The organism is Cognatishimia sp. (assembly GCF_049116455.1).
GTDB lineage: Bacteria > Pseudomonadota > Alphaproteobacteria > Rhodobacterales > Rhodobacteraceae > Cognatishimia.
Map to the genome: position 1 here is coordinate 572,785 of NZ_JAGDYW010000005.1, position 114,518 is coordinate 687,302.

Consider the following 114,518-nt stretch of genomic DNA (forward strand, 5'->3'; position numbering starts at 1 on the left):
AGGGTCTGAAAAACACCTGGGATAAGGCTGCCCAGAATAAGGCCCGCAGCGATTGCTAAAGCGACCCAAACGGACAAAAGCCGCTCAAAAGTTCCTAATCCGCTGTCGGCCGCAGAAACTTCAGCTTGATGTTGTGTGGTCATGTGCGCCTTCCGCAGGTTTCTGACTGACAGGTAATGTCTTCGATCAATGGGCGACACAGATCAGGCCGACCGCCACAACAGTCTTGCAGCAGAAAGCCCAAAAGCCCCTGCAAACCATCCATATTGGCAAAATAGCGGATCATGCGGCCTTCACGTTCGTTACGCAAAAGTCCCGCGTTCAATAGAACCGAAAGGTTCGTAGACATGGTGTTCTGCCGCGCGTTCAAAGTGTCAGAGATTTCGCCTGCCAACATGCCTTCTTCTCCAGCCTGCACCAGCAAGCGGAACGCATCCAGACGTGAGGGCTGACTGAGGGCCGCAAAGGCCGAGATCGCTGCAATTTTATCCATATATCTGGAATTATTGATATGAATTGACGCCGTCAACGAAAATTCGACAAGAAACGCGTGAAACTTTTGTGACAAACCCTTTCAGCGCGGACGACATCCCACCCCCGCCAGGACGCCACCAATTTCTAAAGATACTCAATCGGTTTCGCGTTAACCGCCAAAGACATCCAAAGGGCGATCTTCAAGCATGGTTTCCATACTAAAAAGCCCGGTCACCACATCCAGATCAAATCCCGTCGTAATTTTACGATAGACCGCATCATAGCCCGCCATGCCGCGTGTGATGACTTTCAGCATGTAATCCCACTCGCCTCCGATCCGGTGCATTTCAGCTACCTCAGGGATACGCGCTGCATGTTTTCGAAAGTCTTCCGCCCAACCGACAGAGTGGTTGCGGGTCCGGATCATGACGAAGACCGTCAAATCCAGACCCAGCTGCGCCGCGTTTAAACGCGCACGCGAGCCCTGCATGAAACCCAATTCATCCAAACGTTTCAATCGACGCCAAAGCGCATTCTGAGAAAGCCCCACACGATCAGCAATATCGCGCTGAGACAAATCAGCATCGCGCTGGATTACATCCAGAATTCGGCAATCAATGTCGTCTGTTTTTATCATTTTTTCTATCATATGACACACAGTAGAGAACATCAATGTGATAATTGATTAATTTTATCTAAAAAATTCGGTTCATAATCGGGTAAATGTAAAGGACATCCAATGCTGCGCCCAACCACCGCCCTGACCCAGTTTGAAACTCAACTGAGCGACCTCAACGATCCAATTGCAGCCTTCAGAGAGGGGCTGATCGGGGCTGATGTGATGCTGGAAACGGAAAACGGGCCGAAAAAGCTGATCTATGCTGATTACGTGGCTTCGGGACGCGCCCTGCGGCAGGTCGAAGAGTTCGTACTGCAAGAAGTCCTGCCCTATTACGCCAACTCACACACCGAACAGAGCCTTTGCGGTGCGCGCATGACACGGATGCGAGAAGAGGCGCGCGCGATTGTTGCGCGGCATTGCGATGCCAATGTGGAGGAACACGCGGTAATCTTTGGTGGCTCGGGCGCGACCACAGGGATCAATCAAGCCATACATCTGTTTGGCGTGCATGAATCTCTACGAAAAAATGAACAGGTTTATGTCTTTGTGGGACCTTACGAACACCACTCCAACTTGTTGCCATGGCGCGAAAGCGGCGCGACCCTGATTGAAGTGCGTGAATCCTCAGACGGCGGCATTGATCTGGGTGATCTGGGCACAAAGTTGGAGGAGTTTGCTCCACAAGGGCACGTCATTGGCGCGTTTTCTGCGGCGTCAAATGTGACCGGTGTTTGCACCGATCCACAGGGCGTAACCCAATTGATTAAAGCCCACGGCGGGCGGATACTTTGGGATTATGCGGGCGGCGCACCCTATTTGGAAATATCCATGACAGCCGGCAATGCTGCTATCGATGCATTGGTTTTTAGTCCGCATAAGTTTATTGGCGGCCCGGCAGCCTCAGGTGTTCTGATCATGCGCAAGGATGCTGTGAGAGTAGACAGCCCCAGCCGTCCCGGTGGCGGCACAGTGGTTTTTGTGAATGAACGTACTCATGACTATGTCGCCTCCCTATCACAGCGTGAAGAAGGCGGCACACCCAATGTAATCGGTGATATCCGCGCAGCACTTGCCATTTTGGTGAAAGAGGCAATTGGTCAAGATCGGATTGACAAGATCAACCAAAGATTGTGCGCGGCTGGAGTATCCTATTTCCAAAATCAACCGGGCGCCACGTTGCTTGCAAAAGACCGCACCAATCGCTTGCCGATCTTTTCCTTTGTCCCGTTGGACCGCAACGGGACAGCGCGCAACTACAAAGAATTTACAACTGACCTTTCCAGCAAAGAAGGCATCCAAGCCCGTGGTGGATGCAGTTGTGCGGGTCCATACGTGCATCAGCTTTTGAACATCAGCGATGCTACCTCCGCTAAATTACGCACCGACCTTTTGAATGGAGACGACCGCGACAAGCCTGGCTTCGTGCGTTTCAACCTAAGTTATCTGATGGAAGCGGCAACAATTACTGCAGTTTTTGATGGAATTTCCCGCGCTTTGTCTGATTGAGGCGATAAGGCCTGTTGATAACCCTGTGAACATTCTTGGGAATACCTGCCTCATACACATGAACTACGCATTTTATCGAACAACAAAGGCAAAGCTATTTGCCTTGTATCGGCTGTAGATAAACATTCCAATATTTGTCCACAGGCTGTCAGGCTTGATTTCGACTTCTTGAGCAAATCACCTCACTCAAAAAGTGATCTGCTCAAACTGAATTGGATGTTTCAGAGAATGGCACACACAATATTCACTTCCATAACAGCCTATAAAAATTTGTATTTTAACAAAATAAAGTAAAAACAGTTCTCTAAAACAGCATATATGTAGGCAAATTCATCCCGCTTTTAGCGCGAGCCAACTTAATTCCACTTACAGCTGCAAATTAGAGAAATCCAGAAAATGTAATATATCATCAAGCAATACGCGGAATTTTGGAAAAAGGTAGAACAGTATGTTGGCAATTTGCAACTCCCAACCACGAAAAACTACGCTCTTAAGCGCTTTCTCGTCGTTGAAAACTGCCTGACCCATGGGCAACCAGACGCCCATCCTCATCTGTGATGCGCCCTTCAGCAAAAAAAACACGCTTTCCGCCGCCCAGTGTTTCAGCCTCGGCGAAAAGCATCTTACCGCGTGCTGGCGCGATGAATTGCACATTCAGTGAAAGCGTGACCGCATAGGCACGTTGCTCAGCGTTCCCTGTGTAAACCCCAGAAAAACCCATCGCCGTGTCCAAAATGACCCCATAATTTCCGCCATGAGGAATCCCAATTCTATTCATGAGAAACGGCTCAATCGACTGTTCTATCCGCGCATACCCAACATCCCAATGTGTCAGGCGATACCCCAAGTGGCTCTGAAACGCAGAATTCTGCTCTGACAATTCAGCAGTGACCCGTTTTCGATCTATCACTTACAATCCCCCATAGGTTGATTTTTCACACTCCTCGCACAAAGGTCGTTCACGTCTGCACAACGCTTTGCCTTGGCGCAACACAATGACGACCCTACTTTCATTCGGGAAAGGAGAACACAATGTCTCTTAGGCCAACCCTAGAAACCCGCCTTGCGCAGCCAGCCATCGAAGGCGCTGGCGTTCACTTGCATCGCGCATTTGGCTTTCAAGATCCAAGCGAGCTGGATCCCTTTTTGCTGTTTGACGATTTTCGCAACGATCGACCAGAGGATTTTAAGCAAGGCTTTCCTTGGCACCCTCATCGCGGGATTGAAACCATTACATATGTCTTGGAAGGATCCGTGGAGCACAGCGACAGCCTTGGCAACACAGGCAACCTGCAATCAGGCGACATTCAGTGGATGACCGCCGGGTCAGGGATTTTGCATCAAGAAATGCCTCAAGGAAATACCAACGGACAAATGCACGGCTTTCAGCTGTGGGCAAATTTACCCTCTTCGCTGAAAATGACAGAACCGCGGTATCAAGACGTCAAGGGCGCAGACATTCCCGAAATCATCGACGATGATGGCACCAGAGTGAAGGTGATCATTGGCAACTTTTGGGGGAAATCCGGCCCGGTCGATGGCATTGCTGCGGATCCACAATATCTAGACATCTATGTCCCCCCCGGCGTGAAAAAGACGTTCCCCGTCGACACTTATAGACGGGCGTTTGCATATGTCTTTGATGGGGCTGGCGCCTTTGCAGATGCGAGCGCGCCTACCGGCATACTTCTGGAAAAAGAAGTTGCTGGACAGGAGGTTAACATCCGAGACCTTAGCGGCAATCGCACGCTCATTCGGTTCGGAACTGGCGATGAGGTCACCGTGCAAGCTGGCCCAGAAGGGCTGCGATTTTTGTTGGTCTCTGGTGCTCCAATCCAAGAGCCGGTGGCTTGGCATGGCCCGATTGTCATGAACACGCAAGAAGAGCTGCGTAAGGCTTTTGCAGAACTCAGGAATGGTACTTTTATCCAACCGGCCCACTGATCACAGCGGCAAATCCGTTCAAGCCAAAACGGCTTTGCGCACCATATCGCTGTAGATATCCAATACCTCTTCGAGAGACAGCCTTCCTGTCTCTCGGAACCAGGTGTTCACACCTGTCAGTGTCGCGATCAACGCCATTGACGCAATTTTGGGATCAGGGACATCAAACACACCCTGTTTGTGGCCCTCTTCCAAAATTTTGCGCAGCTCATCTTCATAGGCGCGGCGGTGATCTTCGATCACAGCGAAGTTTTCCGGGCTTAGATTACGAAGCTCCATATAGGCGATAAAAACCGCATCACGACGGATGTGGTGATATTCAATGTGAAAGCGCGCAAATTGCTGAAGCCGCTCAAGAGGTTGTTCTGCGGGCTCTTGAGCTTTCCACGCAATTACTAGGTTTTCCATGTGATCGCGCATCAGACCAAACAAAAGGCTCTGTTTGTCTGGCGTGTAATTATACAGCGCCCCAACTTGCAGACCTACTTCACCTGCAATTTTACGCATAGAAACAGCGGCATACCCATGTTGCGCAAACATACGCAGAGCCGCATCCAATATGCGAGGGCCGGTGATTTCTGAATGAGAGCCAGACGTACGCGCCATAAATGATCCAACAAAACCTGCAACTGAAGCATTTATTGAACAACTGTTCCTTAAAAAGGCAAGAAGAAACGTCGTTTTTCGACCTTCATACCCATTCCACAAATGTTTCAACTTCGATTGCAGGCTGATGGCGAAACCGCTACATGCCTTGCCAGCAGTCGAAATCAAAGGAGATTGTGATGACGACCCCTCTGCGTTTGGGAATTGCCGGACTGGGCACCGTCGGTATTGGCGTTGTCAAAATCGTCCGCCAGAAAGCCAACCTTTTGGCCGCGCGCACCGGGCGCCCCGTGGTGATTACCGCAGTCTCCGCACGCTCTCGCGATAAAGATCGCGGCGTGTCTTTGGCCGATTATGCCTGGGAAGATGATCCCGTCGCATTGGCGCAACGCGATGACGTTGACGTCTTTGTCGAGCTCATGGGCGGTCACGAAGGCTCTGCCAAAGATGCCACCGAAGCTGCAATCGCGGCAGGCAAAGATGTGATTACGGCCAACAAAGCGCTCTTGGCAATTCACGGCCAAGACCTAGCAGAAAAAGCAGAAGCGAATGGCTGTGTGATCCGCTTTGAAGCGGCTGTGGCAGGTGGCATTCCTGTCATAAAATCCCTCACAGAGGGCCTTGCGGGCAACCAGATCACCCGTGTTATGGGCGTGATGAACGGCACCTGTAACTACATCTTGACCCGGATGCAGGACGCAGGCCTGCCATATGATGAAGTTTTTGCCGAGGCAGATGCGCTTGGCTACCTTGAAGCAGATCCAACGCTTGATGTTGGCGGCATTGATGCCGGCCATAAACTGGCGCTGCTGTCATCCATCGCTTTTGGCACAAAGGTTGCCTTTGATGGCGTCGAGTTGGAAGGCATCCAGCGCATTTCAATCGAAGACATCAATCAAGCGCAGGAACTGGGTTATCGGATCAAACTACTGGGTGTTGCCCAGCTGACAGGACGTGGCCTTGAGCAACGCATGTCGCCGTGTTTGGTTCCCGCCGATAGCCCGTTGGGTCAACTGACCGGCGGCACAAACATGGTGGTGCTGGAAGGTGACGCAGTTGAGCAGGTTGTTCTACGCGGTCCCGGTGCCGGCGAAGGCCCAACAGCGAGCGCTGTCATGGGGGATGTCTGTGACGTTGCCCGTGGTTTGCGTATTTCGACATTCGGCCTTCCTGCTGGCGACTTGGTGGAAGCTCAACCTGCGACATCCAACTCTCCTGCGCCATATTACGTGCGCCTGCAGCTCTTGGACCGCCCAGGTGCCATGGCAAAAGTAGCGTCAGCTCTTGGAGGCGCAGGCGTCAGCATTGACCGTATGCGTCAGGGTCATCATGACGGGTCTGAAGCCCCGGTTTTGATCGTAACCCACAAGACCCAACGCGCGGCATTGCTTGAAGCATTGGCTGACATCAAAGGCACTGGCGTACTCGCCGGTGACCCCGTTGCATTGCGCATCGAAACCGTTTGATTTTCAAACCAGCGAGCTGATCTGCTTGTTCCAAGCCGTTTGGCTCGCTAAACCTATTTCATAAAAGCATTGTAAGGAGGCGCCCCATGAGCACTCAGCCTGAATTCCATGACCGTTTGCTATCGCTTGGATTGGCCCGTGTGGCTGAGCAAGCCGCGCTGGCATCCGCCAACCTCGTTGGACGAGGTGACGAAAAAGCCGCTGACCAAGCTGCCGTCAATGCGATGCGCGAACAGTTGAACTTATTGGATATTGCAGGTGTCGTAGTCATCGGTGAGGGCGAACGCGACGAAGCGCCGATGCTGTTCATTGGCGAAGAAGTTGGCACAGGCAACGGTCCGGGGGTTGATATCGCCTTGGATCCGCTGGAAGGCACTACGTTGACAGCCAAAGACATGCCAAATGCCTTGACCGTGATCGCGATGGGCCCGCGTGGCTCCATGCTGCACGCACCTGATGTCTATATGGACAAACTGGCCATCGGCCCTGGCTACCCGACCGACATTGTGACCCTCGACATGCCACCAGCAACCCGCGTGTCTGCTTTGGCCACTGCAAAAGGCTGCATGCCAAAGGACATAACCGTCTGTATTCTTGAGCGCCCGCGCCATGAAGACATGATCGAAGAAGTGCGTAGTACGGGTGCATCTATCCGCTTGATCACAGACGGTGATGTCGCGGGTGTGATGCACTGCGCCGATAGCGCGACCACAGGAATAGATATGTATATGGGCTCTGGGGGTGCACCCGAAGGCGTTTTGGCCGCAGCCGCGTTGAAATGCATGGGCGGGCAAATTTCCGGTCGCTTGCTGTTCCGCAACGAAGACGAAAAGGCGCGCGCGCGCAAAGCGGGCATAGAAGATTTGGACCGCATCTATTCACGCGATGACATGGTCACTGCGGATGTTATTTTCGCAGCCACCGGCGTCACAGGCGGCTCTTTGTTGCCACGTATCAAACGCGAACCCGGCTGGCTTGAAACCACAACACTCTTGATGCGTTCAAAATCTGGGTCCGTCCGTCGCATGACGTACCGGACACCCGTGGATTCAGTCAAACCAGCGGAATGAGTGATTTTCTAAATGTTTCCAGCTCTTTGACGGGCCGCCGCTGGGTAGGCCCTTCAATTGAAATTGACCGAAGTGCGGAAGCATTAGAGCAAAACACGACCCTGCCCCGCGCCCTGTGTCAGATTTTGGCACGGCGGGGCATTCCTGCGCATGAAGCCGAAAACTTTCTAGCCCCGGCGCTGCGTGATCTATTGCCAGACCCGCGCAGCCTCAAAGATATGGAATACGCCGCAGCGCGATTTCTACAGGCTGTGAAGCGGCAAGAAAAGATCGCTATTTTTGCCGACTATGACGTGGATGGTGGCAGCTCGGCAGCCCTGTTGCTGGTTTGGCTGCGCGCCATGAACCGGCAGGCCACGCTCTATGTACCTGACCGGATCGATGAAGGTTACGGGCCAAATGAAGCGGCCATGGCAGAACTCGCGGGCTCTCATGATCTGATCATTTGTGTGGACTGCGGCACGCTTTCGCATGGCCCGATTGCTGCGGCCGTCGGCGCAGAGGTGATTGTCCTTGATCACCACTTGGGCGGTGAAACCCTGCCTGATTGCCACGCTGTCGTGAACCCAAACCGCCAAGATGAAGACGGCGCCCTCGCCCATCTATGCGCGGCAGCGGTGGTTTTCTTAATGCTTGTTGAAGCCAACCGCCAAATGCGTGCTGAGGACGCACAGGGTCCCGATTTGATGGCAATGCTTGATCTGGTGGCCCTTGCGACCGTGGCTGATGTCGCGCCCTTGGTCGGGGTAAATCGCGCCTTGGTGCGCCAAGGGCTCAAGGTGATGGCGCGCCGCGAACGCGCCGGGCTTGTCGCCCTAGCGGATGTGTCCCGCATGGATACTGCACCCTCCAGCTATCACCTTGGATTTTTGCTTGGCCCGCGCGTCAATGCTGGCGGGAGGATTGGGCAAGCGGACCTTGGTGCGCGCCTATTGGCTACCGCTGATCCGCACGAAGCGTCGGCATTAGCTGAACGATTGGATCAATTGAACACCGAACGACGCGACATAGAATCTGGTGTGCGCGCTGCAGCGATGGAACAGGCTGAAGACCGTGGATTGGATGCGCCGCTCGTCTGGGCTGCTGCGGATGGCTGGCACCCAGGTGTTGTGGGCATCGTAGCCAGTCGCTTGAAGGAATCCACCAACCGGCCAGCAGTTGTGATTGGCTTTGATGGGGACGAAGGCAAAGGTTCTGGTCGCTCTGTGGCGGGCATTGATCTTGGGGCCTCGATCCAAAAACTTGCCGCAGAAGGCCTTTTGGTAAAAGGCGGTGGCCACAAAATGGCTGCTGGCCTCACTGTGATGCGTGACCAGCTTGAATCAGCCATGGCACGGCTTGCAGAGCTGCTTGATAAGCAAGGCGCAGGTACTATTGGTCCAGCTGATCTGAAACTGGATGGTATGTTAATGCCTGGCGCCGCATCGCTTGATTTGGTCAACCAACTGGAAACCGCAGGCCCGTTTGGTGCAGGCGCTCCTGCCCCAAGATTTGCGTTTCCAGATGTGGAAATTCGCTTTGCCAAACGCATTGGCGACAGCCACCTCAAAGTCACTTTTAGCGACGGCCTGTCTGCGCGCTTAGAAGCGATTTGTTTTGGCGCATATGATACCCCGATCGGTACGGCTTTGGAGAATCACGGCGGCAAGCGGTTCCATTTGGCCGGTCGATTGGACATCAATACTTGGGGTGGGCGACAGTCCGTTCAACTGCGGTTGGAAGACGCCTCAGTCGCTTAGAAACAGGTTACTCCCAGCAGCTGAAGGCCTCTGACGCAGAGGTTCAAAAAAAGTTCGAGTTGCCGTGAATTTCCACTTGCGCCGCTGAGGCGCTTTGCATAAATACCGCCTCACGCTTCGATTTGGCCCGTTCGTCTATCGGTTAGGACGCCAGGTTTTCAACCTGGAAAGAGGGGTTCGATTCCCCTACGGGCTGCCATCGAAGTTGGAATATCCTTTCTTATGAAGGACTTCCAAAATAAAGTGTTAAGTGGCCCGTTCGTCTATCGGTTAGGACGCCAGGTTTTCAACCTGGAAAGAGGGGTTCGATTCCCCTACGGGCTGCCACTGCTTTCTCCCCCAGGATCGTCAAAAATAACAAATTGGCTACGCCCATTGTCTTTACTTAAGTAAAGCGCTCGGTCTGCCTCCTGCATCACTTGATCCATCGATCTTGGTACGGATTCTTCAACTTGAGATACCCCAATGCTTGCTGAGATTTTGCAGTGATTTCCTTCATATGGAATTGGTTTGTTGAGTTGCTCGATCAAATTTTCAGAAATCTCTGCAATCCGGGTTTTGCTGACATCCCCGTGCAAAATGATGACAAACTCATCCCCTCCAATCCGCGCCACGTGATCCTGCTCACGCACCGCGGCAGTCAGTATTTGTGCGACCCGCTGCAAAACCCGATCCCCAGCAGCATGGCCATAAGTGTCATTGACCACTTTGAAATAGTCGAGATCCAACTGCATCAAACTAAAAGGCGCGCAATCCAAAAGCTTTCGGGACATGATTTTTTCAACCGCGCGTCGATTTTTTAATCCAGTAAGGGAATCCGTCGACGCTAAAGTTTGGGCTTCATTACGAGCTCGCTCCAAACGTTCGTTCAGACTGCGCGACGCCTCCATTGCTGCAGATTTTGCTTCGACCAAGAACAGCAACTCAATCGTGAGATCTGTCGCCGAAAAATCGGTATTCGTCAGGTCATAGCGCCGTACCGCATCCAATACGCTGATCCCAAAACTCAGATTAATCAATGTGCCGGAACCAGTTGGGTCATGGATAACAACGCCTTGCAAAACTGTATCTGGATCCCGCTTTATGCGCAGATGGATGCGTTCACCATGTGCTGTGATCAAATGTTCAATGGTTTTCAAACCAATCGGCCGCAACAGTTTAAAGACCTCAAAAAAGGGCCTATTTTCAAACTTCTCTCCGCGCTGCAGCTTTTGCAACGTCGGGCCGACATGTGAAATGCGCCCCTCTGCATCAAGCTGCACATGCATCGGGCAAAGCACATCTAAAGCGTCTGACATTTCGATTTTCGGCACCTGAATGTTCATGCGGACTTCGCCCCAAGTGCAAATCTTTTGCCGACACTATAGCTCTCTTGGACCAGCTGGATTCTGATTAATCCAATGCCGCTTTCATCTTCTTGATGTTCAAGCAAAACCAACGCACCATAATCATCTGCCATGGTGCGCAGAACCCCCATGACAATATAACTGAAGCCCAAATAGGGATGATGGCAGCGCAGGACATAATCACGCTCACTGAATTCAAGAAGCTCAAGATGTGGCATATCCAAATCCTGCAAGGCCAAATGCGCGCGCGCTTGCAGATCGTCTAGTGAGTGCAAAAATTCAAGGAACGATCCACCGCTAAACCTAAGCAGCCGTCGCAAAGCTTCAGCATTCGGATGGCTTACCAGGTAGGTCCCGACATCTTCTAGAACGACCTGTTCTGGCAATTGCAGCACTCTTGCAATTCCGGCAACCACATCCTCGGTGATCTGGTCATCATAGTGCCACATGACCTCAAAATTCGGGCTTTCTAGTCCTACGTTTTGTGCAACAGAATTCCATCTGTCTTGACCGCGTATGTCCACGACAAAACATTGAAACGCTTTATTGATCAGCCCGTGCATTGTGACCTCACTTCTAGGTGGAAGTCACTGTCTCATGAGGGTCTTAAGATAATTCCAATATCTTCAATTTTCACTATCTATTTCTTGCTCGCCAATCCATAGCGATTGACGTTGTGCTGGCCCAATGCGGTAACCCCCAGACAGAATTTGGCGATAGGCATTATCACTCAGCGCGTTTTCAGCTATTGAGACCTGCAATGTGGTTATATTTTGCAGAGCCCCCTCGACGATATCCATGCTAAATATGGTCGCCCCGTCCTGAATTTGAGGCGAGATAAAGATCACATTTTCAACGCCTTGAAATCCAAACGGCCCAACAATCATCACGCAAGGGCGTTCGATATCTCGCGCGCAGGCCTCAGTCCAGCGTTCCAACCGATACCGCCCCAAGTCGCTAAAGAACCCGTCTGGCACAGAGTATCCCTCAGGCCAGACCTGGAGATGCTCCTGCACTGTCCCAGCCAACTCTTTAACCGTCAGAGAATCGTCATTTTTGTTAAATTCCCACCGACTTAACTCTTTGGCGCGATCCAATCGCGCATGCAAATCCGCGTGCCTGTTTTCATCCAATTCTTGAAGTCTCTGGATCGCTTCCTTTCCGGCAATTCCCCATTCATGAGTCAGAGCCCAGGCCGGGATGTTTTCGACGTTGGATATCCCCGAAGTATAGCGAGCAAGCTGCGCCTCAACCGAGATCTTCTGCGCATTCATCAATGGCGTCATCCAAAGGGCTGCGAGGAACAAAACCATAACCGCCATCGCGATATTGGCCTGCCTGATCATCACGCGCCAGGCTCGTTTTTGTAAAACGGCTAGCCCGTACAAAACCGCATAGGCGAATACCATCAAAGCCGCCAAACTCGCCGCAATCCGCTCCGGCGTCCATCCATACTCAGAAACACGCAGCCAAATCGCCCAGATCGCCAACCCTGCGAGAACTGGCAGCAGCAACGCCATGCCACGTGTGACTAAGCGCATGAATTTGGATTGGACCCCATCTTCATCAACACGATCCAAGGCGGAGCTGACCAAGAATATCGCAGAAATTGCCACGCTCATTAAGGTGGCGGCGGCTGAAAAACTCCCAAACAGACCAGACAGGCCACGCAGCGGCAGCGCTGCAATAAAGATCGCCACGACCACCAGCACCATCGGCAACAACAGTCGAAACAAACGCAATGGCAGATAGGGTGAAACATAGGCCTTTAGATCCTGAGCCACCGACAGCGCAATTCCAAGCGCTGTGCCAGAAAGCACATAGGGCACTGGATCAAAATCCAAGAGGTCTTCGATAACGCTTATACCCACGATACCTAGCAGCTCATTGGACAGCATCAGCAGCCCCCAGAAGATCCCGACAAAGATCCATGCCGCGATATAACGCACGACGATATTCCAAGAGGTATCAAAGAGCAAAGTGTAGTCGCGTATGCGCCGCAATAGCGCAGCGACGATAAACGGGGCTCCGATGAACAAAATCACACCCCAGGCAAGGATTACGTAGCTGTGGTCGATCATTTGATCGAGATTGGAAAACCGTTCACTGGCCCAGAATAAAAGGGAAGCATCTGCAGCAGCAGCCAATGCCGCTGCGATCAGCGCGCGCTGCCATCTCAAGCTTCCCAGCAAGGCAAACGACAGAACAAAAAAACCGACCGTTGCACTTGCGCTCCATAACAAAAGTCGATCGTTTTCGATTGCATCGGGCAGGTACTCAAACAGTACCCACATCGAAAGACCTGCCAACGCTCCCAGGATACTCATCCAGAGGTGCTGTTGGTTTAGATTTTTGTCCTGCTCAAGTTCGGTCATGCTGCCCTCATTCGATTGCACCATATCCTAGCGACGATTACTTTTACTTTGCAAGGATTTAGGCTGTTTCCAACCACTTTGGAAGATAACCGATATCTGGCAAGATCACATCGGCATAAGGTGCCAAGTCGGCTTCAGTCGCCATGCCGGTAAGCACGCCTATTGTCACCATGCCTGCACGTCTGCCAGCGATCAGATCATGTGTGCTGTCACCTACCATGGCGACCCGCGTCGGTGATAGATCTTGTTGTTGCGCAAAGGCCAGCAGCGGATCTGGGTCAGGTTTTGAACCAATTCCACTGTCGTGGCCTGCGATGAAATCAAACATGTGAAGAACCTTGGCCACCTCTAAATGCGCGCGCGCGCCACGTTCTGTGTCATTTGTCACAACGCCGAGTTTTAGCCCAAGCTGTCGAAACCCACGCAACAACGGGTCCAAGGCAACAACCGGTGCCAAAGGCGCATTCACTGCGCTTTCCGCCAGATACTGTTCAATTTGGGCCACATCTGGGTCTGGTAAAGCCGAAGCCAAGAGCTCAGCTGCCTGTCGATTGGTGCCAGCAATCACTGGGCTCGTTGGCTGAAAACACTGATTTTCAAGGTCAAACCCAATGGCAGTTGCGATGCGATCTGCCAGTGCTGCGCTGCCATTTGCATAGTGGCGAATGATCCCCAATGACCAAGCATTCCACGTTTTTTCAAAATCAAACAGGGTGCCATCTTTATCAAACAACAGGGCTTGGATATTCATAAAAGGCCTCGCAATTCATTATCGTATGACTGCCGAACTATGTCCAATGGACCTGACCGCCGCCCGGAAGGGTTTGGCGGGCCATCATGGGGGCCGAGTAATCAAGCTTGTGCAGGTCACAGAATTCAACGACCCATTGATCATCCATGGTGATAAAATCCAGTACAGAACCCAAGAAAGCGGGGTCGTTTGCACCCGATTTCAAATCTTCAATGGATGCGCCTGTGGCTCCTAGAAAGACCGGCATCAATTCATCATGGCCCGCCAGCCAGCTAAGCGCCTGAAGAGCAAGAGTTTCTGCAGCTTCTACCGAATAAGACAATTTTATTAACCTTCGAAATGGTTTCTTAACCAATGTCCTTACAAATGGAGTGCATCAATTGGCAAGGACCCCAATGATGCCTGGCAAACTTCTTATCGTGGACAATATCGCAACCAACCGTATCGTTCTGAAGGCCAAGCTGAGTGATGTCTACTATGATGTCCAGCAAGCGGCTAATACAGATGAGGCGTTAAAACGGTTGCACGACACGCCCACCGATTTGGTTTTGGTAAATGGTCATCTTGAAGATCGGGATTCAATCCAATTCTGCAAGGACATTCGGACCAACCCCAGAACCTCGCATTTACCAATCTTAATGCTCTGCAATCATCAGGACCGAGACACGCGCCTACGTGCCCTCGCTGCGGGGGTCAGCGATATTCTTGTGCGTCCGATTGATCATGTGGTTCTCTTGGCCCGGTTACGCAGCCTTTTACGCACCCATGAAAGCGCCGAAGAACATCATCAGCGCCAGAAAACCACGCGCGCTTTTGGCTTTGCTGAAAATCAAGCGGGATTTAAAAAACAGGCCCGTATTCACTTGGCAACACCAGATAGCGCCAGCTCGGTGCGCTGGTCCGCGGTCTTGAAGGGGATGGTGCCGTTTAAGCTTGTGCCAAAGGTGCATACGGAAACTCTGAAAGATATCTCAGGTGCACCGGCACCCGATGTCTTTGTCATCGCCGTGGACAGCGCGCAGCCTGATCAAGCGTTGCGTTTGGTTGCAGAAATCCGTGCCAGGGCGTCAACACGAAATGCTGGCATTCTGGTGGTGGTCGAAGATGATCACCGCCGCACGATTGTCGACGCAATGGACCTTGGGGCGCACGACGTCATGGCATTCGGATTTGATCCTCATGAAATGGCCCTGCGCGTTTCCCGGCTGGTGTCTCAGAAACGCCTTTCTGATCGTCTGCGGGATCATGTAAATATCGGGCTGGAAGCCGCTGTCACCGATCCTCTAACAGGTCTTTTTAACCGCCGATACGCCTTACCCCAAATCAATCGGATATGCCTGCAATCCAAATCAAAGCGGCAGCAATTCGCAATCATTTTGGCTGATTTAGATCATTTCAAACTGGTGAATGATCGCTACGGGCACGCAGCGGGAGACGCTGTGTTGACCGAAACCGCCTGTCGATTGCGCGACAGCCTGCGTGCCTTGGATCTTGTGGCTCGCATCGGCGGTGAAGAATTCCTAATCGCCTTGCCTCACACTCCGGCGCTGCGCGCGGATGAAGCCGCAGCGCGCCTTTGTGCGCGTATCCGCGACACGCCGTTTCGCATACCGGGTCAGAACACCTCGGTACAAATCACAATAAGCCTGGGCGTTGTGATGGCCGGCAGCGGGTTTAAAGCCAAATCTGTCGAGGCTTTGATCGAACAGGCCGACAAAGCACTTTATGATGCAAAGCTTCGAGGTCGGGATCAGGTAAGGTTTGCTAAAATTCCTGCCTAAGGCGTTAATCCAGACCTCTGAGTTAAGTTTAAGGCTTTTTGCGGCCTCCACCGTCACGTGGCACGCGTTTCAATTGTGCCTCAATTTGATCCGCATAGTCCAGTCGCTCTGCATCCGTCATGCCAGCCACCCTATCCAGCCAAAACTGCTGCGCAGCTTCGCGGCGTGTAAAGGCGGCCTGTGCCTGAATTGACATGCGCTGCTCCATTGCATCTGCATCAAACGGCGTTGCGCGAATAAGCGCGAGCATAGCCTGGAATTCCTGACGCGCGGCACTACGAGAAATTCCTGACTGGCGGTGATGATCGCGGATCAATCGGCCAATCGCGCGACGATCTTCTTTTGGCAAGGCCCGCGTATAGGCCCCCATAAAGTCAGCATCACGCGGTGGTTTGGCATTTTGCTTTTCGTTGCCAAAAACCGCGCCCGCCACCAGACCAACCACGATCAGGTTCGCAGCCAGTGAGGCAAATAAAAGCACACGAAGGCTGCGGCGCATAGGGGCCTTAGGCGCCGCTTTGGGTGTCGGTGTTTCGTCAGTCATGTCCTCATCCTTCCCCAAAATCAAAGCTAAAATCACCACCCAGATCAGAGAGGTAGAAATCCGTATCTCCTGACACTACCGCCTGCAGACCCTCCACACTTAGAACGTCAGCACCTGAAAATCCGATCCACACGCTTGCCATTGTTGCGGCAACCAATCCACCAGTTCCTTGCCAGCCCCCGATTGTCTCAAACAACACCTGCAGCAAACCGCGCGGTTTAACAGGTTCAGTCAGATCCACTGCAGCCGGTTGCAGAGCTTCCGCATCGGCCAATACACGGGCCATGAAGTCGTCAGAGGGCACCCCGGCAGCATCACCCTTTGCTTCAGCAAAAAGCGTGTCCATCAGATCATCCATATTCGGGTCTTGCGCCATTTTATCAGCCATCAGAATACCCCAGTTCCTCTTTGCGACCAGCCAATGCATTGGCTAGGGCGCGTTTTCCTCTTGCGGTTAGGCTCTCGACGGCTTCAACGCCGATCTCCATGATCTCTGCAATTGCCGGGTTACTCAACCCTTCGATATGGCGCAGAATCACCGCCTGTTTTTGCCGATCTGGCAATGTGTTCAACCCCGCCTGAAGCGCATCCAGCCGTGATTTATGCTGCAACTGTTCTGCAGCACTAGCGGCCCCGTCCTCAGGCTCAGGGATTGCATCCAAATCCACACCGCGCGTTTTGCGCAGGCGATCTGTGCAAAGATTTGCAACCACCCGGTACAACCACGTTGTGACTTTAGCCTCACCTTGGCGCCATTCAGGGGCGAGTTTCCACAGCCGGATCAACGCTTCTTGCGCCACATCTTCGGCCTCTGCACGATCACCGAGCATCCGATAAGCATGCCCCATCACCTTCGGTGTCAAACGCAATGTCAAAACGCGCGCGGCTTGAGGTTCGCCATTGGCATATAATACCAAAAGCGCCTCGTCGCTTACGTCTTGAAAGCTATCTCGCGGCATATCCATCCCTGTTGGAGTAGCGGGTTCATCATCCCGCATCAATCTTATTGCACGCGCCCGGGAATACCCCGGGCACCGCAGGATTTATCAGTTAGCCGTCGTTGCTTTCGTCTTTTTTGCCTTTATCGCCGCGTTTGCCTTTACGCTTTGATTTCGCCGCTTCGAATTCTTCAGCGCTGATCACACCGTCGCCGTTTTCATCCATGCGCTCAAACATCTTATCGGTGCGGTCTTCTTTTGGCTGCATCTCGGCTTGGCTCAAGACGCCATCACCGTTTTCGTCACGCTTTTCGATCATTTTGGCGATCCGCTCTTCTTTGGCGCGTTCGGAAGCAGCGGCCAGCTCTTCTGCTGATAGGTTGCCGTCGCCATTTGTATCCGCTTCGTTAAAGCGCGCTGTGGCTGCTGCTGCGATTTCATCTTTGGTGATCTGGCCATCGCCATTTACGTCAAGCTGTTCAAAGCTCACGCGAGGGCCATGTTTGCCATGACCACCCTTCGCAGATGCCACACCCGCGGTCAGAGCCAGGGCCATTGCGGTCACACCAGAGATCAATACTGCACGTTTCATAGTCAGGTTCCTTTTTTCAATTTTTTGAAACCGGCTTGCTGCCCGTTTTCATAAAGTCAAACGCGCGCGCCTGCGGTTTCCGTCGCAGAAATCGAAACTTTTTTGAAAATTTCCAAAATCTAGTCACCTGCGACTGTTTTTTGCGCGGCCAATTGGGCGGATTGCGACACGGGGACGCGGGCTTGGGCATTCCCCTTTAAGTCGCCCCTGATCACACGCAGATGACCAATGAGAAGCGAGGGAACTGTGAATAGTTTAGTTGGTATAACTGTCGAACGCCCACTTGGGCGGATTTTGCTCCGGGGCTGGCGCCGCCGTTGCCCGTGCTGTGGGCGCGGACCGATGATGCGTTCTTATCTAGACGTCAGACCGCATTGCACGGTCTGTCGCGAAGATCTGCGCCAAACGGAAGGGAACGACGTACCAATCTTTCTAACGATCATTCTGGTCGCGCTCATCATGGTTCCTTTGTCCCATGTGATTTTAGCAAAGTTACGTCCCGACCCTTTGATCCTTTTGACTGGATTTGCAGTTGGATGTGCGGCGCTGGGGCTTTACCTTTTGCCTAGATTAAAAGGTGTGATCTTAGCCTACCATTGGGCAAAAGACTGATCGGTGATCCCTAGGAACGCCTTTGAATGAACAGAAAGGCGTGTCTGCATGAGCATCGACAAATCGGCAATCCGAGACGCAGCGACCGTCATTGTGATCAGAGATCGCGCGCATGATCCCAAGGTGCTGATGGGGCAACGCGGCTCAAAAGCGGCCTTTATGCCCAATAAATTTGTGTTTCCTGGCGGTGCCGTTGATCCCGAGGATCATCATGTTCCGCTGGCCAATGCGCCCGATGACGTCAACCAAAACCGCCTGTTGGAGGACCTGCGCCTGGAAACGGCTTCCACGATTGGCTCTGCTCTTTTTGCGGCAGCCATTCGTGAGCTTTGGGAAGAGACAGGTCTTGTTCTCGGTACAAAGGCAGAGTGGCCTGCGCAACCCGGCCCTGATTGGGCGGACTACGCGCAAACGGGGCACCTCCCCCATGCCAAAAATTTGCATTTCATGTTCCGCGCCATCACCCCTCCGGGCCGCCCTCGTCGGTTTGATGCGCGGTTCTTCATAGTTGATGCCACTGATCTAACGGGTGACCTTGATGATTTCTCCCGCGCTAGTGACGAGCTATCCCATCTGCAATGGGTGCCTCTCTCCCAAGCGCGCAGCTTTGATCTGCCGTTTATCACCGAAGTGGTTTTGGCGGAACTAGAAGGTCAGCTGGATCATGTCGGCCCACCAGCGTCTGTGCCGTTTTTCAAAAACACTGAAGAGGCCGGTCTTTTTACCCGCCTTTATGGCCGCGCGCCAACCAAAGAGGATCTAGGCGGCTGATCTTTAGTGCGACAGCAACACCAGACACAAAACGCTTGCCACAATCAAAACCATACCCAAGATTTCGCGCTTTGTGATCTTTTCGGAAAACACCAAAGTCGACGCCGCAATGCCAAAGATCAACTCGATCTGACCGACCGCTTTCACGTAGGCTGCATTCTGCAAGGTAAAGGCTGCAAACCAACAAAATGATCCTGCAAGGCTGGTGACACCAACAAAACTTGCAGTTCGCCAAGTGCTAAATACGCGGCCCAGTTCAGGACGATCCCGCAACCAAAGCCAGATTGCCATGCCTACCATTTGCAGCGTTGTGACGGCGGCTAAAGTGACAATTGCGCGTTCAAACGGGTCTGGGCTGGATATCGTAAGACTGGCTGCCCGATAGGCCACGCCCGAGATACCAAAAGCCAGTCCCGCAGATATGCCCAAAACCGTAGACGGCGATAGGATCCGGCGCCACATCGGGCCCTCGCCTTTGATCGGGCCTGACAGAACCAAAACACCAGCCAAGCCCAAACAAAGGGCAACAAAGCCAAAGGCTGAAATCACATCACCAAGAAACAAGAACCCAATGACTGCGGCCATCATGGCCTCAGTCTTTTTAAAGGTCAGACCGACCGCAAAATTGCGTCGTCCAAACAACATGACGGTTAAAACGGTCCCCGCGATCTGAGCAAAACCACCAATCGCGCCATAAAGCCAAAACGCACCAGACAATTCGCCGACCGGCGTTACGTCAAATTGCAAATAGATCAACCCAATCAGAACCGCGAGCGGCGCTGAATATACAAATCGCGCAAAGGTTGCCCCGGCCGCACTCAGTTTGATTTCACTGAGATGTTTTTGCAGCATAAAGCGCACGGCCTGAAACATCGCCGCGCCCATCGCCAAGGCTATCCAAAGTTCCATCTGGAAGTTCTCACATGGTTTGCACTGATCTCACATCAATCAGTATACTATTGTATGCAGAAAATATATAGGTTTTCAAAGCCGTTCACGGCGCGCCGACATCAGTACGCGCGATTGATACGGTTTTTAGGATCGCAAAGACATTTTGTCCAACGGTCAAATTCAAGGCCTTCAACGACCGTTCCGTGATCCGCGCTAGCAGTCGATCTGATCCACATTTCAACCCAACAAGCACATTTGCGCCCTGCGAGATCGTTAACACTTCTGCGGCCAAAATATTCAAAGCAGAAATCTGCTGAGGGCGTGTCAGAGAAAGCATCACGTCCTGCGCGCGTATGCGCACGCGCTGAATATCTCCGATTTGGCCAACGGTTTTGGACAGAAACAACTGCCCGCCCGCCGCATCAAATTCCGTCACACCATCGTCGTGATGGGCTTTGACTTTCGCAAAAAGCACGGCACCAATATCTGTTTCTCGCATGATGGATGTGGTCTCAGGGTCCAAGAACACTTCGCCAACCGGCCCAACAGTCATCTGTTGCCCTTGGTTGATCAACACCACCTGATTGGCAAGCCGTGCAACTTCGCTAACAGAATGGCTCACATAAATCATCGGTGTTTCAGCGTGATCTCTGAGTCGTTCAAGATAGGGCAGAATTTCCTCGCGGCGCCCCTGATCAAGTGAGGCAAGTGGTTCATCTAGCAGCAACACATGCGGATCTGACAAAAGTGCGCGCCCAATCGCGACCCTTTGCTTCTCTCCTCCACTCAGATCGACTGGATAGCGTTTCAGAAAATTACCTAGCCCCAACATTTCAACGATACGCGCAAATTGCGCAGGGTCGCGGCGACGGCGACGCGCACGTTGTGCAAATGTAAGGTTGGCCTCAACCGTCATGTGCGGGAACAAGCGATGGTCCTGAAACACATATCCAAAGCGTCGCTGTACTGTTGGCACATTCACTTTGGCCTCAGATGAAAACAAGATCTCGTCCTGAAATGAGATATGCCCACGATCCGGGCGATGCAGACCTGCAATCGTGTTGATGACTGTGGTCTTACCGGCCCCAGAAGCACCAAAAATAGCGGTCACGCCTGAGGTCAGCTTAAAATCAACTTCCAGCGCAAATTGATCAAGATTGCTGCTGATGGATACCGAAAGCGTCATGAGGGCATCACCCTGCGTCTATGTCTGCGGGTCAAAGCTTCAGACACCAAAAGTGCCCCCATGGCCAAAATCACGGACAGGCTGACCAGTTTGAAAGCATCCCCCTCTTGGCCAGGCACCTGCAACGCCGCATAGATTGCAGAAGGTACGGTTTGAGTTTGGCCGGGAATATTGCTTACAAATGTAATGGTCGCGCCAAACTCTCCCATCGCTTTGGCAAAGCCCAAAACGCTGCCTGCGATAACGCCGGGCAAGATTAATGGCAGGGTCACATGTGTAAAAGTAAACCAGCGACCTGCGCCAAGGGTCGCAGCGGCTTCTTCAAGTTTGGGATCAACAGACTCGATGGCCAAACGGATCGCGCGAACCATTAATGGAAAGGCCATTATGGCCGCAGCCAAGGCTGCGCCCGTCCAACGAAAGGCCAAGACAATACCAAGGGTCTGTTCCAGAAACTGACCAATCGGGGCGCGTCGCCCAAAGGTGATCAGAAGCAAATAGCCTGTAACGACCGGAGGCAAGACCAATGGCAGATGTACAAGCCCATTGAGCAGCGACTTGCCCCAAAATTCCTTGCGCGCCAACAAATGAGCTATCCAGATAGCCAAAGGCAGGCTGACGATCGTCGCCACCAAAGACACCCGCAAGGATAATACAACCGCGGACCAGCTTTCGGGGCTTAAGAAAACCGCGTACATCACTTAGCCTCGCTGGGTGCTAGAAACCCGTGTCTCAGAAAAATTGAACGCGCTTCACTTGAAGCAACAAATGCCATGTATTCCGAAGCTTCAACGCCCTCACCGATTTGCGCAGCGACATAGCGAATAGGCTGATGCAACTCGACTGGCACATGATCCACAACACGCACATTTCCATCTGCCAAGGCATCGGTCTGATAGACCAAAGCGTAATCAACCTCGCCCAATGACGCCAAAGCCAAACTTGCCCTCACATTGTCCGTTTGCACAAGGTGCGGCTGTACTGCCTGCCAAAGATCAAGATTTACCAGCGCCTCTTTGCCATAAATGCCCGCCGGAACCGCATTCGCCAGAGGCATCGCCAAACTACGACCCTTCAAATTCTGTGGCAGGCTGTTCAGGTTGATGTCTTTGGCACCTGCAGCGGCGATCAGCACCAATTGATTGCTGAGAATGTTTTGAGGCAACTGCAAATCAACAAGGGGATCGTTTTCAAGATAGGCCACCCAATCTGGATTGGCCGAAATGAAGACATTCGCTGGCGCCCCATGTGCGATTTGGCGCGCTAAGGCTGCACTGCTTGCAAAAGACGTAATCACTTTGCCCTCATAAGCCGCGTTCACCTCATCCAACGCCCCTCGCAGGCTCGCGGCGGCAAATACCGTTACATCTGCCTTGAGCGGCAGCGCAGAAAAGATCAGGCAAAACAACGCGATGGCGCGCATGGCTCAGGCTCCGGAAGTCTGAGGCACTATTCCTTATGCAGCCTTGATTTACAAGCTGCAAGACTCGCTTGTAACCTAACGTGCTGCGGCCAAGATGCCCTCGACATCCAAATGCGCTTCGATATGGTCGGCCAAAGCGTCCAAGGTGGTCTCGACAGTTTGCGCGTAGCTTGTGTTACCTGCCTGGGCACCCAATGAGGTTAAGAAGGCCCGCCGGAACCCATCATCTGCAAACATGCCGTGCAGATAGCTGCCCATCACAGCGCCATTCACCGAGGTCGCACCTTCGTCGCGCCCTTCAACAGTTGCAAAAGGACGTGTGCAGTCTTTGCCCTCTGTCCGGCCGATGTGGATCTCATACCCTGAAAACTCCTGTCCGGAGGCAACATGTGTGGCCTGTGTCTCGGTCAATCGTTTGTCAGACGTCATCAGGGTTGTGACATCCAGCATCCCAAGCCCAGCGGTTCCCCCAGCTGGCCCTTCAATTCCCTCTGGATCAGAAATGCTTTGTCCCAGCATCTGATAGCCCCCGCAAATACCCAAGATTTTGCCGCCTCGACGCAGATGGGCCTGCAAATCAATGTCCCAGCCTTGTTCAATTAGAAAAGCCAAGTCCCCACGGGTTGATTTGCTGCCCGGTATGATCACCAGATCCGCGTCTCCGGGTATGGGCTGACCAGCGCGCAGCATGGTCAAACGCACATTTTGCTCCTGCGCCAGCGGATCAAGATCGTCAAAATTCGCAATCCGCGAGAGACCCAGACAGACGATGTGGAATTGCCCGTCTTGATCAGAGCTTCGAATGTCCAATGCATCCTCGGCGGGCAACTTCCAAGCCTCGGCAAAATAGGGAAGCACACCAAATCCCGGCCAGCCTGTGTGTTTTTCAATCATGGCATAGCCATCATCAAACAGGCTTGGATCACCCCGGAATTTATTGACCAAAAATCCTTTGATCCGCGCTACATCCTCTGGATCGATAACAGCTTGAGTGCCTACAATCTGCGCAATCACGCCACCCCGATCAATATCTCCTGCAAGGATCACAGGCGTATCGCTTGCCTCAGCAAAGCCCATATTGGCAATGTCGCCAGCGCGTAGATTGACTTCAGCAGGGCTGCCAGCGCCCTCGACGATCACCAGATCGTATTGCGATTTCAGCAAGTTAAAACTCTCAAGTACACTCTGCATGAGCTGTGGCTTGAGCTTCGCATACTCGCGTGCTTTTACAGTGGTCAGCCGTTTGCCCTGCACCACAACTTGCGATCCGACATCGGTTTCAGGCTTCAACAGCACAGGGTTCATATGCACCGTAAGCGACACCTTACAGGCCAAGGCTTGCAACGCCTGAGCCCGCCCGATCTCGCCGCCATCGGAGGTCACAGCTGCGTTGTTCGACATATTCTGCGGCTTGAACGGAGCAACCGAAAGCCCACGGCGAACAGCGGCCCGGCACAGGCCAGCCACCAACATGGACTTGCCAACGTTTGAGCCGGTGCCTTGGATCATAATGGCTTTGGTCATGATTTACCTGTTCTTCAAAACCTAAGGACTGCGCCTAGCGTCGGAAAATTAAAACTCCACACCCTTCTGCGCCTTAATTCCATCCCGGAACGGATGTTTCACCAAGGTCATCTCGGTCACCAAATCCGCGGCTTCAATCAGCTCTGGTTTCGCATTGCGTCCGGTCAGACAGACATGCGTCATGTCAGGCTTGTCAGTCAGCAAGAAATCCACCACGTCATCGATGTTCAGATAGTCATTGCGCAGTGCAATGTTGATTTCATCCAGCAGCACAAACTTGATGTTTTCATCGCGGATCAACTCTTTGGCTTTTTCCCAACCCGCTTCAGCCTTTGCAATATCGCGCTCGCGATCCTGCGTTTCCCAGGTGAACCCCTCACCAGAGACAAAGAACTTACATTCTGCGGGAAAGTGCTCTTCCAAAAACGCCCGTTCCCCGGTCGCCATGGCCCCTTTGATGAACTGAACCACCGCACAAGGCATGCCGTGCGAGATCGACCGCATGATCATGCCGAATCCTGAAGACGACTTGCCTTTACCGGGTCCCGTATGGACCATAATCAGTCCTTTTTCCTCGGTCTTCGTCGCCATCATACGATCACGCGCTGCTTTGATTTTCTTCATTTTCTCCGCATGGCGGGTATTCTGGTCGGTGTTATCGCTCACGGTGTCGGTCTCCATGCTTGACTCAGTCTGCGCCTTCGCGCATGTCCGTTCTGTTGGTTCCTGTTCTTAGAGCAGGTGAAAAGGGAATGCGATAACGATTGCGACGCAATTTGAAACGCAGCCGCCCCCGCGACCGTGACCGGAGAGGTCTCTGCACACCACTGGCAATGCGCCGGGAAGGTCTAGAGCACCACCAGAGCCCAAATGAAATTGGGCCTGACATCCGTAAGCCGGGAGACCTGCCAGCGACAAAAGACATGAAACCGGACGGGGTGTTCCGGTGTCGGGAAAACGTATGACGTCCCCGCCCCTCGCCCTTGTCCCTCCGATGGAGTGGAGAGACAATTTGCCCAAAGATGTAACGCCAGAACTGGCCCCGGTGGAGCTGCTTGTCTGCGCCACCTGTCGTGCCGGTCAGCCAACAGATGTTGAAGGCCCGCGCCCCGGCGCACAACTAGGAGCTGCCCTGTTTGACATGGACTGGCCCGAGCACGTCACCGTGCGTGAAGTCGAATGCCTCAGCAACTGCGACAGCGGCTGCTCTGTTGCCGTCCGTGGTGGCTCTGATCGCTGGACCTATGTCTATGGCAACTTCACTGGTGCTGATGATGCAGCGCTTGTGCATGAAGGTATTACCAAATACGCCGCCACCGAAGATGGCATCGTGCCGTGGCGCGAGCGCCCTATTCATTTCCGTAAAAACTGTATCGCGCGCGTTCCGCCGCTGAACCTGCCAGAATAAGAGCCTGCTATGAGTACTCTCGAAAAACTCCCCGTTACTGTGATCACCGGCTTTTTGGGCGCCGGGAAAACCACGCTTGTGCGTCACCTGATGACCAACCCACAGGGCAAGCGCCTTGCGGTCGTTGTGAATGAATTCGGCGATGTTGGTGTGGATGGTGAAATCCTGAAATCCTGCGCGATCCCGGATTGCCCAGCTGAAAACATCATGGAACTGGCGAACGGTTGCATCTGCTGCACTGTCGCTGACGATTTCATCCCAACCATCGAGGCCCTGATGGCGCTGGACCCGCGTCCTGAGCATATCATCATTGAAACCTCTGGTCTGGCCCTCCCAAAACCACTGTTGAAGGCCTTTGATTGGCCTGATATCCGCAGCAAGATCACTGTGGACGGAGTAATCGCTTTGGCCGATGCTGAAGCTGTGGCAGCAGGTCGTTTTGCAACAGATGTGGCTGCGGTTGACGCCCAGCGTGAAGCGGATGAAGGGTTGGATCACGAAACGCCTCTGTCTGAGGTTTTTGAGGATCAGATCAACTGCGCTGACATCATCCTGCTGACCAAACCAGATTTGGCTGGTCCAGAAGGAGTGGCGAAAGCCAAGGAAGTGATTGCCAAGGAATCCCCGCGCAAAATCGCTGTTGTGGAAGTGGCTGAAGGTGTGGTTGATCCACGCATTGTTCTGGGTCTGGAAGCCGCTGCCGAAGATGACATCGACGCGCGCCCTTCGCATCATGAAGACCACCACCATCATCACCACGATCACAGCCATGATGAGTTTGAAAGCATCGTGGTCGAGTTGACAGAACAGACCGACCCGGCAGAATTCGCAGCCCGCGTGGAACGCCTGGCCAACGAACAGAACATCCTGCGTGTCAAAGGTTATGTGGCCATTGAAGGCAAACCGATGCGCCTGCTTGTACAAGCTGTCGGTGCCCGTGTACGTCATCAGTTTGACCGTCCTTGGAAGCCCGAAGAAGGTCGCCAAGGCAAGGTCGTGGTTATTGCTGAACATGACAACATCAACAGCGAAGCCATCCGCGCCGCGCTGCTTGGCGAACTTGTTGACTAACGGAGCCGTTTGAACTGCCATGCATGTCGTCTTTCGCGAAAGCCACGGGTTAGAGGAAAGTGAAACCCCAATGGATCTGGGTCAGAGCCCGGCCGATTTGGTGGTTTTGTCTTTCTCTGACAGTGACCTTGGAGCTTTCGCGGCGGGTTGGCATCGCGCGAATGGCGATCTGCCCACATTGCGGCTGGCCAATCTGGCCGCATTGAAACACCCTCTTTCTGTCGACACCTATGTCGAGCAGACCTTGGAAGGTGCAAAAGCCATTCTGGTGCGCCTGATCGGTGGCATCCCCTATTGGTCTTACGGCATTCAACAGTTGCAGGACTTAGCCCGACGCAAGGGCGTTGCACTGGCGATCTTACCAGCAGATGGCCGTCCAGATAGCCGATTGGACGAAGTTTCCACCCTCCCAAAATCCACATTGGACCGGCTATCGCACCTCTGTGACACAGGTGGGGCCGTCGCTGCGCAGGCTGCGCTTGCCCAACTTGCATTGGCAGCAGGCCTTTATGCCAAGCCAGTCATAGGTAGCAAAACCGTACCAAGTCACGGCGCATGGCGGCCTAACTCTGGCGTTTGCGAAGCCGAGCAGCAGACTGACAAACCACTGGTGGTACTGTCCTTCTACCGCTCTTACCTAACAGCAGCGGACCTCGCTCCAATCGAAGCACTGGCAAACGAGTTCGAAACCCGCGGCTATGAGGTCTTAGGCCTCTTTGCGCCAACTCTCAAGCAACCCGAAGCCGCCGCTTGGATTGCAGACACGCTTCGAACCCTTCAGCCTGCTGCCGTAGTGAATGCCACAGCCTTCTCTGGAAAAGGTGAGGACGGCACTTCACCACTGGATGCCACGGATGCGCCGGTCTTTCAGATGGCGCTGGCTACGAGCCGCAGGAAAGCCTGGGCCGAAGCTGAGCGTGGTCTAGCCCCCTCTGATCTTGCCATGCATGTGGTGCTGCCCGAAGTTGATGGTCGCCTGTTTGCAGGTGTGGCCAGTTTCAAAGAACCGGGCAAAAAAGACCCGCAACTGGAATATTCTCGATTTGGTCACCGCGCCCATGCAGACCGCATCACCGCCATCGCGGATAAGGTCTGCCATTGGGTGCGCCTGAACCAAACCCCAGCCGCGGAAAAACGCGTGGCCATGGTGCTTTCTACCTATCCCGGACAGGATTGGAACATGGCCCATGCGGTTGGTCTGGACGCCATCGCAAGCGCTGAAGCCATCGCAGAGGATTTCAGCCATGAAGGCCTGACTGTTGCAGCTGGTGCACCACTGCAAGACGCACTTTCCTCCGAACAGATCACCTGGGCCATCGCCGACTACCAAGCTGCGCTGAACCAGTTGCCGCAATCATTGCAGGATGACCTGTCAGAAGTTTGGGGTGATCCATCAGATGATCCATCTTGCGAAAACGGCAGTTTTCATTTCGCAACCACCCAACGTGGAAACCTGCTGATCGCACTGCAGCCAGAGCGCGGGTCAGATGCCGAGCGCGAAGACGAATACCACGATCTCGCCCGCACCCCGCGCCATAGCTACGTCGCCTTCTACCTCTGGCTCCAACACCAGTTCGATACCCACGCCATTGCACATGTTGGTGCCCACGGCACGCTGGAATGGCTACCGGGTAAATCCGTCGCCCTTTCTGGCGAATGCTGGCCCGAAGTTCTGACTGGTCACCGCCCTGTCATATACCCGTTCATCGTGAACGATCCCGGCGAGGCAGCCCAAGCCAAACGCCGCATCGGCGCAGTCACTCTTGGTCACGTCCCGCCCCCACTGAAAGAAAGCGCAGCCCCTCAAAGGTTTGCGATCTTAGAGAACCTGCTCGACGAGTTTTCAAACGCTGACGGCTTAGACCCCAAACGCCGAGATCGCCTACAGGACAGCATCCGCACCGAAGCCGAAGCTTTAGGCCTTGCCGATCAACTGGGCATGGACGCTGCAACCTCTTTAGCCGAAGCGATCACCCGTATCGACACATTCGTCTGTGACATCAAAGAAAGCCAATTCGGCGACGGGCTGCACATCTATGGCCGCCCGCCCGAAAACCAACCGGCCTTTGATGCGGCCCCTTCTGCAAGCTCCGAACGCAAAGCCTTGATCCGGGCGCTCGAAGGAAAACGCATAGAGGCCGGCCCATCAGGTTCTCCTTACCGTGGCCGTACCGATGTTCTGCCAACGGGTAGAAACCTGTTCACCACAGACCCACGCAGCGTCCCAACCCGCGCGGCTTACGCGCAGGGCGTGAAACTTGCCGAGGAACTCGTCCGCAGGCATCTGCAGGACGAAGGCGACTATCCGAAAAACCTGATCGTCGACCTCTGGGGCTCTGCGACCATGCGCACAGCGGGCGAAGAATTCGCCATGGCGCTGCATCTTCTGGGTGCAAAACCCGTTTGGGATGAAGGCTCTGAACGTGTATCCGGGGTGGAAATCCTACCCATCGCCATGCTCGAACGCCCACGCTTAGACGTGACTCTGCGCGTGTCTGGCCTATTCCGCGATGTCTTCCCAACGCTATCTGCACTCTTTTCCCAAGCCGTCCGAGCCTTGGCAGATCGCGAAGAAAGCGCCGATTGGAACCCATTTGCTGGTGAAACACCCGCGCCCCGCGTCTATGGACCTGCACCGGGCAGCTACGGGCTGGGCATGGGGCATCTCACAGATTACGGCGACGACGCCAAATCGAAGGCAGGCCAAGCCTGGCTTTCAGCCTCTAGCTGGGCGCTGGACAAAGACCAGCCACATCAAGACCATACCGGCATTCGTGACCGCGTGGCTGCAGCGGATAGTTTTGTCCACCTACAGGATATGCCCGAAACCGACATCCTTTTGGCGGTGGACTACGCCAGCCATGAGGCTGGCTTCAAAGCCGCGCAAAGCGTCACAGGCGGTGATGCCGCCCTTTATCACCTGGATGCGACAAACCCATCCAAGCCACGCGCGCGCACCTTGGACGAAGAGGTCGCCCGCGTCGTGCACGCCCGCGCGACAAACCCGGATTGGCTGGCTGGCATGATGCGCCATGGTTTCCGTGGTGGCGCTGAGATTGCCGCAACTCTGGAGCATATGGCGGCCTTCGCCCATCTGGCAGATGCCGTGCACCCGGCCCTCTTTGATGCCTATCACGAGGCGACCTTGGGGGATGAGGCGATTGTGGAATTCCTTAAGGAAAACAATCCGCAAGCTCTCGCGGCGATGCAAGATCGCTTTGCTGCGCTCTACGAAGCTGGCCTTTGGCAAACTCGTCGCAATTCCATTCTTGCAGAGCTAGAGGCGCTGACATGACGCGACCAGCCGCCAAAGGATGGTGCCCAGGCGCATATCAACCCATGATGTCAGGCGATGGCTTGGTTGTGCGTGTGCGCCCAATCATGGCTCGCTTAACGGTGGAACAAACCCTCGGGCTTTGTGATCTCGCACAAAAATACGGATCCAGCCTGATCGATCTGACAAGCCGCGCAAATCTGCAAATTCGCGGCGTCCGTTCAGCGGATCACGAGGCGCTGTTGGCTGAGCTAAACGCGCTAAAACTACTTCCTGATGATCCCGACTTAGAAGCGCGTCGCAATATCCTGATCACCCCACTTTGGCGTGCAGGGGATTTGACAGACGGCCTTGCGCAGCAGCTTTATGCAAGGCTCGCGGACCTGCCTCAATTGCCCGCCAAATTCGGCTTTGCCATCGATACCGGCCCTGTACCGCTGTTGCAGGACAACTCTGCAGATATTCGTCTTGAACGTTGTGACGAGGGAATTCTTTTGCGCGCAGATGGCAGCGAGATGGGGTGTCTTGTCGCTGAAAACGAAGCCATCTCAGCGGCAATTCAAATGGCTGAGTGGTTTGCGGACACCGGTGGCCAATCTTCGCGTCGCATGGCTACACATTTAAAATCAGTGGCATTGCCATCTGACTGGAATGATACACCCGGGTTAAAGCCCGCGTCTTCCGTCACGGCAGGATCAAATGATTTCGGTACTTTCTATGGCGCGCCCTTTGGTCAAATAGAGGCTGCGCAGCTCGCTGAACTCGTCAAAACCAGCGGCTGCGTTGCGCTGCGCGTGACACCATGGCGTCTGATCCTGACCGAAGACGCAGCGCCTGTGCCTGCCGCAGGGTTGGTCACTTCGCCGAATGATCCACTACTGGCCATCAGCGCCTGCCCCGGAGCACCTCTCTGTACGTCGGCATCTGTTAAAACCCGGTCGCTGGCGCGCTTGATTGCGGGCCGAACCAGCGCCAATCTACACATCAGCGGATGCAGCAAAGGCTGCGCTCACCCGCGACGTTCGGACGTAACGCTCGTAGGCCGAGATGGCCGCTTTGATCTTGTGAAAAACGGCCTGCCATGGGATGAGCCATCCCTGACCGGCCTTTCTGAAAATGAACTGGCGGATAACGACCTGCTAGACCGCATCGGAGAGTTTTGATGCCCTATACCTACGAACAGAATGGCCAAGCCATCTATGATGAAAGCTTTGCCACAATCCGCCGTGAGGCTGATCTGGCGGGCTTTGACAAAGACGAAGAACAGGTCGTTGTGCGCATGATCCACGCCGCAGGCATGATCGGCTTGGAACAACACGTGAAATTCACACCGGGCATGGTCGCAGCGGCCCGCAAAGCCATGGAAGACGGCGCGCCGATCTTTTGTGATGCACGTATGGTGTCCGAAGGCGTCACCCGCCCTCGTCTGCCCGCCGACAACGACGTGATTTGCACCCTGCATGCTGAGGGCATCTATGAGCTTGCTAAAGAAATGGGCAACACTCGCTCTGCGGCCGCACTTGAACATTGGCGCGATCGCCTTGGGGGGGCCATCGTCGCTATTGGCAACGCGCCCACTGCACTGTTTCATTTGCTGAACATGCTCGAAGACCCAACCTGCCCTCGCCCGGTAGCCATCATCGGCTGCCCCGTTGGCTTTATCGGCGCGATGGAAAGCAAAGAAGCGCTTTGGCAAGATAGACCGGTGCCTTGCATGATTGTGCAAGGCCGGCTGGGCGGCTCTGCTATGACTGTGGCTGCGATCAACGCCATCGCCAGCCGGAAGGAATAATCCAATGACGGGAACCATTTACGGCATCGGCCTTGGTCCGGGTGATCCGGATTTGATGAGTGTCAAAACCCATCGTCTTTTGGCGGGTGCCAAACATGTCGCTTTCTTTCGCAAAGCCGGCCGCAAGGGTCAGGCGCGTGCCATCGTTGAAGGGATGATCCCGGAAACTGCCGTTGAGTTCCCGATGGAATATCCGGTTACGACTGAAATCCCGTTGAGCGATCCACGTTACAATGAAGCGCTCTCTGCATTTTACACCGAGGTCACCGATCATCTGATTGCTCTGGCCAAGTCCGGCGAAGATGTTGTCGTGCTTTGCGAAGGTGATCCGTTTTTCTATGGCTCATTCATGCACATCTATGCTCGTGTAAAAGACCATGTGCCAACCGAAGTTGTACCTGCGATCACCGGCATGTCCGGTGCCTGGACCGCCACAGGCGCGCCAATCACCTGGGGCGACGATGTATTGACTGTGTTGATGGGCACGCTTGATGAGGACAAGCTTACGAACCATATCGCAGCGACTGATGCTTTGGTGATCATGAAGATCGGCACCAACTTCGACAAGGTCATCCGCGCCTTAAAGGCTGGCGGCAAATTCGACGATGCTTACCTTGTGCAATTTGCCACCATGGCCAAACAAACCGTGCGAAAACTGTCCGAAGTCTCTGACGACGTGACCCCATATTTCTCGATCATTGTGGTTCACGGCCAAGGGCGACGACCATGAGCGGGTCCGTTATCATCGTTGGTATCGGGCCAGGGAATGACGCTCTCATCACCCCCGAAGCTCAGACGGCAATCGCGCAAGCCACGGATGTTGTGGGATATATCCCCTATGTCGAACGTATTTCGGCCCGTGAAAGTCTAACCAAACATGCCTCAGACAATCGCGTTGAAATCGACCGCTCCCGGCATGCGCTTGAAATGGCAAGCGAAGGCAAACGCGTTGTCGTCGTCTCCTCCGGTGATCCGGGCGTCTTCGCAATGGCCGCGGCGGTTTTGGAAGCCGTCGAACATGGTGAAGCACATTGGCGCAACCTTGATATTCAAGTGTTGCCGGGTATTACGGCGATGCTGGCAGCCTCTGCGGCCTGTGGCGCGCCACTTGGCCATGACTTCTGTGCCATCAACCTCAGCGACAATATGAAACCCTGGGCGCTAATCGAAAAACGCCTGCGGCTGGCAGCTGAAGCTGATTTCGCTATGGCGTTTTATAACCCACGCTCCAAATCCCGCCCTGAGGGTTTTGGCAAGGCTTTGAAAGCCCTGCAAGAAGCCTGCGGCGATGACCGCCCAATGATCTTTGCCCGCAATGTCAGCCGTCCGGATCAAACGATCAAAATCGTTCCCCTGACGGAGGTCACTGAAGATATGGCCGACATGCGGACGGTTGTTCTTTTGGGTTCTTCTCAGACACGCATCATCGAACGCGATGATGCGCCGTTGGTCTACACGCCGCGTTCGGTGGCCGGATGAGCCGTGAGCCACTCCAATACAGCCTTCGGCGTCGCAAGTTCAGCGCGGGCAGGCAATTTGGGGCGTTCAATCATGATCACCGGCAGGCCAAGTGCGCGTGCAGCTTGGATTTTGGCAGCAGCCCCTGTGCCTCCGGCGTTTTTACAGACAACGACTTCCACCGCGTGCTCTTTAAACAGCGCAATGTCTTCGTCGACATCAAACGGCCCTCGCGCCACGACAACCGTGTGATTGGGCAAGGCTGGGGTCTCTTCGGGTGCGTCGACCAACCTGAGAACGTAGTGATGCTGAGGCTGCACCGCAAAATCATTCATATGCAGGCGTCCCAGTGCCAGCATGACGCGTTTTGCCTCCCCTTGAAGGATGGCAACGGCGTGCGCGATGTCAGGAACCAATTGCCAAGTGTCGTTTTCAACAGGCGTCCAAGCCGGGCGCGTCAAGGCCGCGAGTGGCGTATCCGTGGCGCGGCAAGCTTCAAAGGCGTTCCAGCTCATTTGCGCTGCAAAAGGATGCGTGGCATCGATCACATGGCTGATGTTGTGGTTTCGAATGTAGGCGGCCAGTCCTTGCGGGCCACCAAAGCCCCCTTCCCGCGTTGGGATCGGCTGTGCTTTCGGATTCGCAACACGACCTGCATAGCTGAACGTCGCCTTCAGGTCATTACTGGCCACAGCATGCGCCAAGGCACTGGCTTCGGTTGTGCCACCCAAAATCAGGAGGTGCTGCGTCATGTCTGATCCTGTGCGTAAGCCATGGTTGACGATTGTCGGTTTGGGCGAAGATGGCGCATATGGGTTGCCTCCTGCAAGCCTGAAGGCGCTTGGGGCGGCGGAAATCATCATGGGAGCGAAGCGCCATCTTGGGTTGTTGCCTGAAGTTCGCGCTGAATTGGTGGAATGGCCTGTGCCTTATGCAGATGGGCTTTCGATGCTTGAAGGTTTCCGGGGACAAGAGGTTGTCGTCCTGGCTTCAGGAGATCCGTTTTGGCATGGGGCTGGCGGCAGTCTTTTGGATATTTTGGACCAAGAAGAATATAAGACCTTACCTGCTGTTGGCAGCCTATCGCTTGCTGCAGCAAAGCTGGGCTGGGCTTTGGAAAAGACGCCTTGTTTGGGGTTGCATGCCGCGCCTTTTTCAAGATTGCGCGCTTTAACAGCCAATGGCCAACGCGCGTTTTGTACTATGCGAGACGGTGCCGCTGTTAAAGAGCTGGGGCTTTGGCTCGATGGTGCTGGTTTTGGTGGCTCAGAGCTTCATGTTCTAGAAGCCCTTGGTGGGCCGCGCGAGCGCGTGCGCGCTGTCAGAGCGATCAACGTCCCGGAAGATATTCAGCACCCGGTTTTGGTTGGCATTGCCTTCAAAGGTGATGGTGACGTGTTGCCCTTGGCCAGCGGCAGACCTGATGGTTTCTTTGCCAATGATGGCCAGCTCACAAAGCGTCCTGTACGCGCTTTGACTTTGTCGGCGCTTGCACCGAAATTCGGTGAGCATCTATGGGACATCGGCGGTGGGTCTGGCTCGATCGGCATTGAATGGCTGTTGTCACATCCGAGCCTTACGGCAACCGCTGTTGAAATCAACGGTGAACGTGCTGCTCGCATTGCTGAGAATGCCATGGATCTTGGAGTGGACCTTTCAGTTGTCACAGGTGCCGCACCGCAAGCTCTAGAAGGTCTCCAGCACCCGGACGCCGTGTTTATTGGCGGGGGTATTAGCGCTGATATGCTGGAGTGGCTGTGGAATACACTCCCAGCTGGCGTGCGGCTTGTTGCCAATGGTGTCACGCTTGAAGCAGAGATGCTTTTATCAAAATGGCAGGCAGAAAAAGGCGGCATGCTGATGCGCTTTGAGATCAGCACGTGTAAACCGCTCGGACAGAAACGTGGCTGGAAAGCCCATTACCCAATCGTTCAATGGAGCGTCACCCTATGATCATCGCTGGATTTGGCTTTCGCACGGGCGCGAGCCTGCGGAGCTTGAAAGACGCTTATGAAAAGCTGGGCGGTGGCGCTGATGCCATTGCTGTGCCTGACGACAAAGCCGGCGCTTTATGCATCAAACAGCTGGCGGCCGATCTCGAGCTGCCTGTGCACGAAGTCACAGCAGAAGAGATGCAGTCAGTCAAAACCCACACCCAAGCGGCGCGCGTCATCGAAAAACGCGGCACTGGGAGCGTTGCTGAAGCCTGCGCTTTGGTTGTTTCCGGCACCGGTGGGCGTTTAATTGCAGCACGCCATATTTCAGAGGATCGCATGGCCACCTGTGCATTGGCGATTTCAGAGGGATCAACCGGATGACTGTTCACTTCATTGGCGCAGGCCCCGGCGCGGCTGACCTGATTACCTTACGTGGACGCGATCTGATCGCAAGCTGCCAAGTGTGTCTTTATGCCGGGTCTTTGGTGCCTGATGAAATTCTGTCTCACTGCCCAGAAGGGGCTGAGGTGATCAATACGGCACCCATGGATTTGGATGCCATAGTGAAGGTCTGCAAGACCGCAACAGACAAGGGCCAAGACGTGGCACGTCTGCATTCGGGTGATCTGTCAGTCTGGTCTGCTATGGGCGAACAAATCCGCCGTTTGAAGGCTGAAAGCATACCGGTTTCGGTGACACCCGGCGTGCCTAGTTTTGCTGCTGCGGCGGCGGCATTGGGCACTGAATTAACCCTACCGGGATTGGCGCAATCGGTGGTTCTGACGCGCACTCCGGGGCGGGCCTCAACAATGCCTGAGGGCGAAACCCTTGCGAATTTTGCCGCCACCGGCGCAACGCTTGCGATCCACTTGTCGATTGGCAACTTGGAAAACGTGATCGCAGATCTGACCCCGCATTATGAGGCGGATTGCCCTGTCGCCGTCGTATACCGCGCAAGCTGGCCCGACCAAGAAATCATCCGCACCACGCTTGCCACCATGCAGGCAGATGTACCAGAACATGTGACCCGCACAGCATTGATCCTTGTTGGCCCGGCCCTTGCAGGAGAAGGCTTTGAGGAAAGCTGTCTTTACGCCACAGATTATGACCGCAGATACCGACCCCAGACGGCAGATAGCCCCTGGTCCAGCTGGAACCACGGGGACGACTGAGAGATACCTGATATGACAATGACACCCCCTCCTGGAATTCTGATCTCCGCTCCCTCGTCTGGCACCGGCAAAACCACGGTGATGCTAGGTCTTTTGCGTGCCCTTGCAGATGATGGAATGAAGGTTCAGCCGTTTAAATCTGGCCCTGATTATATTGATCCAGCTTTTCACCGCGCTGCAGCTGGCCGACCCTCGTTCAACATCGACACTTGGGCCATGCACAATGGCTTGATTGGCGGCGTGTCTCAGCAGTCCGACGGGGCGGATATCATCATTGCGGAAGGCTCGATGGGACTGTTTGATGGGGTGGCTACCAAAGGCGAAAGCGGCTTTGGCTCTTCAGCGGAAACTGCGCTGACCATGGGCTGGCCTGTTGTTTTGGTCATTGATGTGGGCGGTCAAGCCCAATCTGCCGCGGCAACCGCCTTAGGGTTCAAGTCGTACAACCCAGATGTGCCCTTTGCGGGCGTCATCCTGAACCGCTGTGCCAGCCCGCGTCACGAGCGCTTGACGCGTCTTGGCATGGAAAAGGCGGGTGTCAAAGTTCTGGGTGTGCTGCCACGACGCGGCGATCTTGCATTGCCAGAACGCCATCTTGGTTTGATCCAAGCGGTTGAACATCCGGATTTAGAAGCCGCGATCGCAGGTTACGCAACTTTCTTGCGTGAGAATGTCGACTTAGACGCGATCAAAGCTGCAGCCGCTTCTGGGCCAATGCGCACTGGAGCCCTCCCAAAACCGCCTACGCAGAAGATTGCAATGGCGCAGGATGCGGCCTTTAGTTTCACCTATCCGCACCTTGTTGAAGGTTGGCGCGCAGCTGGTGCAGAAATCACCCCTTTCTCCCCCCTCGCAGATGAAGCTCCTGCAGCGGATGCTGATCTGGTCTGGCTACCGGGTGGCTATCCTGAATTGCATGCGGCAAAACTGGCAGCGGCGTCTACTTTCCGCACTGCTCTTCGCAAACACGCCGAAACCAAACCGGTGCACGGTGAGTGCGGTGGTTATATGGCGCTTGGGGAAGCTTTGATTGATAAGGAAGGCACAAGGCACCAGATGCTTGGCCTGCTTGGGCTGGTGACATCTTACGAGAAACGCAAGTTCCACCTCGGCTATCGGCAGGCGACGCTGAACGCCCCAATGTTGGGCTTTGATACAGCAGCCCGCCTGCGTGGCCACGAATTCCACTATTCAACCATCTTGGAAGAACCTGATGCACCTTTGGCACAGGTCGGGGATGCTGATGGCAACCCAGTGCCAGAAACCGGATCCGTCAAAGGCAATGTCACCGGCACCTTCTTTCATTTGATCGCAGAGGCAACAACATGAGTGGATTTGTTAGCTTCGTCAGTTCTGGTCCGGGCGATCCAGAGCTTTTGACCGTCAAAGCAGTAAACCGGCTGCAAAAGGCGCAGGCCATATTGTTTGATGACCTCAGTTCTGGCCCCATTCTGGAACATGCGGGCCCCGAGGCGGATCTGGTGGGCGTTGGAAAACGTGCAGGCCGCCCGTCACCCAAACAGGATCACGTCAGCCAACTTCTGGTCGACTACGCCAAAACCGGCGCGCATGTGGTGCGGTTGAAATCGGGTGACTCTGGCATTTTCGGCCGCCTTGAAGAAGAGATCACAGCGCTTAAGGCCGCAGGGATCGAGTATGAAATTATTCCCGGTGTGACCTCGGCTTGTGCCGCTGCGGCGGCTGCGGGGATCCCGCTGACTCGGCGCTTGGTGGCGCGGCGCGTTCAATTTGTGACCGGCCACGATGTAGCAGGTGCTTTGCCGGGCGATTTGAACTTGCAATCGCTTGCAGACCCCGGTGCAACCACCGTGTTGTTCATGCCAAAACGCACCTTCCCGGAACTTGCCGAAAAGCTATTTGCAACCGGTTTACGCCGCGACTGTCCGGCGTTGTTGGCCGAAAACGTCAGCCACCCAGAGCAAACACTGGAGCGCACGACCATGGAAGCTTTGTCTGCGAAACTTGCAACCGAAATCACCTCGGCCCCGGGCTTGATCCTCTTTGGCGAATTGGCGGAGGCCTAAGCGATGATCACCCTTTCGTTGGTTGGCATTGGATCGGGCAATCCTGATCATTTAACGCTTCAGGCGATCAAGACGCTTGAAGCGGCGGATTTGGTTCTGCTGCCACGCAAAGGAGATGAGAAAACCGAACTGGCTGATCTGCGTCGCGGAATTATCGCGGATGTCCTAAATGTCGCGCCCCAAGTTGTTGAGTTTGACTATCCTATCCGGGATGCAAACACGCCAAAGTATCTGGACGGGGTCAATACATGGCACAACGCGCTGGCGACGATTTGGAGCGGATTGATCAGCGATCACGCGGGATCAAACGCGCATGTGGCATTGCTAGTTTGGGGTGATCCGTCCCTCTATGACAGCACGTTAAGGATCACGGACCGCCTGAAGGCGCAAGGCTTGGAACTTGATGTGAATGTGGTGCCGGGCATCACCTCTTTGCAGATGCTGACCGCTGCCCATGCGATCCCGCTGAATGATTTAGGTGCGCCAGTGATCATCACAACGGGTCGCCAATTGCGCGATCACGGTTGGCCACAAGATGCGGACACTGTGGCCGTGATGTTGGACGGTGAATGCTCATTTCAGCACCTCGCACCAGAAGGCCTTGAGATTTTCTGGGGCGGGTATGTCGGCATGCCGCAGCAGGTGCTGCGGTCAGGTCCTCTAAGCGATGTTCAAGATGAGATCATCAACACACGCGCAAAGGCGCGCGCTGAAAACGGCTGGATCATGGATATTTATCTACTGCGCAAAGCGCGCTGATTAGCGTGAATTGAGGGGCGCTGCCCCTCAGCCTGCGACCTCGTTCTGAGGTATTTACACCAAAATGAAAACGGAATGAGTCATTAGGTTTAGGCCGTTTCAAGATCAGGATTGATTGGTACCACCAGGCGACCGCGAACTTGGCCTTGCAAGAACTTGGGCGCAGTTTCAATGACTTGATCAAAGGCGACCTCAGTCTCCATATTCGACAATTTGCTCATATCGAGGTCTTGCGCCAGTCGCTCCCACGCCGCGACGCGTTCGTTGATTGGACACATGACGCTGTCGACCCCTGCGAGCGTTACACCCCGCAAAATAAACGGAGCAACCGAGGTTGGCAGGTCCATTCCCCCTGCGAGGCCACAGGCCGCCACAACACCGCGGTATTTAATTGCGGACAATAAGTTCGCCAGCATGGTGCTGCCAACCACATCGATCCCTGCGGCCCAACGTTCTTTGGCCAAAGGCCGCACTTTCCCCTCAAGCTCCTCACGCGGCACAATGGATGAGGCTCCCAGCGCCTCAAGATAGACGTCCTCTTCTGGCCGCCCAGTCACGCCAGCCACCTGATAACCTTGGTCAGCCAAAAGCGCAGTGGCCACGCTGCCGACTCCGCCAGCGGCGCCTGTGACCACGACCTCTCCGCTATCAGGCGTGATCCCATGGGCTTCCAGCGCCAAAACGCAAAGCATGGCCGTATAGCCGGCAGTGCCGATCACCATGGCTTGACGCAAAGACAGCCCGTCAGGCAGTTTCACCAACCAGTCACCATTCACGCGCGCCTTTTCCGCCAGACCGCCTGAGTGTTTTTCGCCAACACCCCAGCCGGTTAGCACCACCCGATCCCCTGTCTTGAAATCAGGGTGGGCACTTTCTGAAACAACACCGGAAAAATCGATACCCGGCGTCAACGGAAACTTGCGGATGATCGGCGCTGATCCCGTAAGGGCGAGCGCGTCTTTGTAATTTAATGTGGAATAGGCGACATCCACCAGAATATCCCCCTCTGGTAGTTGTTCTTGGCCAATGTCAGTCAAGGTCACGGTCTGCACGTCGTCGGGTTTATCAATCACGATAGCTTTGAACATTTGGAGCCTCCGGTCAGCTGTTCAGATGTGCGAAAAAGATGCGAATGAAAGTTGTCATGGAATCTGGACGGTGTTCCAACTTGGCGCGCAAAACCGCCCCTTCCCAGCCTATCCAAAAGAATTCAGCGAGCGCGTTTGGGTCTTTGCTTAAGTCCAGCTCTCCGCCGCTTTGCGCCCGTATCAGGCAATCCGCAACACGTGCCTCCCATTGCGAGAGAACATCGATCAGGTCTGCGCGAAACTCTTCAGGTAATGCGCCCATCTCTTGGCCAAGATTTCCAACCAGACAACCCCGGCGAAATCCATGTCGAGCCATGCCAGTGATCGCATCATCCGAAAAGGCGCGCAGCTGCGCCAAGGGTGTCAGTGTCTCATCAGTAAAGGCACGGTCCAATTTATTCAGGAAATAGGCGTTATAGGCCTCGATCAAGACGCGGCCATAGTCAGCTTTATTGCGGAAGTAGTGATAGAAACTGCCTTTCGGGACGCCCGATGCTTTAAGCACCTCATCAATCCCAACCGCCGAATATCCCTTTTCGGTCAAATACGCGAGTCCCGCACGGATCAGTTTCTGACGCGCTTCAGCATCTGCTGGATCACGCCTTGGGCGTCCTCGCTTTGGGGTTTGCTTCAAGGAAATCGTTGTCATGGACTAATTACTAGACTGATTGGTCTATTAAAGCAAGATCGAGAAGTTTTAACGGATCTTTACTGTTAACCACGCCAAATAAACGCGGATCATCCACGCCTTTTGAGCGCCGAACGAATAAAGGCGGCCCTCGCCGTTGTGGCAACGGTACAAGCAAAATTGAATTTTGTTAGGAGGCCCATTCTGAGACAGAATTAACCAACGTTCGCCATTCCGCAGAACAAACAGCGTATTTTGCTGTGAACACGAACAAGGCAGGTCAATAGATTACGCGAATTGAACTATCGCCTAGACCCTGCGGAGGGGCCTGATTTGGCTGTTTAACACTCGGAGAAAATGGCTGGGATGGTAGGATTCGAACCTACGGTACACTGTACCAAAAACAGTTGCCTTACCACTTGGCTACATCCCAACTGTGAGCGGCTGAATACGACTTGTGTCCGGAGGGCGCAAGACCCGAAACGCAAATTTTTTGCCAAATCTGCATTTTTTTCCGACAAGAATTCTCGATGTATTTCCAGCCCCTAAAACAAGAAGAGGAGCCGCTGGGCTCCTCTTTGAAATTCACAATATAGAATGGTTGATTTTATTGGTTCAGCCGTTCTTTCACCATTCCACCAACTTGACCGAAATCCATCTGACCGGTGTATTTCGCTTTCAAACCGCCCATGACTTTGCCCATATCGCGGATGGAATTGGCACCGACTTCAGCAACAACCGCATCAATCGCAGATACGATTTCTTCTTCGGAAAGCTTCTGCGGTAGAAACTCTTCTATAATGGTGATTTCGTTCAATTCACCTTCAGCCAAGTCCAAACGCCCACCTTCTTCGTAGGTTTTAGCGCTCTCTTGACGTTGTTTCACCATTTTAGACAAGATTTGCAGTACGTCAGCTTCGCTTACGCCTTCTTCCTTGCCTTCACCACGCAAGGAGATTTCCATATCCTTAATCGCGGCATTCACCAAGCGTAGCGTCGAAAGCCGCTCCTTGGCGCGGGATTTCATCGCTTCCTTCAAGGAGTCGTTGATTTTAGCACGCAAACTCATCTGTTTTTCCCCAGTATACTAAGAGGCTTGGACCATAAGCGATTGCTTCCAAAGGCGCAACCGGGGATGGAAAATACTAACTTGCTGATTTGAAACAATTTTCACCACACGGTTAAGCCTTGACGTGACTGCCTCTGGACCTTAGTTTCCCGACAATTTGTCCCCAGCCCGGAGAGTCGCTGCCATGGCCCAGGTCCCAACCAATACCCCAACCGCATGTCTTGCCCTCGCTGACGGGACGATTTTCTACGGACGCGGGTTCGGCGCAACAGGCGCGACGACCGCGGAACTGTGCTTTAACACAGCGATGACCGGCTATCAGGAAATAATGACCGACCCATCTTATGCGGGTCAAGTTGTTACCTTTACCTTCCCACACATCGGAAATACCGGCGTCAACGACGAAGACGATGAGACCGGCGATCCAGTGGCTGCAGGCATGGTTGTGAAATGGGACCCAACCGAGCCATCTAGCTGGCGTTCCACAGGTCGGTTGTCAGAATGGTTGGCCAGCCGCAATCGTATCGCGATCGGCGGCGTAGACACACGCCGGTTGACCCGCGCGATCCGCGCACAGGGCGCACCGCATGTCGCACTTGCCCATGACCCAGAAGGCAACTTTGACATTGAAGCTCTGGTGGCACAGGCCCGTGCTTTTTCTGGTCTGGAAGGGCTAGATTTGGCCAAGGATGTGACCTGCACCCAAAGCTACCGCTGGGATGAGATGCGCTGGGCATGGCCGGATGGCTACCCACGTCAGGAGAACCCGCGCTTTAAAGTGGTTGCGGTCGATTTCGGCGCAAAGCGCAACATCCTGCGATGCCTGGCATCGGTTGGTTGTGACGTCACTGTATTGCCGGCTTCTGCGACCGCAGAAGAAGTTCTGGCCCATAATCCAGATGGGGTTTTCCTATCCAACGGTCCCGGCGATCCAGCCGCAACTGGTGCATACGCGGTTCCGATGATCCAGAAAGTTCTGGAGAAAAAAGATCTGCCGGTCTTTGGCATCTGCTTGGGTCACCAAATGCTGGCATTGGCCTTGGGCGGCTCCACCATCAAGATGAACCACGGCCACCACGGTGCAAACCACCCGGTCAAAGACCATGAGACCGGCAAGGTCGAGATCACCTCGATGAACCATGGCTTTGCGGTCGATAGCCAGTCCTTGCCAGAAGGTGTTGTGGAAACCCACACATCACTGTTTGACGGATCAAACTGCGGCATTCGCATCGCAGATCGCCCAGTCTACTCTGTACAGCACCACCCAGAGGCAAGCCCTGGCCCACAAGACAGCTTTTATCTGTTTGAACGCTTTGCCGCCTATATGGATGCACAAAAGGCTGCCTGAGCCGGGTTAACCTTAAAAACCTGTTAAGACATCAAGAATACCCTGATCCTGAAAATGGATTGGGGTTTTTCTTTTGCTGCACGTTGCAACGCAATTCTTTGAAGCGTCGATGGATCACCGGCCCAATTGCCAATTGGCACTGGGTCGGCATTTGATTGAAGATGGGCGCTTGGCGCCGTGGCAATTGTTTTATGCAATCACAGCCCTGGCGAAATGGGACACCTGCCTCGCAGATATATTGATGTCAAAAGGTTGGATGACCGAAGACGCGTTGGTTCCCTATCTGGCGCATCATTACCGCGCACCGCTGGAAAACCTGGAACAGGCTCCGCCTGACTTTCGACTTCTAAGTCTTCTGGACCCGAATTTTTGCGTCAAACATGCAATTGTGCCCTGGATCACGGAAGATGATCAAATTGTCTACGCCACAAGTCGTCCGCAACATTTTGAAAAAATTGAACACCTTCTGCCAGAAGGCAAGAATGGTAGACGCATCGTTCTGGTCAAAGAATGTGATTTGTTTGATGTCATAAGCCGCGTATTCAAATCGTCTTTGGTCCAACATTGTGAAGCGCGGGTAGCCCCGGATGAAAGCTGCCGTCACTGGGCCGGAGCATCAATATCCGGTTCTCAGACCATGATTCTGTGTCTTTTGGCCGTCGTGATATTTGTATGGAATTTTCCGCTTACTGGCCTTGTTGCAACTGGAGTGTTGATCTTATCGACCCAGATATTGGCAACCTGTATGAAGATCGCCGCCTTCGTTCATTGTCACAAAGCACCCTCCCCGGCACGCAGTGACACCGCTACCAATTTATTGGGTGACGACCCACTGCCGAAACAGCCAAAAATTTCAGTCTTAGTGCCACTGTTCAATGAAACCGAAATCGCGCAGGCTTTGGTGCGTCGCCTCAGCGCCATCACCTACCCTAAAGCGCTGCTGGATGTGGTCCTGGTCTTAGAGGAAAAAGACAAGCAAACCAAAGAGATCCTCGCGCATTGCAGTCTGCCCCATTGGATGCGGGTGGTGATTGTCCCCGAAGGTTCTGGCCTGACTACCAAACCACGCGCCATGAACTATGCTTTGGATTTCTGCAAAGGAGATATCGTTGGCATCTGGGACGCTGAAGACGCCCCGGCACCAGATCAACTGGAACAGGTTGCAGATCATTTCGCACACGCGCCATCTGACGTCGTCTGCCTGCAGGGAATCTTGGATTACTACAACCCGAGGACCAACTGGCTAGCACGTTGTTTTACCTTGGAATACTCAATGTGGTTTCGCACGATCATCCGAGGCATGTCGCGCCTAGGGGCGGCTGTACCCCTTGGTGGAACAACTCTTTTTTTAAAGCGCGACGCAATCGAAGCGATTGGTGGATGGGATGCCCATAATGTCACCGAAGATGCTGATCTTGGGATCAGGCTCTATCGCTATGGATACCGCACCGAATTGATCTCAACAGTAACCCAAGAAGAAGCCAATTGCCGTCTGCGCCCTTGGATCAAACAAAGATCGCGCTGGCTGAAAGGCTACATGGTGACATATCTCGTCCACATGCGCAGACCCAAAAAACTGTTTACAGAGCTTGGCTTACGACGATTTCTTGGTTTCAACGCCATCTTCCTCAGCACGCTGTCGCAATTTCTGCTCGCGCCGCTGATTTGGAGCTTTTGGCTTTTGACCTTTGGCGCTCAAATGCAATGGATCACACCAGTTCCACCCGCCGTCATCTATGCAGTCTCGTTCCTATTTTTCAGCATCATGCTGTTGGATATGATTCTGGCTGCCCTATCATTGCGTGGGCAAAACCGGCGATGGTTGATGGGCTGGGTGCTAACACTGCCCTTCTACTTCACCCTTGCGACGCTAGGCGCATACAAGGCGCTATACGAATTATTCGTCAGCCCATTTTATTGGGATAAAACGGCTCATGGTCAGACCAAAGAAGGTCTAAGTGCTGAATACTCAGCTTTCGGCACTTAGTTTCAGGCGCGTTTCAAAGGCTTTAGATATATGAACCTTTAAGGCTGCATAAGCCCCATCTTCATCACGCGCACCAATCGCATCCACGATGGCTTTGTGTTCTGCCAAGGCCACTTCACCCCGCCCTTCAGCGGCCAACGACGTGGTTGCCATCAGCGCCATGGAGCGATGCACCAAGCCCAATTGCTGTACCAAAAAGCGGTTGTGCGAGGCCAAATGAATCATCTTGTGAAAGCGGCGATTGGCCCTCGCCAGGCCATTGGCATCACCAATCAATGCCTGATCTTCTTCGACCATTTCCTTAAGAACCCGCACTTCTTCATCTGTTGCATGGCGTGCAGCCAAACGCGCCGCCAGACCTTCCAACTCGCTGCGCACTGCATAGAGTTCAGAGAGTTGGTTGTGATCCAATGAGGCCACAATCAAACTGCGCCCATCACGGGCCAGAAGGGATTGGGTTTCAAGTCGCTGCAGTGCCTCTCTGATCGGTGTACGCGACACGCCAAAGCGGTCTGCAAGATCGCTTTCGACCAAACGATCGCCCGGTTTATACACGCCAACGTCGATGGCTTCTAATATCAACGTGTAGGCGTCTTTATTCTGCGACTTTTGGTAGGTCATTTTGCGGCTTCCCCTTATCGGACCGAAACTATGCACTCCAATTGGAAACATGCAAGCGCGGCATTGACTTGACCGTAGCAAAGCATAGCTTGCGCGATATGGCGAAAGACGACTTTTTACACGTGAAAACCTGGGTTTTTGACCTGGATAACACCCTTTATCACCCCAGCGTGCGGCTCTTTGATCAGATCGAGGTGCGCATGACCAACTATGTGGTCGACACTTTAAAGGTGGCACCGCATGAAGCGGATGCGATGCGCGCGCAATATTGGGCGCAATATGGCACCACTTTGGCCGGATTGATGCGCGAGCATGATATTGATCCCGTGCCTTACCTTGAAGATGTGCACGATATCTCATTTGCCGCGCTGACGCCCGATCCTGAACTGCGCGCCCTGATCAGCGCCCTCCCTGGTCGGCGGATTGTCTACACCAATGGCACTGCCCCTTACGCGGAAAATGTTCTGGCAGGGCGTGGATTGGACGGGGTGTTTGATGCGGTTTACGGCATTGAACATGCTAGCTATTTGCCAAAGCCTGAACATGCTGCTTTTGAACAGGTGTTTCAAAAAGATGGCGTCAAACCAGAGGTCGCGGCGATGTTTGAAGATGATCCGCGCAATCTCTCGGCACCGCATCAAATGGGGATGCGCACAGTTCATGTCGCGCCAGATCCGCATGATGCAGATCATATTCACCACCATACGGATGATCTAACTGGTTTCCTGCGGGACCTTTTGTAGGGCGATTTTAGGTCGGCCTCTTGGTCAAGCGAATGGCAGCCCGTATGTAGAGCGTAGGAAAGGTCACATCATGACACATCAGCATTTTGACATTGTGGTATCAGGTGGCGGAATTGCGGGCCTCACAGCCGCAGCGGCCTTCGGCCAAGCTGGATTTTCTGTGCTTTGCGTGGATCCAACGCCCCCGGTGACCGAGCGCGATGTGGCAGGATCTGATCTGCGGACAACGGCTTTTTTGCAACCCGCACGCAGCCTTTTGCAAGATGCAGGGCTTTGGGCACGGCTAGAAGATCACGCGGCCCCGCTGCAGACCATGCGCATCGTCGATGCTGGTGGCGCTGAACCAAAACCACGTGTGATCAAAGATTTTGACGCCGCTGATATTTCTGATCTGCCCTTTGGTTGGAACCTGCCCAACTGGCTTTTGCGCCGAGAAATGGTGGCGCACCTAAATGAAATGCCAACGGTTGATCTGCGTCTTGGGGTATCAAGCACGGATCTGTTTACCCGCCAGGCTGAGGCCCGGGTTCAATTGAGTGATGGCACCACTGTCACTTGTAAATTGGTGGTGGCAGCAGACGGGCGCAATTCAACCATTCGCCAAAAAGCGGGCATTGACGTGAAAACCACCCGCTATGGGCAGAAGGCTTTGGCCTTAGCCGTGACGCACCCGATCCCGCACGAAAATGTATCCACCGAAATTCACCGCAGCGGCGGCCCGTTTACTTTGGTGCCCTTGCCTGATTTTGAGGGCAAACCATCTTCTGCGCTGGTCTGGATGGAGCGATCCGCGCGTGCACATGAACTCTTTGATCTGCCCGAAGAGGCCTTTAATGCGGCGATGACCGAACGAAGCTGTACACTATTTGGCCCATTAACACTGGCCTCACGGCGCACCATATGGCCGATTATTTCCCAAATTGCAGATCGTTTTGCCTCGGAACGTGTCGCTTTGATTGCTGAGACTGCGCACGTGGTTCCGCCGATTGGGGCACAAGGCCTAAACACCTCGCTTGGAGATTTGAAGGTCCTCTTGGACCTAGCAGTTGAACAGCCAGACACCATTGGAGGGCGCGAGATCTTGGCCAAGTATGATCAAAAACGTAGATCCGATGTGGCAATGCGCATTAAGGGCATCGATCTACTCAACCGCGCATCCATGGCGCAGTCCCCGATTTTAAGAAACGCGCGCGCCGCTGGGCTGCAGGCCCTCTATGGTATGGCACCAGTTCGGAAAATGCTGATGCAAATGGGGTTGGGCGCAAAATAGGCTTGTGCTGTTTTTAGAGTCCCGGGGCGTTGCCCCTGCCCCCAGAGTATTTCGGCAAAGATAAATGTGAGGGCTATAGCGGCCCTGGACGGCGTTCTTCGGAAAGGAGCACGTTGGCTTCGACATCACCGACTCCGGGCAACGTCATGATGCGGCGGCGCAGGACTCGTTCAAAATCAGAAATGTCACGAGCAGTGACACGCAAACGGTAGTCATACATGCCCAAAACATGATCCGCTGTTTGCACTTCCGGAATAGCTGTGACCGCACGTTCAAAGTCTTCCAAACTGACGCGGCCTTTGGTGGCCAACTTTACGCCCAGAAACACTGTCACGCCGAACCCGAGTTTTTCTTTATCAAGGTCGATCTTTTTGCCGTTCAGAATGCCCGCGTCTTGCAACCGTTTGATCCGCCGCCAAGTCGCAGGCTGGCTGAGACCAAAACGACGCCCCAGCGCGCCTGCATTTAATGTGGCATCCTCCGCCAGGGCACCCAAAAGTTTCCGGTCTAGCTCATCCAGATCGATCATACCGGCAGGCTTTCATTGGCTTTGATCCGCGCAACGCTCATCAAGGCCTCAATATCCGCAATATGCGGTAGGGCGAGAATGCTGCTGCGATAGATGCCCTGATAATGTGCCATGTCACGGGCAATCACGCTAAGACGCACATCGACACGTCCCAGGAAAGTTTGAATTTCAATCACTTCTGGAATTTTGCGCGCCTCTTCGATGAAATCGTCAAAGGCGCGTGTTTGGGTCTTATCAAGGGTGATGCGCAGCGACACTTCAACTTCATACCCCATAGCCTGCCAGTCGATCACACCGCGCACGCCGCGAATGATGCCATCATCTTTCAAACGCTCAATGCGACGCGCGACCCGACCAGTGGTTATGCTGATCCGTTCCGCCAAATCGGGAATCGCGAGCTCTGGGTCATTTTGCATGTGGCGCAGAATGCGCCGATCAACATCATCAAACATGATTTATCTATTATCACCGACTTTCACGAATGAAAACATCGATATCAAATCCAAATACACGCAATACTACACTCGTTTGATCTGAAATCATCCCTATGATCACCTCAAACATTACTGAAAGGGTGCAGATATGCGCGTTTACTACGACCGTGATTGCGACGTTAACCTCATCAAAGAAAAGAAAGTGGCCATCCTGGGCTACGGTTCCCAGGGTCACGCGCATGCGTTGAACCTGCGCGACTCTGGTGCAAAGAACCTTGTTGTTGCCCTGCGCGAAGGCTCTGCATCTGCGAAAAAAGCCGAAGCAGAAGGCCTGCAAGTTATGGGCATCGCCGAAGCGGCAGCATGGTGTGACGTGATCATGTTCACAATGCCAGACGAACTGCAGGCAGAAACATATAAGAAATACGTACACGATAACATCAAGCCAGGTGCAGCGATCGCATTTGCACACGGCTTGAACGTACACTTCGGCCTGATCGAGCCAAAAGAAGGCGTAGACGTGATCATGATGGCGCCTAAAGGCCCAGGTCACACCGTACGTGGCGAATATTCCAAAGGCGGCGGCGTACCTTGCTTGGTAGCAGTAGACACAGACGCAACTGGCAAAGCGCTGGAAATCGGCCTGTCTTACTGCTCTGCAATTGGTGGCGGACGCTCCGGTATCATCGAAACCAACTTCCGCGAAGAGTGCGAAACTGACCTCTTCGGCGAACAAGCTGTTCTATGCGGCGGTATCGTTGAACTGATCCGCTGTGGTTTTGAAACTCTGGTTGAAGCAGGTTACGCACCTGAAATGGCTTACTTTGAGTGCCTGCACGAAACCAAGCTGATCGTTGACCTGATCTATGAAGGCGGCATCGCCAACATGGATTACTCGATCTCCAACACTGCGGAATACGGTCAGTACGTTACTGGTCCACGCATCCTGCCATACGAGCAGACTAAGAAAGCCATGAAAGAAAGCCTGGCAGACATTCAGTCTGGTAAGTTCGTTCGTGACTTCATGTTGGAAAACGCAGTTGGTCAGCCAACCATCAAAGCGTCCCGTCGTGCGAACGACGAGCACCAGATCGAAGTTGTCGGCGGCAAGCTGCGTGACATGATGCCTTGGATCTCTGCAGGCAAAATGGTCGACAAAGCGAAAAACTAAAGGCAGACATGTCTTAAGGATTTTCTACGGGGGCCTGCACGGGCCCCCGTTTGCATTTCAAAGGTATGATTATGGTCGCGCAGCCAACATTCAAAGATTGGACCTCTATCGCCCTGCTTGGCTTGGTCTGGGGCGGCACTTTCATGGTGATCGCGATTGCTCTGGAAGATTACCCGCCTTTGACCGTCGCGTGCGCACGCACCCTGCTTGGGGCTATCGGGCTTTATGCTTTGATGATCTTAACTGGTCGGAAGTTCGAGCGGCTCAGCGGAGCGCTTTTGCGCAGCACCATCCTGATTGGTCTATTTTCCACAGCGTTGCCCTTTTTGCTTTTGAGCTGGGGGATGCAGCACGTGCCGTCTGCTTTTGCCGGTGTTTCAATGGCCTCGGTGCCGCTGTTCATCTTGCCACTTGCGCATTTTTTCAGCGATGAAAAACTGATCTTGCGCAAGCTCATTGCGGTTTTGGTGGGATTTAGCGGAGCTTTGATCCTGATTGGTCCAGGCCTCGCGCAGCTCGGACAAGGTGCAGAACCCATTGCTCAGATCGCCTGCATCTCGGCTGCTCTATGTTACGCGGTTTCGTCCGTGCTGACGCGACAATGCCCACCTGCCGATCCGCTAACGCTTTCCACCATGACCTTGATTGTTGGAGCAATCGCTTTGGTACCGCCAACGCTGCTGATCGATGGTGTGCCGGAATGGTCGGGATCCGGTTCAGGCTATGCCATTTTGTTTTTGGGATTGGTACCAACCGCAGCCGCCACATTGCTGCGTATCCAGGTGATCCGCAGTGCGGGATCTGTCTTTATGACCTTGGTGAACTATCAAGTTCCAATTTGGTCCATGGTCTTCGGGGCAGTTGTCCTGTCAGAACATCTGCCCTTCCGTTTCTTTATCGCTCTGGCTTTGGTGTTGATTGGCCTGGCCATCAGCCAATGGAACAGCCTGCGGAAGCTCCTGAAAGGGCTTTAACCCGCAACCGCGGCCACTTCGGCAACAATCCCATCGACCACCTCGGTCAAAAGCGTCTCATCTTCACATTCCGCCATCACACGGATCAAAGGCTCGGTGCCTGACTTGCGGATCAATAGCCGGCCTTTGCCGGTCAGGCGGCCTTCTGCATCAGCGATAACAGATTTCACCGAGGACTCATCCAACGGCAATTGCCCTGCCCCGTAACGGACATTTTTCAAAAGCTGCGGCACAGTTTCGAAGGTCTTTGAAAGCTCAGAAGCGGTCTTTCCACTTTCAACCATGGCCGCGAGGAATTGCAGCCCCGCCATCAGACCATCGCCGGTTGTGGCATAGTCGGTCATAACAATATGGCCGGATTGCTCACCACCTAAGTTGAAACCGCCCTTGCGCATCCGTTCAACCACATAGCGGTCACCAACTGCCGTGCGTTCCAGATGCAGGCCTTTGCTTTCAAGATGACGCTCAAGGCCAAGATTGGACATGACTGTTGCCACCAAAGCGCCGCCAGAAAGCTTACCTGCCTCTGCCCAACGGCAGGCCAGCAAGGCCATCAATTGGTCGCCATCAGCCACATTGCCCTTTTCGTCAATCACCATGACGCGGTCAGCATCGCCATCAAGCGAAATACCAACATCTGCGCCATGGGCCACAACAGCCTCGGCGGCAGTCTGGGTATGGGTCGAGCCGCAGTTTTCGTTGATATTCAGACCATTAGGATTAACACCTATCGAAATGACCTCAGCGCCCAATTCCCAAAGTGCTTCAGGAGCGGCTTTATGAGCTGCGCCATTTGCGCAATCGACAACCACCTTAAGACCTTTGAAAGGGAGACCTTTTGGCAAGGAATTTTTCACACGCTCGATATAGCGGAACCGACCATCGTCAACCCGCTTAGCGCGGCCAATATTTTGCGGTTGCACGGGCTCTACACCCTCAAGAACCATGCTTTCGATTTCAAGTTCAGCCTCGTCTGACAGTTTGAAACCATCAGGTCCAAAAAACTTAATCCCGTTGTCGATCGCCGGGTTGTGGCTGGCCGAGATCATCACGCCAAGATCGGCCCGCATGGATTTGGTCAGCATGCCAACAGCAGGCGTGGGAATTGGACCCAACAGCAGAACATTCATGCCGGTAGACGTCAGGCCCGCCGTCAGCGCACTTTCAAACATATAGCCTGAGAGACGCGTGTCTTTGCCAATCACAACACGGTGCTGATTGTCACCATCATTACGGAAATACCGTCCAACGGCAGCACCCAGTTTCAACGCCATATCAGCGGTCATTGGATATTGGTTGGCCGTTCCGCGCACACCATCGGTGCCAAAATACTTACGCGACATTGTTTACTCCAGAGATACTACAAAACCATAATTTCAGCGCCTGATGGGTCTCTGCCACATCATGCACCCTTAAAAATTGAACACCGTGCTGTACGCCTGCTAGTGCCAGCGCCAGCGACCCCGGAAGTCGTTCCGACACATCGCTTACCCCTGCGACATGAGCGATCAGAGATTTCCGCGAGACCCCTAATAGGATTGGACATCCCAGACTGTGAAACAAACTAATACGCGCCATGAGCGCGAGGTTATGATCCATTGTTTTGCCAAACCCGATCCCCGGATCGACAACGATCTGATCGCGTTTTAGGCCAAGTGCCTCAAGCTGGCACACTTGGGCTTCCAAAAAGTCATAAACATCCAACAACACGTCGTCATAGGCCGGATCATCCTGCATCGTTGCGGGATCGCCCTGCGCATGCATGACACAAACCGGGGCGGACGATTTCGCTGCAAGCGGCGCGAGTTCAGCATCAAAGGTGAAGCCAGACACATCGTTGATTAACGCAGCCCCAGCATCCAAGGCAGCCGCCGCCACTGGCGCTTTGCGCGTATCAATACTGATCGGCGCATCGATTTCAGGCGCGACCGCGGCGATGACCGGTGCCGTGCGCGCGATCTCTTCATTGATTTCCACATAGCCTGAGCCAGGCCGTGTCGACTCGCCGCCGATATCAACAATGCTTGCCCCTTCGGCAATCATCGCCTTTGTGCGCGCAATCGCTTGATCAGGCGCATTGAATTGTCCGCCATCGGAAAAACTATCCGGCGTTACATTCAAAATCCCCATGATCTGAGGCTTTGACATGGAAAGCCCTGCAACCTCGGAACGGTCAGAAACGATACGCTGCAAAGCCTCCGCAGGAATATCCCTTGCAGGCAAAATCTTTGGGGTCTCTGTGCGGGACAGGATTTCGACATGAGTGAACCATGACCAACCGCCAGCGAGGCTCAAAGCCTCTTCTGGACGGGCGGCATCTGATTGCGGAATTGCGCGATAATAAGTCGTCATAATCAGTGAATGAGTGATCTAAATGAGCTTGGCAAGCTTTCAGCTAGCGCTGTGAGCGAGTGTTACAGTCTGAACTTCAATTGTGTCAGTTTCGGGCAAGGTTCCGCCGACATCAATGATCTTATCAGCCCCCCATTCCTGCGCGAACCAGATGGCGAGCTCCCCGGCAGAGCCTTCAGGCGCTTCTACTGCATCATTAACCAGCTTCGCAGGCGCCCAAATGCAGGTCTGACCTGTTTTCATGGCCCAATCGAGTTCTGTGCGCGTGGCCGCTACAGATACAGCCTCTAGTGTCGCTACCAATTGCCAAGCGGATTGCTCGATCGCCAACAAATCGATCTGACGTTGTGCCGCCATATCATCCGTCGCAGGGCGCGACTCTGGGCGATCAAGAGCGAGCACCAAGGGGTTCGCCTTCAAATCAGTGAGAAAGCCTTGCAGTCCAGCATCTTTCCGCGCCTGTTCGTTTATAAAGACAACAGTCGGATTAGTTTTATTGCTGTTCTTTTGATTTGCGGCCTGTTTGGCATCACTAGGCACTCGCACAACTTCGACACCCAGCTTGCCATTGCCCTTATCGAGCTTCTGAATGCGCACGAATACACGCAGGGCCTGAGGTTCCAGTAAAATTCGGTCAGCTATGCCCTCAGCAAGGGTTTCCAAAAGGTTCAGCCGTTGTGCGGCCAGTTCGGCCTCAATCGCCCAAGTTAGGCGATCATAAGACAGAATACGGTCGACATCGTCTTCAAGGTCCGCCTCAGGTGCGGCAACTTCCACAACCACATCAAATGACACACGTTGGGTCATATCCCGTTCAGCTTGAAAGGCGCCAATTTCGACGTCGACAACATGATCGCGCAATGACAAACGATCATGCACCCCTTCTAGCGGCATAGACGCCGCACGAAATTCAGGATGCGCAAAAGCAGATGTAGTGTCTTTGGGTGTGGTCTTGTTGGTCACAGCGCTACTCCGGCTCGGAACTCGTCCGAGCCGCTATAACAGCGCCCATCAGCCAATGCCAGATATGTAGGGCGTTGTCTTAGTTTTGAGAGACCCGCACGTGAGGGCGGTAGAAATGGTGCACACCAATTGTAGTTGTGCGCGCAAAGGTGCGCGCCCAACGTGGGTTCACAGCTTTGGTGTGATAGTAGGTCGCATTATCGGTCAGATCGCGCGGCGCACCATCGAGCATCATTTTTGCGATTTTGCCAACGCGGGCATAAGCAGCCTGTTCGCGGATCGTTTCCGGATGACCGTCACAGGTGAATGTGAACTGGCACGCGAATTTACGACCGGTGCCCTGGTGGATCACCTTACATGGCGTATTTGGGAATTTCGCACTGTCCACGCGATTGAGGATCACTTCGGCAACTGCAAATTGGCCACGTACGCTTTCGCCGCGCGCTTCAAAATACAGAGCCTGCGCCAGACATGCCCATTGCTCGTCACCTTTCACGGAAGGCTGGGCATCAACCCAAGCGCGGGAGCGTTCAATCTGAACCGGCTTTACGTTCTTCTTACGTGTGAACAGATCTTTGATCTTCTGCCCATCCAAAGCGGCCACTTGTTCGCCTTCAAAAGCGATGACTTCTTGAACAGGATCGGTTGTGGCCCCTGCGGAAACAGGTTGGGTCGTCATTATAGCCACCCCGAAGGTGGCGATCATCAGTGTAGCTAACGTGCGCATGGCAGCCTCGCAAACGGTGATACCGGTCCCCCGACCCGGTGAAATATTCGGGCGGAAATAGCGAATTTTGCGCTTGACGTCTAGAAAAACCGTGCAACTGCAGAATCTGGCAATTTTAAGACCAAGATGCTGCGGATATGTGACAGTAGGCTACCCGATCTTGTCTTTTATGGTGAATTGAGCGGCGGCTAACCGCGCAACAGGCACCCGGAAAGGCGAGCAAGATACATAGTCGATGCCCACTTTTCGGCAAAAAGCGATTGATTCGGGGCTGCCGCCGTGCTCACCACAAACCGACAATGTCAGGTTTGGCTGGGCCTTGCGCCCCCGTTCAGCACCCAATTGCAATAGTTCGCCGACGCCCTCGGCATCCAACGTATGGAACGGATCTTCAGGATAGACACCTTGCTGCACATAGGCAGACATAAACCGCCCGGCATCATCGCGTGACAACCCATAGGTCATTTGGGTCAAATCGTTGGTCCCAAAGCTGAAGAAATCACAGTGTGGCGCGATATCTTCGGCGCGCAAAGCCGCCCGCGGTGTTTCCACCATCACACCCAAACGGAAATCAAAATCAGCGCCACGTTCGGTGCGCACTGCTGCAGCGACCGCATCAATCCGAGTTTTGACCAATTCCACTTCACGCTTGGCACTCACCAGAGGGATCATGATTTCCGGCACAACTGAATGGCCATCTTTGGAGGCATCAAGGGTCGCCTCAAAGATGGCGCGCGCCTGCATCTCATAAATTTCTGGAATGGTGATCCCAAGTCGCACGCCACGCATACCCAGCATCGGGTTATATTCACTCAATGCTTCAATCCGACGTTCAACGTGAGACAAGGGTAGACTTAACGCCTCAGCCAAATCGCGCATACCCGCACGGTTACCCGGGAGGAATTCGTGCAAAGGCGGATCGAACAATCGGATGCAGACAGGCTTATCTGCCATGATGCGGAACAGATCGACGAAATCAGCGCGCTGGATTGGCAAAAGTCGCTCAACAGCTGTACGCCGATCCTCTGGATCATCTGCAAAAATCATCTCGCGCATGACGGTCAGACGATCTTCATCAAAGAACATATGCTCGGTTCGACACAGACCGATGCCCTGGGCCTTAAAGTTATGCGCGGTTTGAGCGTCAGCGGGCGTATCCGCATTGGCGCGCACATCAATGTCACGCACATCATCCGCCCAGATCATGAGGTTCTGGAAGGATTCATCCAAAGTGGCCTCAAGCATAGCGGGTTCACCAGAAAGAACCTCGCCATTGGTGCCATCGATGGTGAGAATGTCACCTTCCTTAAAGACGCGGCCGTCCCCGGATGTCAGCTGCTTGGTTTTGGATTGAAACCGCAAATTGTTGGCGCCCACAACACAGGGCAAACCTAGGCCACGTGCGATCACAGCGGCATGGCTCGTGACGCCACCGCGCTCTGTTAGAACGGCAGCTGCAGCATGCATGCCACGCACGTCTTCGGGGCTTGTTTCACGGCGCACCAGAATACAAGCCTCGCCACGCGCTGCGGAAGCCTGAGCTGCAGCTTCGGTGAAGACAACTTTACCACTGGCCGCACCTGGGCTTGCTGCGACGCCGGACCCAATGACATCGCGCTTGGCGGCTGGGTCTACTTGGCGGTGTAGAAGCTCGTTTAGGGCGCGTGGTTCTACGCGCATCAGCGCTTCTTCGTGGCTGATGATGCCTTCTTCGGCCAGCGCCACTGCAATACGCACCGCCGCGCGCGCACTGCGCTGAATGCGGACACCGTCCAGGATGTGAACATCACCATTTTCAATGGTGAATTCCATCTGCATTTCTTCGCGCAATCGCCTGCGCATCAAATTTGCATGCTCCAACAAGGCGTCAAAGGAAGCAGGCAGTTTATCCTGCAGGGACGGTCCACGCTCGTCTTTGGTGAGGAAAAGCGATTTTGCGCCAGCCTCCAGCGCATCCCGCCCCTGTGACTGGCTGAGATACCGCCCTTTGACCACAGGTAGGCCAGATTGACCGTCCACCAATTGCAGAACGCCCGATCCACTTTCGCCTTTACCAAGCCCAAGCGCCATAGCCTGAACCACCAACCCGAGGCCAGCATCAGCCGGGGCACCTTTTGCCATCCGCAAAAGCCGCGCAGAGGTGCCTTCCCAAGCCCGCGCCATTGAACGCAAAACACCCAGCAATTGCTTAGAGACATCCTGCGGGAAAGGTTCTTCGGCCTCGTCTTCATATGTTTCCAAGGCGTCTGCGACAGCCTTTGGGCTGGACATATCGATGTCATCAAACATGTCTGGATCTAGCCGCGCGACATGTTCAGAATAGGCCTGAATGAAGCGCAGATAGATTTCATCGGCCGCAACTTTGCCAATTGATTTCACAAGATCCGCGTGGCGTGCATCATTGATACCGATGTTCAGAATGGCGCCGGGACCGCCCCAGTCAGGATCTTCCGAACTTGGACGGATACACAGCAAAAGATCATCAGCAAAAGGTTGCATCAACAGAGACACATCGGGGGCTTCGCCCCCTGCCAGCCGATGAACGGTATCAAAGGACAACGCGACCGTCGTGGGCACTGGTAGATCAAGTCGCACAAGACGCTGCAGGCATTTCGCGCGCCCTCCATGGGTGCGCACAGCGATCGGCGCGTCAGGTGTCACGAGGGTGATATCTGGGCTATTATTCTGCACTGCGGCATCCTCCATGGAGCTGCAGCATAGCCCTGCCAAAAAAAGAGGCAAGGAAAAGCTTTTGCAATGAACGTGGCGTTGCTCGGAACTGAAGAAGCCGGATTTTCAGTGAAAATCCGGCCTTTTGAGTATTTTTGGAAAGATGAAAGCGGAAGGCTGCGTTTAGCCCTCAACCTTGGTTAGATCTGCGACAGAGGCGCAGAGTTTGCGGATACGCGCCAGCAGGTTCAGGCGATTGCGGCGCACAACGTCGTTGTCGCTGTTGACCTGAACGGCTTCAAAGAAGGCATCGATTGGCGCGCGTAGACCTGCGAGGCCAGTCATGGCCGCCGCGAAATCTTCGCCACGGATGGCTTCGGCGATGGGGGCTTCGAACTTGTCGAGCGCCGCAAAGAGTGCCTTTTCGCTATCATCTTCAGCGTATTTCAGGTCAGCACCGTAAGAGTACTCAACGCCATCTTTTTCTTCAGCTTGGCTGAGGATGTTGTTGGCGCGTTTGAAACCTTGAAGCAGGTTCTCGCCATCTTCTGTCGACAGGAAGGCTTGCAGGGCTTTGGCACGATTGACCAGCAGCGCGATGTCGTCGTTGCCGTCCATCGCGATGCAGGCGTCGATTACATCATGACGGATGCCTTGGTCGCGCAGGAAAACTTTGAGGCGGTCGTGGAAGAAGGAGAGGAGGTCATTGGATTTCTGTTCAAAACTCGAACCATTCTCAGCATGCATTGTAAATACGTTAAGTAAACGCATACTTATATTGTTTTGCAAAATGAGGCGGATAACACCCAATGCCGCACGGCGCAGCGCAAACGGGTCTTTCGATCCAGTTGGCTTTTCATCAATCGCCCAGAAACCTGTCAGGAGGTCCAGCTTATCCGCCAGCGCAACAGCCACCGACACCGGTGCAGTTGGAACATCATCGGATGGACCCAGTGGTGAATAATGCTCGGTTGCAGCCGCGGCCACTTCCGTAGGATGACCCGCGAATTCCGCATAATAGCGGCCCATTAGACCCTGCAGTTCCGGGAATTCATAGACCATTTCCGAGGACAGATCGGCCTTGGCCCAACGCGCGGCTTTCTCTGCCAAATCGGCATCAGCACCCACAAACGGCGCGATCTCGCGCGCCAGCGCCCCAATGCGATCAATACGTTCGGCTTGCGAGCCAAGCTTATTGTGGAAGGTCACATTGGTGAGCTTCTCGACCCACTCAGACGCGCCCGCCTTCGCGGTGCGCACATCGTTTTCCCAGAAGAATTTCGCATCCGACAGGCGCGCGAAGAGAACCTTTTGGTTCCCTGCCAAGATGGTTGCGCCATTGTCTTTGGTTTCACGGTTCGCAACCGTAATGAACTTCTCGATACGGCCTGTCCTTGGGTTTTTCACAGAGAAGAACTTCTGATGTTCTTTCATCGAGGTCTGCAGCACCTCGGGTGGCAGATTAAGGAAGTCATCCGCAATGTCGCCCATCAGAGTGACCGGCCACTCAACCAAACCTGCGACTTCAGCCAAAAGGCCTTTATCATCCACAACTTCGAGGCCCTGCGCAAACGCCATATTCTGAGCGTCGGCCCAAATCGCCTCGGCGCGTTCGCTCGAGGACAGGATCACATGGTCGCGTTTTAGTTTTGCCGCGTAGTCTTCAAAACCCGTGACGGCAAAGCGCCCCGCCCCCATGAAACGGTGGCCTTCGGTGGTGTCGCCAGATGTGATGCCATCGACATCCATAGGCACAACGGTTGTGCCAGCCTCATCAGACATGATGCAAAGAATGGAATGGAGCGGGCGTACCCAGCGCAACGCACCTGCGCCCCAGCGCATGGATTTTGGCCATGGGAAGTTGCGGATCGTATCTTCCAGAACTTCAGCAACAATCTCTGCCGCCGGGCGGCCCGGCTTTTCGATCAATGCGAAGTAAACAGCACCCTTTGGTGTGCGGCGCTCTTCCAACTGATCCATGGTCAGGCCAGCGCCGCGCAGGAAGCCTTCGATGGCTTTCTCAGGTGCGCCCACTTTTGGACCTTTGCGTTCTTCGCGCACGGTTGGGCTTTCAGCGAGCATGCCCTCAAGCGCGAGGGTCAGACGCCGCGGGGTCGAGAAGCTTGAAGCATGCGCATAGGTCAGACCCGCGGCCACCAGCCCATCGGTCACGCGCTTTTTCAAGTCTTCCGCCGCGCGGGCTTGCATACGCGCAGGGATTTCTTCGGAAAAGAGTTCAATCAGCAGATCAGGCATTATTATTGGCCTTCCGGTTTGGGCGGACAGGTGGCGGGCAGGTCTTCGCCATCAAAGGCAAGCTTTCCGCATTCGTTAATTTCGTGCCAGGCAAAACCCCGGCCATCGGGCAGGACTGCGACAATCCGGTCGATCCCATATGCGATGTTCTCAGTACCCATAAAGGCGAGCGCATCACCGCTTTGCAAAGCAGCACCGATTTCGGCAGCGTTGAAACAATCAAACCAGCCCGGCGCATTCAAAGGCGTTGCTTTTTCAACCGGCTGGTAGGTTTCCGTCATCAAGGGCAGCGACATCGCTGTCGTGAAACACGCGCGATAGCGGATCGGGGAGCTATCTGCGTCAATGGCTTCGAAGTCTTCATAAAGCACAACTTCCGGCTCGCCAGTGGCCAGCAAAGTCATCTGCACATCATCAGACCCGGTCGCACTCACCGGTTCATAGAAGGCGTAGATTTGGGTGTACCAAAGGCCGATCCCCATCGCGATGGCTGACAAGACAAGCACTCCTGCAAGGATTTTACCGGTCACGCGGCTTCTCCGGTGGCGGCGCGGGTTTGCACAAAGGCATCTGCACATTGTTTCGCCAACGCGCGGACGCGGCCAATGTAAGCTTGGCGTTCGGTTACAGAGATTACGCCACGCGCATCGAGCAAGTTGAAGATGTGGCTGGCTTTGATGCACTGGTCATAAGCCGGGTGCGCCATGATGATGGTTTTGCCAGTTTTTGGATCAACGTGTTCTTGTGCAAGGATCGCCTCGCATTCCGCTTCTGCCTCTTCAAAATGGCGCAACAGCACTTCAGTGTTCGCCACATCAAAATTCCAACGCGCGTATTCTTCCTCGGTCTGTTTGAAAACATCACCATAGGTCAGCGCAATCGGGGACTGAGGATCGTTAAACGGCATGTCCATTACATGATCCACGCCCAGAACATACATCGCCAGACGCTCCAGACCATAGGTCAGCTCGCCAGACACCGGGTGGCAGTCATGGCCACCAACCTGTTGGAAATAGGTGAACTGGCTGACTTCCATACCGTCACACCAGACTTCCCAGCCAAGGCCCCAAGCACCCAGTGTCGGGCTTTCCCAGTCATCTTCGACAAAACGGATATCGTGCATCTCCATATCGATGCCGATGGCTTCCAAAGAGCCAAGATACAAAGCCTGCAAATCTGGTGGGCTTGGTTTGATCAGCACCTGATACTGGTAGTAGTGCTGCAAGCGGTTTGGGTTCTCACCGTAGCGTCCATCTGTTGGACGACGGGAGGGTTGCACATAGGCCGCAGCCCAAGGTTTTTCACCCAAAGAGCGCAGAGTCGTCGCCGGGTGGAACGTCCCTGCCCCGACTTCCATGTCGTAGGGTTGCAGGATCGCGCAGCCCTTGCCAGCCCAGTAATTCTGGAGGCGAAGAATGATCTCCTGGAAGGAGCGCGGTTTGCTACCCGAATTACTGTCAGTTTCTGCCATGGCTCTGCCCTTTTCAAACGCGCGTTGTACCTATGCGCAACAGACCGGCGGGTCAATTGCGCTCGAACGCAAATTAAAGGTGCATAAACCTGCAAAACCGGTAAAAGGGCCAACAATTAAGAATTCATTACGATCAAAGGGCCTAAGTCACGATGTCGCGTCTGTTTTTGTCAATTCTCTGCACGGTTTTTCTGTTAAGCCGTCCGGCCATCGCGCAGGAAGAAGTGGTCTGGGTCCAGATCGAAGCGCAATCTAGCCTTTCTCAAGCCAATACCGTTATTCGCGACTATGCCTCGCGCCTTGAGGATGTGAATGGGTTTGCATTGGGTGGAGGCTGGTATGGCATCGCCCTTGGACCTTACACACGTGAAGATGCGGAAACGGTTTTGCGTGGCTATCGCCGTGACGGATTGATCCCGCGCGACAGCTATATCGCCTTTTCTTCAAGCTTCCGCAGCCAATTCTGGCCTGTTGGTGCAAACCTGCTGAACGCACGTTTGGATCCAGTTGAAGCGGCACCGAACACGCCAAGCGTTGAGATCCCTGAAGCATCAGTACCAGTTGTGGCTGAAGTTGTTGTGCCGGATGAATCCCCACGCGAGGCCCGCGCAAGCGAAGCGCGCCTTTCCCGAGACGAAAAGAAAGAGCTGCAAATCTGGCTGCAATGGGCTGGGTTTTACAACAGCGCCATTGATGGCTCTTTTGGCCGTGGCACCCGCGCGTCCATGTCTGCATGGCAGGCCGCAAATAACCACGAAACAACTGGTGTTCTGACAACAGCACAACGCGCTGAGTTGCAGGGGCAATATAATGCGGTGCTGAATGGGCTGGACCTTCAGGCCTTCACCAGCCTTGAAGCCGGTATCGAGATGCTGGTGCCGATGGGTGTGGTCAGCAAATCCTCTGCCGAATACCCCTTTGTGAGCTTTGCGCCGACGGGCGATATCGACGCACAGGTTGTTTTGATCAGCCAAGAAGGTGATCAGTCCACTCTGTTTGGTCTGTATGACATCATGCAAACGCTGGAACTGGTTCCGCTGGAAGGCCCACGCGAGCGTCGTAAGAATGACTTTGTACTGGTTGGTGAAGATGCCACCCGCATCAGCCACACAGAGGTCAGCCTAAAGAATGGCGAGATCAAAGGCTTTACCTTGGTTTGGCCGGCAGGAGACGAAGAACGTCGCCGCCGTGTACTAAGCGAAATGCGCAAATCTTTCACACGTATCGACGGCGTGATGGACCCAGCCATTGGCGCAGAGGCGCTGCAGGATCTGGATCTGTTGTCCGGTTTGGAAATTCGCCGTCCGAAGCTGTCTCGGTCAGGGTTCTACATCAATGACAAAGGCACTGTTGTCACCACTGCCGAAGTCGTTGGCAGCTGCCAGCGCATCACACTAGATGGCGAAATTGATGCCGAATTGGTGGGTGTAAATGAACAGCTTGGCGTTGCGGTTCTGCGTCCTGCGTCAGGCCTGGCCCCGATGGCTGTTGCCAGCTTCGCAGAAACCACTCCGCGGCTGAAATCCGAAATCGCAGTTGCGGGATATTCTTTTGAAGGCGTTCTAGGCGCACCAACAGTGACCTACGGCACGCTTGCGGACCTACGCGGCCTTCAGGGTGAAAAAGAGCTTACCCGTCTCGCTCTTGCCCCTCTTCCGGGTGATGCAGGTGGCCCGGTTTTTGATGCAGGTGGCTCAGTGGTTGGCATGTTGTTGCCAGCCCCAGCTGGCACCAATCGTCAACTGCCCCCAGACGTTAGCTTTGCGGCCAGCGGCAGTGTGATCCGTGCCATCCTAAATGATGAAGGCATTGAAACGGATGGCAAATTAGCAAATGGCAATATCGCGCCAGAAGACCTGACGACCTTGGCCGGAGAGGTCACTGTGTTGGTCAGCTGCTGGTAAATCAAGACACAGCGTAAATCATCAAAAACCCGCTCATTTGAGGCGGGTTTTTTCTTGGCTATTCAACCATCTCAATTGGTACAACACAAAAAAGCCCTACACGAAGGCAGGGCTTCCATAAGTTTATTTATCGATAATTACAGCGAAAGCTGATTAAGCAGCTCGTTTAGCGTCGCCTTCTGTTCCTGAGACATCTTCGCCTTGCGCGACCTAAAAAGCGTCGCCTGAGATTTCAGGATCAACCCATCTTCAAGGATTTTCAAATGGTTGGCGCGCAGGGTATCACCGGACGACGTGATGTCTGCCACAGCTTCCGCCGTCATATTCTTCACGGTCCCTTCAGTCGCGCCCTGACTGTCCACCAGTTGATAATCCGCAACCCCATGCTCGCGCAGGAACTCACGTACCAGACGGTGGAATTTGGTTGCTATGCGCAAACGGAAGCCATGTTCCTTACGGAAAGCCGCAGCCGCTGCGTCCAGATCTTCAAGCAGATTCACATCCACCCAGCATTGAGGCACGGCAATGATCAAGTCAGCCCCGCCGAACCCGAGCTCTGCAAGAGTCTCGACCTGTTGCTCCCAAAGCTCCAGCTTTTCCTGAACCAGATCAGTGCCAGTCACGCCAAGATGAATACGGCCTGCTTTGAGTTCACGAGGAATTTCGCCCGCACTCAGCAGCACAAGCTCCACACCTTCGATGCCTTCAACCTTACCGGAATATTCTCGGTCTGATCCGGTCCGCGACAAGCTCACGCCCCGCGCACCAAACCAGTCAAAGGTCTTTTCCATCAAACGGCCTTTGGACGGCACACCCAATTTGATTGTCATTGGCCCGCCTCCAGTTCCAGCACCACTTCGGGACGGATAACCGCACCCACGGCTGGAATTTCTTTGCCTTTGCCTAAGACGCGCGTCAACGCATCATAACGGCCACCGGTTGCGACGGCAGGAAGGTCATGACGACCCTCAGCCAAGAAGCCAAAAACGAAGCCGTCGTAATATTCCATATTGGTGCGCCCATAGCTGCCTTCGAAATCAATCGAAGCCACATCGACACCTTTGGCATCCAGCGCATCAATCCGTTCACGTAAACTAAACAGCGCATCCGTGATCGCCGGCATATCCACCGCAATATCGCGCAGCTGTTCTAACGCGAACGGCAGGGTTTCCCGCACATCCAGTAGCGCGTCCAGCAGTTCAACCTGCCCGCTTGAAATTGGCATAGCACCAACATCTTCACGCAGGGCTTCAATGCGGTCTGAGACCTCTACCGGAGAGCGCAGCCCGATGAAGGGTACGCCAGACTGCAACGGTTCGTCCTGCGCCAATAGAGCTTCGCGAGACGCAGGCACCGGCACGCGACCGGAATAGCGATCCAAAAGCGCACGAAACCGGCGTGGCCGCCAGATATGGCGCATCAAAGCAGCCTTGCGGCGCTCGGTTGTCTCAAGCCCCTGTACAGCAGCCATCAACAGACCAATGTCCCCAGTTGAAGCACGCAGGTCCAAATGGCCGAGTGTTTCCTTGATCAAACAAAAGACCTCAGCATCAGCCGCCGCAGGATCTTCACGATCAAAGACCTCGTAACCCACTTGCGTGAATTCATTTGAACGGCGCGAGTCTTCTTCCTGACGGCGGAACACTTCGCCGGAATAGGTATAGCGCGCGGGCTCCGCCCCGTGTTCCATATGCATCTGCACAACCGGCACGGTGAAGTCAGGACGCAGCATTTGCTCGCCCAACAAACTGTCGCTGGTCACATAGGCACGGGCACGGATCTCTTCGCCATAGAGGTCCAAGAGTACCTCAGCAGGCTGCAAAACCGATGTCTCAGCGACCGTTGCCCCGGCCTCTTCAAAGCGCGCGCGCAACTCGGCAGCGCGTGCTCGGATCAATGCATTCTGTGGCATCAGCCCTGCCCTTCTTGGCTGGCGAGAATCTCGCGCACCTTGGCGACCAGATCACCGCGTGGCACTTCAAATTGGCTTGGGCGTTCTTTCCACTCTTCCAACGTAGCGCTTTCCGCGATCTTCGCACCCAGGATCAGGTCTTTGATCTGGATGACGCCGTTGGCTTTCTCGTCACCGCCTTCAATGACAGCGATCGGAGACTGGCGTTTGTCGGCATATTTTAACTGGTTGCCAAAGTTCTTGGGGTTGCCCAGGTAAACTTCGGCCCGGATGCCCGCGTTACGCAGTTCAGCAACCATGGCCTGATAATCTGCCATACGGTCGCGATCCATGACGGTCACAACAACAGGCCCTTGCGCGACAGAACCAATGCGGCCTTTTTCGCGCAGTGCTGCCAAGAGGCGATCCACACCAATCGACACACCCGTCGCAGGCACGGCCTGACCGGTGAAGCGTTTCACCAGATCATCGTAGCGCCCGCCGCCAGACACTGACCCGAACTGACGTTTGCGACCTTTTTCATCAAAGATTTCAAAAGTCAGTTCAGCTTCAAACACTGGACCAGTATAATAGCCCAAGCCGCGAACCACGGAAGGATCAATCTCGATCCGATCCGCACCATAGCCACCCGCCGACAGCAAATCACCGATTTGCTCGAGCTCTGCAATACCTTCAGCACCCACCTGAGAAGCACCGACCGCATCACGCAGGTTGGCAAAGGTCTTGGCAACATCATCCGCTTTCGATGTCAAAAACGCGATCACAGGCTCGGCCTGATCGTCAGATAGGCCGACGCCGTCAATATAAGCGCCAGACGCATCCAAACGCCCCTTGCCCAGCAATTCACGCACGCCGCTTGCGCCAACTTTGTCGAACTTATCGATGGTGCGCAACACATTGTCCTTGGCCGCTTGGTCTTCACCCAGCCCCATGGCTTCCAACACGCCATTCAAAACCTTGCGGTTGTTCACGCGCACCAGATAATCGCCGCGCGGAATGCCCACGGTTTCTAATGTATCAGACAGCATCGCGCAGATTTCAGCGTCTGCGGCCATGCTGGCTGTGCCTACAGTGTCCGCATCACATTGATAAAACTGACGATACCGTCCCGGCCCCGGCTTTTCATTGCGCCAGACAGGCCCCATCGCAAAACGGCGATACGGCGTTGGCAAATCATTGCGGTGCTGCGCATAAACCCGCGCCAAAGGGGCGGTCAGATCATAGCGCAGAGCCATCCAATCGCCGTTGCCATCTTCGTCGGCCTCTTGCCACGCAAAGACGCCTTCATTTGGACGATCCACATCCGGCAGGAACTTCCCAAGCGCTTCCACAGTCTCAACCGCGGCGCTTTCCAAGGCTTCAAAACCATAGCGATGATAGACCCCTGCAATTTGATGCAGCATTTCGGTGCGCTCTGAAACGTCAGAACCGAAATAATCGCGAAATCCCTTCGGCGTGACCGCCTTAGGGCGCGGGGCTTTTTTCACTTTGGCCATCGCTTGTGTTTCCCTAGCAATTGGGTGGTAAATAAACGTGGCTCGCACTTACCCCAGCCCACCTCTGCAAGCAACCCGAAGCCTTCGCCTCACCGTTTCACCTTTGCAAAAATACTCTGGGGTGAAGGGCGTTTTGCGCCAAAGGGGCAACGCCTCTGTCTTGACCCGCCTGCAATCTGGGCCTAGGCCAAGGATATGGACAAACTCGAAGAACAAATCGCCCACCTGACGAAAACCGTCGAAGAGCTTTCAGACGTAGTCGCCCGTCAGGATACGGACATCGCCCTGCTGCAACGCCGTGTTGGGATGCTTTTAGAGCGGGAAGCGGATCGCGAAGCAGCTGGCGGTGGTGGGGTTGTCATCGGCGATGAGCGTCCTCCACACTATTGAAGTGTAATTGAACTCACAAAACAGGTGTTTTAACTGTGAATTCGCAACCTAGCATCTTCGATTGGAACTGGCATGTATTGATGCTCAATCAATCGCTGTTAGGAAGTATTTCAAATAACTTCAAAGCGGTAGTGCTACATTTTCAGAAAGACCATTGGCTTGTCGAGGTAATACTCGAAAAGCACTCGGAATCCGACGTAGAAGAAGCGCAAGACATCGTGGACGCAATGTCGATTTTCTTAGAGGATATACGAAGCGAACTGAGTGAACTTGCGAATTGCGCAATCCGCGTAAAAACAAAAGTGGCACCAAAGCGCAATTCATATATTTCGGCAGATCAAACGCGAATGGTATTTTGGCGGAAAGAAGACTAGCGGCCTAAAAATCTTCAACCGCCATCACACCTGGCAATGACTTAATCGCCCCCTTGATTTGCGGATTGACTGGGAACTCGACTCCCACATCGATCTCCACCTCACCCGGTAAATCCGTGTCCAACAGGTTGAACATCACGGGGCCACGCGGGCCGTTTTTCACGGCCTGACGCGCGCCATCCAGAACGCCTGCGATATTGGCGATGGCCTCTGAATTTTCTACAAATATTCGCAACCCAGCAGAGCCAGCATCCGCGACAATCGTATCAATCGGCCCGATGGATTTCGCCAGCAGTTTAAGTTGATCAGCCTCCATATTGGCCTCAACGGTTACAACAACCTTTGAACCTGTTTCCAAATGCTCGCGGCACTTTTCTAAGGTTTCAGAGAAAATTGTAATTTCATAAGCACCGGTCGGATCAGAGAGCTGCGCAAAGGCGAAGCGGTTGCCGCGCGCTGATTTACGTTCCTGGCGGCCAGACACCCGCCCCGCCAGCTTGGCAATGCACGGCCCTGAGCGCGCCTTATCCGTCAACTCATCCAGCGTTAGGATTTTCTTGCGCTTCAGCGCAGGCATGTAGTCTTCCAGCGGGTGGCCAGACAGGAAGAACCCAATCGCGCGGGCTTCTTCGTCAAGCTTCTCAGCCGGCAACCAATCTGCTGATTTGCTCAGGCGAGGCTCAGGTAAGTCGTCGCCTGCCTCACCAAACAAAGACACCTGATTGCTTTCTTTCTGCTCATGGATCGCAGCGGAATAATTTACCAGACCCTCAAGGCTTTCAAAGACTTTGCGGCGGTTTTTATCAAGCTGATCAAAAGCCCCGGACCGCGCCAGCATCTCAAGCGGACGTTTTCCAACTTTCTTCAGGTTCACACGTCGTGCGAAATCAAAGAGCGTGGCAAATGGCTTGTCCACGCCATCCACTTTGCGCCCCTCTGTCACCAAAGTCATCGCCTCAACACCCACGTTTTTCAACGCGCCCAGCGCATAGACAAGATGCTGATCGCGCACGGTAAAGGTCGCCTCCGACCGGTTCACACAAGGCGGGATGTAAGGCAGTTTGAGGTGTTTCTTCACCTCCTCAAAATAGACCGCCAGCTTATCCGTCAGATGGATATCGCAGTTCATGACACCGCCCATGAACTCGACGGGATGGTTTGCTTTCAGCCATGCCGTGTAATAGGACACCACCGCATAGGCCGCCGCGTGGGATTTGTTAAAGCCGTAGTTCGCGAATTTCTCTAGAAGGTCAAAGACTTCTGACGCCTTCTTGGCAGGCACGCCATTCTCCGCAGCACCTTTTTCAAACTTTGGACGCTCAGCATCCATCGCTTCTTTGATCTTTTTACCCATCGCACGACGCAACAAGTCCGCACCGCCAAGGCTGTAACCCGCCATGACCTGCGCAATCTGCATAACCTGTTCCTGATAAACGATGATGCCCTGCGTTTCGGCAAGGATATGGTCGATCAGCGGGTGAACGGATTCAATTTCTTTGACGCCGTTTTTGACCTCACAATAGGTCGGAATATTCTCCATCGGGCCTGGACGATAAAGCGCCACAAGCGCAACGATATCTTCGATACAGGTCGGCTTCATGCGCTTCAGCGCATCCATCATACCGGTGGATTCAACTTGGAACACAGCGACCGTTTTGGCCGAGGCATAAAGCTTATAGGTCGCGTCATCATCCAGCGGGATGGCGTTGATTTCATTCACCGCACCTTCCGGCGGATCATACAGCGTGGAGCCATCAGCCTTGGTGTGAATGTCGCGCCCTTCGCCATTGATCAGGTTCACGGCATTCTGCACAACTGTGAGAGTTTTCAGACCCAGAAAGTCAAACTTCACAAGCCCCGCTTGTTCTACCCATTTCATGTTGAACTGGGTGGCGGGCATGTCAGAGCGTGGATCTTGGTAGAGTGGCACCAACGCATCCAAAGGCCGGTCGCCAATCACAACACCCGCCGCGTGGGTCGAGGCGTTCCGCAGCAGACCTTCGACCTGCATGCCGTAGTTCAAGAGCCGATCCACAACGGGTTCCGCCTTGGCCTCATCCCGCAGTCGCGGCTCGTCCTTAAGGGCCTTTTCGATGGACACCGGCTTCACGCCTTCGACCGGGATCATCTTGGACAGGCGATCCACTTGCCCGTAGGGCATTTGTAAAACACGTCCCAAGTCGCGTACGGCCGCCTTGGACAAAAGCGCACCAAAGGTGATGATTTGCCCCACCTTGTCGCGACCATATTTATCCTGAACGTATTTGATCACCTCTTCACGACGATCCATGCAGAAGTCGATGTCAAAGTCGGGCATCGAAACCCGTTCTGGGTTTAGGAACCGCTCAAACAGCAGCGAATAGCGCAGTGGATCAAGGTCAGTGATCAACAATGCATATGCAACAAGGCTGCCCGCACCAGACCCACGTCCCGGCCCCACTGGAATGCCTTGGTCTTTGCTCCATTTGATAAAGTCCGCAACGATCAGGAAGTACCCCGGGAATCCCATACCCTCGATAATCCCGAGCTCGAAATCGAGCCGTTCTTGGTATTCTTCGACACTCACCGCGTGCGGGATACGCGAGAGGCGATACTGCAACCCCTCATTCGCAATCCGGCGCAATTCAGCGACCTCATCGTCGGCGAACTTCGGCAGGATCGGATCGCGCAGATAAGCTCCAAAGGCACAACGCTGCGCGATTTCCACCGTGTTCTCAATCGCTTCTGGAAGATCAGCAAAGAGCGTGATCATCTCCTGCGGAGACTTCAGATAGTGCTGCGCCGTCAGTTGCCGCCGCCCGTCTGCCTGATCCACATAAGCCCCTTCCGCAACGCAGATTAGCGCGTCATGGGCCTCATACATATCAGTCTTAGGGAAATAGACGTCGTTGGTGGCAACCAACGGAATGTCCATCGCGTAGGCCATTTCCACAAAGCCACGTTCGGACAGGCGTTCCGCCTCAGGTTTGCCGTCTTCGCCCGGATGGCGCTGCAATTCGACATACAGACGATCCGCAAAGATATCTTTAAATTCAGCCATCATGGCCTCAGCCGCAGGGCGTTGCCCCTGACGCAAAAGGCGGCCCATGGGGCCGTCTGGCCCTCCGGTTAAGCAAATCAAACCAGCGGAGTGCTTGCGCAGCTCTTCCATGGTGATCTGAGGCACTTCCTCAGGACGCGCCACATAAAGGCACGAGCTGAGTTTCATCAGGTTCTCATAACCCTCTTCGCGCTGACTGAGCAGCACAATCGGTGCGGGCGGCGGCGGGGCTGTTCGTCCGGTTGGATCATCATGAGGCATGTGCAGATCGACCTGACAGCCAATGATCGGTTGAATGCCTGCGCCCTTAGAGGTCACGGAGAACTCCAGTGCCGCGAACATATTGTTCGTATCGGTGATCGCCACCGCTGGCATGTCCATGTCGGCGCAAATACCGGGAAGTTTCTTAACCCGAACGGCCCCTTCAAGAAGGGAATATTCGGAATGGACGCGGAGGTGAATGAATCGGGCTTGGCTGCTCATGGCAGCAAGCTAACGCAGTGGGCCGCCTGATGGAATGACACTTCTGCGGCAATCTGCTATCCGCAAGATATCAGCCAGGGTCTTCAACAAGATGGTTAGCAACAAGGGGCATCCATTTGGCACGGACAAAAACCGGAGATAAAGGCGCTCAACTGCGTCGCGCCGCCCAAGAAGAGCTGGCGGAATACGGACTGGCCTCTGCCTCTGTGAACAGGATCGCACAGCGCGCGGGTCTCTCAGTCGGGACGCTTTATCGCTATTACAAAAATAAAGATGCAATTTACTGCGATGCTTACCTTCGACTGAAACGAGATTTAAGCGACAAGATGCTTAACGCCGCGACCCATGAAACAAGTTCTGAGCGGAAAATTCGCAGTGCCCTCAATAGCTTTTCGGATCATTTCCTAGAGCAAGCACAAGATGTGATCCTGCTGGAAGCTGTCGCAAATGCCTCGATTTTGACCGCCGAAGATCAGCAAACAGTCATGCAAATCGACGCCGAACTGTTCAAGTTGATAAATGCAGGCCTTGAGGATGGCACATTGAAACAAGCATCCCCTTTCGCCATTGCCACGATGCTTTTATCGCCACTGATCCACTCCGCACGACGCGCAGCCCTTAGCGACTCTCGGCAGGATTCGGAGCTTATCGCGGAAATTCAAGGATTGTGTTGGCGTTCGGTTGCTCTGAATGATAAATGAGCTCAAACTCATTATTATCTCCTCGGAGCTCCTATGCCAAAGTCTATCCTAAAACACCTGTCTGTCATGGCCCTGTCTGGCGCCACGATGCTGTCCGCAACAACTGCGATTGCCGAAATGACCGCTCAAGACATCAAAGACGGCTACAAAGCCAATGCCGCGCTCGCGCAGTTTTATCGCTGGTTCCAGTTTTACGAACGTCCACAGGGCGGGCTAGAAAATGCGCTCGACATACTGGCCGACGATGTTCATGTGCAGTCTTCACTCGGCGAAGCCAACGGTATCGGCGAATATAAAGCGCGTGTGGAAAGCCTGCCGGCGACATGGCAGAACAGCCATAAAATCAACAGCGTTGATGTGACAATCACTGTAGATGGCGCGGTGTCTTTGGCTGCCAACGTAACCTATCAAAACATCGGCGCCGCTGCCGATGGTGTGATTAGCCGTGCAGACCTGTCTTACGCTGTCACCTACGATGATGGGTCCGCTGCTTTGCCAAAAATCACATCGGTACAGATTACGAACAACGCACAAAGCGCCTCTGAAACCTATCATGATGCCTACCCTGAAAATCGTGTACGCAGCCTGGTGCATCGCTGGTTGACCATCATCGAAAATCCTGTACGTGACCCCGAAGGGTTCAAAGAAATTCTGGCGGCAAACCCAGAGATCAATTTCTCTTCTGGTCTGATCCAGGATTACGATGGCCTCGCAGCATGGCTGGCGGGCCCAGGTAGCCAAGTCGCTGCAAGCACTCATATCGTCAAGGATCTGACCGTCGCAGAAATCGAAGGCGGTGATTGGCAGACCGTTATGGTTTTTGACTGGGCAGGCCTCTTGCCAGACGGCACTGAACTTATCGCAAAAACCCAACATACTTGGGTTGTTGATAATGATGTGACAGAGCGCTTTGCACGCGTAAAATCCGTGAATGTCGAAGTTCTGGAGCCCTTCCGCCCGAAACAGTAAGACGAAATAACTGGGTCCCTTTGGTCATCGGAAAACCTTATTTTTGGTTGGATCGAAACCGAGGGGACCATCAAGTCTTTCAAAATTTACCAATAGATCAACAATTTACCTTTTGTGAACAGTCGCTTGCCCCACATCACGCCGCGCCTATTATTTAGGCCCTCAATTATCGACTGCTGAATTCTTACCCAAGTTTTCCTTGCCAGAGGGTATTTTCGCTCCCTATCCTTTCAAAACAAGAACAATGGGGAGCCGCGTTTTTTCTACGTCGCATCGAAGAAACGCATCACGGCACAATATATTGGTAAGGCGACGGGTTTTCTGAATGGATATCACGTTTCTTCTGAACGGAGAGACCGTGGACCTGAGCGATGCGCACCCGACAACGACGCTATTGCAATGGCTACGCGAAACACGCGGGCTGACCGGCACAAAAGAAGGCTGCAACGAAGGTGATTGCGGCGCCTGTTCTGTAGTGGTCACTGATGAATCAGGCATGAAGGCGCTCAACGCCTGTATTCTCTTTTTGCCGCAGTTGCATGGTAAAGCTGTGCGTACGGTCGAAGGTATGGCCGCCTCTGATGGCACCTTACATCCGGTACAGCAGTCCATGATCGACTGTCACGGCAGCCAATGCGGATTTTGCACCCCCGGATTTGTTACATCGATGGTGGCCGCCCATCATGAGGGCGCCAAAGACTGGGATGATCAACTGGCGGGCAACCTTTGCCGGTGCACAGGCTATGCCCCCATCATCCGTGCGGCTGAACAGGTAGAGGGCACGCCGGTTCCAGAATGGATAAAAGATCCGCTGCCAGCAGCAGATGAAATTCCGACCGACAGTATGCGGCCCCGCACCAGTCACGAACTTGCAACGCTTTATCAGGCCAATCCAGAGGCAACGCTGGTGGCAGGGGCGACAGATGTTGGGCTTTGGGTCACAAAAGGACTGAAGGATCTGCGGCCGATTATCTTTTTGGGACGCTGCACAGAGCTGCAAGAGATTTCTGAAAGCAAAACAGATCTCAAATTTGGCGCAGGTGTGGATATGAACGCCCTGCGCACTGTAATCACGCCCCATTTTGCAAGCTATGGTGAAATGCTGCGCAGATACGCCAGCACACAGATCCGCAATGCGGCTACTCTAGGCGGCAATATCGCAAACGGATCTCCGATTGGTGATAATCCCCCTGCGCTGATCGCGCTTGGCGCGGAGCTGACCCTTAGATGTGGTGAAACGCGGCGCACAATGGCCATCGAAGATTTCTTTATTGAATACGGCAAACAGGATCGCAAATCGGGTGAATTTGTCCAAAGCATCTCGATCCCGAAACAGCCCGATCGGCTGAAGGTCTACAAACTGTCCAAACGCTTTGATCAGGATATCTCGGCGGTGCTTGGCGCATTTTATCTGACCATTCAAAATGATCAGATCAGTGAAGCTCGTATTGCCTTTGGCGGTATGGCGGGCATTCCAAAACGCGCCTACCACGTTGAGGATGCATTGCGTGGACAAGCGTGGAACGAAGAGACCATCGCCAAAGCTTGGCCAGCTTGGGAGCGTGATTTCACACCCCTCAGCGATATGCGGGCCTCAGCGGCCTATCGATTGGACGCTGCGCGCAACATGCTCACACGCTATTTCTTAGAAGAACTTGGTGCGGCGACTTCGGTTCTGGAGGTCACCCCATGAGTGTTGCAAGCCCTCTGCCACAAGACAGCGCTGCTCTGCACGTCACGGGCCAAGCGCGCTACGTGGATGACATTCCAGTGCCTGTTGGCACATTGCATCTGGCTTTTGGCGTCTCAGCCATTGCACGTGGTGAGATCGCGGAAATGGACCTAACCGCCGTGCGCGACGCCGCTGGTGTAACATTGGTTCTCACTGCCGAAGACCTCCCATATGACAACGACGTCAGCCCGTCGGTACACGATGAACCGTTGTTAAGTGATCGGTCCGTGCACTACGTGGGACAGCCTTTGTTTTTGGTTGTCGCAGAAAGCCATATCGAAGCGCGCAAAGCCGCACGTCTGGCCAAGGTGCGTTATCGCGAAAAGACCCCAATTTTAACAATCGATGACGCCATGACCGCAGGCAGTCATTTTGAAGATGGTCCAAGAATTTGGAATATGGGTGAGGCTCAGACTGCCATCCGAGCGGCTCCGCATCGGGTGATCGACACGATTGAAATGGGTGGGCAGGAGCATTTTTACCTTGAAGGTCAGGCTGCATTGGCCCTCCCACAGGAAAATGGCGATATGGTCGTGCATAGTTCGACCCAGCACCCAACCGAAATCCAACATAAAGTGGCAGAGGCGCTTGGCGTACCCATGCATGGCGTGCGCGTGGAAACCCGACGTATGGGCGGTGGCTTTGGTGGCAAGGAAAGCCAAGGCAATGCACTGGCGGTATCAACGGCGATTGCGGCCTCGATCACAGGGCGCGCCTGTAAAATGCGCTATGATCGTGACGATGACATGATCATCACCGGTAAACGCCATGATTTTCGCATCCGTTACGATGTCGGCTTTGATGATGATGGCCGCGTTTTAGGTATCGATTTTCTGCAACTCACCCGCTGCGGTTGGGCGCAGGACCTGTCTTTGCCTGTCGCGGATCGCGCGATGTTGCATTCGGATAATGCCTATCAACTGGATCACATTCGAATTGAAAGCCACAGGTTGAAAACCAACACCCAATCCGCCACCGCTTTCCGCGGCTTTGGCGGCCCGCAAGGAATGTTGGGGATCGAGCGTGTGATGGATCACATCGCCCATCACCTTGGCAAAGACCCACTAGAAGTACGCCGGGTGAATTACTACGCCGACAAGGATGGAGGCCTACCTGCCCTTCCTGCAGGCGAGGCCGCAGACACATCCGCAGAGAGTCTTTCTGCAAAGGCGAATAAAACGCCATATGGTCAACAGGTGACAGATTTTGTGCTGCATGATCTGACCCAGAAACTGGCAGATCAAAGTGGCTATCAAGCGCGCAGAGATGCCATTTCTGAATGGAACAAAAACAGCCCTGTGCTCAAAAAAGGCATCGCGCTAACACCGGTGAAATTTGGGATCTCCTTTACGTTGACCCATCTTAATCAGGCTGGAGCTCTGGTTCATGTCTATCAAGATGGCTCCATAAAGCTGAACCATGGCGGTACAGAAATGGGCCAAGGGTTGAACCAAAAGATCGCTCAGGTCGCTGCCCAACGGTTCGGTGTCGCGATGGGCGCCATTCGTATTACGGCAACAGACACTGCGAAAGTACCCAACACCTCGGCCACAGCAGCTAGTTCTGGCAGTGATCTGAATGGAATGGCTGTGCGCAACGCCTGTGATTTGATCCGCGCCCGCATGGCGGATTTTCTGGCGGGCTATCATATGTGCAACGCAAGCGACGTCCAATTTGGCGGTGGTTTGGTGCATGTGGGCGAGGCCGTCATGACCTTCGCGCAGGCGGCAAAGCTTTGTTACGAGAACCGCATCAGCCTGTCTGCGACAGGGTTTTATAAAACACCAGATTTGAAATGGGACCGGATCGCCGGTCGAGGGCGTCCCTTTTACTATTTCGCCTACGGCGCGGCAGTCACCGAGGTGGTGATCGACACGTTGACTGGTGAAAACCGCATTCTGCGCGCAGATATCCTGCATGATGCCGGGGCTTCCTTGAACCCCGCTTTGGACATTGGCCAAGTGGAAGGGGCTTATGTGCAAGGCGCGGGTTGGCTGACCACAGAAGAGCTGGTCTGGGACGCAAAAGGCGCGTTGAAAACTCACGCGCCCAGCACCTATAAAATCCCGGCCTGTTCTGATCGGCCCGATATCTTCAACGTCGCCCTCTATCAGAATGAAAACAGCGAGCAGACAATCTATCGCTCAAAAGCTGTGGGCGAGCCGCCTTTCATGTTGGGCATCTCAGCATTGATGGCCCTTTCTGACGCGGTATCCGCCTGCGGGTCCCGCTATCCCAATCTGCAAGCCCCCGCCACATCCGAACAAATCTTGAAAGCTGTTCAGCGGGTGCAAGATGCTTGATCGCGAACACCTAACGACCCTGGTGTCCAAGAATGGCCCCTGCATGCGGGTGATAACTCTTGACGTGCAAGGCTCGGGTCCACGTGAGATTGGCGCGGAAATGCTGATATGGCCGGATGGCCAGTCGGGCACCATCGGTGGTGGCACACTTGAGTTTGAAGCCACAAAAACAGCGTTGGATCTTTGGGAAAAAGACAGCCCTCCTCGCGTGACGCGCCATCCTTTGGGACCAGCGTTGGGGCAATGTTGCGGCGGTGCGGTTACGCTTTTGACGGAGCAAATCGATCAAAAGTTTTTGGGCTCTCTTGATGACAGCGGCGTGCTTCTTCGACGCATTACAGGAGACAAACCTGTGCCATTTGGCATGCAGCGTCAGAAATCAAATGCGCGGGCTCAGGGAACCTTGCCTGAATTAACCTATCAAGACGGCTGGCTCATCGAGCCGCTGGCGGCCAAACAGCGCCCTCTCTGGATTTGGGGTGCAGGCCATGTTGGCCGGGCATTGGTGGATGTTCTGGCGCCATTGCCCGATATGGCCGTAACTTGGGTCGACACCGATCAAAACCGCTTCCCGGAAGATATTCCGCAATCTGTTACACAATTGGTTGCCTCTGACCCAACCCGCGTGGTTGCCCACGCGCCGAGCTTTGCAGAGCATCTGATCGTTACCTTTTCCCATGCCCTTGATTTGGGACTGTGCCACCACCTGCTACAGCATGATTTTGCATTCGCCGGTCTCATTGGATCAAAAACCAAATGGGCACGTTTCCAAAAACGTTTGACCGAATTGGGCCACGCAGCTGATCAAATTTCGCGCATCACCTGTCCGATTGGGGATCCATCTTTAGGGAAACACCCACAAATGATTGCAATTGGGGTGGCGGCCAAGCTATTGAGCCTACAACAAGAATGCACTGCCCATAGGGATAGAACTGCATGACCACACCGCTGCTTTCGCTCCAAGGGCTGACCAAGGCCTACCCCGGTGTCATCGCAAATGATGACGTGTCCTTTGACATCGCCGAGGGGGAGGTTCACGCGCTTTTGGGCGAAAACGGCGCAGGCAAATCTACTCTGGTGAAAATGATCTACGGCCTTGTGAAACCCGACAGCGGGGCCATGACATGGCGGGGTCAGGCCTTTGCACCCTCAGAACCGCGCGTGGCGCGCGCCAGCGGCGTCGCGATGGTATTTCAGCATTTCTCTCTGTTTGATGCCTTAGATGTGGCCGAAAACGTGGCGTTGGGAATGGAAAACCCGCCACCGATGCGCGATTTGGCGCGACGCATTCGCGAGGTTAGTGAAACCTATGGTCTGCCGCTCGATCCAGAGCGCACCGTTGGTGATCTTTCAGCGGGCGAACGCCAACGCGTCGAAATCATCCGCTGCCTTCTTCAGGATCCAAAGCTTTTGATCATGGACGAGCCGACATCGGTTCTGACTCCACAAGAGGTAGAAATCCTGTTTGAAACCCTTCGGAAACTGAAATCTGAAGGCACCTCAATCCTCTACATCTCACATAAGCTCGAAGAAATTCGCGCGCTTTGTGATCATGCAACCATCCTGCGCTTGGGTAAGAATGTCGGAGAATGTGTACCGGCAGAAACCTCGGCGCGTCAGATGGCAGAGCTGATGGTGGGCGACACCTTGCAAACGCCGACCCGCACGGCGCAAGACGACGGCGAAGAAGTATTGCGGGTTCAAAACTTGACCGCCGCCTCAGGCAGCCCGTTTGGCACATCATTGAAAGATATTAGCTTTTCAGTTCGTTCCGGTGAAATTCTCGGTCTTGGTGGCGTCGCAGGGAACGGACAGGATGAATTGCTTGCAGCACTTTCCGGCGAGCTGCTTACCAAGGCGAAAACCGTGCAGATTAACGGCGACGCTGTGGGCAATCTCGGCCCAAACCAACGTCGCGGCATTGGTACGCTGGCTGCGCCTGAGGAACGGCTGGGTCATGCGGCGGCCCCAAACATGAGCCTCGTCGAAAACGCACTGCTGACCGGGGCCATCCGTCAGGGCCTGACCAACAAAGGGTTTGTGAACTGGAAAGGCGCAACAGAATTTGCGGATCGCATCATTCGCAAATTTGACGTGCGCACCCCCGGCTCTGACCGTGCGGCCCGCGCGCTGTCTGGTGGCAACTTGCAGAAATTCGTGATTGGTCGAGAGGTCTTGCAAGACCCTGATGTTCTGATTGTAAACCAACCCACGTGGGGTGTGGACGCTGCCGCAGCGGCCGCGATCCGACAATCCCTGATGGATCTGGCTGCGGGTGGCGCGGCAATCGTTGTGATCAGCCAAGACCTTGATGAGCTTATGGAAATTTCAGATCGCTTTGGGGCCTTAAACGAAGGCCGCCTTTCTGACCTGCGCCCAACCGCAGGGCTGACCATCAATGAAATCGGCCTGATGATGGGCGGGAGTCACGGCATGGAAGAGGCCCATATTCAGGAGGCAAACGCATGATCCAGCTGGAGAAACGCCCGCAACCGAGTCAGTTCTGGTCGCTCTTCACCCCGGTCATTGCGGTTGTCGTAACCATGATTGCAGGTGGGCTGCTCTTTGCGGCGCTGGGTAAAAACCCAGTCGAGGCCATCCGTACGATTTTTTATGACCCACTCTTTGGCGAATTCTCCTTCTATTACCGCCCACAGCTATTGGTGAAAGGCGGCCCGCTGATCCTGATCGCTATCGGCCTAAGCCTCGGTTTTCGCGCGGGTATCTGGAATATTGGCGCAGAAGGGCAATACATCCTAGGAGCTATTTGCGGCGCGGCTGTCGGACTGGCGTTCTATCCGCTCGACAGTGTCATCGTCTTCCCGTTGATGATCCTTGCTGGCCTTCTGGGCGGTATGCTGTGGTCAATGATCCCGGCCTTACTCAAGGTGAAATTTGGCACCAATGAAATTCTTGTGTCGTTGATGCTGGTCTATGTGGCCGAGCAACTTCTGGCCTCTATGTCATTGGGCTTGCTTAGAAACCCCGAAGGGCATGGCTTTCCGGGCAGCCGAAACTTTCAAGATTACGCAAGTGGTCACAACGCGGAAATCCTCGCAGGCACGGGCCTGCACTGGGGGGTTGCCGCAGCTTTCATCGCTGTGATCTTTGCCTATATTCTGCTGAACAAACACATCTTAGGCTTTAACATTCGCCTCACTGGCGAGGCCCCGCGTGCGGCGCGTTTTGGGGGAGTAAACCCAACCCGCCTGACCATCCTCTGCATGGGTATGTCTGGTGCGCTGGCTGGGCTTGCGGGACTTTTCGAAGTCTCTGGTCCCTCGGGCCAAGTCAGCATCGATTTTAACGTCGGTTACGGGTTCACCGCGATCATCGTTGCCTTTTTAGGCCGCCTGCATCCCGTCGGCATCTTGTTGGCAGGTCTTTTAATGGCGCTTACGTATATCGGCGGCGAGATCGCGCAGGCAAACCTTGGCCTGCCAGCTGCCGCCATTCAGGTCTTCCAGGGCATGCTCCTGTTTTTCTTGTTGGCGCTTGATCTTCTCTCCAACTTCCGCATCCGCCTTGCCACGAAGGGAGCCGTATAATGGACCTCTCAGCCATCAGCCCCACCCTTCTGATTGCCTCACTCATGGTGGCAGCCACCCCTCTGTTGCTCGCTGCAATTGGCGAGCTTGTTGTGGAAAAAGCAGGCGTCCTGAACCTTGGCGTTGAAGGCATGATGATCGTCGGCGCGGTTTGCGGCTTTGCGGTTTCTGTGGAAACTGGATCACCTTATCTTGGCATTCTCGCTGCTATGGCGGGTGGCGCCATCCTATCGATGCTCTTTGCCTTTCTCACCCAGTTCGCTTTGGCCAATCAAGTAGCGTCAGGGCTTGCGCTTACGCTGTTTGGTTTGGGTTTATCGGCCCTCATGGGACAAGGGTATGTAGGGATCAAACCGCCCCCAATGGCCACTTTAGACATTCCGGTCCTATCTGATCTGCCTTTTGTGGGACGAGTTCTATTCGGTCATGACATCGTGCTCTATATGGGGCTCGCTCTGACAGCAGCCGTTTGGGCTGTCCTGAAATACTCCCGCGTTGGGCTGATCCTGCGCGCCGTGGGTGAAAACCACGAAGCCGCGCATTCTCTAGGGTACAATGTGATCCGCGTACGCATTCTGGCGATCCTCTTTGGCGGGGCCTGTGCCGGTCTAGGAGGGGCCTATATCAGCCTTGTGCGTGCGCCGCTTTGGGTGGACGGTATCACAGCAGGTGTGGGTTGGATTGCTTTGGCGCTCGTCGTTTTTGCCAGCTGGAAACCATGGCGTGTCTTACTAGGTGCCTATTTATTTGGCGGTATCAACGTCTTGCAATTAAATCTTCAGGCCGCGGGTGTTGCCATCCCGGTCGAATACTTGGCAATGTCGCCATATCTGATCACCATCTTGGTGCTTGTTATTCTCTCGGCTGATAAAAGCGCGGCACCCGCTTCGCTTGGCCGACCTTTCCATGCTTCACACTGATCTGCCAATCAGATGAACCGTGAGGCCAAAATGAAACCAACAGGGGGGAACCCAAAATGAAATTCACCAAACTTCTGGCCACGGCAGCGGTCACCATGGGCCTTGCCACAAGCGCCATGGCGGAAAAAACCAAAGTCGGCTTTATCTACGTTGGCCCAGTGGGCGACGGCGGCTGGACTTATGAGCACGACCAAGGCCGTAAAGCTGTTGTTGCAGAGTTCGGCGATCAAGTCGAAACTGTGTATCAGGAAAACGTGCCAGAAGGCGCGGATGCAGAGCGTGCCATCACTCAGATGGCCCTGCAGGGTGCAGACCTGATCTTCACCACCTCCTTTGGGTACATGGACCCAACCATCAACGTTGCGAAGAAATTCCCGAAGGTGAAGTTCGAGCACGCAACGGGTTACAAAACGTCTGACAACGTCTCTGTTTACTCAGCACGCTTCTATGAAGGCCGCGCGGTTCAAGGCCACATCGCGGGCAAAATGACCGAAAGCAATGTCATCGGTTACATCGCATCCTTCCCGATTCCTGAAGTAATCCGTGGCATTAACTCTGCCTACATTCACGCAAAACGCGTGAACCCTGACGTGCAGTTCAAAATCATCTGGGCCTACACTTGGTTTGATCCAGCGAAAGAAGCGGATGCAGCCAAGGCTCTGATCGAGCAAGGCGCAGACGTGATCCTGCAGCACACAGACTCCACAGCGCCTCAGGCGGCTGCACAAGCGGCCGGCAATGTTGTGACCTTTGGCCAGGCGTCTGACATGGGTGAATACGCTCCGTTCCCACGTGTGTCTTCCATCATCGATGACTGGGCGCCTTACTACATCGCGCGTACCAAAGCTGTCATGGACGGCACATGGGAAACCGCGAACACTTGGGACGGTATCGGCGCTGGCATGGTTGGCATCGGCGAAATCTCTGACCGCGTTCCTGCGGACGTGAAAGCCGAAGCTCTGGACATGGTCGCGAAACTGGCCTCTGGCGAGTACCACGCTTTCACCGGCCCGATTAACAAGCAAGACGGCACACCTTGGTTGGCTGAAGGTGAGACAGCGGATGACGGCACACTGGCTGGCATGAGCTTCTACATCGAAGGCATCGAAGGCGACGTACCGAACTAAATCCGGTTTCATTGCGCACTTATGGAAGGCCCCGCCCACAAGCGGGGCTTTTTTCATGACGCAGCGTTGCGTCTCTTTGCCATGTTCAACTGATGTGTCGCCTGACAATACTAAGAAGCGACAGACGAATAGGACACCAGATGATCTCATCCCCTGCCCCGCGTGATTTCACCCCTCGCTGCCCAGATTGGGAAGCCAAAGTCCGCGGCAGCTTTGCAAAACAGAATGCAATGAAAACGATGGGCATCGAAATCGCAGACCTGACCCCTGGCGCAATGACCTTGTCTATGCCCTTTAATACGGACTTTACCCAGCAGCATGGGTTCTTACACGCAGGCGTCGTAACCACTGCTTTAGACAGCGCCTGTGGCTATGCAGCGCATTCATTGATGGAGGATGACGCATCGGTTCTTTCCGTCGAGTTCAAAAGCAACTTCTTGTCCCCTGCGAAAGGCGACGCGTTTGTTTTTAAAGCCACAGTGGTCAAGTCAGGCCGAACGATTACCGTCGCAGAGGCTGCCGCTTACGCGATCTCTGGCGGAACTGAAAAACTGTTTGCCACAATGACAGCCACATTGATGGCCATTCAGGACCGCCCTGATGTGAAGGAATAACGGCGCATCTTGCCATCCAAGTCGCGCGCCTTCACGATAGAGTCACATTCGCTCTTTATGACATCCACACTTTGCTTAGGCTCACTTAGGTAAAGACGACGTCACGACTTGAAAGGCCCTCCATGCGCACGCCCATCACCTCTCCAAATGGTACCCCAATCAGCCGCTTCACCTTTGGCACCATGCAGTTTGGCGGCAGGGCAGACGCCAAGGCCAGCCGCGCCATGTTTGACGCCTGCGTTGAGGCCGGGATCAACCATTTTGATACAGCATACGTCTATACCGATGGCGCATCGGAAACCCTGTTGGGGGAGTTTGCAGCCCCCCTGCGCGATCAACTCGTGATCGCCACCAAGGCTGCCTATAAAGGCGGCTCGGGACGCGAAAATCTTCTGCAGGCCTTTGAGACGTCCCGTCAGCGCCTGAATATGGACTACGTCGATATCCTGTATCTGCATCGCTTTGATCCAGAGACAGCACTGGAACAAACTTATGACACGCTGGCCGAGCTAAAGCATCAGGGCAAAATTGGCCATATCGGGGTCAGCAACCACGCGGCATGGCAAGTGATGAAATCCGTGGCTGTCGCCGCCCAGCGCGATCTGACCATCGATATCCTGCAGCCAATGTATAACCTTGTGAAACGCCAAGCCGAGGTCGAACTGCTGCCGATGGCCCATGATCAGGGCATTCTGGTTGCGCCCTATTCGCCGCTTGGTGGTGGATTGCTGACTGGTAAATATACTGGGATTGAAGATAAAGCGACCACCGGCCGTCTTGTTGAGGACAGCCGCTATCACGCCCGGTATGGCCAAGAATGGATGTGGCATGCGGCAGAAAAACTGAAAATACTGGCGGATCAGCACAGTGTGTCTGCCGCGACATTGGCTGTGGCCTGGGTGGCGGCGCATCCAAACGCGCTAAGCCCAATCCTATCCGCGCGCTCTGCTGAGCAGCTCGCACCCTCTTTAGAGGCGATCAATTATAACCTTTCTGCAGATTTATACGCCAAGATCACCGCACTAAGCCCGACACCAGCCCCTGCCACAGATCGTCTGGAAGAAGCTTAATGGTCCGCGAAACCCCGAAAGGCGCGAGCATTGCGCATTCTGGCGAGGATGCCCGTCTTTTTGCCCCGTCCGCAGCGCGCAATCGTGATGTATTGGCGGAATTGATGGCCAAAGTCGCTCCGCCAAGCAGGGACGCATTGGAAATCGCAAGTGGTACTGGGCAACACATCGTCGCCTTCGCTGCGAATTGCCCAGACTTACTGTGGCACCCAACCGATGTCGCAAAAGACCGTCTGAGCAGCATCGATGCCTATGTGGCGGAGGCCGGATTGACGAATGTCGCTCCGGCGCAGCTGCTGAATGCCACCCAATCAGGCTGGTCGCAGAACTTTAACGACCTCAGCTTTGTTTTTCTTGCGAACCTACTACATTTGATTTCAGAAACTGAGGCCAACACTCTGATCACCGAAGCCGCCCAGACGCTCACGCCAGATGGCAAGCTCCTGATCTACGGCCCCTTCATGCGCGACGGGCAATTGACCAGCGAGGGCGATGCACGGTTCCACGAAAGTCTCAAAGAGCAAGATCCCGAGATTGGCTACAAAGAGCTGTCACTGGTCATTTCGTGGGCCTCAGAACAAAAAATGGCGCACATCGAAACTCATACGATGCCCGCCAATAATCTTGCTTTGGAATTTGTGAAAACCGTTTAGTGGGTTTCAACTTTGCAGCTTTTGCCCAGCTGACCAGAACAGTTTTTATTCCCAAATCCACCCTTGTGGACCTTAGGCAAGGCCTTCGCCTCTTTCTCACCTTCGGTCTTCTTGGCTTTTTGGATTTTCTCAACTGTCTTGCCAACATCCGTGCCATAGCTGGCTTCTGGTGTGTCTGTTCCAAACTCAGCCAGCCATACTTCTGGCGTATCAATCACATGCTCACCAAGACCTTCAGCAATCAGCGGGCTTGGCAAAGTCTGCATTTGGTTCAGAGATTGATAGTCGATGGTGTCCATCAACTGCTTGATCGCAGCCTCTGGCGCATGGGCGCGGATTTTCAACACCACGCCACCTCCGAGGGAGGCAAACATATAGCGCATTTTCTCATCACGACGGGCGGATTTGTTTTTGGCAGACAACCAATGCACACCTTCAATCTGGTGAAAATGCTTGTGGTCCTTGGCGTTATAAACGCTGTCACCTTTGCTGGTTTCTTTGACGTTAGACCAGAAATAGCTGGCCCGAGGACGCCCTTCACGCAAACGGTCGAGTGATCGGCCAGAATCGACGACCCAATAAGCTTGCTTCAGGCGTTTCGCCAAAGCATCTGACGGCTCGGCCCGCTCAAGGCGCACATAAATCGAGCTGCGACCATTCAAATAGATGGCAATATCTTCCTCTAGATTTGGCGCATATTCCGAGGTTTTTTCGGCATTCATGCCATCGGGCCATCCAAAACCATTGTGGTAATCATCATGCCAAGAAATGCGTTCCCAACCAGCCAAGATATCCTCAGATGGGGTTGGCAAATAGCTGTTCAATGGCGCGGCTCGCAAAACCTCACGTTCAAGTCGCGCTGTTTCCAATGTCGGATCAGGCAGGCCTTCTGCCATTCCCAGCTTGCTCAGCAAGTGATCGCTATAGGAAACGTCAGAAACTTCATAATCGGCGTCAATCTTAGTCGCTGCATCATAAAGACTGGCAATCTCAGCGGTGCGCCCGCGAAAGCCCATATAGTCGAGCGCAGTCACGGCACCGATGGCGATCACTGCAAAGGCGACAGGAAGATATTTCAACATCCAATTACTCCAAACACATTGGTTCAACCCTTCTCTAAGCGGCGGATTGGGCAGGAAATGGATGGAATTTGGGCAAATTCGGGTCGTTTAGGCCGTTGGGCGGCCTTCAGCGCACCCCGATGATCAATCCAGCTGGTCGATCACAACAGGCTGTGAGGCAGGAACATAATACGCAAGATCATCGTCTGTATCTGCATGGGCCTGAAACACAGCATATCCCACAATCCCCAAACAGGTGAAAATCATAGGCAATACACGGTTCATGGCAGGTGTCCCTTCTGTTGGATTAAACTTTTAAAAATCATCGTGCCGAAATTCAGGACGAAATTTGCCGAAAGCGTGGCAAATCACGTCACGGCATGAAATCGATACCGCACATCGCTGCACTTGCCGCGGTGCAGCACCATTTGTTACACCCAAGCTAAGACGAAGAGGGAGACAGGCATGAAGGTCGTCAGAACGATCACTGAATGTCGCGAAGTGGTTGCAGGATTCCGCCAGGCCAATGAAACGGTCGGACTGGTTCCAACAATGGGTTTTCTGCACGCAGGCCATATGGAATTGGTGGCAACCGCCAAAGCACGCACTGATCGTGTTGCTGTCACGATTTTTGTGAACCCAAGCCAATTTGGTGACGCTTCAGACCTCGACAGCTATCCGCGCGATGAAGAACGTGATCTGGCAATGTTGCGCGAGGCAGGCGTTGATCTTGTGCTGATCCCTGAAGTGATCGACGTCTATCCCGAGGGGGATGAGACCATTGTCGAAACCACGCGCATGGCCAATATCCTGCACGGCGAAGTGCGCCCTGGCCATTTCCGTGGCGTGACCACAGTTGTCGCGCGCCTGTTTAACTTTGTGCAGCCTGACGTCGCTTGTTTCGGTGAAAAAGATTACCAGCAGCTGCAGGTGATCAAACGCATGACAAAAGATCTGGCCTTTCCGATCGACGTTATTGGCGTGCCTATAGTGCGCGAAGACGACGGTCTTGCGATGTCCTCCCGCAATGTACGCCTAGGCGCTGAAGACCGTGAGGCCGCGCTGGTCCTCTCTAGGTCGCTCAATGCAGCAGACGCGTTGGCTGACAAAACCATCGAAGGTCTGCGCGAAATCATCGCCCATACCATCAACGCCGAGCCCCGCGCCACTTTGCGCGGGCTCGACATCGTTCAGGCGGAAACGCTGGCTGACCTCAGCGGCCCCCTGACCTCCCCTGCCGCCGTTATGCTTTCTGCTGAATTCGGCGGTGTCCTCCTGCTAGACCAGAGAGTGATTGCACCATGAGCAAACAAGTCAAAATCCGTCGCACAACCGTGCCTCAAATCGCAGCCCGCAAAGGCGGCGAACCGATTGTCTCGCTAACGAGCTATCACGCGCACACAGCGGCGATTGTCGACAAATATGCGGATTTCATTCTAGTCGGTGACAGCCTTGGTATGGTGATGCACGGCATGGAAAGCACCGTCGGCGTGCCGCTTGATTTGATGATCATGCATGGCAAAGCCGTTGTACGAGGCACCCAAAAAGCATTGATCGTCGTGGATATGCCCTTTGGCACCTACGAAGAAAGCCCCGCAGTGGCCTTCCGCAATGCAGCAAAGATCATGAAGGAAACTGGCTGTGGCGCGATCAAGCTTGAGGGCGGCAAACGCATGGCTGAAACCATCCACTTTCTGGTGGAACGCGGCATTCCGGTCATGGCTCATATCGGCCTGACCCCACAGAGCTCTCATGTGATGGGTGGATTTAAAACCCAAGGCAAAGACAAAGCTGGTTGGGACGCAATCATCGAAGACGCCAAAGCCGTCGCCGAAGCAGGCGCGTTTTCGGTAGTGGTTGAAGGTGTTGTCGAAGAGCTTGCAAATAAGATCACCGAAGCCTGCCCGATCCCAACGATTGGTATCGGAGCGTCAGCGCAATGTGATGGTCAAATCCTAGTTCTGGAAGACATGCTAGGGTTGAACGAATGGACGCCAAAATTTGTCAAAGTCTACGGAGATCTTGGCCCCGCGATTGAACGCGCCGTTTCTGAATATGCGGAAGACGTAAAAACGAGGGCCTTCCCAACGGAAAAAGAAGTCTATAAATAACAAACGCATAAACATGAGGGCCCGCAATTTCGGGCCCTTTTCAATGCAAAGGTTATTTTATGCTAAGTTATTTCCTGCGCGCCGTACCCGTGTGGCGCATTTTTTGGATCTATGTCGTTATAGTTGCAATATTGGTGTCCATTTTCATGGGATATCTTCTGGTCGTTGCCGACACGACAGAGATCGCAAAAGAGCGCATGTATGCCCAAACCGCACGGGTTGTTCTCGCCGGTTTATTGGCGGTTTACCTTTACAACATCTACGAGGGCCTGCGCGCGGCCTCCTACAATGATCGCCTGCCAGGTGTATGGGGTTATCTTGCCATGGCGGTCACAGTAGCCTTGATTCCAGTCACCGCGCATTTTGCCTATGATCCTTGGTATTATAAATTCAAAGTGCTTAATGCCATCTCCAGCATTCCACCCTCCGAAGAACTGTTGGCCGAAGTAGATAACGTCCAATCGACCCTTCCGCGCAAGCTGTCCAAATCCATGGCGATCGAAAATGCTATTTTAAGCAAACGCGACCTGGTGTTTGAAGTGAACGCTGCAGGCAAACTGGGCGACGACGGCGCCAAATTTGCTGAAAAGAAGCTCTGGTCGATGTTGACCGATGGAAATGCGTATTGCGACGAGCTGAAACCGGTTTTTGAGCAAGGCCTTTGGACCGCGGTCTATGAAGTCAGATATGACGACACCACCTTTTTCGCGCGCCTGACACCAAAGCAATGCGCGGAGAATTACGAACACGAATATCTGACAATCAAAAAACGCTTCTAAGGATAGGGGGTGTTGGCGTTAATCCCGCACCTCATCCGCCGCAACGCCCCAAATGTCGGACTTGCGAGCCCAACCTTTGTAACCACCTGCGGAAATGCGGCACCAATCTGGGTCGCATTTCCCAAGGTTGGCGACAACACCGAGTTCAAGTTGCGCCGCGATGGACGTATTTGGCTCTGGCCGGACATTCAGCGGCAGCATATCAGCCTGTACAATGACAGTGCGATTGCCTGAAATCAGCGAATAATGCACCCAACCACCGGCACCATCCCGGTCCTGCACACGCCGCCAGTGGCCGTGCTCTGCAGTGACAACCAATGGCATATTGCGTCGCTTGAAAATCCAATCGATCCGGTGGGTCAATGACGGCCCACGGCGCACATTGGCTTTCGCTGCTTTCAGGCTGACGTAGCGTGGCATTGGCAGATTGGTGACAGGCCCGCGTTTTTGCTCTGCAATTGCAGCGCCGGCGACGAGGACACCCATCGCCGCTGCGATAAACGCACCTGTCAAAGACCGTCTGTTCTTGCCCGAAACCATCTGTCTGCTCATAAAATTGCGCGGGGGTTCTTGTGCCCCGTCTTTCTGTCAGGCACTGTGACAGCAACGCTCTGATTTGGAAAGAACTCTGAGGTATCCCATGGCAAAGCAACGTCTGAGTGTTGTCGTTACGCGACGGTTGCCAGCCCCTGTTGAGGCACGTTTGTCAGAGTTGTTCAACGTGACTCTGCGGTCTGATGACAGCCAAATGCCGCGCATGGAACTGATGCAAGCGGTTGCAGAAGCGAATGTGCTGGTCACAAACCTCAATGATCAGATTGATAGCGAACTGCTATCACAGGCCGGACCGCAACTGAAACTGATTGCAAACTACGGGGCTGGCATTGATCACATTGAGGTCGAAGAAGCCCGTGCAAAAGGCATTTTGGTCACAAATACGCCCGGTGTGATGACCGATGACACCGCAGATATGGCCATGGCTTTGATCCTCGCTGTCACCCGCCGTATCCCCGAAGGCCTCGCACAAATGGAGCGTGGCAAATGGGAGGGCTGGTCGCCAAGCGCGATGCTGGGTGGCCGCGTCGGTGGGCGCAAATTGGGCATACTTGGGATGGGACGGATTGGTCAGGCCGTCGCGCAGCGTGCCAAAGCTTTTGGTATGGAGGTGCATTACCACAATCGCCACCGCCTCCATCCCGGCATCGAAGAACGATTTGACGCCACCTATTGGGAGAGCCTTGATCAGATGATGGCCCGGATGGATGTGTTGTCGATCAACTGCCCACATACGCCTGCCACCTATCATCTGGTCAATGCGCGCCGATTGAAATTGATGAAACCAGATGCGGTTATCGTGAATACATCCCGAGGCGAAGTCATTGACGAAACGGCATTGGCGCGCGCGCTGAAGGCAAATGACCTCGCTGGCGCGGGGCTGGACGTCTATGAAGGCGGCGAAGAAATGGCTGCTGAACTGCGCTCCTTGGGCAATGTTGTGATGCTGCCCCATATGGGCTCAGCTACTTTAGAATGCCGGATCGAAATGGGCGAGATCATCATGCTGAATATCAAAACCTTCGAGGATGGCCATCGCCCGCCAGATATCGTTCTGCCAGAAATGGTGTGATACTTCCGTAAAAACACCGCAATTGGTCTGTGCATTTGCGCAGGAATTGGGTCGAGCCAAGACACCAATTCCAGCATACTCTGCCCATCTTATGATCTAAGCGGAGGCAGACATGGCCCTAGAGACCTTTCTGATATTTGCCCTGACAACTGCGGTTGTCGTGTTCACGCCCGGTGCGGCGGCAATTGCTGTAGCGACACAGGGCGCGACCAATGGCGGCAAACGCGCCTTGGCAGGTGTTGCAGGGATCGCAGGCGCAAATGTGATCTATTTCGTTCTTTCAGCAACCGGCATCGCCTCTTTGATTATCGCCTCTAACCTCTTGTTTCAGATTATCAAATGGGCCGGTGTGGCCTATCTTGTCTGGCTAGGTCTTTCCGCCATATTTAGCGCACAGGGCCCTATCCGCGTCTCAGCTGAGGGTGGTGTGTCTTCTTTGAAACGGCTCTTTAGTCAGGGCTTTGTGATCGAATTCGCCAATCCCAAAGCCCTGATGTACTTCGCAGCAATCCTGCCTCAGTTCATTGATCCTAATCAGCCGATTTTGCAGCAAATATTGATCATGGGAGTGGTCACGCTCTTATTGGATCTCACCTCTTATACACTTTACGCCTTTATGGGAGACCGGATCGCCCATGGTGGCCTCAAGAATTGGGTGGTGTCAGTCATCAACAAATCCGCAGGGGCAGCCTTGCTGTTTGCGGGCTTTCGCATGGCCAGCGTCACAGCCAAGTGACCTAGCGAGCGGACACTGACATGCGGAACTGAAAAACACCTGCCAAAGCCAACAGAAACGCGATGCCTGAGGTTACGGTGCGCGTCTGGTTCCAAAACTGCCATGGGCCAGAATAGTCGTCCCAGATTACCTGCGCCTCCTGGGTCGAGGCGGGAACCTCGACCAATGCCAAGGCCTGGTTCATCGGAACGTTGATCGTCATCGTCAGCATCATGCCCAGACAGAAATAGGTCACACCTGCCCCAGCAAAGAGCCAGGCGCTGGTTTTGGACTTCAGGCGCCACAGCAGCGCAGCGGCAATCCAAAGTGCAAAAGGCGTGCCAAAGAAGGCTGGTGCAAAGGTTGCATTGCGCACCGAAGCATTCATCGCCTGCATGGCTTCAATCGCCACACGCGGGTCCGCTGCATCTAACCCCCACATGGTCGAACAAACCCAAGCATAAAAGAAGCCAAAAATTGCAGCGCTCAAAAGCAGCGCTGCCGACATGGTTAAGATCGTTAGCTGACGCATCATTCCCTCCAATATCCGTACACATCTATACACTTGAGTGAATACGTATCGATGTGTACGGTAATTCGCAAGAGAATTTTGTGAGGCCTTATGAAGGACAGTCGAAAACGGGAACGCCACAGCGCGATTGCAGCCGCGGCCTATGCGTTACTTGCGCAAAAGGGATATTCGGGAACGTCCATGCTGAACGTTGCGAAGGCTGCAAAAGCTTCTAATGAAACGCTTTATCGCTGGTACGGGGATAAACTTGGCCTGTTTTCCGTGCTCGTGCAGGAAAACGCTTCAGAGACCGAAGCGCTGTTAACCAATGCTTTGGTTGACGATCAACCCCCGCTTCAAGCGTTGAAAAGCATCGCGCCGGTTTTTCTAAAAATGCTGCTGGGTGAGCGCGCGATTCTGCTGAACCGCGCAGCTGCAGCCGATCCCACTGGAGCTTTGGGTAAGGCAATTTATGAAGGTGGCCGAGAGGTCATCCAACCACTTTTCGCGCAGCTCATTTCAGCGATCCCCGGCGTAGCGCTGGATGATGTGCCGTCGATGACGAAGATCTTCGTGCACCTGTTGATCGGGGATATGCAAATAAAAAGAGCGATTGGCACCATGGATGTGCCAACCGCCAAAGAGATCGACCTGCATTGCACGCAGGCCTTTGAAGCCTTTCAAATTATCTTAAAGGCCAATGCAGCGAAGCCTTAAGCCACAGATGCCTTGATCGCGCGGATGTTCTCGCCATATGGCGCTGGGTTATCGACACTGCCGCCTTTGAAGACTGCAGACCCTGCAACCAGAACATCAGCGCCTGCTGCTGCCATCAATGGCGCAGTTTCTGGTGTGATGCCGCCATCGATTTCGATGTGGATTGGGCGGTCGCCAATCATCGCGCGCAACTTTTTCACCTTTTCGACCTGGCTGTGAATGAACTTTTGACCGCCAAAGCCCGGGTTCACAGTCATCACACAGATCAGATCGACCATATCAAGCAGGTAATCGATATCCTCGACACCTGTGCCCGGATTAAGAGCCAATCCAGCTTTGCACCCTGCCCCACGAATGGCCTGCAATGTACGGTGAATATGTGGGCCTGCTTCCAAATGAGCCGTCAGAACATCGGCACCTGCATCTGCAAAGGCCTCGATATAAGGATCAACTGGAGAAATCATCAGGTGCACGTCCATCACGGTGTTGATGTGCTTGCGGATCGCAGCACAAAGCGGCGGCCCGAAAGTCAGGTTAGGCACAAAATGCCCATCCATGACATCCACGTGAATCCAATCTGCCCCTTGCGCCTCAACGGCTTCGATTTCCTTGCCAAAGTTGGCAAAGTCAGCGGACAGGATGGATGGAGCGATTTTGACGGAGCGGTCGAAACTCATGGCGGGGTCCTCGGGCCTTTGATTCGTTGGCTGGAAAATGCGCTGAAACCCGCTCAGTTGCAATGAAACCGCTGCAAACGGTGCATAATTAGGCATTTCCGCGCAAAATGCCGCATTGCAGCATTTTCCCAGATGAATTTACTCAATCTGTCACGTTGGCTTGGTAGACTTGCTGCAAATCAAGGTTGACCGCTCCGACGTCGCTACATTGCTTTGAAGACCCAGCTGCGATTGCGGCACATGAATTGAACGAAACTGAATTACGAAACAGGCTGCAGCCTTAGGAAAGTAAAGGACGAACCAAATGAATTTGCTAGTAGACCCAGTCAGCGCAACTGTCGCCGGGTGGCAGTTTTTTGGAAAAACCGTAGAGCAACAACTGCGTGTAAGCATGGTGATCAACCAAGCGATGTGGGCGCCTTTTTCTGCGCCAACCACACCCGCCAAAACCGCGGCTCCGGTGACCTCGCCCGATTTCTCAAGCCAACGCGCTAGCAAGCCCTCGCCGGTCGCCAAGAAAACTGCGCCACGCAAAGCTGCACCGAAACCAAAGGTCGCTGTGGTTAAAGAAGCCGCGAAGCCTGTCGCGAAACCAAAAGCCAAGAGCGTTGCTGCGACACCAGCAGCACCGAAAGCGGTGGCAAAGACTGTTGCTGTCAAACCAGCAGCTGTGAAAGCAACACCGGCGCCAAATCCAACTGCCACTAAGCCAGCACCAAAATCGGCTCCTAAACCAGCGAGCGCCCCTGCCCCGCGCAAAGCGACAAGCGCAAAGAAATCGGCTCTGACTTCAGAGGTGAAACCCGCTGCAAAGTCAAAAGCCGTTCCGCAAGCAAAGACCCCAAAGGCCAACAAGACTAAGGCTGCAGCGGTAAAAGCTGAACCGACCCCCGTACAATCCGAAGGCACAACACGGCGCAAAACACGGCAACCCTCGCAGCCGCCGAAAATGCCTGAAACGCCTAAAAAATAGGCTGTTTCGAATTGCACCGGACGCATGGCGGCTATTCGGGAGGGGGCCTTTCACCTCTCGAAATCAGTTGCTAGGTTGTTTTCAGGGAGGGACAAACCAGTTATGGAGACTGTCCCATGGCAACTGTTGCTATTCAATCCGGCGCAAGCTTTTCTGCACTGCGCCTTCTGGCCAAACCATTCATTGCAATTGGCACTTTCCTAGTGGCTCTCGCAGAATCCAGCTCTCGCATGCAGCTCGTGAACCAATTGAACGCCATGAGCGACGCGCAGCTCGCCGAAAAAGGCCTGACCCGCGAAGATATCGTACGTCACGTCTTTGCTGACCGTATGGGTCTGTAATAAAGGCTGCCGTCAGGCATTAAGCATGAAAAAGGGCGCTTCGGATTAACCGAGGCGCCCTTTTCTCATTTCATCGCAACGAAGGCGTTATTCGTCGTCTTCGTCCAACACGCGCACTGCACCGAGCGATGCGTTCGCAACATGTGCGGCGTAGACTTTCAGCGCCTTAGAAACCGCACGTGGACGACCTTCGGCTTTCCAAACTTTTTTGTCCGCCTGCGGGTGGTTGGCGCGACGTTGTGCCAGTTCTTCTTCGCTAACATCCAGGTGGATCGTGCGGTTAGGTACGGAAATCTTAATCTTATCGCCGTCTTCTACCAGTCCGATCACGCCCTTCTCTGCCGCCTCAGGGGAGGCGTGGCCAATCGACAGACCCGCTGTACCGCCCGAGAAACGACCGTCTGTCAGCAAGGCACAGGTTGTGTCGAGCTTTTTGGATTTGAGATACGCGGTTGGGTAAAGCATTTCCTGCATGCCCGGCCCACCTTTCGGACCTTCGTAGCGGATGACCACAACTGAGTACGGTTTCACTTCGTTCTGCAGGATGCCATGCATCGCGTCTTCCATGGATTCAAAAACCTTCGCGGTGCCTTCGAATTCATACATCTCTTTGATGACGCCAGCGGTCTTCAGGATACAGCCCTGTTCGGCGATGTTGCCGAAAAGAACGCATAGGCCGCCTTCTTCGGAATAGGCGTTTTTAAAGTCGCGCACGCAGCCATCTTCGATGTCGACATCAAGTTCAGTGTACATACGCGACTGGCTAAAGGCCTGTGTGGTGCGCACGCCGCCCGGCGCCGCGATGAACATATCATGCGCTTCGTTACGTGCGCTTTCACGGCGAACGTCCCATTTATCAATGAACTCACCCATTGTGCGCTCGTGTACAGTGGCGACTTCACGGTGGATTTTGCCTTCACGGTCAAGTTCGCCCAGAATACGCGCGATGCCGCCTGCGCGATGCACGTCTTCCATGTGGTACTTCGGCGTGGATGGCGCGACCTTACAAAGGTGCGGGATTTGGCGGCTAAGACGGTCCATGTCGGCCATGGTGAAGTCAATCTCGCCTTCGTGGGCGATCGCCAGAAGGTGCAGAACCGTGTTGGTAGATCCGCCCATCGCGATGTCCAGCGCCATTGCGTTCTCGAAAGCTTTGAAGTTCGCGATGCCACGCGGCAGCGCGGTTTCGTCGCCGTCTTTGTACCAACGTTCACACAGATCGATGATCTTGTGACCGGCTTCTTTGAAGAGGCCTTCACGCTTGGAGTGTGTCGCCAGCAAAGATCCGTTACCCGGTAGCGCCAGACCCAGCGCTTCGGCCAGACAGTTCATCGAGTTCGCGGTGAACATACCAGAGCAAGAGCCACAGGTTGGGCACGCAGAGCGTTCCAGCTTCTCAACGTCTTCCATGCTGCGGTCTTCGTCGGTTGCCCCAACGATGGCAGTCACGAGGTCGGCCTTTTGCTCGCCATCCTGCAAGATCACCTTGCCGGCTTCCATAGGGCCACCAGATACAAATATCGCAGGGATGTTCAAACGCATCGCGGCCATCAACATGCCCGGAGTGATCTTGTCACAGTTGGAAATACACACCAGCGCGTCCGCACAATGGGCGTTCGCCATGTATTCAACCGAGTCAGCGATGACTTCGCGGGACGGCAGGGAATAAAGCATCCCGTCGTGGCCCATAGCGATACCGTCGTCCACCGCGATGGTGTTCATCTCTTTGGCAACACCGCCCGCTTTTTCGATTTCGCGCGCAACAAGCTGGCCCATGTCTTTGAGGTGCACGTGGCCTGGCACAAATTCCGTAAAGGAGTTCACGACCGCGACAATCGGCTTACCAAAGTCCTCGGTTTTCATACCGGTCGCACGCCATAGGGCACGAGCTGCGGCCATGCGGCGGCCGAATGTAGACGTTTTGGAACGAAGATCTGGCATATCGCTATCCTCTGAAACTTAGCTGATAAGGTCTGGCTTCATCGGGTGCCACCCAAATGAAAGATTTGCAAGTGAAATGGGGTGGAATCTTGCGAATTCCACCCCATTTTTGAAACGTCTTTTGTTTAACGCTCTATCGCGGCAGTTGGCTGGCCTCGCGTGCGAGGGCCTCGATACCCTCCCAATCACCGGCTTCCATCAATTTGGAAGGAGCAACCCAGCTGCCGCCACAGCAAACAACGTTGGACAGGGATAGGTAGTCACCGGCGTTGGATGGGCTCACACCACCGGTCGGGCAGAAAGTTAATGCTTGCAATGGCGAGCCCATGGCTTTGAGCGCAGGTGCGCCACCATTTGCTTCGGCAGGGAAAAACTTCAGCATCGTGTAACCGCGTTCCAGCATATACATCGCTTCGGTTGAAGTTGCGACGCCCGGCAGGGTTGGCAGGTCTTCGGCTTCGCAAGCATCGAGCAACTTATCTGTTGCGCCTGGCGACACGCCGAAGGTCGCGCCTGCGGCTTTAGCAGCTTTCACATCGGCTGGGGATAGCAAGGTGCCAGCGCCAACAACGCCACCTTCAACCTTCGCCATTTCAGCAATCGCCTCAAGCGCACATGGGGTGCGCAATGTGACTTCTAGCGCGGGCAAACCGCCACGCACCAAAGCCTCAGCCAATGGGCGCGCATGAGCGACGTCGTTGATGACGATGACCGGCACAATTGGCGCCAATTCGCAAATCTCGCGGGCGGCTTTGCTGGCCTCTGAAGGGGAAATCGTCATGTCGTCAGGCTCCGAATACTGAGGCGCCTGTGTCGGCAGAGCCAACAGAAGCGCGGAAGGCTTGGAACAGTTCGCGCCCAACCCCGGCTTCATTGCCAGAAAGGTCCGCGACTGCAGGTTCGCGGTCAAGTACACCGCTTGTTACAATTTGTAAATCACCCGCAAGTGCATCGACCCGCACGATGTCGCCATCCTGCAGGTATGCGATGGGTCCACCGTCGAGGGCTTCTGGACAGACATGGATTGCCGATGGCACTTTGCCAGAGGCACCAGACATGCGCCCATCTGTAACCAAGGCAACCTTTTGGCCCCGCCCCTGCATGATCTGCAAGAAAGGCGTCAAACTGTGCAGTTCAGGCATGCCGTTGGCTTTGGGGCCCTGGAAACGCACAACGATGATGACGTCCTCGGTCAATTCACCGGCTTTGAAAGCAACTTTAGCCTCTTCTTGATCGTGGAAGACCCGCACCGGAGCCTCGACCACGCGATGTTCAGCTGCGACGGCAGAGATTTTCATGACGCCTGTGCCAAGGTTGCCTTTGAGATGCGAGAGGCCACCACTTTCTTGGAATGGATTTTCAAGCGGTCGCACGATTTTCTCGTTCAAAGATACGCTTGTTCCTGGGCGCCATGTCAGGCCGTCCTCCCCTAAGAAGGGTTCAGCGGTGTAGTTCTCAAGCCCCTCACCAGCGACGGTTTTGGTGTCTGCGTGCAGAAGGCCGCCATTCAGCAACTCGCCGATCAGATAGCCAAGTCCCCCTGCGGCGTGGAAGTGGTTCACATCGGCAAGACCGTTTGGATAGACACGTGCCAGCAGTGGGATGGTTTCTGAGAGGTCCGCGAAGTCCTGCCAGTCCAGGATAATGCCACCCGCGCGGGCCATGGCCAGAAGGTGAATAAGCAGGTTTGTAGACCCGCCGGTCACCATCAGGCCAACGATGCCGTTCACAAAGGCTTTCTCATCTAGGATATCGCAGGTCGGGGTGTAGTTATTGCCTAGTGCTGACAGGGACAGCGCACGCAGAGCGCCTTCTTTGGTCAACTCGTCGCGCAACTCGGTGTTTGGGGTCACAAAGGACGAGCCCGGCAGGTGCAGCCCCATGAACTCCATCAACATCTGGTTGGTGTTTGCGGTGCCGAAGAAGGTGCAGGTGCCCGGACCATGATAGGCCGCCATTTCAGAGGCCATCAGCTTGTCACGCCCGCATTCGCCCTTAGCGAACTCCTGACGAACCTTGGCTTTGTCGTCGTTGGTAATGCCGCTGGTCATCGGACCTGCGGGCACAAAGACCGCTGGCAGGTGGCCAAAGGCTTGTGCCCCTATCACCAAACCCGGCACGATCTTATCGCAGACACCCAAATAAACCGCGGCATCGTAGGTGTTGTGGCTAAGCGCGATGCCTGTCGCCATGGCGATCACATCGCGAGAGAACAAACTTAGCTCCATGCCCGCCTCGCCCTGCGTGACGCCGTCACACATGGCTGGTACGCCGCCTGCGACCTGCGCGGTGCCACCAGAGGCGCGTACCGCATCGCGGATCAAGGTTGGATAGCGCTCAAACGGCTGGTGGGCTGAGAGCATGTCATTATAGGCCGTGACAATCCCAAGATTGCCGGCAGTTTTCGTCGCCATAGCCTCTTGGTCAATACCAGCGCCCGCATAGGCATGGGCCTGTCCAGAACAGGACAGATGCGCCCGGCTTGGACCTTTGGATTGGGCTGCGGCCATGCGGTCAAGATACGGGCGTCGCGTCGCTTCGCTGCGAGCGATTATCCGGTCTGTGACGGCTTTTAGGGTGGCATTCAACGTCATTGTCGAGCTTCCTATCTAACGCGCTTACGCGCCATTCCAGTCTATGACGCTTACGCGCCGATCGAACGCCAGCGGCGTCCATCTTTGTGCATCAAAAGCAGCGCATCTTCAGGGCCTGCACTGCCCACGTCATATTGCTGCGGTTTCATATTGCGCTCGGTCCAACCCGCAATGATCGGATCAGCCCACGCCCAAGCGCTTTCGACCTCATCGCCGCGCATAAAGAGCGTCTGGTCACCCCGGATCACGTCCATGATCAGGCGCTCGTAGGCATCCTGTGGTTTGGCTGAATCCTTAAGGCTGTCAGCGAAGGTCATGTCGAGAGAGGCTTCGGTCAGGCGCATACCGCCAGGCCCTGGGTCTTTGATGGTGGTGTGCAACGTCATGCCTTCATCAGGCTGCAAACGGATCACCAGCACGTTGCCCTGAGGCGTTTCTGTGCCCGGGAAAATCATATGAGGCGGATTGCGGAAGAAGACTGCGATTTCGGACTCGCGTTCGCGCAGGCATTTCCCCGTGCGCAGATAAAACGGTGTGCCCGCCCAGCGCCAGTTCGCAACTTCCACTTTCATCGCGATAAAGCTTTCGGTGGCGCTATCCGGATTTCCGGCATGATCTTGGTAGCTGCCCTGCTCACCAGAAGCGCGGTATTGGCCACGCGCGATATCATCAACGGGAACCGGCTCGAGCGCTTCAATGATCTTTAGCTTTTCGTTGCGCACGGCGTTTGGCGTAAACTTTGAAGGTGGCTCCATTGCCGTCAGGCAGAGAAGCTGCATCAAGTGGTTCTGCACCATGTCACGCATCGCACCGGACTGATCGTAATATTCGCCGCGCCCTTCCACAGAGAGTTTCTCGGCAACAGTGATCTGTACGTGATCGATCTGGGAGGAGTTCCACAGCGGTTCAAACAGAGAATTGGCAAAACGCAATGCCATCAAGTTTTGCACCGTTTCTTTCCCAAGATAATGGTCGATGCGGTAGATTTGATGTTCTTCAAAACATTCGCGCAATTCGGTGTTCAATGCTTTGGCAGAGGCGAGATCATGGCCAAAGGGTTTTTCGACAACAATCCGGCTGTCTGGTGTTGCGATCCCATTCTTTTCTAAACGACGCGCAATGGGACCAAAAAACTTAGGGGCAACTGACAGGTAAAAGGCGCGCACCGTATTTGGGCGCACCGCAGCAGCCAAGGCATCCCAGCCTCGTTCTCCGGTCGCATCGATCGAAATATAGTCGACCAGTTTCAGAAACTCTTCGAGTTGCGCCGGATCGGTTCCTGGCTCGTTGACGGCTTCTTTGACTTTGGCTTGAAAAGCATCACGTTCTAAATCGGAGCGCGACACACCCAGTAAGCGGCTATCAGCATCAAATTGTCCGGCCACAAACCGATGGAAAAGCCCCGGCCAAATTTTACGCCGCGCCAAATCACCTGTTGCCCCGAAAAGCACCAGATCAAAAGCATTCACCGGTATGACACGTGAGACCATATTGACCTTTTACAGACCAAATGGCCTGCCTATCCTTTATTTCGTGAACCCTGCGCTCTTGGCAGAACCCCTGTTGATCCTGTTCGAGCCACCTAAGTTTAACAGTGTTAGACTTGAAAAACGACTCAAATATGATAGCGCTAACATATTTTCAGACACTTCAATTGCAAGCTTTAATTTTACTTACGAAAATTAAAACCTGCACACCGCAATTGACGGATTTAGTTGAAGCGTTTTGAAGGCGTCAGCTTTCTTTAGACAGCCGACGTTTCGCACCAGGCTGCGATCCCTGCTGTCAGATCCGCAGCATCGAATGGCCAACCGCTAGCCCAGCCAAGTTGGTCAATTAATGCAATTGGCGCATCGTCCCCCTGCTGCGCGACAAGTTCGGCAATGAGATCAGCCTTTGGGTCGCTGACAATTCCGCCCCGTAGCGCATGGGCAAACCACGCGGCCACAGCCTCCATCAACGCCGGAGAGGAAAGCCCCGGTTCTTGCCGATCCTCTGCGGCTGAGATTAAACGAACCGGTACCTTTAGACTTCCATCCATCGCAATCTGGCGCAGTTCGTGCCGGATTTCGGGGACTTTGAACCGCTCAATGAGGGCCTCACAATAGGATTGGCAACTAGGCTGAATATCTGCCGGCAGGGTAGCTATCGCCTCTCCCCAAAGCGCGTCCACTTTTTGGCGCAGAATTGGATCAGAAATGGCTTCGTGAACATAGGTATGGCCGCGCAACAGCCCACCGTAGGCCAACAAACTATGGGACGCGTTCAACAAGCGCAGCTTGCGGGCCTCGTAGGGCGCCACCTCTGTAGAGATGACCACACCGACCTGATCCCATGCGGGACGTTGCGTTGCGAAATCATCTTCGATCACCCACTCAGAAAAGACTTCGGTGATCACGGGCTCTGGCTCTGAGACTCCCGTCAGGGCCGCGATTTCGTCGCGCGCCGCATCTGTGGTAGCTGGCGTGATGCGATCAACCATTGTGCTTGGAAATGTCACCGAAGCTTGCAGATAGCCCGAGATATCAAGCTCTGCAGCGGTGGCAAACTCAGCAACGGCGAGTTTCAGCAAGGCACCGTTGTCCGATAGGTTATCACAACTGATCACTGTCATCGGCGCCTTGGTGGCAGCGCGTTTGGCAAGACCTCGTGCCAAAAGGGCAATGGCCGTTTGTGACGTCCCTGCTCGAAGGTCCGACTGGATCGCAGGGCTATCTAAATCAAGGCGCCCATCCGTTCCAAGTCCATAGCCTTTTTCGGTAATGGTTAAGGTGACGATCTGCACATCCTGATCAGCAATCTGATCTATCACGGCTTGAGGATCGTCCTTTGCAACAAGAATATCCTCATGCACATTCATCGCTTCTATGCTCGTGCCATCAGGACCTCGCAGCCCCAGTGAATAGGCGAAACTCTGTGGCGCAAGCGCATCCTTCAGATCGCGTCGGGACATTGAAACGGCGGTAATCTTCCACAAAGCCCCATCTTGAGCCCCATGCAAATCATTTGCGCGCTGGGTATAAAACGCCTGATGTGCACGGTGAAAGTTTCCGAACCCAAGATGCAGAATGCGCGGCATAATTAGAGCTCCAACTTGTAAGCATCGACAGCAAGGTCGCGGGCCAGCAATGGGGCCAGCATTTCAGCATCTTTCATTGCAAAAACACCGCGTTCAACCTGATCATTTAGGTGCAAGCTGACCCCACGCCGCCACAGATCATGGCGTGCCGGGATCGATAAAAATGCCCGTGTGTCATCATTGAACCCTGCAAGGTTCCAATAGCCGGCTGTCTCGACCACATTGTCAAAATAGCGCCGAATGCCATTGGCACTGTCATGGAACCACCAGGGTGGGCCAAGGCGCAGGCAAGGCCAGTGCCCCGCCATCGGAGCCAACTCGCGTGCATAGGTGCTTTCATCCAAGGTAAAGGCCAAAAGACGGAAATTCGGGTGATTTCCAACGCGGTTCAGCAAAGCCTCAAGCCCATTGGCCCAATCGATGGCCACAGGAATATCAGCCCCTTTGTCCAGGCCAAACTTTTCCAGAACCTCAGCATTGGTCGACCGTTTTGCCCCGGCATGAAACTGCATCACCATGCCATCCTCTGCCGACATTTGCGCCATTTCAACCAACATATGACCGTAGTAACGCACAGCATCTGCATGGCTTAGGCTGCCTTTTACTGCTTGCCCATGCAGCGCCTCGATCTCTAACCGATCAAGCCAGCAGGTGTATATCTGTGGCACATCGTGATCTGTCGCAGTCGCCCCAAGTGCACGGAAGGCGGAACGGCGTTTGCGCAACGCTTCTAAGAAGCCCGCATAGTTTGTCACATCACAAGCGGTCATCGTCGCCAAGGCCTTAAGGTTTTCAGCATGACCGGCCCGCAATGGATTCAACACATCATCGGGGCGGAACGTTGGGATCACTCTGCCCTCCCAACCGGATGCGCGGGTTTGGGCGTGTGCATCTAACGTGTCCAAAGCCATATCGGTGGTCGCCAGCAATTCGATGTTCATCGCCTGCATCGCTTCGCGTGGTTTAAGCGCATGCAGGCGCAGCTTTTCCGAAATTTCATCAAACACCAGGTCGGCCGTATCAGCCGAAAGAGCGGTCTGCACGCCAAGGGTTTTGGTCAGTGTATACTCCAGCCACGCGCGGCTTGGTGTGCCCAAATAGAGATGCCAACGCTCTGCGAACAAACGAAAAATCTTTCTCGGATCACGATCCGCTTCGGCAACGCCAATGCCCAGATCCTCAAGGCGCACCCCTTGGGAATACAACATGCGAAACACGTAGTGATCCGGGACCACCAACAAGGTCGCCGGATCAGGAAAAGGCTGATTTTCGCTAAACCAAACCGGATCACAATGCCCATGCGGGGACACAATCGGCAGGTCACAAATCTGTTCGTAGATCTCTGCGGCTTTTGTGGGCAGAGCCCCATGTGAGTTTGTCATGTTGGGTCCTGACAGCTCGGCGGTTGCCCGCGTTTAGAATTAATCGAAATACTCTTCATGGCGCAGAGTAAGATCTGCGAGTACATCCAAAATAGTACGGAAATGAACCTGAGCGCATTCGATAGCCACCGCTTCATTCCGCGCAACGATGGCATCAAAAATCGCCAGATGTTCATGATAGAGCGTCGCATGGTGGCCTTTTGTGCGGAGCGATAGGCCCCGCAAACGATCCAATTGCAGCTTTTCACGCTCCAAAACAGTTGCGGCCCGCGCGTGCCCTGTGGCCCGTGCCATAATCAGGTGGAATTCATCATCAAGCTGAAAAAACGTCGTGTCGTCGGACGCTTCCATTGCCTTTTTCTGCAAGGCAAGATTGGCTTGCAAGGCGATCTTATATTCAGGGGTCAAACCGCCATTCGCGAGATATCGTATATTGGCCAGCTCAAGCCCTTCGCGCAAAAACTGCGCCTCTAAAATACGGCTCGCACTTAGCTTAGAAACAAAACTGCCTCGGCTCGGAAAGGTGTCGATCAAACCTGCTTCCCGCAATCGGATCAGCGCTTCGCGGACAGGGGTTCGACTGGCCCCCAATCGCATCCCGACCTCGGATTCAGAAACAACACTGCTTGGCGGCAGTGACATATCCAGAATTGCACGACGTAATAGCCGGTAGATTTGCTCTCCTGCCGGCCGAGAGGCATCAACCTTTCCCTTGGGCAATTCCGAAACCACTCCGGACTGCGCCTCAGCTCGTTGCTCAGCTTTCATAATATTCCCCTCACGCTCAGGCCCTGTATACCGGTACGCAACCGCATTTACAAGCGGTATACCGGTGTGCTACGGCTGCGCCAATTCAGATGATATTCTACGCGGGGAAGACCTGCGATTCTGGGAGAGTAGAATGAGCAAATCTTTGAAAATTGCCGCCCTCGGGCTAGAGCATCGCCATGTATTTGGAATGGCGCAAAACCTGATCGATGCAGGCGCTGAATTCGTTGGCTGGTGGAATGATCGAGACCCAGATTTGCGCGCGTCTTTCGAAAAGCGCTTCCCCTCAACACCGCAAGTTGATGACAAATCTGAGATACTGAACAACCCTGACATCGACCTGATTATAATTGCGGCGAAATCGTCTGATCGCGCAGATCTAGCGATTGAAGCGATGAACGCAGGCAAAGATGTCATGGCTGATAAACCAGGCTGTACGACGCTTGAGCAACTGGATGCCCTTAAAGAGTGCGTTGCACGCACTGGTCGTATTTGGAGCGTAGATTTTTCCGAACGTTTTGAAGTGGCTAGCGTTACAAAAGCCGCAGAACTGGTTGCAGAAGGCGCGATTGGTCGCGTGATCCAAACCATCGGCATGGGTCCGCATCGCCTGAACAAAGAAACCCGCCCAGAATGGTTCTTTGACCGTGAATCCTATGGAGGCATCCTAACGGATATCGCATCCCACCAGATCGACCAATTCCTATTCTTTACAGGCTCTGTTGATGCGGAGGTCACAATGGCGAACGTCGCTAACTACGTGAACCCGGAGACCCCAGGACTGCAGGATTTCGGTGAACTTGCCGTCAAAAGCGACAAGGGACACGGCTATGTACGCGTTGACTGGTACACACCTGATGCGCTGCCAACGTGGGGTGACGGACGTCTCACAATCCTTGGCACCGAAGGCTATATCGAATTGCGCAAATACGTGGATGTCGCGGGTGCCGAGGGGATCGATCACTTATATCTGGTGAATGGATCTCGCTGTGAAAAAATCGATTGCTCTAAAGCAGGATTACCATACTTCGCGCGCATCACAAATGACGTCTTGAACCGTACCGAGACTGCAGTGACTCAAGCTCATACTTTCAAGACTATGGAGCTTAGTATTAAGGCTCAAATGCTTGCTGAGGGTCGTCTTTAATCTGACGAACTCCTGCGATTCGGTGAGATCAAAATGGCGCGATCCAGCTTCGGATTCGCGCCATTCTTTCATTTTGGTACAGTTATCACCCACTAAACTGGCCTCGATAGGCACCCCGTTCAGCGACCCAATTTATCAAATTGATACACCATTGCTATAACCTGCATTCTGATTAAACTTATCATTACAGAGGCCATATCCGGCGACAGAAAATCCGCTCCGCCACTCACAAACCGCTTAAAAACATAGCGAAATTGAGAGATAGGCCAAAAGCAAGGGGCAACCAGCTCCCTGTGAAGGCAGCAACCGGCGGTAAGGCGACATACGATTGTTTAACCATCGTGGATAAAGCTGCACCTCATCCTCACATTTATCTTGCATGAATACCGGTATACTGCTTCATTATCGGGGTGATAACCGCGATCTATTGCGGCACTTTGGGGGAACTTTGAACGACACGACCAAAACAACCGTAGCTGTTATTGGCGGCGGAATGGTGTCAAAGACGCACTTGCTCGCGATTGCTGATCTCAGCGATACATTGCAATTGGGTGGCGTCTATTCACGCTCCCTTCAAAGTCGAAATGCTCTGACTGCCGAAGCAGAAGCCATCTGCGGCGCGCCGTGCAAAGTCTATGACAGTATTGATGCAATCTGCGCGGATGAAACGATCGATTTCGCGATTGTTCTGACGCCACCAAATGCGCGTATGGACATCACGCAAAAGCTTGCTGCGGCTGGCAAAGCGATCCTGATGGAAAAACCAGTTGAGCGCACATCTGAAGCAGCGGAACAGATTGTACAAACCTGCGAAGAGGCGGGTGTCACTCTTGGGATTGTCTTTCAGCACCGCGTTCGGGCTGCTTCTGAAAAACTGACGGACCTGATTGCCCATGGTTCTTTGGGCAAATTGGTTTTGGCGGAAGCCTCTGTACCTTGGTGGCGCGATCAATCCTATTACGACGAGCCGGGCCGAGGCACCTATGCACGTGATGGCGGGGGCGTTTTGATCTCACAAGCCATTCACACCATGGATTTGCTGTTAAGCCTGACCGGCCCTGTGTCTGAAGTCATGGCGATGGCGCATACAACGCCCTTGCATCAGATGGAGTCTGAAGACTACGTAACCGCATCGTTGCGCTTCGCGAATGGCGCAGCGGGGTCTTTGATGGCCTCCACTGCGCATTTCCCCGGGGATGCAGAAAGCATCACGCTGCATTTCGAAAAAGCAGTGGCGCATTTGCAAAGCGGTGTGCTGCGCTTGGACTGGCGCGATGGCCGTGCTGAAGAGTTCGGCGAGACCGCGACAACAGGGGGTGGCGCTGATCCGATGGCCTTCACCCATGCGTGGCACCAAGACATTATCGATGATTTTGCAAAAACCCTTCAAGAGGATCGAGATCCGCTTGTGACGGGCCGAACCGCATTGGAGGTGCATCGCTTGATCGAAGCGATTGTCACCTCTTCAACTGAAAAACGCGCAATCGCGCTGACCTCTTAGACCGGGACCCAAACGATGAAGCAGTTAAAAGTTGCAATTGTTGGCGCAGGCATCGGGCGAGAGCACCTGATGGGATACCAGTGCCTACCTGCGCAATATGCCGTCACACATATCTGCGATATCGACGAAGCCCGCGCGGCAGAAATCATCGCTGAAACCAAAGCGACAGATGTTGCGATCGAACCTGATTTTCAAAAAATTCTAAGCAATGATGCAATTGACGTGGTGGACATTTGCCTGCCGCCGCATTTGCATTTCGCGATGTCCAAGGCGGCGTTGGAAGCTGGTAAACATGTGGTTTGCGAAAAACCCCTCGTTAGCTCGCTAGCCGATGCGGATCGATTGGCAGAAGTTGCTAAAGCCAACAACCGTCTGCTGACACCAGTGTTTCAATACCGCTATGGGCCAGGCTTTGCGAAGCTCAAGGCATTAATGGATGCGGGCATCACGGGTAAGCCTCTATTGGCGAGCGTTGACACCCAGTGGAACCGTCTGCCGGAATATTACGCCAACCCGTGGCGTGGCACTTGGAAGGGTGAGCAAGGCGGCGCAGTGCTGGGCCATGCGATCCACAATCATGACCTGCTATGTGCTGTCTTCGGACCGATTTCAAAGGTGCATGCTTTCACCACGACGCGTGTGAATGACATTGAAGTGGAAGACTGCGCATCCGTCTCGCTGCAAATGGAAAACGGAGCCTTGGCCACAAGCTCTGTTACTTTGGGTAGCCACAATGACATCACGCGCTTCCGCTTCTGCTTTGAAAATCTGACGGCGGAAAGCGGCACCCTGCCCTATCAGCCGAGCGAAGGTGATTGGACCTTTGGCGCGCGCGGCGCGGATGTTTCTCAAGAACAAATTGATGCGATTTTGGCGGATGTCCCAATAGCGCACCCGGGCTTCCACGGCTTCCTTGAAGCCATGTATGACGCCATCCAAAACGGCGGCAAAAACGCCGTCACTTTGGAAGATGGCCGCCGCTCCTTAGAGCTGGTGACCGCGATCTACCTATCATCCAGAACACAGAAAATCATCGAGTTGCCATTGACCGATGACTGCAATCTCTACGAAAGTTGGTTGCCGACTGACTAACAATGGCACGAAAAAGATAAAAGAATGAAGACATTAGGGAGGAAATCAAATGTCTAAACTCAAGAAGGCCCTCGTGGTCAGCGCAGCATTTGCCGGTCTGACTGCCGGCGCAAATGCCGTAAGCGCACAAGAAATCACCTACATGTGCTCCAGTGACGGAACCGAGTGTTCCACTGCACGCGACATCTTTGATCGCTTCGAAGCAGAGAACCCAGGCGTCACTGTTAAGATCGACGAAGTGCCATACAAAGCGATCCTGGAAAGCCTTCCAGTTCAGCTGGCGGCGGGCACGGGCCCAGACATGGCGAAGGTCACTGACCTTGGCGGTCTGAATAAGTTCTATCTGGACCTCGCACCATATGTTGACACTGCTGCTTGGGAAGAAAACTTCGGCGGCACTCTGGATTGGTACCGTTCATCCGCGGATGACAAAGGCATCTACGGCCTGCACTCTCAGCTGACCATCACCGGTGCTTACATCAACAAAACACTGTTTGATCAGGCGGGTGTAGAAGTTCCTGGCGCGGATGCGACTTGGGATGACTGGGCTGCGGCGTCTCGCATGGTTGCAGAGAAAACTGGCACAGACTTCCCAATGGCGATGGACCGTTCCGGCCACCGTATTGCAGGTCCGGCAATCTCTTACGGCGCGAAGCTGTTTGACGACAACGGCGACGCAATCCTCGTAGACGATGGCTTCACTGCTTACGTTCAGAAGTTCGTTGATTGGCACGAAGACGGCACCATGGCGCGTGACGTTTGGGCAGGTCAAGGTGGCTCTAGCTACCAGGACGCGGCACAAGAGTTCATCAACGGTCAGCTGGTTTACTACTATTCCGGGTCTTGGCAGGTTGGCCGCATGGACCGCGACGTAGGTGACCTGTTTGACTGGGTTGTTGTGGGTTCCCCATGTGGTGCCGGCGGCTGTACCGGCATGCCAGGTGGCGCGGGTATCGTAGGTTTCTCTGACACTGAGCACCCAGAGCTGGTCGCTAAAGCGATCGACTATCTGGCGCAGGAAGAGAACTACGCTGAGATGACTGCGAAAACCAAGAACATCCCAGCGCACGCAGCCGTTGCTGCAAAAGGCGTTGACTATGCGGGTGCATCTGCAGGTGCAGCGGCAGCTCTGAACGCTTGGGGTGCGCAGGTTGGTAAGCTGGAAGGCCCTGCCTTCATGTACCAAGGCTACAAAAACAACCGCGCAATGTTCAACATCACCGTACAGCGTGTGACACAAGCCATCGTTGGCGAACTGTCTGTTGAAGATGCGATGATGCGCGCGAAAGAAGATCTGGCAAAGGCACTTGCCGAAGCTCAGTAATCTTCACCCATAAATACGACGCCGCTCGGGTCTCTCGAGCGGCGTCCCACTTTCGCACAAAGCGAGTCTCCTCATGTTGATGATCCTTGAACCCGTCATGCGGGTGATCGAATGGCCGATCAAATTTCTTCAGGACAAACTGGGACTGAAAAACCCCGCTTGGATTTTCCTTTTCCCGAACCTCGTGCTGTTTGGCCTTTTTGCCTTCCTGCCCGTGATCCTGAACTTCGCCTATGCCGTGACCGGCACCGATGCTATCTTACTAGCTGACCGCCCGTTTGTGGGCGCGTCCAATTTCACCGCATTGATGGATTGTGAGAATTTCCTCGATCCGAATTCCTGCCGAGACGATCTATTTTGGCGAGCGGTCTGGAATACGCTGCGCTTTGTTGTGTTGCAGGTGTCTTTGATGGTGCTTTTTGCACTGGTCACCGCGATCATCTTGAACCGTGAGATCCGAGCACGTGGTTTTTTCCGTGCCGTCTTTTTCTTCCCTGTTTTGCTGTCGCCTGTTGTCGTTGCCCTGATCTGGAAATGGATCCTGCAGCGCGAAGGCATCTTGAATGCTTGGCTGGATGGCATGGGGCTGGAGACCTTCAACTGGCTACTTGATCGCTCATGGGCCTTTGGCTGGAGCGTCTTCCTTTCCGTATGGGCCCACATGGGGTTCTACACACTAATTCTTCTGGCTGGCCTGCAGGCGATCCCGCGGGACGTTTATGAAGCCGCCAAGATGGACCGAGCCTCCCCGTGGCGGGTGTTTCGAAAGATCACCCTGCCACTTCTAATGCCAACCATGCTGGTTGTGCTGGTGCTGGCGACCATCAAAGGCGTTCAGACCTTTGAAGAAGTCTATGCCTTCACTGGCGGTGGCCCCGGTTCCGCAACAACGCTGATCATTCAGTATGTCTATGAAACTGGATTTGCGGGTGCACCTCGTCTGTTTGGTCCAGCGGCAGCTGCATCACTCTTGCTGGCAGTCGTGTTGGTTCTGCTGACAATCATTCAACTTTGGATCAACAGGAAGAACGTCGATGGCTAAAGTGATTTCTTTCCTCACCCGCACCCGCGGCCATGGCAAGCCTGATTGGACAGATTGGGTCAGCTATACCTATCTGGGTCTCGGCGTCCTCTTAATGTTCCTGCCTGTGATCTGGCTTGGGCTTTCCTCATTCAAAACCGATGCGGAACTCGCGCGTTTCCCACCACGCATTCTGCCCATGGAAGCAGAGACCGTCGTGGTACCGGGTTATGACGAACCGCTTGCGCTGTTTGAGATCACCGATGGTGAATACGCCGGTGAAACCCTCGCTCAAATCCGTCGGATTGGTCTTGTCGCCCAAATGGTGCGCCCGGATGATCCGGAAACGCGCCTGAAGGTAAATATCCAGGATCGTAAGCCGATTGAAAGCTTCTCTCTGGCGACCGACAACTATGTGGAGCTGTTTGAGAAGTTCAACTTCCTGAAATTCTTCATGAACTCGGTCTTTATCACGGCAACAGCAACCATCATCATGCTGACCGTGAACTCGATGGCGGCCTTTGCCCTTTCGAAATACCAATTCAGAGGCCGCATGGTTGTGCTGGCGCTTGTCATTGGGACTTTGATGATCCCTCAGACCGTTGTGTTGGTGCCGCTGTTCTTGATCACCAAAGAGCTGAATATGGCTGATAGCCTGTGGGGTGTGATTATTCCCGGCGCGGCCACGCCAACAGGGGTGTTTCTGTTGCGTCAGTACATGCTGACCATACCTGATGAAATTCTAGATGCGGCCCGTATGGATAAAGCCAGCGAATGGAAAATCTTCTGGCGGATCATCATTCCACTTTCAGCCCCCGCGATTGCCGTGCTTGCGATCCTTGCGATCATGTGGCGTTGGAACGACTTCCTCTGGCCATTGATCGTGCTCTCAAGCACTGAAAACTTCACGCTGCAGCTTGCGCTGAACTCCTTCCAGGGGGACTTGGAAACGCAATGGAGCAACCTCTTGGCCATGACCATGTTGGTACTGCTGCCCATCGCCTGCGTTTTCGCGTTCCTTCAGAAATACATCGCCACCGGTATTGCGTCGACGGGCGGGAAATAAGGTAAAACACTATGTCTCAACTTGTTCTTAATAACGTACGCAAGTCCTATGGCGATGTCGAAGTCATCAAGGGCGTCGATCTGGACATCAAGCAGGGTGAATTCTGTGTCTTTGTTGGCCCTTCAGGCTGCGGCAAGTCCACTCTGCTACGGATGATTTCCGGTCTGGAAAGCATCACCGGCGGCAAAATTTCCATTGGCGGTGAAGTCGTTAATGACGTCGCTGCTGCGGATCGTGGTCTCGCGATGGTGTTCCAATCCTATGCGCTTTACCCGCATATGACTGTGCGCCAGAACCTGTCTTTTGGCTTGGAAAACATCAACACCAGCAAAACTGACATCGAAAGCAAAATCGGATCGGTATCCAAGATGCTGCAGATCGATATGCTGCTGGATCGCAAACCCAAAGATCTCTCTGGGGGCCAACGCCAACGTGTCGCCATCGGTCGTGCTGTTGTGCGTGAGCCGTCGATCTTCCTCTTTGACGAACCACTGTCGAACCTTGATGCGGAACTGCGTGTCGATATGCGCGGCGAGATCGCAGACCTGCACCGCCGTCTTGGCAACACCATGATCTATGTGACCCACGATCAGGTCGAAGCGATGACAATGGCTGACAAGATCGCTGTGCTGCGCTTTGGTGAAGTCGAACAATTCGGCGCACCGCTGGAAATCTACAACCGCCCCAACAACATCTTTGTGGCCGGTTTCATCGGATCCCCTAAGATGAACTTTGTGGAAGGTGTTGTGGCGAAGCTGGACGGTTCAAACTTGACGTTCAAAACCAAATCCGGGGCCGAGATTGCCCTGCCCGCAGCGGATTTTGATCTCAGCGAAGGCGCGAATGTCACGCTTGGCTTCCGGCCAAATCACTTGACCATCGCTGAGGGCGCTGCGGATCTGAAAGTCACTGTGAGAGATGCCGAGCAGTTGGGTGGTGAATCCTTTGTCTTTGGACAATGCGATGACGCTCCGATTACGTTGCATCTGCGCGGCCAAACCGATGTCGATCATGGCGCTGAAATTGGCGTTGCGATTGATCGCGAACACATCCATCTGTTTGACACGGACAGTGGCAATACTTTGCGAAAGGCCTAAGACGTGATGCGTCAAACTTGGCGCTGGTTTGGGCCAGCGGACACTGTTGAAATATCTGAACTGCCACAAGTCGGAGTGGAGGGCGTCGTCAGCGCCCTGCACCACATCGAAAATGGGGCTGTCTGGTCCGTCGCCGAAATCCAAAAACGTAAAGCGGAAATCGAGCTTCTGCCCAATGGCGCAGCCTCTGGTGTCACTTGGGATGTGGTGGAAAGCCTGCCGGTGTCTGAGGTTATTAAAACCAAAGGTCCAGACTACGAGACACACATTGCCAACTACTGCAAAAGCTTGGAAAACTTGGCCGAAGCTGGCCTAGAAACCATCTGCTACAACTTCATGCCGATCTTGGATTGGACGCGCACCAACCTGCGCGCGCCGATGCCAACCGGAGCATCCGCAATGCTGTTTGATCTGGTGGATTTCATCGCCTTTGATCTGTTTATCTTAGAACGTCCAGAAGGTGCGCAGGACTACTCTGCAGAAATCATCGCTGATGCTGAAGCTAGATTTGTGCAATTTGACGAAGCGGCCAAACGCGCGCTACAGCAAAATATCGTGGCTGGTCTGCCCGGTGCAAATGAAGGCTGGACCACTGAAGAAATTCGCGACCATCTAGCAACCTATGCACAGATCGATCGTGACACTCTGCGCCAAAACCTGATCAATTTTCTGAAATCAGTGGTTCCGACGGCAGAGCGATTGGGCCTGCGCCTGTGCTGCCACCCGGACGATCCACCATTTTCGCTGCTGGGTCTGCCTCGGATCATGTCGACCGAAGCAGATTACAAAGCCATCATGGACGCAGTGAACAGCCCGGCCAATGGCATCACTTTCTGTACCGGGTCACTGGGCGTGAATCCCGACTTCGACGGCCCGGGTTTCGTTGAACGGCTTGGCCACCGGATCCATTTTGCGCACCTGCGCAATACCAGCCGCATTGCACCAGCAGACGGGTCAAGAACCAGTTTTTATGAAGCCGAGCACCTTGGAGGCGACACCGATATGATCGGCACTATTAAAGCACTGATAGCTGAACAAAAAAAGCGACAGGCCGAGGGACGCACCGACTGGCAAATCCCAATGCGTCCGGATCATGGTCAGGACATCCTGTTTGATCAAAAACAAAAAAGCATGCCGGGCTATCCGCTGATCGGCCGCATGCGAGGCCTTGCAGAATTGCGCGGGGTTATGGCCGCCTGCGCCTAGGCTATCGCTGAAATGCCAAAGAACTTCCGCGACATTCAAAAAGGGGCGGTACTATTCAGTATCGCCCATTTTTAATCAGGCCCGGTAGGAAGGGAGCGGGGCCCGATCTTGCAGTTCAATAACGCGACGCAACATGGTCTCGGTCAATGCTGCTTTGGTACCTGCATTTGCTGGATCATCATATAGGTTCACCATCTCGTCAGGGTCATTGGACAGATCGTAAAGCTCGTTCCAATCTTCGCCCTGACGCAGGGACATGCGATGGGTTTCGGTCACCACGGTACGCACACGCTGAGGGCGGTCAAAACCGGTCATCGTGCGCTGACTGTCTTCTTCGACAAGGATCGCCTGCGGAGCTGGATCCGACACCAAATCCCGTCCCTGAAGACCGTTGTAGGGCTGGATCCCTGCCCGCGCCAAAACCGTCGCTGAGATATCAATCGAGCTACCAAGACTGCTGTCGAGCGCCCCACCTTTTGGGTTCTGAGGATCATACATGATGAAGGGCACACGAATGATGCTTTGATAGTGCATCAAGAGCTTCAACATCAGTCCATGGTCGCCCATGAAATCGCCATGGTCAGAGGTAAAGATCACAACGGTGTTCTCGGCCTGACCAGTTTCTTCCAGCGTTTTCATGACCCTTCCGATGGCGTCATCGATCATGGTGATCATACCATAGGTCAATGCGATCATCCCGCGCGCTTCATCCTCGGTGACGGCAAAGGGGCTTTGATTGTCACGCGCATCAGAGCCATCTTCCATCGCTTTGCGCATGGCCACCAAAGGTGGAAGGTCGCCTTTCCCGAAGGAAGCCGGAAGCTCCATGTTTTCGGGGTCATACATATCCCAATACTTGCCAGGCGGCGTAAATGGGTGGTGGGGATCTGGGAAGGACATCTGTAGGAAGAACGGCTCGTCGCTCTCTGCCTGTTCAGCAATCCAATCAGACGAACGATCTGCGATCCAGTTGGTCGAATACAGCTCTTCTGGAACGGCCGTGCGCCAAGCTTGCGGTGCATCGATTTCTTTGCCAGCTAGGGCGTTGTCTGGCCCAACCAACTCGTCAAAATCGTTGCGCTGCTGACGCGCCCACAGCAGGTAATCGCCCGACGCTTGGTCTGCGTGATCCGCGGCGATCTCTACATGATTAAACCCGTAAAAATCGCCCTTC

109 protein-coding genes, 3 tRNA genes and 1 riboswitch (2 of these 113 only partly in view) are annotated in these 114,518 nt (G+C 54.1%); of the genes, 58 read left to right on the top strand and 54 right to left on the bottom strand.

Going from position 1 to position 114,518, the window contains the following annotated elements:
* The 3 genes from arsB to JXQ85_RS14730 form a co-directional block, all read right to left on the bottom strand.
* On the bottom strand, window positions 1-143 hold the 5' end (the start) of the coding sequence (arsB, locus tag JXQ85_RS14720) for an ACR3 family arsenite efflux transporter (protein WP_421749706.1). Its footprint begins 922 nt before the window's first position; 143 of the gene's 1,065 nt are visible here — the first part of the coding sequence; the start codon lies at window positions 141-143; its stop codon lies beyond the left edge, outside the window.
* Window positions 140-493 (bottom strand): ArsR/SmtB family transcription factor, encoded by a 354-nt coding sequence (locus tag JXQ85_RS14725; protein ID WP_421749707.1) that lies wholly within the window; start codon window positions 491-493, stop codon window positions 140-142. Before JXQ85_RS14725 ends, arsB begins: the two co-directional genes overlap by 4 nt.
* Before the next feature lie 150 nt (window positions 494-643).
* The gene (locus JXQ85_RS14730) at window positions 644-1,111 is read right to left on the bottom strand and encodes an Lrp/AsnC family transcriptional regulator (RefSeq protein WP_421749708.1); all 468 of its coding nucleotides are present in this window, start codon (window positions 1,109-1,111) and stop codon (window positions 644-646) included.
* Between the two features lie 102 nt (window positions 1,112-1,213).
* Here JXQ85_RS14730 and JXQ85_RS14735 point away from each other — a divergent pair, with 102 nt between their 5' ends.
* Window positions 1,214-2,602, top strand: coding sequence for an aminotransferase class V-fold PLP-dependent enzyme (locus tag JXQ85_RS14735; RefSeq protein ID WP_421749709.1), 1,389 nt, complete (start codon window positions 1,214-1,216; stop codon window positions 2,600-2,602).
* 490 nt (window positions 2,603-3,092) lie between these two features.
* Here the strand turns inward: JXQ85_RS14735 and JXQ85_RS14740 are convergent, their stop codons facing one another.
* Window positions 3,093-3,512, bottom strand: coding sequence for a PaaI family thioesterase (locus JXQ85_RS14740; protein WP_421749710.1), 420 nt, complete (start codon window positions 3,510-3,512; stop codon window positions 3,093-3,095).
* A 122-nt stretch (window positions 3,513-3,634) separates the two neighbouring features.
* Here JXQ85_RS14740 and JXQ85_RS14745 point away from each other — a divergent pair, with 122 nt between their 5' ends.
* Entirely contained in the window at window positions 3,635-4,546 is a 912-nt protein-coding gene (locus JXQ85_RS14745; protein ID WP_421749711.1) for a pirin family protein, read from the top strand.
* A gap of 18 nt (window positions 4,547-4,564) precedes the next feature.
* Here JXQ85_RS14745 and JXQ85_RS14750 read toward each other — a convergent pair whose 3' ends face one another.
* Entirely contained in the window at window positions 4,565-5,152 is a 588-nt protein-coding gene (locus JXQ85_RS14750; RefSeq protein ID WP_421749712.1) for a TetR/AcrR family transcriptional regulator, read from the bottom strand.
* A 179-nt stretch (window positions 5,153-5,331) separates the two neighbouring features.
* Here JXQ85_RS14750 and JXQ85_RS14755 point away from each other — a divergent pair, with 179 nt between their 5' ends.
* The 5 genes from JXQ85_RS14755 to JXQ85_RS14775 all read left to right on the top strand — a co-directional run bounded on the left by JXQ85_RS14755 (window position 5,332) and on the right by JXQ85_RS14775 (window position 9,754).
* The gene (locus JXQ85_RS14755) at window positions 5,332-6,618 is read left to right on the top strand and encodes a homoserine dehydrogenase (RefSeq protein WP_421749713.1); all 1,287 of its coding nucleotides are present in this window, start codon (window positions 5,332-5,334) and stop codon (window positions 6,616-6,618) included.
* A gap of 86 nt (window positions 6,619-6,704) precedes the next feature.
* Entirely contained in the window at window positions 6,705-7,688 is a 984-nt protein-coding gene (glpX, locus tag JXQ85_RS14760; protein ID WP_421749714.1) for a class II fructose-bisphosphatase, read from the top strand.
* Entirely contained in the window at window positions 7,685-9,427 is a 1,743-nt protein-coding gene (recJ, locus tag JXQ85_RS14765; protein ID WP_421749715.1) for a single-stranded-DNA-specific exonuclease RecJ, read from the top strand. The genes glpX and recJ overlap by 4 nt, the downstream gene beginning before the upstream one ends.
* Window positions 9,428-9,551: 124 nt before the next feature.
* Window positions 9,552-9,626, top strand: a tRNA-Glu gene (locus JXQ85_RS14770).
* A gap of 53 nt (window positions 9,627-9,679) precedes the next feature.
* Window positions 9,680-9,754, top strand: a tRNA-Glu gene (locus JXQ85_RS14775).
* Here JXQ85_RS14775 and JXQ85_RS14780 read toward each other — a convergent pair.
* The 5 genes from JXQ85_RS14780 to JXQ85_RS14800 all read right to left on the bottom strand — a co-directional run bounded on the left by JXQ85_RS14780 (window position 9,742) and on the right by JXQ85_RS14800 (window position 14,221).
* Entirely contained in the window at window positions 9,742-10,752 is a 1,011-nt protein-coding gene (locus JXQ85_RS14780) for a GGDEF domain-containing protein (RefSeq protein ID WP_421749716.1), read from the bottom strand. The two genes, JXQ85_RS14775 and JXQ85_RS14780, sit on opposite strands and share 13 nt — an antisense overlap.
* Window positions 10,749-11,336, bottom strand: a complete 588-nt coding sequence (locus tag JXQ85_RS14785) for a heme NO-binding domain-containing protein (RefSeq protein ID WP_421749717.1) — start codon at window positions 11,334-11,336, stop codon at window positions 10,749-10,751. The genes JXQ85_RS14780 and JXQ85_RS14785 overlap by 4 nt, the downstream gene beginning before the upstream one ends.
* Before the next feature lie 63 nt (window positions 11,337-11,399).
* Window positions 11,400-13,148 carry a DUF4153 domain-containing protein gene (locus tag JXQ85_RS14790; protein WP_421749718.1) on the bottom strand — a complete coding sequence of 583 codons (1,749 nt, stop codon included), beginning with the start codon at window positions 13,146-13,148 and terminating at the stop codon, window positions 11,400-11,402.
* A 58-nt stretch (window positions 13,149-13,206) separates the two neighbouring features.
* A complete protein-coding gene (locus tag JXQ85_RS14795) occupies window positions 13,207-13,899 on the bottom strand; it encodes an HAD family hydrolase (RefSeq protein WP_421749719.1) in 693 nt (230 codons plus the stop codon).
* A gap of 37 nt (window positions 13,900-13,936) precedes the next feature.
* Window positions 13,937-14,221, bottom strand: a complete 285-nt coding sequence (locus tag JXQ85_RS14800; RefSeq protein ID WP_421749720.1) for a DUF3572 domain-containing protein — start codon at window positions 14,219-14,221, stop codon at window positions 13,937-13,939.
* Window positions 14,222-14,297: 76 nt separating this feature from the next.
* Here JXQ85_RS14800 and JXQ85_RS14805 point away from each other — a divergent pair, with 76 nt between their 5' ends.
* Window positions 14,298-15,680: a diguanylate cyclase gene (locus JXQ85_RS14805; protein ID WP_421749721.1), complete on the top strand. Its 1,383-nt coding sequence runs from the start codon at window positions 14,298-14,300 to the stop codon at window positions 15,678-15,680.
* Between the two features lie 28 nt (window positions 15,681-15,708).
* On the opposite strand, the gene JXQ85_RS14810 is transcribed toward JXQ85_RS14805, so the two are convergent.
* The 4 genes from JXQ85_RS14810 to JXQ85_RS14825 form a co-directional block, all read right to left on the bottom strand.
* A complete protein-coding gene (locus JXQ85_RS14810) occupies window positions 15,709-16,224 on the bottom strand; it encodes a periplasmic heavy metal sensor (RefSeq protein ID WP_421749722.1) in 516 nt (171 codons plus the stop codon).
* Window positions 16,225-16,228: 4 nt separating this feature from the next.
* Window positions 16,229-16,612 carry a hypothetical protein gene (locus tag JXQ85_RS14815; RefSeq protein WP_421749723.1) on the bottom strand — a complete coding sequence of 128 codons (384 nt, stop codon included), beginning with the start codon at window positions 16,610-16,612 and terminating at the stop codon, window positions 16,229-16,231.
* Window positions 16,605-17,189, bottom strand: coding sequence for an RNA polymerase sigma factor (locus tag JXQ85_RS14820; protein WP_421749843.1), 585 nt, complete (start codon window positions 17,187-17,189; stop codon window positions 16,605-16,607). Before JXQ85_RS14820 ends, JXQ85_RS14815 begins: the two co-directional genes overlap by 8 nt.
* Before the next feature lie 85 nt (window positions 17,190-17,274).
* A complete protein-coding gene (locus tag JXQ85_RS14825; RefSeq protein ID WP_421749724.1) occupies window positions 17,275-17,754 on the bottom strand; it encodes an EF-hand domain-containing protein in 480 nt (159 codons plus the stop codon).
* Between the two features lie 342 nt (window positions 17,755-18,096).
* Here JXQ85_RS14825 and JXQ85_RS14830 point away from each other — a divergent pair, with 342 nt between their 5' ends.
* Window positions 18,097-18,366: a DUF983 domain-containing protein gene (locus tag JXQ85_RS14830; RefSeq protein WP_421749725.1), complete on the top strand. Its 270-nt coding sequence runs from the start codon at window positions 18,097-18,099 to the stop codon at window positions 18,364-18,366.
* A gap of 48 nt (window positions 18,367-18,414) precedes the next feature.
* Entirely contained in the window at window positions 18,415-19,137 is a 723-nt protein-coding gene (locus JXQ85_RS14835; RefSeq protein ID WP_421749726.1) for an NUDIX hydrolase, read from the top strand.
* A 3-nt stretch (window positions 19,138-19,140) separates the two neighbouring features.
* On the opposite strand, the gene JXQ85_RS14840 is transcribed toward JXQ85_RS14835, so the two are convergent.
* The 6 genes from JXQ85_RS14840 to cobO all read right to left on the bottom strand — a co-directional run bounded on the left by JXQ85_RS14840 (window position 19,141) and on the right by cobO (window position 24,827).
* A complete protein-coding gene (locus tag JXQ85_RS14840) occupies window positions 19,141-20,046 on the bottom strand; it encodes an EamA family transporter (RefSeq protein WP_421749727.1) in 906 nt (301 codons plus the stop codon).
* A gap of 85 nt (window positions 20,047-20,131) precedes the next feature.
* Window positions 20,132-21,214, bottom strand: a complete 1,083-nt coding sequence (modC, locus tag JXQ85_RS14845; protein WP_421749728.1) for a molybdenum ABC transporter ATP-binding protein — start codon at window positions 21,212-21,214, stop codon at window positions 20,132-20,134.
* Window positions 21,211-21,912, bottom strand: a complete 702-nt coding sequence (gene modB / locus JXQ85_RS14850) for a molybdate ABC transporter permease subunit (protein ID WP_421749729.1) — start codon at window positions 21,910-21,912, stop codon at window positions 21,211-21,213. Before modB ends, modC begins: the two co-directional genes overlap by 4 nt.
* On the bottom strand, window positions 21,912-22,637 hold the full coding sequence (modA, locus tag JXQ85_RS14855; protein ID WP_421749730.1) for a molybdate ABC transporter substrate-binding protein: 726 nt from the start codon (window positions 22,635-22,637) through the stop codon (window positions 21,912-21,914). The genes modB and modA overlap by 1 nt, the downstream gene beginning before the upstream one ends.
* Before the next feature lie 75 nt (window positions 22,638-22,712).
* Window positions 22,713-24,161 (bottom strand): cobyric acid synthase, encoded by a 1,449-nt coding sequence (locus JXQ85_RS14860; protein WP_421749731.1) that lies wholly within the window; start codon window positions 24,159-24,161, stop codon window positions 22,713-22,715.
* Between the two features lie 48 nt (window positions 24,162-24,209).
* A complete protein-coding gene (cobO, locus tag JXQ85_RS14865) occupies window positions 24,210-24,827 on the bottom strand; it encodes a cob(I)yrinic acid a,c-diamide adenosyltransferase (RefSeq protein WP_421749732.1) in 618 nt (205 codons plus the stop codon).
* A gap of 37 nt (window positions 24,828-24,864) precedes the next feature.
* Window positions 24,865-25,088, top strand: a riboswitch (cobalamin riboswitch).
* An 85-nt stretch (window positions 25,089-25,173) separates the two neighbouring features.
* Here cobO and JXQ85_RS14870 point away from each other — a divergent pair.
* From JXQ85_RS14870 to cobJ, 7 genes are read left to right on the top strand one after another with little or no spacing between them, the layout of a single operon-like run.
* On the top strand, window positions 25,174-25,569 hold the full coding sequence (locus JXQ85_RS14870) for a DUF1636 family protein (protein ID WP_421749733.1): 396 nt from the start codon (window positions 25,174-25,176) through the stop codon (window positions 25,567-25,569).
* Window positions 25,570-25,578: 9 nt separating this feature from the next.
* Complete coding sequence (gene cobW, locus JXQ85_RS14875) at window positions 25,579-26,640, top strand: cobalamin biosynthesis protein CobW (RefSeq protein WP_421749734.1); 1,062 nt, start codon at window positions 25,579-25,581, stop codon at window positions 26,638-26,640.
* 19 nt (window positions 26,641-26,659) lie between these two features.
* Window positions 26,660-29,935 carry a cobaltochelatase subunit CobN gene (gene cobN, locus JXQ85_RS14880; protein ID WP_421749735.1) on the top strand — a complete coding sequence of 1,092 codons (3,276 nt, stop codon included), beginning with the start codon at window positions 26,660-26,662 and terminating at the stop codon, window positions 29,933-29,935.
* The gene (cobG, locus tag JXQ85_RS14885; protein ID WP_421749736.1) at window positions 29,932-31,077 is read left to right on the top strand and encodes a precorrin-3B synthase; all 1,146 of its coding nucleotides are present in this window, start codon (window positions 29,932-29,934) and stop codon (window positions 31,075-31,077) included. Before cobN ends, cobG begins: the two co-directional genes overlap by 4 nt.
* The gene (locus JXQ85_RS14890; protein WP_421749737.1) at window positions 31,077-31,706 is read left to right on the top strand and encodes a precorrin-8X methylmutase; all 630 of its coding nucleotides are present in this window, start codon (window positions 31,077-31,079) and stop codon (window positions 31,704-31,706) included. Before cobG ends, JXQ85_RS14890 begins: the two co-directional genes overlap by 1 nt.
* A gap of 4 nt (window positions 31,707-31,710) precedes the next feature.
* Complete coding sequence (locus JXQ85_RS14895; RefSeq protein WP_421749738.1) at window positions 31,711-32,436, top strand: precorrin-2 C(20)-methyltransferase; 726 nt, start codon at window positions 31,711-31,713, stop codon at window positions 32,434-32,436.
* Window positions 32,433-33,185, top strand: coding sequence for a precorrin-3B C(17)-methyltransferase (gene cobJ, locus JXQ85_RS14900; protein ID WP_421749739.1), 753 nt, complete (start codon window positions 32,433-32,435; stop codon window positions 33,183-33,185). Before JXQ85_RS14895 ends, cobJ begins: the two co-directional genes overlap by 4 nt.
* Here the strand turns inward: cobJ and JXQ85_RS14905 are convergent.
* A complete protein-coding gene (locus tag JXQ85_RS14905; RefSeq protein ID WP_421749740.1) occupies window positions 33,158-33,916 on the bottom strand; it encodes a cobalt-precorrin-6A reductase in 759 nt (252 codons plus the stop codon). The two genes, cobJ and JXQ85_RS14905, sit on opposite strands and share 28 nt — an antisense overlap.
* On the opposite strand from JXQ85_RS14905, the gene cbiE reads away from it, so the two are divergent.
* Genes cbiE through cobF form a run of 6 tightly spaced genes read left to right on the top strand, consistent with a single transcriptional unit; the run spans window position 33,915 to window position 39,077 of the window.
* Window positions 33,915-35,117, top strand: a complete 1,203-nt coding sequence (cbiE, locus tag JXQ85_RS14910) for a precorrin-6y C5,15-methyltransferase (decarboxylating) subunit CbiE (protein WP_421749741.1) — start codon at window positions 33,915-33,917, stop codon at window positions 35,115-35,117. The two genes, JXQ85_RS14905 and cbiE, sit on opposite strands and share 2 nt — an antisense overlap.
* Window positions 35,114-35,482 (top strand): cobalamin biosynthesis protein, encoded by a 369-nt coding sequence (locus JXQ85_RS14915; protein WP_421749742.1) that lies wholly within the window; start codon window positions 35,114-35,116, stop codon window positions 35,480-35,482. Before cbiE ends, JXQ85_RS14915 begins: the two co-directional genes overlap by 4 nt.
* Window positions 35,479-36,273 carry a precorrin-4 C(11)-methyltransferase gene (cobM, locus tag JXQ85_RS14920; protein WP_421749743.1) on the top strand — a complete coding sequence of 265 codons (795 nt, stop codon included), beginning with the start codon at window positions 35,479-35,481 and terminating at the stop codon, window positions 36,271-36,273. Before JXQ85_RS14915 ends, cobM begins: the two co-directional genes overlap by 4 nt.
* A 12-nt stretch (window positions 36,274-36,285) precedes the next feature.
* Window positions 36,286-37,602, top strand: coding sequence for a cobyrinate a,c-diamide synthase (locus JXQ85_RS14925; protein WP_421749744.1), 1,317 nt, complete (start codon window positions 36,286-36,288; stop codon window positions 37,600-37,602).
* Entirely contained in the window at window positions 37,599-38,318 is a 720-nt protein-coding gene (gene cobA, locus JXQ85_RS14930; protein WP_421749745.1) for a uroporphyrinogen-III C-methyltransferase, read from the top strand. Before JXQ85_RS14925 ends, cobA begins: the two co-directional genes overlap by 4 nt.
* A 3-nt stretch (window positions 38,319-38,321) precedes the next feature.
* On the top strand, window positions 38,322-39,077 hold the full coding sequence (cobF, locus tag JXQ85_RS14935; RefSeq protein ID WP_421749746.1) for a precorrin-6A synthase (deacetylating): 756 nt from the start codon (window positions 38,322-38,324) through the stop codon (window positions 39,075-39,077).
* A gap of 89 nt (window positions 39,078-39,166) precedes the next feature.
* Here cobF and JXQ85_RS14940 read toward each other — a convergent pair whose 3' ends face one another.
* From JXQ85_RS14940 to JXQ85_RS14955, 4 genes are all read right to left on the bottom strand, one after another.
* Window positions 39,167-40,165 (bottom strand): MDR family oxidoreductase, encoded by a 999-nt coding sequence (locus JXQ85_RS14940; RefSeq protein ID WP_421749747.1) that lies wholly within the window; start codon window positions 40,163-40,165, stop codon window positions 39,167-39,169.
* Window positions 40,166-40,178: 13 nt separating this feature from the next.
* Window positions 40,179-40,814: a TetR/AcrR family transcriptional regulator gene (locus tag JXQ85_RS14945; RefSeq protein WP_421749748.1), complete on the bottom strand. Its 636-nt coding sequence runs from the start codon at window positions 40,812-40,814 to the stop codon at window positions 40,179-40,181.
* A 337-nt stretch (window positions 40,815-41,151) separates the two neighbouring features.
* Window positions 41,152-41,226 (bottom strand) — tRNA-Gln (locus JXQ85_RS14950).
* Between the two features lie 174 nt (window positions 41,227-41,400).
* Entirely contained in the window at window positions 41,401-41,862 is a 462-nt protein-coding gene (locus JXQ85_RS14955) for a GatB/YqeY domain-containing protein (RefSeq protein WP_421749749.1), read from the bottom strand.
* A 184-nt stretch (window positions 41,863-42,046) separates the two neighbouring features.
* On the opposite strand from JXQ85_RS14955, the gene carA reads away from it, so the two are divergent.
* Window positions 42,047-43,210 carry a glutamine-hydrolyzing carbamoyl-phosphate synthase small subunit gene (gene carA, locus JXQ85_RS14960; RefSeq protein WP_421749750.1) on the top strand — a complete coding sequence of 388 codons (1,164 nt, stop codon included), beginning with the start codon at window positions 42,047-42,049 and terminating at the stop codon, window positions 43,208-43,210.
* Between the two features lie 73 nt (window positions 43,211-43,283).
* The gene (locus tag JXQ85_RS14965) at window positions 43,284-45,197 is read left to right on the top strand and encodes a glycosyltransferase family 2 protein (RefSeq protein ID WP_421749751.1); all 1,914 of its coding nucleotides are present in this window, start codon (window positions 43,284-43,286) and stop codon (window positions 45,195-45,197) included.
* Here the strand turns inward: JXQ85_RS14965 and JXQ85_RS14970 are convergent.
* Window positions 45,180-45,818 carry a GntR family transcriptional regulator gene (locus JXQ85_RS14970; RefSeq protein WP_421749752.1) on the bottom strand — a complete coding sequence of 213 codons (639 nt, stop codon included), beginning with the start codon at window positions 45,816-45,818 and terminating at the stop codon, window positions 45,180-45,182. The genes JXQ85_RS14965 and JXQ85_RS14970 overlap by 18 nt on opposite strands.
* A 98-nt stretch (window positions 45,819-45,916) precedes the next feature.
* Between JXQ85_RS14970 and JXQ85_RS14975 the strand changes: the two genes are divergently transcribed.
* Window positions 45,917-46,561, top strand: a complete 645-nt coding sequence (locus tag JXQ85_RS14975) for a pyrimidine 5'-nucleotidase (protein ID WP_421749844.1) — start codon at window positions 45,917-45,919, stop codon at window positions 46,559-46,561.
* 70 nt (window positions 46,562-46,631) lie between these two features.
* Window positions 46,632-47,831 (top strand): UbiH/UbiF family hydroxylase, encoded by a 1,200-nt coding sequence (locus JXQ85_RS14980; protein ID WP_421749753.1) that lies wholly within the window; start codon window positions 46,632-46,634, stop codon window positions 47,829-47,831.
* 73 nt (window positions 47,832-47,904) lie between these two features.
* Here the strand turns inward: JXQ85_RS14980 and JXQ85_RS14985 are convergent, their stop codons facing one another.
* The gene (locus JXQ85_RS14985; RefSeq protein WP_421749754.1) at window positions 47,905-48,360 is read right to left on the bottom strand and encodes an Lrp/AsnC family transcriptional regulator; all 456 of its coding nucleotides are present in this window, start codon (window positions 48,358-48,360) and stop codon (window positions 47,905-47,907) included.
* Complete coding sequence (locus tag JXQ85_RS14990; protein WP_421749755.1) at window positions 48,357-48,812, bottom strand: Lrp/AsnC family transcriptional regulator; 456 nt, start codon at window positions 48,810-48,812, stop codon at window positions 48,357-48,359. The genes JXQ85_RS14985 and JXQ85_RS14990 overlap by 4 nt, the downstream gene beginning before the upstream one ends.
* A gap of 130 nt (window positions 48,813-48,942) precedes the next feature.
* Between JXQ85_RS14990 and ilvC the strand changes: the two genes are divergently transcribed.
* Entirely contained in the window at window positions 48,943-49,965 is a 1,023-nt protein-coding gene (ilvC, locus tag JXQ85_RS14995; RefSeq protein WP_421749756.1) for a ketol-acid reductoisomerase, read from the top strand.
* 71 nt (window positions 49,966-50,036) lie between these two features.
* Entirely contained in the window at window positions 50,037-50,939 is a 903-nt protein-coding gene (locus JXQ85_RS15000; protein ID WP_421749757.1) for a DMT family transporter, read from the top strand.
* Here JXQ85_RS15000 and glmM read toward each other — a convergent pair.
* The 8 genes from glmM to JXQ85_RS15040 form a co-directional block, all read right to left on the bottom strand.
* Window positions 50,936-52,282: a phosphoglucosamine mutase gene (glmM, locus tag JXQ85_RS15005; RefSeq protein WP_421749758.1), complete on the bottom strand. Its 1,347-nt coding sequence runs from the start codon at window positions 52,280-52,282 to the stop codon at window positions 50,936-50,938. The two genes, JXQ85_RS15000 and glmM, sit on opposite strands and share 4 nt — an antisense overlap.
* Window positions 52,272-53,291, bottom strand: a complete 1,020-nt coding sequence (folP, locus tag JXQ85_RS15010; RefSeq protein ID WP_421749759.1) for a dihydropteroate synthase — start codon at window positions 53,289-53,291, stop codon at window positions 52,272-52,274. Before folP ends, glmM begins: the two co-directional genes overlap by 11 nt.
* A 39-nt stretch (window positions 53,292-53,330) precedes the next feature.
* A complete protein-coding gene (locus JXQ85_RS15015) occupies window positions 53,331-54,254 on the bottom strand; it encodes a dihydroneopterin aldolase (RefSeq protein WP_421749760.1) in 924 nt (307 codons plus the stop codon).
* 79 nt (window positions 54,255-54,333) lie between these two features.
* Window positions 54,334-54,933: a cell wall hydrolase gene (locus JXQ85_RS15020; protein WP_421749761.1), complete on the bottom strand. Its 600-nt coding sequence runs from the start codon at window positions 54,931-54,933 to the stop codon at window positions 54,334-54,336.
* 198 nt (window positions 54,934-55,131) lie between these two features.
* Complete coding sequence (ppdK, locus tag JXQ85_RS15025; protein ID WP_421749762.1) at window positions 55,132-57,687, bottom strand: pyruvate, phosphate dikinase; 2,556 nt, start codon at window positions 57,685-57,687, stop codon at window positions 55,132-55,134.
* A gap of 147 nt (window positions 57,688-57,834) precedes the next feature.
* Window positions 57,835-59,907, bottom strand: coding sequence for a glycine--tRNA ligase subunit beta (glyS, locus tag JXQ85_RS15030; RefSeq protein ID WP_421749763.1), 2,073 nt, complete (start codon window positions 59,905-59,907; stop codon window positions 57,835-57,837).
* A 2-nt stretch (window positions 59,908-59,909) separates the two neighbouring features.
* A complete protein-coding gene (locus tag JXQ85_RS15035; RefSeq protein ID WP_421749764.1) occupies window positions 59,910-60,437 on the bottom strand; it encodes a DUF6446 family protein in 528 nt (175 codons plus the stop codon).
* Window positions 60,434-61,378, bottom strand: coding sequence for a glycine--tRNA ligase subunit alpha (locus JXQ85_RS15040; protein WP_421749765.1), 945 nt, complete (start codon window positions 61,376-61,378; stop codon window positions 60,434-60,436). Before JXQ85_RS15040 ends, JXQ85_RS15035 begins: the two co-directional genes overlap by 4 nt.
* Before the next feature lie 152 nt (window positions 61,379-61,530).
* Between JXQ85_RS15040 and JXQ85_RS15045 the strand changes: the two genes are divergently transcribed.
* Window positions 61,531-63,282, top strand: coding sequence for a trypsin-like peptidase domain-containing protein (locus tag JXQ85_RS15045; protein ID WP_421749766.1), 1,752 nt, complete (start codon window positions 61,531-61,533; stop codon window positions 63,280-63,282).
* A gap of 137 nt (window positions 63,283-63,419) precedes the next feature.
* On the opposite strand, the gene hisG is transcribed toward JXQ85_RS15045, so the two are convergent.
* Genes hisG through hisS form a run of 3 tightly spaced genes read right to left on the bottom strand, consistent with a single transcriptional unit; the run spans window position 63,420 to window position 66,690 of the window.
* Complete coding sequence (hisG, locus tag JXQ85_RS15050; RefSeq protein ID WP_421749767.1) at window positions 63,420-64,112, bottom strand: ATP phosphoribosyltransferase; 693 nt, start codon at window positions 64,110-64,112, stop codon at window positions 63,420-63,422.
* Window positions 64,109-65,194, bottom strand: a complete 1,086-nt coding sequence (locus JXQ85_RS15055; RefSeq protein WP_421749768.1) for an ATP phosphoribosyltransferase regulatory subunit — start codon at window positions 65,192-65,194, stop codon at window positions 64,109-64,111. Before JXQ85_RS15055 ends, hisG begins: the two co-directional genes overlap by 4 nt.
* Window positions 65,194-66,690, bottom strand: coding sequence for a histidine--tRNA ligase (gene hisS / locus JXQ85_RS15060; protein ID WP_421749769.1), 1,497 nt, complete (start codon window positions 66,688-66,690; stop codon window positions 65,194-65,196). Before hisS ends, JXQ85_RS15055 begins: the two co-directional genes overlap by 1 nt.
* 195 nt (window positions 66,691-66,885) lie before the next feature.
* Between hisS and JXQ85_RS15065 the strand changes: the two genes are divergently transcribed.
* Window positions 66,886-67,080: a SlyX family protein gene (locus tag JXQ85_RS15065; protein WP_421749770.1), complete on the top strand. Its 195-nt coding sequence runs from the start codon at window positions 66,886-66,888 to the stop codon at window positions 67,078-67,080.
* A gap of 378 nt (window positions 67,081-67,458) precedes the next feature.
* Here JXQ85_RS15065 and dnaE read toward each other — a convergent pair whose 3' ends face one another.
* Window positions 67,459-70,977 (bottom strand): DNA polymerase III subunit alpha, encoded by a 3,519-nt coding sequence (dnaE, locus tag JXQ85_RS15070; protein WP_421749771.1) that lies wholly within the window; start codon window positions 70,975-70,977, stop codon window positions 67,459-67,461.
* Between the two features lie 116 nt (window positions 70,978-71,093).
* Here dnaE and JXQ85_RS15075 point away from each other — a divergent pair, with 116 nt between their 5' ends.
* From JXQ85_RS15075 to JXQ85_RS15130, 12 genes are all read left to right on the top strand, one after another.
* Window positions 71,094-71,678: a TetR/AcrR family transcriptional regulator gene (locus JXQ85_RS15075; RefSeq protein ID WP_421749772.1), complete on the top strand. Its 585-nt coding sequence runs from the start codon at window positions 71,094-71,096 to the stop codon at window positions 71,676-71,678.
* 33 nt (window positions 71,679-71,711) lie between these two features.
* Window positions 71,712-72,647 (top strand): hypothetical protein, encoded by a 936-nt coding sequence (locus JXQ85_RS15080; RefSeq protein WP_421749773.1) that lies wholly within the window; start codon window positions 71,712-71,714, stop codon window positions 72,645-72,647.
* Window positions 72,648-72,972: 325 nt separating this feature from the next.
* Window positions 72,973-74,340 carry a xanthine dehydrogenase small subunit gene (gene xdhA / locus JXQ85_RS15085; RefSeq protein ID WP_421749774.1) on the top strand — a complete coding sequence of 456 codons (1,368 nt, stop codon included), beginning with the start codon at window positions 72,973-72,975 and terminating at the stop codon, window positions 74,338-74,340.
* Window positions 74,337-76,682 (top strand): xanthine dehydrogenase molybdopterin binding subunit, encoded by a 2,346-nt coding sequence (xdhB, locus tag JXQ85_RS15090; RefSeq protein ID WP_421749775.1) that lies wholly within the window; start codon window positions 74,337-74,339, stop codon window positions 76,680-76,682. The genes xdhA and xdhB overlap by 4 nt, the downstream gene beginning before the upstream one ends.
* On the top strand, window positions 76,675-77,622 hold the full coding sequence (xdhC, locus tag JXQ85_RS15095; RefSeq protein WP_421749776.1) for a xanthine dehydrogenase accessory protein XdhC: 948 nt from the start codon (window positions 76,675-76,677) through the stop codon (window positions 77,620-77,622). Before xdhB ends, xdhC begins: the two co-directional genes overlap by 8 nt.
* Complete coding sequence (locus JXQ85_RS15100; protein WP_421749777.1) at window positions 77,619-79,151, top strand: ABC transporter ATP-binding protein; 1,533 nt, start codon at window positions 77,619-77,621, stop codon at window positions 79,149-79,151. The genes xdhC and JXQ85_RS15100 overlap by 4 nt, the downstream gene beginning before the upstream one ends.
* Entirely contained in the window at window positions 79,148-80,230 is a 1,083-nt protein-coding gene (locus JXQ85_RS15105) for an ABC transporter permease (protein WP_421749778.1), read from the top strand. The genes JXQ85_RS15100 and JXQ85_RS15105 overlap by 4 nt, the downstream gene beginning before the upstream one ends.
* Window positions 80,230-81,150: an ABC transporter permease gene (locus JXQ85_RS15110; RefSeq protein WP_421749779.1), complete on the top strand. Its 921-nt coding sequence runs from the start codon at window positions 80,230-80,232 to the stop codon at window positions 81,148-81,150. Before JXQ85_RS15105 ends, JXQ85_RS15110 begins: the two co-directional genes overlap by 1 nt.
* A 56-nt stretch (window positions 81,151-81,206) precedes the next feature.
* Window positions 81,207-82,277, top strand: coding sequence for a BMP family ABC transporter substrate-binding protein (locus tag JXQ85_RS15115; RefSeq protein WP_421749780.1), 1,071 nt, complete (start codon window positions 81,207-81,209; stop codon window positions 82,275-82,277).
* 140 nt (window positions 82,278-82,417) lie between these two features.
* On the top strand, window positions 82,418-82,891 hold the full coding sequence (locus JXQ85_RS15120; protein ID WP_421749781.1) for a PaaI family thioesterase: 474 nt from the start codon (window positions 82,418-82,420) through the stop codon (window positions 82,889-82,891).
* A gap of 122 nt (window positions 82,892-83,013) precedes the next feature.
* The gene (locus tag JXQ85_RS15125; protein WP_421749782.1) at window positions 83,014-83,961 is read left to right on the top strand and encodes an aldo/keto reductase; all 948 of its coding nucleotides are present in this window, start codon (window positions 83,014-83,016) and stop codon (window positions 83,959-83,961) included.
* Entirely contained in the window at window positions 83,961-84,614 is a 654-nt protein-coding gene (locus JXQ85_RS15130) for a DUF938 domain-containing protein (protein WP_421749783.1), read from the top strand. The genes JXQ85_RS15125 and JXQ85_RS15130 overlap by 1 nt, the downstream gene beginning before the upstream one ends.
* Here the strand turns inward: JXQ85_RS15130 and JXQ85_RS15135 are convergent.
* The gene (locus JXQ85_RS15135) at window positions 84,611-85,696 is read right to left on the bottom strand and encodes a hypothetical protein (protein WP_421749784.1); all 1,086 of its coding nucleotides are present in this window, start codon (window positions 85,694-85,696) and stop codon (window positions 84,611-84,613) included. The genes JXQ85_RS15130 and JXQ85_RS15135 overlap by 4 nt on opposite strands.
* A 123-nt stretch (window positions 85,697-85,819) precedes the next feature.
* The gene (locus JXQ85_RS15140) at window positions 85,820-85,960 is read right to left on the bottom strand and encodes a hypothetical protein (RefSeq protein WP_421749785.1); all 141 of its coding nucleotides are present in this window, start codon (window positions 85,958-85,960) and stop codon (window positions 85,820-85,822) included.
* Between the two features lie 180 nt (window positions 85,961-86,140).
* Here JXQ85_RS15140 and panC point away from each other — a divergent pair, with 180 nt between their 5' ends.
* The 3 genes from panC (at window position 86,141) to JXQ85_RS15155 (ending at window position 88,565) form a co-directional block, all read left to right on the top strand.
* Window positions 86,141-86,980 (top strand): pantoate--beta-alanine ligase, encoded by an 840-nt coding sequence (gene panC, locus JXQ85_RS15145; protein WP_421749786.1) that lies wholly within the window; start codon window positions 86,141-86,143, stop codon window positions 86,978-86,980.
* Entirely contained in the window at window positions 86,977-87,786 is an 810-nt protein-coding gene (panB, locus tag JXQ85_RS15150; protein WP_421749787.1) for a 3-methyl-2-oxobutanoate hydroxymethyltransferase, read from the top strand. The genes panC and panB overlap by 4 nt, the downstream gene beginning before the upstream one ends.
* 146 nt (window positions 87,787-87,932) lie before the next feature.
* Complete coding sequence (locus JXQ85_RS15155) at window positions 87,933-88,565, top strand: hypothetical protein (RefSeq protein WP_421749788.1); 633 nt, start codon at window positions 87,933-87,935, stop codon at window positions 88,563-88,565.
* Window positions 88,566-88,583: 18 nt separating this feature from the next.
* Here JXQ85_RS15155 and JXQ85_RS15160 read toward each other — a convergent pair whose 3' ends face one another.
* Complete coding sequence (locus tag JXQ85_RS15160) at window positions 88,584-89,117, bottom strand: SH3 domain-containing protein (RefSeq protein WP_421749789.1); 534 nt, start codon at window positions 89,115-89,117, stop codon at window positions 88,584-88,586.
* Window positions 89,118-89,205: 88 nt separating this feature from the next.
* Here JXQ85_RS15160 and JXQ85_RS15165 point away from each other — a divergent pair, with 88 nt between their 5' ends.
* Together JXQ85_RS15165 and JXQ85_RS15170 are read left to right on the top strand one after the other, a co-directional pair.
* On the top strand, window positions 89,206-90,192 hold the full coding sequence (locus JXQ85_RS15165) for a 2-hydroxyacid dehydrogenase (RefSeq protein WP_421749790.1): 987 nt from the start codon (window positions 89,206-89,208) through the stop codon (window positions 90,190-90,192).
* Window positions 90,193-90,304: 112 nt separating this feature from the next.
* Complete coding sequence (locus JXQ85_RS15170) at window positions 90,305-90,928, top strand: LysE family translocator (RefSeq protein ID WP_421749791.1); 624 nt, start codon at window positions 90,305-90,307, stop codon at window positions 90,926-90,928.
* Window position 90,929: 1 nt separating this feature from the next.
* Here the strand turns inward: JXQ85_RS15170 and JXQ85_RS15175 are convergent, their stop codons facing one another.
* The gene (locus JXQ85_RS15175; RefSeq protein ID WP_421749792.1) at window positions 90,930-91,439 is read right to left on the bottom strand and encodes a DUF1772 domain-containing protein; all 510 of its coding nucleotides are present in this window, start codon (window positions 91,437-91,439) and stop codon (window positions 90,930-90,932) included.
* 90 nt (window positions 91,440-91,529) lie between these two features.
* Between JXQ85_RS15175 and JXQ85_RS15180 the strand changes: the two genes are divergently transcribed.
* Complete coding sequence (locus JXQ85_RS15180; protein WP_421749793.1) at window positions 91,530-92,135, top strand: TetR/AcrR family transcriptional regulator; 606 nt, start codon at window positions 91,530-91,532, stop codon at window positions 92,133-92,135.
* Here JXQ85_RS15180 and rpe read toward each other — a convergent pair.
* Both rpe and JXQ85_RS15190 read right to left on the bottom strand, forming a co-directional pair.
* The gene (gene rpe, locus JXQ85_RS15185; protein WP_421749794.1) at window positions 92,132-92,812 is read right to left on the bottom strand and encodes a ribulose-phosphate 3-epimerase; all 681 of its coding nucleotides are present in this window, start codon (window positions 92,810-92,812) and stop codon (window positions 92,132-92,134) included. The genes JXQ85_RS15180 and rpe overlap by 4 nt on opposite strands.
* 150 nt (window positions 92,813-92,962) lie before the next feature.
* On the bottom strand, window positions 92,963-93,811 hold the full coding sequence (locus JXQ85_RS15190; protein WP_421749795.1) for a hypothetical protein: 849 nt from the start codon (window positions 93,809-93,811) through the stop codon (window positions 92,963-92,965).
* A gap of 90 nt (window positions 93,812-93,901) precedes the next feature.
* Here JXQ85_RS15190 and JXQ85_RS15195 point away from each other — a divergent pair, with 90 nt between their 5' ends.
* Window positions 93,902-94,126 (top strand): DUF1127 domain-containing protein, encoded by a 225-nt coding sequence (locus JXQ85_RS15195; protein ID WP_421749796.1) that lies wholly within the window; start codon window positions 93,902-93,904, stop codon window positions 94,124-94,126.
* A gap of 87 nt (window positions 94,127-94,213) precedes the next feature.
* On the opposite strand, the gene ilvD is transcribed toward JXQ85_RS15195, so the two are convergent.
* The 7 genes from ilvD to JXQ85_RS15230 all read right to left on the bottom strand — a co-directional run bounded on the left by ilvD (window position 94,214) and on the right by JXQ85_RS15230 (window position 103,890).
* A complete protein-coding gene (ilvD, locus tag JXQ85_RS15200; protein ID WP_421749797.1) occupies window positions 94,214-96,067 on the bottom strand; it encodes a dihydroxy-acid dehydratase in 1,854 nt (617 codons plus the stop codon).
* A 133-nt stretch (window positions 96,068-96,200) separates the two neighbouring features.
* Window positions 96,201-96,848 (bottom strand): bifunctional 4-hydroxy-2-oxoglutarate aldolase/2-dehydro-3-deoxy-phosphogluconate aldolase, encoded by a 648-nt coding sequence (gene eda / locus JXQ85_RS15205; protein WP_421749798.1) that lies wholly within the window; start codon window positions 96,846-96,848, stop codon window positions 96,201-96,203.
* A 4-nt stretch (window positions 96,849-96,852) separates the two neighbouring features.
* Window positions 96,853-98,661, bottom strand: a complete 1,809-nt coding sequence (edd, locus tag JXQ85_RS15210; protein WP_421749799.1) for a phosphogluconate dehydratase — start codon at window positions 98,659-98,661, stop codon at window positions 96,853-96,855.
* Window positions 98,662-98,711: 50 nt separating this feature from the next.
* Window positions 98,712-100,151, bottom strand: a complete 1,440-nt coding sequence (gene zwf / locus JXQ85_RS15215) for a glucose-6-phosphate dehydrogenase (RefSeq protein WP_421749800.1) — start codon at window positions 100,149-100,151, stop codon at window positions 98,712-98,714.
* Window positions 100,152-100,405: 254 nt separating this feature from the next.
* Window positions 100,406-101,740, bottom strand: coding sequence for a mannitol dehydrogenase family protein (locus JXQ85_RS15220; protein ID WP_421749801.1), 1,335 nt, complete (start codon window positions 101,738-101,740; stop codon window positions 100,406-100,408).
* A 2-nt stretch (window positions 101,741-101,742) separates the two neighbouring features.
* The gene (gene uxaC / locus JXQ85_RS15225; RefSeq protein WP_421749802.1) at window positions 101,743-103,122 is read right to left on the bottom strand and encodes a glucuronate isomerase; all 1,380 of its coding nucleotides are present in this window, start codon (window positions 103,120-103,122) and stop codon (window positions 101,743-101,745) included.
* Window positions 103,123-103,161: 39 nt separating this feature from the next.
* Window positions 103,162-103,890 carry a GntR family transcriptional regulator gene (locus tag JXQ85_RS15230; protein ID WP_421749803.1) on the bottom strand — a complete coding sequence of 243 codons (729 nt, stop codon included), beginning with the start codon at window positions 103,888-103,890 and terminating at the stop codon, window positions 103,162-103,164.
* Window positions 103,891-104,023: 133 nt separating this feature from the next.
* Between JXQ85_RS15230 and JXQ85_RS15235 the strand changes: the two genes are divergently transcribed.
* The 8 genes from JXQ85_RS15235 (at window position 104,024) to uxuA (ending at window position 113,344) form a co-directional block, all read left to right on the top strand.
* A complete protein-coding gene (locus JXQ85_RS15235) occupies window positions 104,024-105,037 on the top strand; it encodes a Gfo/Idh/MocA family protein (RefSeq protein ID WP_421749804.1) in 1,014 nt (337 codons plus the stop codon).
* 448 nt (window positions 105,038-105,485) lie between these two features.
* Window positions 105,486-106,538: a Gfo/Idh/MocA family protein gene (locus JXQ85_RS15240; protein WP_421749805.1), complete on the top strand. Its 1,053-nt coding sequence runs from the start codon at window positions 105,486-105,488 to the stop codon at window positions 106,536-106,538.
* 15 nt (window positions 106,539-106,553) lie between these two features.
* Window positions 106,554-107,630 (top strand): Gfo/Idh/MocA family protein, encoded by a 1,077-nt coding sequence (locus tag JXQ85_RS15245; RefSeq protein WP_421749806.1) that lies wholly within the window; start codon window positions 106,554-106,556, stop codon window positions 107,628-107,630.
* 49 nt (window positions 107,631-107,679) lie between these two features.
* Window positions 107,680-108,954, top strand: coding sequence for an ABC transporter substrate-binding protein (locus JXQ85_RS15250; protein WP_421749807.1), 1,275 nt, complete (start codon window positions 107,680-107,682; stop codon window positions 108,952-108,954).
* A 73-nt stretch (window positions 108,955-109,027) separates the two neighbouring features.
* Window positions 109,028-109,996 carry a carbohydrate ABC transporter permease gene (locus tag JXQ85_RS15255; RefSeq protein WP_421749808.1) on the top strand — a complete coding sequence of 323 codons (969 nt, stop codon included), beginning with the start codon at window positions 109,028-109,030 and terminating at the stop codon, window positions 109,994-109,996.
* On the top strand, window positions 109,989-111,041 hold the full coding sequence (locus JXQ85_RS15260; protein ID WP_421749809.1) for a carbohydrate ABC transporter permease: 1,053 nt from the start codon (window positions 109,989-109,991) through the stop codon (window positions 111,039-111,041). Before JXQ85_RS15255 ends, JXQ85_RS15260 begins: the two co-directional genes overlap by 8 nt.
* 11 nt (window positions 111,042-111,052) lie before the next feature.
* Window positions 111,053-112,138: an ABC transporter ATP-binding protein gene (locus JXQ85_RS15265; protein WP_421749810.1), complete on the top strand. Its 1,086-nt coding sequence runs from the start codon at window positions 111,053-111,055 to the stop codon at window positions 112,136-112,138.
* Window positions 112,139-112,144: 6 nt separating this feature from the next.
* Window positions 112,145-113,344: a mannonate dehydratase gene (gene uxuA, locus JXQ85_RS15270; RefSeq protein WP_421749845.1), complete on the top strand. Its 1,200-nt coding sequence runs from the start codon at window positions 112,145-112,147 to the stop codon at window positions 113,342-113,344.
* Window positions 113,345-113,419: 75 nt separating this feature from the next.
* Here uxuA and JXQ85_RS15275 read toward each other — a convergent pair whose 3' ends face one another.
* A protein-coding gene (locus tag JXQ85_RS15275; protein ID WP_421749811.1) for a sulfatase crosses the window boundary here: on the bottom strand, window positions 113,420-114,518 show its 3' portion. Its footprint extends 473 nt past the window's final position; 1,099 of the gene's 1,572 nt are visible here — the last part of the coding sequence; its start codon lies off the right edge, out of view — the gene reads right to left on this strand; it ends in the stop codon at window positions 113,420-113,422.

Coding starts and splice junctions, on each gene's coding strand:
- glmM (WP_421749758.1), bottom strand. CDS start 52,282: ATGTCGCGTAAGTATTTTGGCACCGATGGTGTGCGCGGAACGGCCAAC.
- JXQ85_RS14805 (WP_421749721.1), top strand. CDS start 14,298: ATGCCTGGCAAACTTCTTATCGTGGACAATATCGCAACCAACCGTATC.
- cobM (WP_421749743.1), top strand. CDS start 35,479: ATGACTGTTCACTTCATTGGCGCAGGCCCCGGCGCGGCTGACCTGATT.
- JXQ85_RS14835 (WP_421749726.1), top strand. CDS start 18,415: ATGAGCATCGACAAATCGGCAATCCGAGACGCAGCGACCGTCATTGTG.
- zwf (WP_421749800.1), bottom strand. CDS start 100,151: ATGGTCTCACGTGTCATACCGGTGAATGCTTTTGATCTGGTGCTTTTC.
- cobG (WP_421749736.1), top strand. CDS start 29,932: ATGACGCGACCAGCCGCCAAAGGATGGTGCCCAGGCGCATATCAACCC.
- JXQ85_RS14915 (WP_421749742.1), top strand. CDS start 35,114: ATGATCATCGCTGGATTTGGCTTTCGCACGGGCGCGAGCCTGCGGAGC.
- JXQ85_RS14925 (WP_421749744.1), top strand. CDS start 36,286: ATGACAATGACACCCCCTCCTGGAATTCTGATCTCCGCTCCCTCGTCT.
- ilvD (WP_421749797.1), bottom strand. CDS start 96,067: ATGCCAGATCTTCGTTCCAAAACGTCTACATTCGGCCGCCGCATGGCC.
- JXQ85_RS14905 (WP_421749740.1), bottom strand. CDS start 33,916: ATGACGCAGCACCTCCTGATTTTGGGTGGCACAACCGAAGCCAGTGCC.
- rpe (WP_421749794.1), bottom strand. CDS start 92,812: ATGAGTTTCGACCGCTCCGTCAAAATCGCTCCATCCATCCTGTCCGCT.
- uxaC (WP_421749802.1), bottom strand. CDS start 103,122: ATGACAAACTCACATGGGGCTCTGCCCACAAAAGCCGCAGAGATCTAC.
- JXQ85_RS15230 (WP_421749803.1), bottom strand. CDS start 103,890: ATGAAAGCTGAGCAACGAGCTGAGGCGCAGTCCGGAGTGGTTTCGGAA.
- glpX (WP_421749714.1), top strand. CDS start 6,705: ATGAGCACTCAGCCTGAATTCCATGACCGTTTGCTATCGCTTGGATTG.
- dnaE (WP_421749771.1), bottom strand. CDS start 70,977: ATGAGCAGCCAAGCCCGATTCATTCACCTCCGCGTCCATTCCGAATAT.
- JXQ85_RS14890 (WP_421749737.1), top strand. CDS start 31,077: ATGCCCTATACCTACGAACAGAATGGCCAAGCCATCTATGATGAAAGC.
- JXQ85_RS15045 (WP_421749766.1), top strand. CDS start 61,531: ATGTCGCGTCTGTTTTTGTCAATTCTCTGCACGGTTTTTCTGTTAAGC.
- cobF (WP_421749746.1), top strand. CDS start 38,322: ATGATCACCCTTTCGTTGGTTGGCATTGGATCGGGCAATCCTGATCAT.
- JXQ85_RS14970 (WP_421749752.1), bottom strand. CDS start 45,818: ATGACCTACCAAAAGTCGCAGAATAAAGACGCCTACACGTTGATATTA.
- JXQ85_RS14790 (WP_421749718.1), bottom strand. CDS start 13,148: ATGACCGAACTTGAGCAGGACAAAAATCTAAACCAACAGCACCTCTGG.
- ppdK (WP_421749762.1), bottom strand. CDS start 57,687: ATGGAGGATGCCGCAGTGCAGAATAATAGCCCAGATATCACCCTCGTG.
- JXQ85_RS14830 (WP_421749725.1), top strand. CDS start 18,097: ATGATGCGTTCTTATCTAGACGTCAGACCGCATTGCACGGTCTGTCGC.
- panC (WP_421749786.1), top strand. CDS start 86,141: ATGAAGGTCGTCAGAACGATCACTGAATGTCGCGAAGTGGTTGCAGGA.
- JXQ85_RS15165 (WP_421749790.1), top strand. CDS start 89,206: ATGGCAAAGCAACGTCTGAGTGTTGTCGTTACGCGACGGTTGCCAGCC.
- JXQ85_RS14895 (WP_421749738.1), top strand. CDS start 31,711: ATGACGGGAACCATTTACGGCATCGGCCTTGGTCCGGGTGATCCGGAT.
- eda (WP_421749798.1), bottom strand. CDS start 96,848: ATGACGATTTCCCCTTCAGAGGCCAGCAAAGCCGCCCGCGAGATTTGC.
- modC (WP_421749728.1), bottom strand. CDS start 21,214: ATGACGCTTTCGGTATCCATCAGCAGCAATCTTGATCAATTTGCGCTG.
- JXQ85_RS15260 (WP_421749809.1), top strand. CDS start 109,989: ATGGCTAAAGTGATTTCTTTCCTCACCCGCACCCGCGGCCATGGCAAG.
- JXQ85_RS15130 (WP_421749783.1), top strand. CDS start 83,961: ATGGTCCGCGAAACCCCGAAAGGCGCGAGCATTGCGCATTCTGGCGAG.
- JXQ85_RS14860 (WP_421749731.1), bottom strand. CDS start 24,161: ATGACCAAAGCCATTATGATCCAAGGCACCGGCTCAAACGTTGGCAAG.
- JXQ85_RS14840 (WP_421749727.1), bottom strand. CDS start 20,046: ATGGAACTTTGGATAGCCTTGGCGATGGGCGCGGCGATGTTTCAGGCC.
- JXQ85_RS15020 (WP_421749761.1), bottom strand. CDS start 54,933: ATGACGACCCAACCTGTTTCCGCAGGGGCCACAACCGATCCTGTTCAA.
- glyS (WP_421749763.1), bottom strand. CDS start 59,907: ATGCCTGATCTGCTGATTGAACTCTTTTCCGAAGAAATCCCTGCGCGT.
- JXQ85_RS15110 (WP_421749779.1), top strand. CDS start 80,230: ATGGACCTCTCAGCCATCAGCCCCACCCTTCTGATTGCCTCACTCATG.
- JXQ85_RS14745 (WP_421749711.1), top strand. CDS start 3,635: ATGTCTCTTAGGCCAACCCTAGAAACCCGCCTTGCGCAGCCAGCCATC.
- JXQ85_RS15055 (WP_421749768.1), bottom strand. CDS start 65,194: ATGCCACAGAATGCATTGATCCGAGCACGCGCTGCCGAGTTGCGCGCG.
- JXQ85_RS15160 (WP_421749789.1), bottom strand. CDS start 89,117: ATGAGCAGACAGATGGTTTCGGGCAAGAACAGACGGTCTTTGACAGGT.
- JXQ85_RS14975 (WP_421749844.1), top strand. CDS start 45,917: ATGGCGAAAGACGACTTTTTACACGTGAAAACCTGGGTTTTTGACCTG.
- JXQ85_RS14940 (WP_421749747.1), bottom strand. CDS start 40,165: ATGTTCAAAGCTATCGTGATTGATAAACCCGACGACGTGCAGACCGTG.
- JXQ85_RS14955 (WP_421749749.1), bottom strand. CDS start 41,862: ATGAGTTTGCGTGCTAAAATCAACGACTCCTTGAAGGAAGCGATGAAA.
- panB (WP_421749787.1), top strand. CDS start 86,977: ATGAGCAAACAAGTCAAAATCCGTCGCACAACCGTGCCTCAAATCGCA.
- carA (WP_421749750.1), top strand. CDS start 42,047: ATGGCCCAGGTCCCAACCAATACCCCAACCGCATGTCTTGCCCTCGCT.
- JXQ85_RS14735 (WP_421749709.1), top strand. CDS start 1,214: ATGCTGCGCCCAACCACCGCCCTGACCCAGTTTGAAACTCAACTGAGC.
- JXQ85_RS15195 (WP_421749796.1), top strand. CDS start 93,902: ATGGCAACTGTTGCTATTCAATCCGGCGCAAGCTTTTCTGCACTGCGC.
- folP (WP_421749759.1), bottom strand. CDS start 53,291: ATGACGACTTATTATCGCGCAATTCCGCAATCAGATGCCGCCCGTCCA.
- JXQ85_RS15000 (WP_421749757.1), top strand. CDS start 50,037: ATGGTCGCGCAGCCAACATTCAAAGATTGGACCTCTATCGCCCTGCTT.
- cbiE (WP_421749741.1), top strand. CDS start 33,915: ATGTCTGATCCTGTGCGTAAGCCATGGTTGACGATTGTCGGTTTGGGC.
- edd (WP_421749799.1), bottom strand. CDS start 98,661: ATGACGTTGAATGCCACCCTAAAAGCCGTCACAGACCGGATAATCGCT.
- JXQ85_RS15040 (WP_421749765.1), bottom strand. CDS start 61,378: ATGGCAGAAACTGACAGTAATTCGGGTAGCAAACCGCGCTCCTTCCAG.
- JXQ85_RS15175 (WP_421749792.1), bottom strand. CDS start 91,439: ATGCGTCAGCTAACGATCTTAACCATGTCGGCAGCGCTGCTTTTGAGC.
- hisG (WP_421749767.1), bottom strand. CDS start 64,112: ATGACAATCAAATTGGGTGTGCCGTCCAAAGGCCGTTTGATGGAAAAG.
- JXQ85_RS14795 (WP_421749719.1), bottom strand. CDS start 13,899: ATGAATATCCAAGCCCTGTTGTTTGATAAAGATGGCACCCTGTTTGAT.
- JXQ85_RS15125 (WP_421749782.1), top strand. CDS start 83,014: ATGCGCACGCCCATCACCTCTCCAAATGGTACCCCAATCAGCCGCTTC.
- xdhA (WP_421749774.1), top strand. CDS start 72,973: ATGGATATCACGTTTCTTCTGAACGGAGAGACCGTGGACCTGAGCGAT.
- JXQ85_RS15245 (WP_421749806.1), top strand. CDS start 106,554: ATGAAGCAGTTAAAAGTTGCAATTGTTGGCGCAGGCATCGGGCGAGAG.
- JXQ85_RS15170 (WP_421749791.1), top strand. CDS start 90,305: ATGGCCCTAGAGACCTTTCTGATATTTGCCCTGACAACTGCGGTTGTC.
- JXQ85_RS14725 (WP_421749707.1), bottom strand. CDS start 493: ATGGATAAAATTGCAGCGATCTCGGCCTTTGCGGCCCTCAGTCAGCCC.
- JXQ85_RS15115 (WP_421749780.1), top strand. CDS start 81,207: ATGAAATTCACCAAACTTCTGGCCACGGCAGCGGTCACCATGGGCCTT.
- xdhB (WP_421749775.1), top strand. CDS start 74,337: ATGAGTGTTGCAAGCCCTCTGCCACAAGACAGCGCTGCTCTGCACGTC.
- xdhC (WP_421749776.1), top strand. CDS start 76,675: ATGCTTGATCGCGAACACCTAACGACCCTGGTGTCCAAGAATGGCCCC.
- JXQ85_RS14820 (WP_421749843.1), bottom strand. CDS start 17,189: ATGGATATGCCGCGAGATAGCTTTCAAGACGTAAGCGACGAGGCGCTT.
- modA (WP_421749730.1), bottom strand. CDS start 22,637: ATGCGCGCCATCGCGTTGTTTTGCCTGATCTTTTCTGCGCTGCCGCTC.
- JXQ85_RS14750 (WP_421749712.1), bottom strand. CDS start 5,152: ATGGCGCGTACGTCTGGCTCTCATTCAGAAATCACCGGCCCTCGCATA.
- JXQ85_RS15190 (WP_421749795.1), bottom strand. CDS start 93,811: ATGCGTCCGGTGCAATTCGAAACAGCCTATTTTTTAGGCGTTTCAGGC.
- JXQ85_RS15265 (WP_421749810.1), top strand. CDS start 111,053: ATGTCTCAACTTGTTCTTAATAACGTACGCAAGTCCTATGGCGATGTC.
- JXQ85_RS15100 (WP_421749777.1), top strand. CDS start 77,619: ATGACCACACCGCTGCTTTCGCTCCAAGGGCTGACCAAGGCCTACCCC.
- ilvC (WP_421749756.1), top strand. CDS start 48,943: ATGCGCGTTTACTACGACCGTGATTGCGACGTTAACCTCATCAAAGAA.
- JXQ85_RS14990 (WP_421749755.1), bottom strand. CDS start 48,812: ATGTTTGATGATGTTGATCGGCGCATTCTGCGCCACATGCAAAATGAC.
- JXQ85_RS14780 (WP_421749716.1), bottom strand. CDS start 10,752: ATGAACATTCAGGTGCCGAAAATCGAAATGTCAGACGCTTTAGATGTG.
- modB (WP_421749729.1), bottom strand. CDS start 21,912: ATGTACGCGGTTTTCTTAAGCCCCGAAAGCTGGTCCGCGGTTGTATTA.
- JXQ85_RS14810 (WP_421749722.1), bottom strand. CDS start 16,224: ATGACTGACGAAACACCGACACCCAAAGCGGCGCCTAAGGCCCCTATG.
- JXQ85_RS15250 (WP_421749807.1), top strand. CDS start 107,680: ATGTCTAAACTCAAGAAGGCCCTCGTGGTCAGCGCAGCATTTGCCGGT.
- JXQ85_RS14825 (WP_421749724.1), bottom strand. CDS start 17,754: ATGAAACGTGCAGTATTGATCTCTGGTGTGACCGCAATGGCCCTGGCT.
- JXQ85_RS15140 (WP_421749785.1), bottom strand. CDS start 85,960: ATGAACCGTGTATTGCCTATGATTTTCACCTGTTTGGGGATTGTGGGA.
- JXQ85_RS15235 (WP_421749804.1), top strand. CDS start 104,024: ATGAGCAAATCTTTGAAAATTGCCGCCCTCGGGCTAGAGCATCGCCAT.
- JXQ85_RS14980 (WP_421749753.1), top strand. CDS start 46,632: ATGACACATCAGCATTTTGACATTGTGGTATCAGGTGGCGGAATTGCG.
- JXQ85_RS14945 (WP_421749748.1), bottom strand. CDS start 40,814: ATGACAACGATTTCCTTGAAGCAAACCCCAAAGCGAGGACGCCCAAGG.
- JXQ85_RS15120 (WP_421749781.1), top strand. CDS start 82,418: ATGATCTCATCCCCTGCCCCGCGTGATTTCACCCCTCGCTGCCCAGAT.
- uxuA (WP_421749845.1), top strand. CDS start 112,145: ATGCGTCAAACTTGGCGCTGGTTTGGGCCAGCGGACACTGTTGAAATA.
- JXQ85_RS15080 (WP_421749773.1), top strand. CDS start 71,712: ATGCCAAAGTCTATCCTAAAACACCTGTCTGTCATGGCCCTGTCTGGC.
- JXQ85_RS15220 (WP_421749801.1), bottom strand. CDS start 101,740: ATGCCGCGCATTCTGCATCTTGGGTTCGGAAACTTTCACCGTGCACAT.
- JXQ85_RS15105 (WP_421749778.1), top strand. CDS start 79,148: ATGATCCAGCTGGAGAAACGCCCGCAACCGAGTCAGTTCTGGTCGCTC.
- JXQ85_RS14985 (WP_421749754.1), bottom strand. CDS start 48,360: ATGATCGATCTGGATGAGCTAGACCGGAAACTTTTGGGTGCCCTGGCG.
- JXQ85_RS15255 (WP_421749808.1), top strand. CDS start 109,028: ATGTTGATGATCCTTGAACCCGTCATGCGGGTGATCGAATGGCCGATC.
- cobA (WP_421749745.1), top strand. CDS start 37,599: ATGAGTGGATTTGTTAGCTTCGTCAGTTCTGGTCCGGGCGATCCAGAG.
- JXQ85_RS14755 (WP_421749713.1), top strand. CDS start 5,332: ATGACGACCCCTCTGCGTTTGGGAATTGCCGGACTGGGCACCGTCGGT.
- cobJ (WP_421749739.1), top strand. CDS start 32,433: ATGAGCGGGTCCGTTATCATCGTTGGTATCGGGCCAGGGAATGACGCT.
- JXQ85_RS15180 (WP_421749793.1), top strand. CDS start 91,530: ATGAAGGACAGTCGAAAACGGGAACGCCACAGCGCGATTGCAGCCGCG.
- JXQ85_RS14730 (WP_421749708.1), bottom strand. CDS start 1,111: ATGATAAAAACAGACGACATTGATTGCCGAATTCTGGATGTAATCCAG.
- recJ (WP_421749715.1), top strand. CDS start 7,685: ATGAGTGATTTTCTAAATGTTTCCAGCTCTTTGACGGGCCGCCGCTGG.
- JXQ85_RS14815 (WP_421749723.1), bottom strand. CDS start 16,612: ATGGCTGATAAAATGGCGCAAGACCCGAATATGGATGATCTGATGGAC.
- JXQ85_RS15065 (WP_421749770.1), top strand. CDS start 66,886: ATGGACAAACTCGAAGAACAAATCGCCCACCTGACGAAAACCGTCGAA.
- JXQ85_RS15155 (WP_421749788.1), top strand. CDS start 87,933: ATGGGATATCTTCTGGTCGTTGCCGACACGACAGAGATCGCAAAAGAG.
- cobW (WP_421749734.1), top strand. CDS start 25,579: ATGAGTACTCTCGAAAAACTCCCCGTTACTGTGATCACCGGCTTTTTG.
- JXQ85_RS14785 (WP_421749717.1), bottom strand. CDS start 11,336: ATGCACGGGCTGATCAATAAAGCGTTTCAATGTTTTGTCGTGGACATA.
- hisS (WP_421749769.1), bottom strand. CDS start 66,690: ATGGCCAAAGTGAAAAAAGCCCCGCGCCCTAAGGCGGTCACGCCGAAG.
- cobN (WP_421749735.1), top strand. CDS start 26,660: ATGCATGTCGTCTTTCGCGAAAGCCACGGGTTAGAGGAAAGTGAAACC.
- JXQ85_RS15135 (WP_421749784.1), bottom strand. CDS start 85,696: ATGTTGAAATATCTTCCTGTCGCCTTTGCAGTGATCGCCATCGGTGCC.